Origin of the sequence: Microbacterium marinilacus, from assembly GCF_019753765.1 — a bacterium.
Classification (GTDB): Bacteria; Actinomycetota; Actinomycetes; order Actinomycetales; family Microbacteriaceae; genus Microbacterium; species Microbacterium marinilacus.
Genome location: NZ_JAIJZW010000004.1, coordinates 278,553 through 371,260, shown reverse-complemented (window position 1 = coordinate 371,260; position 92,708 = coordinate 278,553). Strand labels below are relative to the sequence as shown.

Sequence of the window (92,708 nt, the reverse complement as noted above, 5' to 3'; positions counted from 1 at the left end):
CTCCACGGCGAACTCGACATGCGCACCCCGATCGAGACCGAGACCGAGTACTACGCTGCCCTTGAATCAGCCAACCCGGCCACCGCCGGACAGACAACCGGATAGGAACGAAAACCAGGCCGATTCAGTCATCGTCCATCCACGAGATTGCATCGGACGCTATGGTCGTGCTTGGAGCCTTCAGCGCAGACGGGATTCATCACCAAGATTCGTCTGACCGAGTGACTTGGGGTGTGACGGATGCTTGATTTCATCGCGATCGACTTTGAGACTGCCAACTCCTACCGGGGCTCGCCATGCTCTGTTGGGCTGGTGCGTGTGCGCGATGGCCAGGTTGTTGACGAGCGTCATTGGTTGATCCGTCCTCCGATCGGTGCTGATTGGTTTGACGGGTGGAACACGTCGATCCACGGCATCACTGCGGACATGGTCGCTGATGCGCCTCGGTGGAGCGAGATTCTTCCGCACATTGTGAGCTTCATCGGCGACGATGTCGTGGTCGCGCACAACGCGGCCTTCGACACGGGCGTGATCCGGTATGCCTGCGCTGTCGACAACATCGAGTGGCCCGAACTGAAGTTCCTGTGCACGCTGGTTCTCGCTCGCCGCGCCCTCTCACTGCCAAGCTACCGCCTGCCGTTCGTGGCAGAGTCTCTCGGGTACGAGCTAGAAGCACACCACGATGCGTTGGCTGATGCTCGGGCGGTGGTTGAGATCGTACGAAGGCTCACTCAAACACAGCACACCGCCGACATCGGAGGTCTTGCTGAGTCGGTGGGCGTCGCGCTCGGCACCATGGGGCGCGGAATCTACAAGGGCAGCGTCGCAACCGGGGGTGGAAGTGGTCGCGCGTTCACTCCCATCGAGGTGAACTCGGACGCTGATCCTGAGGGGTACCTCTACGGTCGTGTTGTCGTCTTCACGGGCGCGTTGCTGTCGATGACACGCGACATGGCTCGACAAGAGTGCGCGAGGCTCGGGGCTACTCCCGAGGAGAACACGACGAAGCGAACCAACGTCCTCGTCGTCGGCGACATCAACCCTGCTGTCCTGCGGCCAGGGTCGAGCCTCACGGGCAAGGCGCGCCGAGCGTTCGAGTTGCAAGACAAAGGCCAAGAGATCGAGGTGATGACGGAAGACGACTTCCTCCGATGCCTTGACGGCAACACTCTGGATGGAGTTGAGGTTCTTCTCCGGACTGACCGCAGCGCGGTCGATGCGGCTGGCGCATCTGCCGCAGTGACCCGCGAAGACAGCACCGCAGCACGTTCCGAGGCGAAGCCTGTCAAGCCTCCTCGCCCGCTTCGACGCGAGCCCATCCCCACCGATCAGGTTTGCTCGGTGGAAGGGTGCGATGCTGTGGCGGCGTTCAAGACGCGCACGAAGCCCACGTGGTGCTCGGCGCACGTCGCGGAGATTCAGCTCACCGGGGGCCTGCGAGCGCTAGAGTCCTTCACCCATCCCGACGATTGGCAGCTGACTGAGTGCGTCGCTTGCGGTGTCGAGGCGCACTACCGCTTCGCCTACACGCTGGACAAGAACCAGTATTCAGAGCCCACGTGCCGAGCCTGTTACTGGCGCAACTGGGCTGCTGAGGGTCGCCGTTTGCAGGGGGAGTGGGCGTACCTCACGCCTGTCTCATTTGAGGAAGCACGAGCCCACGCGGAAGCCAACGGGTTCGACTATCTCGGGCCTCTGACCGCGCCCTCCTACGGCGGCGACCCCCATCTCACGCGGTGCCGGCGGTGCGGCAAGATTAGCGCCGACAGGCTGGGGGACATCGGGTTCGGTTGCACCTGTCAACCCCGCGGGTGAACCTGCGTGGACGGTCGCAATTGGTGGACCTGCGAGAGGAACCCGATCCAAGACACCCACTGGCGGCGACGGCTGCTTGCGAACCAGCGAGCAGGTTTATGAGCCTCTAACGCAGCACCTCGACCCACGGCTCCTGCGACTCGCTCCTGAGGGGTCACGGTGCTGCGTTAGCAGTAGTGCGCGATGCGTACTATTCAGCCTCTGACCTGCAGTTTCGGGCGGAGCCGGCATCCAGCGAAGCGATAGAGTGCTTAAACAACCGTTCAAGGCGGGACACGACAGTACGTGCTGCGCAGCCTCGTCTGACGCACCGATGTGAGAGCGCCCCATCCGGCTCCGGCCGGGCGGGGCGCTCTCACGTCCGTGGCCGGACCCCGCCGCAGCCATGACCCGCCCGGCCAGGCCGGCGTTCACGCCGATCCCAGGGCACCGGCGTAGGCTCTGTGCATGAGTCTTCTCGACGGCATCAGCGGTCCGCGCGACCTCGACGCCCTCACCCCAGAGCAGCTCGAGCAGCTGGCGACGGAGATACGCTCCTTCCTGGTGGAGAACGTCGCACGCACCGGTGGCCATCTCGGACCGAACCTCGGGGTCGTCGAGCTGACGATCGCCCTCCATCGCGTGTTCGACTCTCCGCGCGACCCGATCATCTTCGACACCGGGCACCAGTCGTACGTCCACAAGCTGCTCACCGGGCGGCAGGACTTCTCCGCGCTGCGGGCCCGGGGCGGTCTCGCGGGGTACCCGCAGCGCTCGGAGAGCGAGCACGACGTCGTGGAGTCGTCGCACGCCTCCAGCTCGCTGAGCTGGGCCGACGGCGTCTCCCGGGCCTTCGGCCGCACCGGGCGCGGAGACCGGCATGTGGTGGCGGTCGTCGGAGATGGCGCCCTCACGGGCGGCATGACATGGGAGGCGCTCAACAACATCACCGACGACAACGATCGCAACCTCGTCATCGTCGTCAACGACAACGGACGCTCCTACGCGCCGACGATCGGCGGAATGGCGCGTCACCTCAACCGGGTGCGCACCGCCGAGGCGTACCGAGACCTCTCCCAGCGGTCATCGCGGATGGCGGGACGCTTCGGGGCCGTCGGTCGGGCGCTGTATCGCGGTGTGCGCGGCGGCACGCACGGCTTCCTCTCGCGGCTCACGAACAACTCGTCGCTGTACTCGAACCTCGACATCAAGTACCTCGGGCCGATCGACGGGCACGACCTGTCCGCGCTGGTCGAGACCCTCGAGCTCGCGAAGTCCTACGGCGCTCCGGTGCTGGTCCACACCATCACGGAGAAGGGCCGCGGCTATCAGCCGGCGCTCGACGACGAGGCCGATCAGTTCCACGCCGTGGGCCGGATCGACCCGGCGACGGGCGGTGCGCTCGGCGCGTCTTCGCCAGGGTGGACCGACGTCTTCGCCGACGAGCTGGTGCGGATCGGCGAGCAGCAGCCGGACGTCATCGCGATGACGGCGGCGATGCTGCGCCCGACGGGGCTCGCGCCCTTCGCAGAGCGGTTCCCCGAGCGCGTGTACGACGTGGGGATCGCCGAGCAGCACGCCGTGGCGTCGGCGGCGGGCCTGGCCTATGGCGGCCTGCATCCCGTCGTGGCGCTCTACTCGACGTTCGTGAACCGCGCGTTCGATCAGGTGCTGATGGACGTCGCGCTGCACCGGGCGGGCGTGACGTTCGTCCTCGACCGCTCGGGCGTCACGGGCCCGGACGGACCGAGCCACCACGGCATGTGGGACCTGGCGCTGCTGCACATCGTGCCGCGCATCCGGCTGGCGGCGCCGCGCGACGAGGCGCGGCTGCGCGAAGAGCTGCGGGAGGCCGTGGCGGTGGACGACGCCCCGACCGTCGTGCGCTTCCCGAAGGGATCGGTCGCCGAGGACATCCCCGCGGTGGAGCGCCTGGAGGACGGCGTGGACGTGCTCGCGCGCGGCGACGTGGAGGACGTCCTGATCGTGGGCATCGGGCCCTTCGCGAGCCTCGCGCTCGAGGTGGCGGCGCGCCTGCGCGCACAGGGCATCGGCGCGACCGTGGTCGACCCGCGCTGGGTCGTGCCCGTTCCGGCGTCGATCGTCGAGCTGTCGGCCCGGCATCGTCTCGTGATCACCCTCGAAGACGGCATCCGCGTCGGGGGCATCGGAACGCGCGTGCGGCAGGTGCTGCGCGAGGCGGGCGTCGACACGGCGGTCGACGAGCTCGGCCTCCCCGACGAGTTCCTCGACCACGCGTCACGCGAGCAGATCCTGGAGGACGCCGGTCTCACACCCGCGAAGATCGCCCAGGACGTGGTCGCGCAGGTGCTGGGCACGCGCGTGCCGGTGGCACGCCCGGAGGACAGCCGCGGGCTGCCCGCCGTCACCGGCCCTGTCGGGCGACTGCACGCGCCAGGGCGCTGACGTACCCGCCCGAGCGGCATCCGAGGCGCCGACAGCGCCCCCACCGACGAGAAACCCCGAGCTCCGTGAGGAGGCTCGGGGTTCTCGTTCTGGGCGGCGACGCGCGCGTCGCCGGGGGTGCTCAGCGGTGGGCGACGCCCCGCAGCGGGGGAGTGTGGAACGTCGAGCCCGTCGCCCGCTCGGAGGCGCCGGAGCGGTCGAGGTAGGGCGACGCCCCGCCGTCGATGAACGGCCAACCCGCTCCGAGGATGAGCCCGAGATCGATGTCCTCGACCTCGGGCACGACGCCCTCGTCGAGCATCAGCCTGATCTCGCTCGCGAGACCGTCCTCCACCCGTCGCAGGATCTCGGCCTCGGATGCGGTCTTCTTGCCCGTCTCCAACGCCTTCTGCGCCTGCTTCGTCCAACCGGTCACCCGGCCGTTCTTATCCTTCTCTACGACCTCCGGCAGCTCCGCGAGGCGATGCAGGTTCTCCGACGCGAAGAAGCGCTCCGGGAAGTGGCGCACCATCGTGTCCTGCACATGCGCGGCGACCTTCCAGCCGACCAGGTCGATCAGCTGGAACGGCGTCATCGGCAGCCCGAGGGGTGCGAATGCGCTCTCGACCGTCAGCAGAGGGGTGCCCTCGTCGACGGCGCGAGCCGCCTCGCCCATGACCTTCGCGAGCAGACGGTTCACGACGAAGCCGGGGGCGTCGGCGGTGAGGATAGCGTTCTTGCGCAGGTTCTTCGCCACGACGAACGCCGTCGACAGCGCCTCGTCGCTCGAATGCGGCGTCTTCACGATCTCGATGAGCGGCATCACGGCGACCGGGTTGAAGAAGTGGAAGCCGACCAGCCGATCGGGGTGCTTCAGCACCGAGCCGATCTCCTCCACCGACAGCGAAGACGTGTTGGTGGCGAGCACGGCGTCCGGTGCGACGATGCCCTCGATCTCGGAGAACACCTGCTGCTTCACGCCGGTCTCCTCGAACACCGCCTCGATCACGAAGTCGCAGTCGGCATACTCGCTCTTGTCCACGGTGCCGCGCACGAGCGCCCGCAGCCGATTGGCGGTGTCGGGGTCGATGCGGCCCTTGTCCTGCAGCTTCGCGATCTCGTCGCGGATGTACGCGATCCCCTTGTCGACGCGCGCCTGGTCGATGTCGGTGATCAGGACCGGAACCTGGAGACGCCGGACGAACAGCAGCGCGAACTGACTGGCCATGAGCCCCGCGCCGATGACGCCGACCTTCGTGACCTTCTTCGCCAGCTCCTTGTCCGGCGCACCGACGGGGCGCTTGGCGCGCTTCTGGACCAGGTCGAACGCGTACATCGACGCGATGAACTGGTCGCCGGAGATGAGCTCGGCGAGCGCCTCGTCCTCCCGGGCGAACCCCTCCTCGGCCGATCCGCTCTTGGCCTTGTCGAGCAGCTCCAGTGCCAGGTAGGGCGACTTCGGGATCGTCCCGATACGGCTCTCCAGCATGTTGCGGGCGACCTTGATGGCGACCGGCCACTTGGTGAGCCGCTCGATCTTGCCGGGGACGTTCTTGCGGGAGACCTTGACGGTTCCCTCGAGGACGCCGTCCGCCCAGCGCAGCGAGTCCTCGAGGAAGCTGGTCGGGCTGAAGATCGCGTCGAAGATGCCGAGATCGAACGCCTGCTGCGGCTTCAGCGTCCTGTTCTGCTTCAGCGGGTTGGAGATGATGACCTCGAGCGCGTTCTCGATGCCGATGAGGTTCGGCAGCAGGGTCGCGCCGCCCCAGCCGGGGACGAGCCCGAGGAATACCTCGGGAAGCGCTATCGCCGCCGCAGACGAGTCGACGGTGCGGTAAGTCGAGTGCAGGGCGATCTCGACCGCGCCGCCGAGCGCGAGCCCGTTCACGAAGGAGAACGAGGGCACCCCGAGCGTGGACAGCTTGCCGAGCACGTGGTGCCCGAGCTGAGCGATGAGGCGCGCGACGTCGGTCGAGGGGAGCGCCCCGACGCCCGACAGATCGGCGCCCGCCGCGAAGATGTACTGCTTCCCGGTGATGGCGACGGCGTCGATCTCGCCCGCCGCGGCGCGGCGCTGGAGCCCGTCGAGCGTCTCACCGAGCTCGGTCAGCGTGGCCGGGCCGAGCGTGTTCGGACGGGTGTGGTCCTTGCCGTTGTGGAGGGTGACGAGCGCGAGCGTGCGGCCGCTGGCGAGCCGCACATCCGACACGAGCGAGTGCGTCACGATCTCGTCTGTCGACGAGGCGAGGAGCGGGGAGAAGTCGATGGTGGTGTAGTCGGTCACAGCCTGGCTCACTTCTTCTTCTTGCCGGTGTAGTGCGGGTTCTCCCAGATGACGCTGCCGCCCTGTCCGAGGCCGACGCACATCGCTGTCAGGCCGTAGCGCACCTCGGGGTGCTCGGCGAACTGCGCGGCGAGCTGGATCATGAGACGCACGCCGGACGCGGCGAGGGGGTGTCCGACCGCGATCGCGCCGCCCCACTTGTTCACCCGCGGGTCGTCGTCGGCGATGCCGAAGTGGTCGAGCAGCGAGAGGACCTGGATCGCGAACGCCTCGTTCAGCTCGAACAGGCCGATGTCGGAGATGTCGAGCCCGGCCTTGGCCAGCGCCTTCTCCGTGGCGGGGATCGGTCCGATGCCCATGATCTCGGGCTCGACGCCCGCGAAGGCGAAGGAGACGAGCTTCATCTTCGGCGTGAGGCCGAGCTCCTTCACGGCAGCGCCGCTCGCGAGCAGGCTCACGGTGGCGCCGTCGGTGAGCGGCGAGGACGTGCCCGCGGTCACCCGGCCGTGGGGTCGGAACGGGGTCTTGAGCGAGGCGAGGCCCTCCATCGTGGTCTCGGGCCGGCGGCCCTCGTCCTCGGTCGCGAGGCCCCACTGGCCGTCCGGGCCCGTCACGGCCACGGGGACCAGGTCGGGCTGGATCTTGCCGGCTTCGTAGGCGGCCTGCACCTTGTGCTGGCTGAGCATGCCGAAGCGGTCGGCGCGCTCCTTGGTCAGCTCAGGGAAGCGGTCGTGGATGCGCTCGGCGGTCACGCCCATGTTCAGCGCGCCCGGGTCGACGAGGCGCTCCGCGACGAAGCGCGGGTTGGGGTCGGCGTTCGCCCCGATGGGGTGGCGGCCCATGTGCTCGACGCCGCCCGCGATGGCGAGGTCGTACATGCCCACGCCGATGGACGCGGCCATGGTGGTCACGCTGGTCATCGCGCCGGCGCACATCCGCTCGATCGCGAGGCCCGGCACGGTCATCGGCAGGCCGGAGAGGATGGCAGCGGTGCGGCCGAGGGTCAGACCCTGATCGCCCGTCTGCGACGTCGCGGCGACCGCGACGTCGTCGATGCGATCCTTCGGGATCTCCTCGTTCCGTTCGAGCAGCCCCTTCATCGCCTTGACGATGAGGTCGTCCGCCCGCGTGTTCCAGTACATGCCCTTCTCACCGGCGCGCCCGAACGGCGTGCGCACTCCATCGATGAAATAGACATCAGCCAGCTCGGCCACTCTGCCTCCCGGGTTGGTCGGGCCGCCATCGCAGGCCGCCCCGTGTCGGTTGACCTTCAGCCTAGGTACGCGCCCCGTGCGCCTCGAACGGGTTGGCCGTAACCGCTAAGCCGACTCGGCGGCGTCATCGCCGGATTGAACGGCCCGCACAAACGCCTCGGCGATCAGCTCCGCCGTCTGCGAGATCTGCCACTCGCGCGCGCCCAGCCGCCGCAGCGCCTCGGCCACGGCTGGCGCGTCCGCTTCGGCCGGAGGCTCCCACGCCACGCGACGCAGCGTGTCGGGGGTGAGCAGGTTCTCGGTGGGCATCGCGAGATCGGCGGCGCGTTCCTCCACCGCCGGTCGCGCCTGCTTCAGCCGGGCGTCCGCCTCCGGATTGCGATCGGCCCAGGCGCGGGGAGGCGGCAGGGTGTCACCGGGCACCCGCTCGACGGGGAGCTCGGCGGACTCGCGGCCCGCGACGATGGCGTTCCACCACCGGTCGAGCTGCGTGCGGCTCGCCCGGCCGTTGAACGCCTTCAGCGCGGCCAGCTCGCTTTTGGATGCGGGCGCCGCGGCGACGGCCGCGACGAGCGCGCGATCCGGCACGAGTCGCCCGGGGGAGACGTCCTGCTGCTGCGCGTACTCCTCGCGGGCGAGCCACAGCTGGCGCGCCACAGCCAGGTTGCGGCGTCCGCGCACCGTGTGCAGCCCGCTGAGCCGACGCCACGGCTCGGCCCGCGGCGGCTTGGGCTCGCGCAGGCGCGTGGCCTCGAACTCCTGTGCGGCGAACTCCGTCTTGTCCGCCTCTCGCAACGCGACCTCGAGCGCATCCCTGACGTCCACCAGGTGCTCCACGTCGAGCGCGGCGTACTCGAGCCACGCCTGGGGCAGGGGACGCGTCGACCAGTCGGCCGCGGAGTGCTCCTTCTTCAGCGTGATGCCGAGGGTCGCCTCGACCACTGCGGCGAGCCCCACGCGCTCCCAGCCGAGCAGACGCGCGGCGAGCTCCGTGTCGAAGATGCGGGGCGGCAGCAGGTCGAGCTCGCGCAGCGACGGCAGGTCCTGGCTGGCGGCGTGCAGAATCCACTCCGCGTCGCCGATCGCCTCCCGGAGCGGGGAGAGGTCCTGCAGTGCCGGCGGGTCGAAGAGGAAGACTCCCGCGTCGCGGCGATACACCTGCACGAGGTACGCGCGCTGCGAGTAGCGGAAGCCGGAGGCCCGCTCCACGTCGACGGCGACGGGACCGGCGCCCTCCGCAAGGGCTGCGGAGGCCTCGGCCAGCTCCTCCGCGGTGTCGATCACGTCGTATCGGGCGGCCTCAGCCATTCGCGTTCCTCCGCTCTCCGAGGACCGCGATGCCCTCTGAACCCGGCGGCAGTCCCGCCAGCATGCACACGAGCTCTGCCCACGCACCCACGTGGGCCGAGAAGTCTCCGTCCGGCGTCCAGGACGCCCGCAGCTCGATCTGCGCTCCGTCGCCCTCGTCCGCCAGTGAGCCGAAGCCCTTGGAGAGGATCTTCGTGGCCGTGCCCGACGCGGAGTGGTACGGCGCCGAGCGCGACTCGAGGGCGTCGACGAGCCATGACCACGTGACGTCGGCGAGCAGCGGGTCGGTGCCGATCTCCGGCTCGAGCGGCGCCTGCGCGAACGCGACGATCCGCCACGCCCCGCCCCACGCGTCGGGTTCCGACGGGTCGTGGAGCAGGATGAACCGTCCGGTCCCGTACGGGGACTCGCCCTCGCTCGTCGGGCGGACATCGCCCGCCAGCGCGACGCTGTGCGGTGCGACGCCTTGCGGCGAGGGGATCTCGCGGACGACGAAGTCGCTGCGGAACGTCGCGGCACGCAGCTGCTCCTGCGCCGCGGCGAACGCGGCGGGAGCGCCTCCATCAGGTGTCACGCCGTCAGATTAGAGTGGAGGCGTCATGAAGCACCTCAGGCGCGCCGCTTCCCCCGTCGCCCCATCGGCACTCGTCTCGGTGCTCGGCGTCGGTGTCCTCTTCGCGAGCGTGGCGGCGGCGCTCGGCGTCCGCATCGCCGGTGTCGCGCGCCGCGTCGTCACCCCGGCGCCGAGGGTCGCGGACGTCGAGATCCTCGGCATCGACAGGGCCGCTCAGACGATCACCCTGTCCCGCACCCCCGATACGGAGCTCCCGGGACGCTACGGCGTGTTCACCAACGGCGCCGGCTATGTGAAGCTCGGCGCCGTCCTCGGCCAGGACGACCGCGGGGTGACACGCAAGCTGCTGAGCCACGTCGACGCCGGCACGCGCGTCGGGCCGCACGCCTCGTTCAGCGGCTGGTACTTCGACGAGCCTGAACAGCTCCATCTGCCGTTCAGCACCCACGCGATCGAGACCCCGGTCGGCCCGGCGCCTGCGTGGCTCTTCCCCGCCGGCACGGGCGACGTCTGGGCGGTCCTCGTGCACGGGCGGGGCACGACGCGCGCCGAGACCCTGCGCGCAGTGCCGGTGCTGCACGCCGCGGGCATCTCGTCGCTCGTCGTCTCCTATCGCAACGACGGAGAGGCGCCGCGCAGCCGCACGGGGCTGTACGGGCTCGGCGCCACCGAGTGGCGCGACGCCGACGACGCCATCGGCTGGGCGCTGGAGAACGGCGCTCGACGGATCGTGCTCATGGGCTGGTCGATGGGCGGCGCGGTCGTGCTGCAGGCCGCGGTGAACTCGGCCCATCGTGAGGCCATCGCGGGGATCGTGCTCGAGTCGCCGGTGGTCGACTGGCGCGTGGTGCTCGACTTCCACGCGCGAGAGCTCGGCGTGCCCGATATCGCCGCCCGGGCGGCGATGGGCACGCTGGGCACCCCCTGGACCGCACGCGCGGCGGGCGCCGGGCGGGGCATTCCATTCGACGAGCTGGACATGGTCGCCCGTGCCGACGAGCTGACTGCTCCCATCCTTCTGCTGCACAGCGACGACGACGGCTTCGTGCCGTCGAGCGCGTCCCGGGCCCTCGCCGACGCGCGACCCGACATCGTGACGCTCGAGGGCTTCACCGTCGCCAGGCACACGAAGCTGTGGAACTACGACGAGAGCCGCTGGACCGCCGCCATCCGCGGCTGGCTCGCGGCGAACGGCCTCGGCGCGAGCCGCTGACCCGCAGCCTCAGCGTGCGTCGAGCCTGGCCTGCACCTGTCGCTTCGCGCGCATGAGCATGCCCGTCATGCCCGCGATGCGCAGCGGCGAGACGGCTCGGGTCAGCCCGAGCGACTGTGGATAGTCCGACGGGATCGCCAGCACCTCGGCCGCGGTGAGCCCGGAGATGCCCTGGACGAGGATGCTGGCGAAGCCTCGAGTCGTCGGCGCCTCGGCCGGCGCCACAGCATGCATCGTCACGGTCTCGTCGTCCGTCACCTCGAGCACGATGAAGACGGGGGACTGGCACTCCGCGACCCGTTCGGTGAGCTCGGGATGATCCGCGTACGCGGCCGGGACATCCGGCAGCTCGCGCGAGAACTCGAGCAGCAGCTGAAGGCGCTCCGGCTCGTCGAGCTCGAGGAAGTCGGAGCGGATCTCCGCCAGCGCAGCGGGAAGGGCGTCGGACGTCATGCCCTCATCCTCCCACCGCCGAGCGGCGGAGGGACGTCAGCGCGCGGGCACCTCGCCGGGCTCGGCGCCGGCGACGATCGGCACGCGCACCGCGGATCCCCACTCTGTCCAGGACCCGTCGTAGTTGCGCACGTTCGGGTAGCCGAGCAGGTGCTTCAGCACGAACCAGGTGTGGCTCGACCGCTCGCCGATCCGGCAGTACGCGACGATCTCGTCGGCGTCGCCCAGCTCCGCCTGGTCGCGATAGATCGACTCCAGTTCGGCGCGGGGTCGGAAGCCGCCGTCCTCGCCGACGGCCTTCGCCCACGGCACGTTCTGCGCACTCGGGATGTGCCCGGCCCGCAGGGCGCCCTCCTCGGGGTAAGCGGGCGCGGAGGTCCGCTCGCCCGAGAACTCCTCGGGGGAGCGGACGTCGATCAGCGGCTTGCCGAGGTGGACGAGCACGTCCTCCTTGAAGGCGCGAAGCGTGGCGTCGTCGCGCTCGACCACCGGGTAGTCCGTGGCCGCGCGGCCGGCGGGCTCGGTGGAGAGGGGGCGTCCCTCGGCGATCCAGCGGTCGCGGCCGCCGTCGACCAGCCGCACGTCCTGGTGCCCGAACAGCGAGAACACCCAGAGGGCGTAGGCAGCCCACCAGTTGTTCTTGTCGCCGTAGATGACCACGGTGTCGTCACGGGCGATGCCCTTCTCGCTGAGCAGCCGCGCGAAGCCCTCTCCGTCGACGTAGTCCCTCACGACCGGGTCGTTCAGCTCGGTGTGCCAGTCGACCTTCACGGCGCCGGGGATGTGCCCGGTCTCATACAGCAGCACGTCCTCATCCGACTCGACGACGACGAGACCGGGCTGGCCCAGATGCTCCTCGACCCACGCGGTGGACACGAGGCGGCCGGGCTCGGCGTAGTCGGCGAAGGCGGGGGACGGGTCGAATTCCACGCTCACGGTGTGCTCCTGAGGGTCGTGTGCGGCCTCGCGGGGATACCGCGCGGCGGGACGGAACTAGGCTGTCCTGCGTCCCTGTGTCGAGCGTAGGCGCCGTGGCGCGCCCGCGCACCGGAGCGCCCGATCCGCCCGTAACGAACGGAAATCCGCCGCATGACCTCCACCTCGACCGGCATCGTGCACCTCACCGAGCGTCAGCCCCAGCTCAGCGGGGAGGAGATGCTGACGAGCCTCGTGCCGCCGCCGCAGTTCGACGACGCGACCTTCGAGTCGTATCGCGTCGACCCGGCGTACCCGTCTCAGCAGGAGACGAAGGAGCTGCTGACGACGTTCGCCGTCGGTGCGCCGCAGGCCAAGCGCGGCGGCCTATTCTCGCGGCGCCCCAAGACGCCCGAGACGAAGCCGGGCGTGTACCTCGACGGCGGGTTCGGCGTCGGCAAGACGCACCTGCTGGCCTCGATCTACCACGCGGTCCCCGCACGCAGGAAGTACTTCGGGTCGTTCATCGAGTACACGGCGCTCGTCGGCGCGCTCGGCTACAAGCAGACGGTGGAGCTGCTGCGCGGGTCCGCGCTGCTGTGCATCGACGAGTTCGAGCTCGACGACCCGGGCGACACGATGGTCATGACACGACTGCTGGGCGAGCTGGTGTCGAGCGGGACCCGCCTCGCGGCGACCAGCAACACGCCGCCGAACGCCCTGGGGGAGGGACGGTTCGCCGCCCAGGACTTCCTGCGGGAGATCCATGCGATGTCGGCGAGCTTCGAGACCATCCGTATCGACGGCGTCGACTTCCGGCAGCGCTCGCTCGACGCCGCGGCGCCGGTGCTGGACGAAGCCGAGTACGGCCGTCGCCTCGCCGCATACGGCACGGCCAGCGACGACGGGTTCGACGCGCTCGTCGCTCATCTCGCCCGGGTGCACCCCTCTCGCTACATCCGCCTGATCGACGGCGTCGAGGCCGTCGGGCTGCGGGACGTCCGGCAGCTGACCGACCAGTCGGAGGCGTTGCGCTTCGTGGCGTTCGTCGACCGGGTGTACGACGCGCAGCTGCCGATCCGCGCGACGGGCCTCTCGCTCGACCAGGTGTTCGGCGCCGACATGCTGGCCGGCGGCTACCGGAAGAAGTACCTCCGCGCCATCTCCCGGCTCGTCGCGTCCACGAACGCCTGAGCCGCCTCGCGCTGCCCTCTCTCCGCGCCGTCCGCCTCTCTCGGCGGCGAACGGGGAGCTTCCTGCAGGCGCCTCAAAGGTGCCACCGGCGGTCCTCGCACGCTTCGGTAACGCGATGTTTACGTGGGCGGGTGTCGCGTAACTGCGCCGAAACACGCCGAGCACCAGACGGGTAACGGGTCGCCACGAGACTTGGCGCACCCGAATGGCGGATCCGCATGCGGTCACACCGGACGGACCTGCAATCCAACACATGAGAGGTAGTGATGGAACTCACCCCGTCAAGCATCTGGATCGTGGCCAGCGCCGCGCTCGTGCTGTTCATGACCCCTGGCCTCGCGTTCTTCTACGGCGGACTCGTCAAGGCCAAGAGCGTCATCAGCATGATCATGATGAGCTTCGGATCGATCGCCCTCATCGGCGTGCTCTGGATCCTCTACGGCTACATGATCTACACCGGCGCCGGCGGCGACGGCGTGTACTTCGACGGCGCGGCCGTCCTCATCCCCGGCTTCGCCGGCAACCCCTTCGCCGGCTTCGGCCTGACGGCCGAGGGCATCGACCTGATCGACGTCGCGTTCGGCTCGACGTTCGCGATCATCACGGTGGCGCTGATCTCCGGCGCGATCGCCGACCGCGCCAAGTTCGGGTCGTGGCTGCTGTTCGCCGGCATCTGGGCGACGCTGTCGTACTTCCCCGTCGCCGGCTGGGTCTGGGGCGGCGGCTGGATCCAGTCGTGGACGATCGGCGACTACGCCGTGATCGACCTCGCCGGAGGCACGGCGGTCCACATCAACGCGGGAGCCGCGGCGCTCGCGCTCGCCCTCGTGCTCGGCAAGCGCATCGGCTTCCAGAAGGGCATCCACCAGCCCCACAACGTGCCGTTCGTCGTCCTCGGCGCCTCGATCCTGTGGTTCGGATGGTTCGGGTTCAACACGGGCCTGTCCGGCGACCAGGAGGGCCTCGGCCTCAGCTTCCTGAACACCATCGGCGCCCCCGCGGCGGCGGTGCTCGGATGGCTGATCGTCGAGAAGCTCAAGGACGGCAAGGCCACCTCCGTCGGTGCCGCCTCGGGCGCCGTGGCCGGCCTCGTCGCGATCACCCCGTCGGCCGGCAACCTGACCCCGGGCTGGGCGCTCATCCTCGGTCTCATCGCCGGTGCGGTCGCCGCCCTCGCGATCGAGCTCAAGTGGAAGCTCGGCTACGACGACTCGCTCGACGTGGTGGGCATCCACCTCGTCGCAGGCCTGATCGGCACGATCTTCCTCGGATTCGCCGCCACCGACGCCGGACTGTTCTACACCGGCGACCTGTCCCAGCTGGTCCTGCAGACCGTCAGCGCGCTCGCGGTCGCGGTGTACTCGTTCGTGATCGCGCTCGTCGTCGGCTTCGCGATCGAGAAGACGATCGGATTCCGCGTGAAGAACGAGGACGAGATCGCCGGCGTCGACACCGTCGTGCACGGCGAGAAGGGCTACGCACTGGCCGAGTGATCGGACGGTGCGGTCTCGCATCCCCACCCGAGACACCGAGGGGCGCTCCGGCTTCGGCCGGGGCGCCCCTCGGTCTGCGTGAGCGGGGCCGGTGCGTCCTCTGCGGCTAGGCTCGACGCATGGCGCGGCAGGGCATCGTGGGGACCTTCGTGAGGCTCGCCCTCGACGCGGTGTCGTCCGCCGTCGGGAGGCCTCGGCGGCTGGAGGCCGAGCCCCGCCGGCGGCGCGCAACGCTCCGTCGACGCGAGCCCGGGCCGGGGCGCCGCGACGTACCGGCAGCGGAGACCCGTGTGCTGCCCGGAGGCGTCGACACCGTCGAGGTGCGGCCGGACAGCGTGCCGGGACTGCGGGTCTCCTACGCGCCCGAGGGCGACGGTGCCCCGGACGCCGGCGAGGTCGTCTGGACCTGGGTGCCGTACGCGGAGAACGACGGACGCGGCAAGGACCGACCCGTGCTCGTGATCGCACGGCAGGGGACGGAGCGCGTCTACGCGGTGAAGCTGACCAGCAAGCCGAAGGACGGCGACCGCGAGTTCCTCTCGCTCGGCACCGGCGCGTGGGACTCCGCCGGACGCCCGTCCTGGGTCGACCTGGACCAGCTGTACAGCGTGCACGTCGACGGCATGCGACGCGAGGCCGCGGCCCTCGACCCCGCGCGCTTCGCTCGCGTCGCGGACGCGCTCCGTGCACGGTACGGATGGTCGTTCGAGCACTGACCACGCGGGCGCCACGCCCGCTGTGCCCGCCGGTTCGGCGCGTGGCCCGGGATCGGGTAGTATCGGTTCTCGGCTCGCAAGGCCGAGACAAGTGAACACCATGGGCGATTGGCGCAGTTGGTAGCGCGCTTCCTTCACACGGAAGAGGTCATCAGTTCGAGTCTGGTATCGCCCACAGACGAAGAAGGCCCCCGGAGATCTCCGGGGGCCTTTCTCGTCGAGTCGCGTCACTCGTCGTCCGGCTCCTTGGTGGGATCACCCGGACGGACGGGCGAGTCGTCCGCGATGTCGATGCGCTTCGCACCGTCGTGGTCGGAGACGACGATGCGCGGTCGCGCGTCGTCCTCCGTGGCGTCGGGGGCGGTGGTCAGCTGGTCGTGCCGCTTCTCTTCGGGAGTCATCTCGTCTTCGGTGCCCATGGCGCAGACCGTACGCGACGGCGCCGTCCGTCGCACCGGCTTGACAACGGGAAAGCCGCCCTTTCCATGCCCCGGTGGGGACACGCCCGGAGGCGGGTCGTGGTTTGGCTCCGGCGCCGACGTCGGCTAATGTGTAACAAGTGCCCGACGCGATCGGGTGCGATGCGGATGTAGCGCAGTTGGTAGCGCATCACCTTGCCAAGGTGAGGGTCGCGAGTTCGAGTCTCGTCATCCGCTCGAGTGCAGAGGTCCGTGAGGATCTCGGCATGCGGGTCTCATCCCCGTGGTGGCGTGGCCGAGTGGCTAGGCACCGGCCTGCAAAGCCGTTTACACGGGTTCGAATCCCGTCGCCACCTCGACATAACTGAACAGCTCTTGATGAGCGCGATTGGCGCAGCGGTAGCGCGCTTCCCTGACACGGAAGAGGTCACTGGTTCGATCCCAGTATCGCGCACGAGCCGGATCCGACGATCCGTCTCATGCGGATGTAGCGCAGTTGGTAGCGCATCACCTTGCCAAGGTGAGGGTCGCGAGTTCGAGTCTCGTCATCCGCTCCAGAAAACAGAACCCCCGGCCGAGGCCGGGGGTTTCGTCGTGCCGGGGCGGGCGCAGGTGGTTGACTGGAAGGCATGACGGACGACATCTCGGCCGACGCCATCGAGCTCGCGCACCGCCTGTTCGACTGGGCTCGCGAGGGGAGCACCGCGCTCCTTCTCGATCAGCTCGATGCGGGAGTGCCCGTGGAGCTCACCGACGCCCAGGGCAACACTCTGCTGATGCTCGCGGCGTACCACGGGCATGCGGACGCCGTCGCGGGACTGCTCCAGCGGGGCGCGGACGCTGATCGCATCAACGATCGGGGTCAGACGCCGCTCGCGGGCGCCGTCTTCAAGCAGCATGACGACGTCGTGAGGGTGCTGCTGGCGGCCGGCGCGGACCTGGACGCGGGCACGCCCTCCGCGCGAGCGACCGCCCAGATGTTCGGTCGACCGCTGCCCACGGAGTGACGGCCCGCGGCGCCTTCAGTCTGCCGCCGCGTGCGGGTCGGAGGCGTTGAGAATCTGCACGACCTCGTCGTACTCGCCGCGGACCTCGGCGAAGCGGAGGAACTTCACGCGCTCCACGAGCACCTCGTGCGCCTCGGGGTCGGCCTCGAGGATCGCCATGACCTCGTCGGCGAAGTCGTCGAGAGGCAGGGCGTTCGGCGCCTCCTCCTGCCCGGGCATGAGCGCCGTGCGCACCGCCGGCGGCACGAGCTCCGTGACGCGCACGCTCGTGCCGGCGAACTGCAGACGCAGCGACTCGCTGAGCATGTGGATGAAGGCCTTGCTGCCGTTGTAGGTCGGAGTGGGACGCAGCGGTACGGACGCGAGCCCGCTGGAGACGGTGACGATCGTCGCATCCGGCCGGCTCTGGAGATGCTCGACGAACGCGGCGATCAGCCGGATCGGGCCGAGGACGTTGGTCTCGACGATGCGCTCGGCGGTGGCGAGGAACTCGGGGGAGCGCCAGTCCTCGGTGACCATGATGCCCGCCATGAGGACGACGGCGTTCACCTCGGGCCAGCGGCGGATGACGTTGGCCGACGCCTCCCGGATGCTCTCCGGGTCCGCGGTGTCGATCCGCACCGCGCCGAAGCCGTGCTGTGCGGCCAGGGAGTCCAGCAGCTCCTGGCGTCGCCCGCCGATGACGACGGTGGCGCCTCGGGCCTGCAGGCGCAGGGCGAGGGCGAGCCCGATGCCGCTCGTGGCTCCTGGGATGAAGACGGTGTCGTGTGTGATGTCCATGGCCCCAGCCTCCGCCCGCCGTCCAAGGCGCGGAAGAGACCCGCGGATCGGGGGATCGGCGATCCCTGGCACGGCACGCGCCGCGCGCGCATGATGGAACCGTGGAGCGTTCCGAACTCGCAGACTTCCTGCGCCGGCGACGCGCCGAGCTGCAGCCGGGCGACGTCGGGCTGTCGGGCGGCGCCCGCCGCCGCGCGCCCGGTCTGCGCCGCGAGGAGGTCGCGCAGCTCACCGGCATGTCCGTCGACTACTACACGCGTCTCGAGCAGGCTCGCGGACCGCAGCCCAGCCCGCAGATGCTGCAGGCGCTGGCGCGCGCCCTGCGCCTCAGCGGCGATGAGCGGGACTACCTGTTCCGCGTGGCAGGGCACCCGGCGCCCGATCGGTTCGACGCCGGCACCCACGTGGCTCCGGCGCTGCTGAGGGTGCTCGACCGTCTCGACGACACCCCTGCGGTGATCCTGTCGAGCCTGGGGGAGACGCTCGTGTCCAACCGACTCGGGACGGCGCTGTTCGGCGATCACTCGGCGCGTACGGGCTGGGCACGCAGCGACGTGTACCGCTGGTTCGTCACGCCCGGCTCGCGGGAGGTCTACCCCGAGGCGGATCGACCGCGGCATGCCCGCGCCCTCGTGTCCAACCTCCGGGTCGCGTACGGCGCCATGGGGGAGCGCTCGCGCGCAGGCGAGCTGGTGCGACTGCTGCGTCAGCGGAGCGAGGAGTTCGCCACGATCTGGGACCGCCACGAGGTCGCCCGTCGGTACGAGGACCACAAGGTGCTGGTGCACCCCGAGCTGGGGGACGTCGAGGTCGACTGCCAGGTGCTCTTCACCGAGGATCAGTCGCAGGTGCTGCTCGTGCTGACCGCACCGCCCCGCAGCGAGGGGTGGGAGAAGCTGCGGCTTCTGTCGGTGCTCGGCGAGCAGCGTTTCTCGGCCACCGACCGCGCGACGCGCGTTCGCTAGCCCGGACGCCTCGCCGCCTCGCGCGCCGCCGTGCGAACGGTTCGCCCGGCCGGCGCGCAATAGGATGATCGGGTGACCACCGGATTCGATCTGCACCCCGAGAAGAACGTCGTCGCCATCCGCGTCGACGGTGAGCTGAAGGACCTCGCCACCGAGGTCACCCTCGCTTCTGATGGGACACCGTCGCAGACGGTCGAGCCGGTCACCGTCGACAGCCCCGAGGGCCTCGACATCCTGCGGCACTCGACGGCCCACGTGCTCGCGCAGGCCGTGCAGCGCCTCCGACCCGAGGCCCGTCTCGGCATCGGCCCCTTCATCACCGACGGCTTCTACTACGACTTCGGCGTCGACGAGCCCTTCACTCCGGACGACCTGAAATCGATCAAGAAGGAGATGCAGCGGATCGTCAAGGACGGGCAGCGCTTCCAGCGCCGCGTCGTCACCGATGACGAAGCACGCGCGGAGCTCTCCGACGAGCCCTTCAAGCTGGAGCTGATCGGCCTCAAGGGCGGCACGAAGGAGGCCGCCGAGGGCGCCGGCGTCGAGGTCGGCGCAGGCGAGCTGACGATCTACGACAACGTCGACGCACGCTCCGGCGAGACGATCTGGAAGGACCTCTGCCGCGGGCCGCACGTGCCGACGACGCGCTTCGTGGGCAACGGCTGGGACATCCTGCGCATCGCCGGTGCGTACTGGCGAGGCAGCGAGAAGAACCCGCAGCTGCAGCGCATCTACGGCACCGCCTGGGCGACGAAGGACGACCTCCGTGCGTACCAGGAGCGCCTGCAGGAGGCCGCGCGGCGCGATCACCGCAAGCTCGGCCGCGAGCTCGACCTGTTCTCGTTCCCCGACGAGATCGGCTCGGGCCTGTCGGTCTGGCACCCGAAGGGCGGACTCGTCCGCGGCGAGATGGAGCAGCACGCGCGACGCCGGCACATCGCCGAGGGGTACAGCTACGTCTACACGCCGCACATCACGAAGAAGGACCTCTTCGTGACCTCCAACCACCTCGTGACCTACGCCGACGGCATCTGGCCGCCGATCCGGATGGACGAGGAGCGGGACGAGGACGGCAACGTCACCAAGCAGGGCGTCGACTACTACCTGAAGCCGATGAACTGCCCCATGCACATCCTGATCTACAAGGAGCGCGGTCGCAGCTACCGCGACCTGCCCCTCCGGCTCGCGGAGAACGGCACGGTGTATCGCAACGAGCTGTCGGGCGCGCTGCACGGCCTGACGCGGGTGCGCGGGTTCACCCAGGACGACGCGCACCTGTTCGTGACCCCGGAGCAGCTCGAGACCGAGACCACCAAGGTGCTCGAGTTCGTGCTGTCGCTGCTCAAGGACTTCGGGCTGACCGACTTCCGGCTCGAGCTCTCGATGCGCGACGACGAGAAGGCCAAGTGGATCGGCGACGAAGAGGTGTGGGAGACCGCGACCGACGCCCTCCGACGCGTCGCGCTCGCGACCGGTCTCCAGCTGATCGAGGAGCCGGGCGAGGCGGCGTTCTACGGTCCGAAGATCGACCTCAAGGTGACCGACGCGATCGGGCGTTCCTGGCAGCTGTCGACCGTGCAGCTCGACTTCAACCTGCCCGAGCGGTTCGACCTGGAGTTCACGGACCGCGACGGCGAGAAGAAGCGCCCGATCATGATCCACCGAGCGCTGTTCGGATCGATCGAGCGGTTCTTCGCGATCCTCCTCGAGCACTATGCGGGCGACTTCCCGCTGTGGCTCGCGCCGGTGCAGGTCGTGGGGATCCCGGTGGCCGACGAGTTCGGCGACTATCTCGACGACGCGATCGGGCAGCTTCGCGCCGCGGGTGTGCGGGCGGAGGTCGACCACTCGGACGACCGGATGCAGAAGAAGATCCGCACGCACACCACCTCGAAGGTGCCGCTGCTGCTGATCGCCGGCGAGCAGGACCGCGCGGCGGGCACCGTCTCGTTCCGGTTCCGCGACGGCTCGCAGCGCAACGGGGTGCCTCTCGACGAGGCCGTCGCGCTCGTGAGCGGCGCCGTCGGATCGCATGCCCTGGTGCAGACGGCGGAGGACCTGGCGTGACGGACGGCCCTCGGCCCGACGAGACGGGGCTCGAGGACGCGGCGGACTTCGCCGCGGTGCCCGACGCGTTCCAGCGTCTGTGGACTCCGCACCGCATGGCGTACATCAACGCGGGCGCCGACGTGAACCGCGGGTCGGGCTGCCCGTTCTGCGCCGCGCCCGGCAAGGACGACGAGACCGGCCTCATCGTGCATCGGGGAGAGCACGCGTTCGTGCTGCTCAACCTGTTCCCGTACAACTCGGGCCATCTGCTGGTGTGCCCCTACCGGCACATCGGCCTGTACGACGAGGCGACCGACGCAGAGGCGGCGGAGATCGCGGCGCTCACCCAGACCGCGATGCGCGTGCTGCGCGAGACGTCGAGGTGCGACGGGTTCAACATCGGGATGAACCAGGGGCACGTGGCGGGAGCGGGCGTCGAGGAGCACCTGCACCAGCACGTCGTGCCGCGGTGGGCCAGCGACGCGAACTTCTTCCCGATCATCGCGCGGACCAAGGCGCTGCCGCAGCTGCTCGGCGACGTCCGGCGGGCGATCTCGGAGGCGTGGCCGGCCTGACCGGGCATGCGGCTTCCGCTCGCGCCGGGGGCTTCAGCTCCGATCGGTCAGCGGGTCGGTCCGCTCGACGCGGCGACGTCGGCCGCGAGCGCCTCGGCGTCGGCATCGGCGAGGTCGTGCACGGTGAGGCGGAGGTGCGCGCCCGGGGCCGACGACGCGCCGAGCACGAACTCGTCGCCGGTGCGGGCGAGCCAGCCACGGTCCTCGAGCCGCGCGGCCACCTCTCGGGCGGGGGCGGCCACGGGCACCCAGAGGCTCAGCCCGTCGCCCGGGACGGCGTCCACGCCGTGGACGGCGAGTCGGGCGGCGAAGGCCTCGTTGCGGGCGGCGTAGTGGAGCCCCGCCCGTGCGATGACCCCGCGGGTCTCGCGATCCGTGAGCAGGGCGTGCGTGAGCCGCTGCAGCAGGTGGCTCACCCACGTCGTGCCCGGGCTGAGGCGCATCGCCAGACGCTCGGCGGTCTGCGGATCCGAGGCGGTGAACGCCAGGCTCATGTCGGGCCCGAGGAACTTCGACACCGAGCGCACCAGCGCCCACCGGCGGTGGTGCGGGCCGACGATCGACAGGAAGGGCCGCTGCGACAGGAGGGAGTAGTGGTCGTCCTCGATGACGAGCACGTGGGGGTGGTCAGCGAGCACGGCGCGCAGGCTCGCGGCGCGACGCTCGGTCAGGCTCGCGCCCGTCGGGTTCTGGGCACGGGGCGTGCACACGATCGCCCGGACGCCCTGATCCAGCGCTGCGCGCAGCCCGTCCACCGTCATCCCCTCGTGGTCGACGGGCACGGGGACGGCGCGGTAGCCCGCCAGGCGCACCGTGTGGATGCTCGCCAGCCAGCAGGGGTCCTCCAGCGCCACGGCGTCGTCTCGCGTGAGCGCCTGCGCCAGAAGTCGCTCGACAGCGTCGACGGCCCCGCCCGTGAGGGTCAGGCTCAGCTCGTCGGGCGCGACGTCGCTCGCCATCCATGCACGTGCCCAGGCGTCGAGGTCGCTGTCGATCACGGGCTCGCCGTAGAGCGCGGGGCGACCGGCGATCGACGGCAGCAGGCGCGACGGGTCCGGGATGAGCGCCGGGTCGGGGTTGCCGGCGCCGACGTCGCGCAGGGCCGTGCCGGTGGCATATCCCTCGCTCGCGACGCGGGCAGGTGACGCGACCCTGGTGCCGGCGCGTCCGCCGGCGACCACGAGACCCGAGCGGCTGAGCAGGCCGTACGCAGCGACGGCCGTGTTGCGGTTCACGCCCAGGTGATCGGCGAGGGCGCGCACGGACGGGAGCGCGTCTCCAGGACGCAGCGCGCCCTCGTCCAGCAGTGCACGCACGCTGTCGGCGATGTCGGCGGCGGTGCGTCCCGCGATCCCGTTCGTCTCGTCTCGTCGCGTCGGCTCGGCCATCCCGAAGAGTGTATGCCGCGGGCGTGCTAGCTTTTGGCCTAGGCCGATGAACTGGCCTAGGCCAATCCTCGCGTCGCGAAGCGCGGAGGATGCGAGGAGAGGACGAGGGCGATGACCACCGCCATCAGTGATTCGACACGGACCGGCACCGGACGCGTGAAGCGGGGGCTCGCCGAGATGCTCAAGGGCGGCGTCATCATGGACGTCGTCACGCCCGAGCAGGCCCGCATCGCCGAGGACGCCGGCGCCGTCGCCGTGATGGCGCTCGAGCGGGTGCCCGCGGACATCCGGGCAGAGGGCGGCGTCTCCCGCATGAGCGACCCCGACATGATCGACGGCATCATCGCCGCGGTCTCCATCCCCGTCATGGCGAAGGCGCGCATCGGCCACTTCGTCGAGGCGCAGGTGCTGCAGGCGCTCGGCGTGGACTACATCGACGAGTCGGAGGTGCTCTCGCCGGCCGACTACGTCAACCACATCGACAAGCAGGCGTTCACGGTGCCGTTCGTGTGCGGCGCGACGAACCTCGGTGAGGCGCTGCGGCGCATCAACGAGGGCGCGGCGATGATCCGCTCGAAGGGAGAGGCCGGCACCGGAGACGTCTCGGAGGCCACGAAGCACATCCGCAGGATCACCGGCGAGATCAACGCCCTGCGATCGATGACCCGGGACGAGCTCTACGTGGCGGCGAAAGAGCTGCAGGCGCCGTACGAGCTGGTGGCGGAGGTCGCGGAGACGGGGACGCTGCCCGTCGTGCTGTTCACGGCCGGCGGCGTCGCGACCCCGGCGGACGCCGCGATGATGATGCAGCTCGGCGCGGACGGCGTCTTCGTGGGATCCGGCGTCTTCAAGTCGGGCGAGCCCGCCAAGCGGGCCGCGGCGATCGTGAAGGCGACGACCTTCCACGACGACCCTCAGGTGATCGCAGAGGTCTCGCGGGGACTGGGCGAGGCGATGGTCGGCATCAACGTCGCAGACCTGCCCGCGCCCCATCGCCTCGCCGAGCGGGGCTGGTGAGCGCGCGAGCCCGCATCGGCATTCTCGCGATGCAGGGCGACGTGCGGGAGCACGCGCGGGTGCTGGAGGAACTCGGCGCGGACGTCGTGCTCGTGCGTCGCGCCGTGGAGCTGGCCGCCGTCGACGGGCTCGTCCTGCCGGGTGGCGAGTCGACCGCGATCGACAGGCTCAGCCGTGCGTTCGGCATGCGCGAGCCGATCCGCGAGGCGATCGCCGGCGGACTCCCGGTCTACGGCACCTGCGCCGGACTGATCCTGCTCGCCGACCGGATGATCGACGGAGCCCCGGGGCAGCAGACCTTCGGCGGACTCGACGTGACCGTGCGGCGCAACGCCTTCGGCGGGCAGGCGGAGTCGTTCGAGACCGCGCTGGACGTTCCGGCTCTCGGCGCGCCCCCGGTGCATGCGGTCTTCATCCGAGCCCCCCTCGTCATCGAGGCCGGCATGGCGCGGCCGCTCGCGGCGCTTCCCGGCGGTGGCGTCGTCGCCGTCGAGCAGGGCGCGCTGCTCGGCACGGCGTTCCATCCGGAGGCCACGGGGGAGACCCGCTTCCACCGGCGATTCCTGGCGAAGGTGGCCTCGCGCCGAGCAGGCCGGCCGCGGAGGTATGGCTAGGCTGGGCCCGCACGGCCACGGCGGCCGACAGGGGAGGCGACGACGATGACCGATGGACAGGGGCAGGGCGGGACGCCCGCAGGCTGGTACGACGACGGCGCCGGTGGACTGCGCTGGTGGGACGGCTCTCAGTGGACGGAGCACCGCGCTCCGCGAGGCGACGACCCGCAGGCCGGAGTAGCCACGGCGACGCAGCCGGAGGGCGAGGACGCTGTCGCCGCCGCGGGAACGACGCCGCCCGCTGCGCGCCCGGCGTCGCGCAAGGGCCTCCTGATCGGGATCATCGCCGGCGCAGTCGTGCTGCTGGCGGGCCTGGTGATCCTCGGCATCTGGCTGGTCTCGCTCCTGGCGCAGCCGGAGGCGGCTCCGGCCCCCGCCCCCGCACCGACCACGAGCGAGTCCACGCCCGCCGCGGGGCCGACCACGCCGGCGCCCGAGGAGACCGAGGGCGGAGAGATCGGCGCGTCGTTCGAGGAGCGCGAGCAGTTCTTCGTGGACCAGCAGCAGCCGCTCGACGGATCGCTGCCGGTGGCCCGCACTCCGGAGCAGATCGCGTTCATCGACGAGCAGCAGGCGTGGGTCGAGTCGCAGGGCGGCACCTGGTCCGAGCAGGCGGAGGGGATCTCCCTCGCCCTCGCTCTCGACGCGTGCGAGACCTCGATCCTGAACGGTCACGAGGTCGACACGACCACGGTGCAGACGCACGTCGCCACGTCACCGCTGATCCAGGGCCAGGTGGACGCGGCGCCGGACCAGGCCGACCAGATCGAGGCGAGCATGCTCAGCATCGCCGTCTTCGGCACGTCGTTCATCTGCGAGGCGGATCACCCGCAGTGGCAGGCGGCCTACGACGAGCTGTATCCCGCCGGCTGAGACCGACTCAGCGGACCCGGCGCGTGGTGAACTCCATGCGCGGGTTCGCGTAGTGCTCTTGCGACTCGACCAGCTGCAGCTCGCGCTCCCCGGAGGCGAGGGTCTGCTCCAGCAGGCCGAAGACGCTGGAGGCCGTCCGCGCCAGGGCGTCGGCGGCGGACCCCGTCGAGCGGTAATGAGCAGTGAAGAGCGCGGCGGTGACGTCGCCCGATCCGTTCGCCTTGAACGGCAGCTGCGGCGTCGTCACGAGCCAGGCGCCGTGCTCGTCGGCGGCGAGCATCTCGATCGTCCCCTCCGGGCGGTCGGGGCGCTCGACGCTCGTGACCAGCACGGTGGCGGGCCCCATCGCGCGGGCGAGATCGATCGACGCCAGCGTCGAGTCGAGATCGAGCGGCGACGTTCCCGTGAGGTAGCCGAGCTCGAACTGGTTCGGAGTGATGACGTCGGCGACGGGGACGACCTTGTCGCGCAGCAGGTCGGGGATCGCGGGTGCCACGAAGCAACCCGACTTCGCGTTGCCCATGACCGGATCGCAGGCGTAGATCGCGCCCGGGTTCGCCTCCTTGACCCGCGCGACCGTGTCGACGATGACGTCCGCGATTCCCTCTCCGCCCTGGTAGCCGGACAGCACTGCGTCGATGCCGGGGAACGCGCCGCGCTCCTCGATGCCGGCGATGACCTCGCGGACGTCCTCGGGGGCGATCAGCGGCCCGCGCCAAGCGCCGTAGCCGGTGTGGTTCGAGAAGTTCACCGTGTATACCGGCAGGACCTCGACGCCGATGCGCTGCAGGGGGAACACCGCCGCGGAGTTGCCCACGTGCCCGTACGCCACCGCCGACTGGATCGAGAGGATCTTCATCCCTCGATCCTCCCACCTGCCGTGCGCTGCGGCGGTCGCTGTGGTGCACTGGGATCGTGAACGGCGGCACAGGTCTCTCGAGGCGGGCCCTGCCGCGCGTCGCACTCGTCGTCGGCGCGGCGGTGCTGGTGGCCGTCGCGGCCTGGGCGGCCGTCGCGCTGCTCGCGCCGCCGTCCGATGCGCAGGCCGGCCCCGCGCGCGCGGTGGGCGCGCAGACTCCGGCCGCTGCGCCCACGCCGACCCCGACACCGACGCCGACAGGCTTCCCCGAGAACACGCGCGCGTACGACCTGAGCGGCCTGCCGGCGGTGGACGTGTTCGCGGTCGTGCCCGAGCTGCCCGTCGACGACGAGCCGTTCGCCGCGCTCGAACCGCTGCTGGCGCAGCCGGCCGCCGCGGCCGCGCCCGTGTTCGCCGACCCCCGGGGCGAGCCGGTGGCGCAGCTGCCGCAGACGCAGACGTACGGCGGCACCGTGGTGCCGGTCGTCGAGCGTCAGGACCACTGGGTGCGGGTGCTCCTCGCCGGGCGGCAGGGACTGCCGGGAGACGGCGACCCCTCGCAGCTGTCGGGGTGGATCAGGGTGTCCGACGTGACGCTGAGCGCCGCCACGCAGCGCGTCGAGGTGGACATCTCGGACCGCACCGTGCGCATCGTGACGGAGGGCGGCGACGAGGAGCTGATCGCCGACGATCTCGCCTGGGGCACCGCCGAGACGCCCACGCCGCTCGGTCGCTCCTTCCTGATGTTCACCGACGTCGTGGAGGAGTTCGCGTACACGCGGGGCAACCCGCTCGTGTACCTCTCCGTGCAGTCGCCGACCCTCGCCGGCTTCGGCGGGCAGTCGGTGGCGGTCACCGCTTTCCACTACCACGATCAGCGCAGCGGGCCCATCTCGAACGGATGCCTCCGGGTGCCGGCCGAGGCCACCGCGCGGCTCGCCGACCTGCCCCCCGGCACCCCCGTCTACATCAGCGAGTGAGGCGGGCGGCCTCCGTCTCGTAGAATGTCCCGTGGCCCGGTGCGCGAGCGCCGAGCCGATGTCGGCAGAGCGGGAGAGTCATGTCAGGTCATTCCAAGTGGGCAACGACCAAGCACAAGAAGGCGGTCATCGACGCCAGGCGTGCCAAGTCGTGGGCCAAGCTGATCAAGAACATCGAGGTCGCGGCCAAGCTCGGCGGCGCCGACCAGGCCGGCAACCCCACGCTGTTCGACGCCGTGCTGAAGGCCAAGAAGACGTCGGTGCCGAAGGACAACATCGACCGCGCGATCAAGCGCGGTGCGGGCATCGGCGGCGAGTCGGTCGACTACACGACGATCATGTACGAGTGCTACGCGCCCGGTGGCGTCGCGATGCTCATCGAGTGTCTGACGGACAACAAGAACCGTGCGGCGGCGGAGGTGCGCACGGCCGTGACGCGCAACGGCGGCAACATGGCCGACCCGGGCAGCGTGTCCTTCAACTTCGAACGCAAGGGCGTCATCGTCGCCTCGGGCGAGGGCACCACCGAGGACGACGTCATGCTCGCCGCGCTCGAGGCGGGCGCTCTCGAGGTCGAGCCCCACCCCGCGGGCTTCGAGATCGTCACCGAGGCGAGCGACCTCGTGTCGGTCCGCACCGCGCTGCAGGACGCCGGGATCGAGTACGAGTCGGCGGACGCCGAGTTCGTCGCGAACGTCAAGGTGCCCGTCGACGCCGACGCCGCACGCAAGGTCTTCAAGCTGATCGACGCTCTCGAGGACAGCGACGACGTGCAGAACGTGTTCACGAACATCGATCTGACCCCGGAGGTGCAGGCCGAGCTCGAGGACGACGACGAGGACTGAGCCTTGCCCGACGGCGGCGCCCCACCCGGTCATCCGGATGGGGCGCCGCCGTCTTCGGGCGCCGTCGCTCGTCGGTCCGCCCCGCCGTCGCGGAGTCCTCGCGTGCGGCGTGCGACTAGCGTAGGACGATGCCGAGCGCCGACGAGGAGATGCTCAGCGGGGGCAATACCGCACCGGTCGTGCGCGTCGGCGACACCGTCCGACGTGCGACGGGTCGCTGGACTCCGGCTGTGCACAGGCTCCTCCGGCTGTGCGAGGACGCCGACGTCCCGGGTGTGCCGCGGGTGCGGGGCGTCGACGGCCGGCACAGGGAGATCCTGAGCTTCGTGCCGGGAGCGGTCCTGGCCGAGGCCGATCCGAACGTGCTCTGGTCGCGCGAAGTGCTGCGCGCGGCGGCCCGCCTGCTGCGCCGGATCCACGACGCGGCCACGCCGCTCGCCGCGGCAGGCCTCACGTGGCGCCTGCCTCCGCGGGAGCTCGCGGAGGTGGTGTGCCACAACGACTTCGCCCCCTACAACCTGCTCGTCCAGGACGGCGAGCTGAGCGGAGCGATCGACTTCGACTTCGCCGCGCCGGGACCGCGATTGTGGGATGTCTCGTACCTCGCGTACCGGATGGCGCCGTTCGCCGAGGACGCGCAAGGCTTCGACGCTGCACGGTTCGGCTCGGCGGACGAGCGGGCCGGGGAGCTGGTCGCCGCGTACGGCATGCGATGGTCGGCGGACGAGGTGCGCGCCATGGCAGCGGAACGTCTGCAGGAGCTCGCGTCCTACACCGAGGGCCGGGCTGCTGTGACCGGGCGCGAGGACTTCGTCGCCCACGCCGCGATGTATCGCCGCGACGCCGCCAGGCTGCGGGGCTGATCGCCGAGGTCGTGGGCCGACGGCGCTTCGTCGTCGCGATCGCGGCGGGTCCGCCTACGCTGAGCGGGTGAGCCCCTTGCGCGTCCTCGGCATCGATCCGGGACTGACCCGCTGCGGCGTCGGAGTCGTCGACGTCGCGCGGGATCGAACGGCCACACTCGTGCACGTGGGCGTCGTGCGGACCTCTCACGAGCTGCCGATCGCCGAGCGGCTCGCCGCCATCGCCGCAGGCATCCGCGAGGTGCTGGAGGCGCACGAGCCTCACGTCGTCGCGGTGGAGCGGGTGTTCGCACAGCACAACCTCCACTCCGTCACCGGAACGGCACAGGCGAGCGGCGTGGCGCTCATGCTGGCCGCTGAGCGGGGCATCCCCGCGGCGACGCACACACCCTCCGAGGTGAAGGCCGCGGTGACCGGCTACGGGGCGGCCGACAAGCGGCAGGTGCAGGCCATGGTCCAGCGCGTGCTCCGACTCGACACGCTGCCCCAGCCCGCCGACGCCGCCGACGCGCTCGCGCTCGCGCTCACCCATGCGTGGCGCGGCGGCGTCTCGGCACAGGCCCACGGGGCCGACACGGCGCTCACCCCGGCCCAGCGAGCGTGGGCCGAGGCTGAGAAGCGCTCCCGCCGGTCGCGTGTCGCTCGAACATAGGTGCGAACCGCCGCCCTAGGCTGGACGCATGATCTCCTCCCTGCGCGGCACGGTCCTGCACGCCGGCACCGACAGCGTGATCGTCGAGGTCGGGGGAGTCGGCTTCTCGGTCGCCGTCCCGCCGGACGTCGCGCGCACCGCGCACGTGGGCGAGACGCTGCTGCTGCACACCAGCCTGATCGTGCGTGAGGACGCCCTGTCGCTGTTCGGCTTCGCGGACCGCGCCGAGCTGGACGTGTTCGGAGCGATGCTCTCCGTCTCCGGAGTGGGCCCGAAGTCGGCGCTCGGCGTGCTCTCGGCCCTGACCGTCGACCAGATCGCGGCCGCCGTCGCCGAAGACGACGACAAGCCGTTCCGCAAGGTGTCCGGCATCGGCCCCAAGACGGCCAAGCTGATCGTCGTCCAGCTGCAGGGAAGGCTCGCGCCGCCGGCGGAGAACAGCGCCCCGGAGAAGGCGCCGACGGACGTCGTGGCGCGCGTCGTCCAGGCGGTGGCCGGGCTCGGCTGGCCCGAGCGGGTCGCGGGCGACGCGGTCGCGCAGGCGGCGGAAGCGGCATCCGATGCCGATCGCGCGTCGGTGCAGGCCCTCCTGCGGCTGACGCTCGCCCTCCTCGGCCCGGCGAAGCAGGGCGCGCCGCGTGGCTGACGACATGCCGGTGACGTCGGAGGACGCGCTCGACGAGGGCGAGCTGGCCGTGGAGGGAGCTCTGCGTCCCGCGACGCTCGCCGAGTTCGTCGGGCAGCACAAGGTGCGCGGGCAGCTGCAGCTGCTGCTGGACGCCGCGAGGATCCAGCAGCGTCCCGCCGATCACATCCTGCTGGCGGGCCCTCCCGGCCTCGGCAAGACCACTCTCGCGATGATCGTCGCCCAGGAGAGCGAGCGGCCGCTGCGGCTCTCCAGCGGCCCCGCCATCCAGCACGCAGGCGACCTCGCGGCGCTCCTGTCGAGCCTGACCCCCGGCGAGGTGCTCTTCATCGACGAGATCCACCGGATGGCGCGTTCGGCGGAGGAGATGCTGTACCTCGCCATGGAGGACTTCCGGATCGACATCATGGTCGGCAAGGGAGCGGGAGCCACCAGCATCCCGCTCGATCTCGCGCCGTTCACGCTCGTCGGCGCGACCACGCGATCGGGGCTGCTGCCCAACCCGCTCCGCGACCGCTTCGGGTTCACCGCTCACCTCGAGTACTACGAGAGCGGCGAGCTCGAGCGTGTGGTCGAGCGGTCCGCGGCCGTGCTCGGCGTCGCGCTCGGCGCCGAGCAGCGCGCAGAGATCGCGCGGCGTTCTCGGGGCACCCCGCGCATCGCGAACCGGCTGCTGCGGCGGGTACGCGACTACGCGCTCGTCCACGCGGGGGGCGCGGCCGCCGAGGTGCGCGAGGTGCGTGCCGCGCTCGAGCTGTACGACGTTGACGAGATCGGCCTCGACCGCCTCGACCGCGCGGTGCTCGAAGCGCTGGTGCGGCGATTCCGCGGCGGTCCGGTGGGGCTGTCGACTCTCGCGGTCGCCGTGGGCGAGGAACCGGACACCGTCGAGAGCGTCGTCGAGCCGTATCTCGTCCGCATCGGCTTCATGGGGCGTACGCCCCGAGGGCGCGTCGCGACGCCCGAGGCGTACGCCCATCTGGGAGTCGCCCACGCGGACGGGACGCTGAAAATCGATGACCTATAATCGCTGAAGGTCTGGGCGTCATCCGCCCGCTTCCCCGATTCGCGCCGACGCCGGCGCGTGCGCATACGCGAAAGGCACTCCCCGCCCCATGGATCCGAACATCCTCCTGCTTGTCGTCCTCGTCGCGCTGCTCGTCTGGATGTTCTTCAGCTCGCGCCGACGCCAGCAGAAGATGCGCGACGAGCAGGCGCTGAAGGCCGAGAAGCTGGTTCCGGGAGCGCGTGTCATGACCCGCTCCGGACTGTTCGGCACCCTCGTCGCCTACGACAAGGACGACCTGTCGCAGCCCGCCAAGGTCGAGATCGCCGACGGCGTCGTCGTCGAGCTGCACACGCAGGCCGTCGACCTCGCGCCGGAGGGGACCGCGCCGGTGGTCGACGAGACCGACGAGACCGAGGTCATCGAAGAGGATGTCCGCGCCGACGAGGCCGCCGACGCCGTGGCGGAGACCCCTGGCACCTACACGGTCAACGGCATCGAGACGGACGAGCTCCCCGGCGCCGGCAAGGGCGACGACAAGAAGGACTGAGCCTCGGCTCCGTCCCCTCCCGCTGCAGAAAGCTGACGTCCGTGGCGACATCCACTCCTGCGCGCCGTGCCTGGCGCGTTCTCACCGGTCTGCTGGTCATCACCGCCGTGCTCTTCGGCGCCAACGCCCTCGGCGTGCACGTCTTCAAGGGCGGCACCTGGGTGCCCGAGCTGGCGCTCGACCTGCAGGGCGGCACGCAGATCGTCCTCGAAGCGCAGACGGAGGGGGCGGACCCGTCCTCCGAGCAGCTGGCGCAGGCCGTCGCCATCATGCGTCAGCGCGTCGACGCGTCCGGCGTCGGCGAGTCGGAGATCTCCACCCAGGGATCGAAGAACATCGTCGTGCAGATCCCGGGCGTCGCCGACGAGCAGACGCGCGAGCGCATCCAGAACAGCGCGCAGCTCGAGCTGCGCGCCGTGATCTACGCGTCGGAGCCGACGAACACCTTCGTGGGTGACGACGGCGAGGAGACGCCGTATCCGACCGCCGATCCGTCGCTGAACGCCACTCCGTCGACAGAGCCGTCCAACGGCTCGGACCCGGCGTGGGTCAGCGACCTCCTGTGGGCCGAGTTCCTCGCGTACTCGTGCGCCGACGACAGCAACGACCCGACGTCCGCGCCGGCCGATCAGCCGCTCATCACCTGCGACACGTCGGGCACGGCGAAGTACATCCTCGGCCCGGTCGAGATGGACGGGTCGTCGATCGTCGACGCGACGAACGGCATGGACCCGCAGAACGGCCGCTGGAGCGTCAACCTCAGCTTCGACAGCGAGGGCACGGAGACCTTCGGCGAGATCAGCCAGCGGCTCTACGGCCAGCAGTCGCCGCTGAACCAGTTCGCGTTCGTGCTGGACGGATCGATCATCTCGGCGCCCTCGATGGACGCCGTCATCACCAACGGCAAGCCGAGCATCTCCGGCGGCGGCATCGACCAGGACACCTCGAAGACGCTCGCCGACCAGCTCAAGTTCGGTGCTCTGCCGCTGAGCTTCGAGGTGGTCAGCTCCGACACGATCTCCGCCACGCTCGGATCGCAGCAGCTGCAGAGCGGGCTCATCGCGGGGCTCATCGGCCTCGTCCTGGTCGGCCTGTTCGTGGTGCTGGTGAGCTATCGATCGCTCGGCTTCGTGATCATCGCCTCGCTCGGCGTCATGGCGGTGCTGACGTACATCCTGCTCTGCCTGCTGTCGTGGCGTCTCGGCTACCGCCTGTCGCTCGCGGGCGTCGCGGGCCTGATCGTGACGATCGGCTTCACGGCGGACTCGTTCATCGTGTACTTCGAACGCATCCGCGACGAGCTGCGTGACGGCAAGGGCGTGACCGTGGCCGTCGAGGACGGCTGGGCCCGCGCGAAGCGCACGATCTACATCTCGAAGTCGATCAACGTGCTGGCGGCCGTGGTGCTCTACATCCTGGCCGACGCCACCGTGAAGGGCTTCGCGTTCACGCTGGGGCTCACGACGGTGCTGGACGTGCTGATCTTCGTGATGTTCACCCACCCGGTCATGCAGCTTCTCGTCCGCACGCGCTTCTTCGGCGAGGGCCACCCGCTGTCCGGGCTCGACCCGGCGGCGCTCGGCGCCGTGTACCGCGGACGCGCCACGTTCCGGACGCCCGTCGCCGCGGCCGGACGGCAGAAGCGGTCGCGCGGCGAGGCGGAGCGGCGGCAGACCATCGCCGAGCGGAAGCAGGCCGAGCTCGCGGCATCGTCGGACAAGAGCGCCTCCGGCGCCGAGGAGGAGAACGCCTGATGCGCTCCATGACCGAGTTCGGCAACGACCTCTACACGGGCAAGACCTCCTTCCCGTTCATCGCCCGCCGGCGGGCGTGGTTCATCGTCGCGATCGTGCTGGTCGCGCTGTCGTCCATCGCCCCGTTCCTGCGCGGCGTCGAATTCTCCGTCGAGTTCACGGGCGGCTCGCAGTTCGTGGTGTCGGCGCCGGCGTCGACCGATCAGGACGTCGCGACCGACACCGTCGAGGAGAGCGTCCCCGGCACGACTACCAAGGTCACCACGATCGGGCAGCGCGACATCCGCGTCCAGACGTCACAGCTGACGACCGATGAGACGGAGCGCGTCAGCGCGGCGCTGGCGGAGGCCTACGAGGTCGACGGCAGCGAGGTGACCGCGTCCTTCATCGGACCGAGCTGGGGCGCGGACGTCACCCGCCAGTCCCTCTGGGGCCTCGCGATCTTCCTGGCGCTGACGTTCCTGATCCTCGCCATCTACTTCCGCACCTGGAAGATGTCGGCCGCCGCCATGGTCGGCGTCCTGGACGTTCTCATCGTGACGATCGGCATCTACGCCCTCTGCGGCTTCGAGATCTCGCCGGCGGCGGTGATCGGGTTCCTCACGATCCTCGCGTACTCGTTGTACGACACCACGGTGGTGTTCGACAAGATCAGAGAGAACACCGCGGAGGACGCCGAGGCGACCGGTCGCACGTTCGGCGAGTCGGTGAACCTCGCGGTGAACCAGACGCTGGTGCGCTCGATCAACACGTCGGTGGTCGCGGCCCTGCCCGTGGCGGCGATCCTGTTCATCGGCTCCCTCTGGCTGGGTGCCGAGACCCTGTCGGACATCTCGCTGTCGATCTTCGTCGGCATCCTCGTGGCGACCTACTCGACGCTGTTCGTCGCGGCTCCGCTGTACGCGCTCTTCCGGGAGCGCGAGCCCGCCATCCGGCAGGGCGACGAGAGGGTGCTCGCGGCCCGTGCCGGCGCCTGATGGTGCCGCGCCCGGGCGTAGGATGTTCGAATCCGCACGCGTATCCGGGGAGCGGGGGAGGAGGCGCGGCATGGCCGATCAGGTGACGTCCCAGACGCCGAGCCTTCGGCGCCTCGTGCCGAGGATCTTCTCCCGCGCCGCGAGGCACGTCGACCTCACGCGGCTCATCACGACCGTGCGCGCGAACCACCCGCGCGGCGACATGGCGGTGATCGAGCGGGCGTACGCGGTCGCCGACGAGAAGCACCGCGGGCAGAAGCGGCAGAGCGGCGAGCCTTACATCACCCACCCGCTCGCGGTCGCGCAGATCCTGGCCGAGCTGGGGCTCGGGCCCCGGGCGATCGCCGCTGCCCTGCTGCACGACACCGTCGAGGACACGGGCTACCCGCTCGACGAGCTGCGTGCCGAGTTCGGCGACGAGGTCGCCCTGCTGGTCGACGGCGTGACGAAGCTCGACAAGGTCAAGTACGGCGAGAGCGCCCAGGCCGAGACCGTCCGGAAGATGATCGTGGCGATGTCGAAGGACATCCGGGTGCTGGTCATCAAGCTGGCCGACCGTCTCCACAACGCGCGGACATGGGGCTTCGTGCCGCCCGAGAAGGCCAAGAAGAAGGCCACGGAGACGCTCGAGATCTACGCGCCGCTCGCGCATCGACTCGGCATCCAGGCGATCAAGTCGGAGCTCGAGGACCTCTCGTTCGCCGTGCTGCATCCGAAGATCTACAACGAGATCGACAGCCTCGTGAAGCAGCGCACGCCCCAGCGCGAGCAGTACGTGCAGAGCGTGATCGACGCCGTGTCCCGGGACCTGCACGAGCTGCGGATCCGGGGAACGGTCGTCGGCAGGCCCAAGCAGCTGTACTCGGTGTACCAGAAGATGGTCGTCCGAGGCCGCGAGTTCGACGACATCTACGACCTCATCGGCATCCGCGTGATCGTGGCCACCGTGCGCGACTGCTATGCCGTGCTCGGCTCGATCCACGCCCGCTGGCGCCCGCTGCCCGGGCGCTTCAAGGACTACATCGCCACCCCCAAGTTCAACCTCTACCGCTCGCTGCACACCACCGTGATCGGGCCGGGCGGGCGCACGGTGGAGATCCAGATCCGCACGCAGGAGATGCACCAGCAGGCGGAGTTCGGCGTCGCCGCGCACTGGAAGTACAAGGAGCGCATGGCGGGCGCCAAGCCCGACCAGAAGTCGGTGGACACCGACATGGCCTGGCTGGCGAGGATCTCCGACTGGGAGTCGGAGACCAAGGACCCGGGCGAGTTCCTGGACTCCCTGCGCTTCGAGATCGGCGCGAAGGACGTCTACGTGTTCACCCCGAAGGGCAAGGTCATCGGCCTGCCCGCCGGCGCCACGCCCGTCGACTTCGCGTACGCCGTGCACACCGAGATCGGGCACCGCACCATGGGCGCCAAGGTCAACGGCCGGCTGGTGCCGCTCGAGTCGACGCTGAGCTCTGGCGACGTGGTCGAGGTGTTCACGTCCAAGAACCCGGACGCGAGCCCCAGTCAGGACTGGCTGGCGTTCGTCAAGAGCACTCGCGCCCGCAACAAGATCCGCGGCTGGTTCACGAAGGAGCGGCGCGACGAGGCGATCGAGCAGGGGAAGGACGCGATCGCCCGGGCGATGCGCCGCCATCACCTTCCGCTGCAGCGTCTGAAGGAGTCGCTGCAGGACGTCGCAGACCTCATGCACTACGACGACGTCTCGGCGCTGTACGCCGCGGTGGGCGAGGGCCACGTCTCCACCCAGTCGGTGCTCGAGAAGGTCACCTCCCTCATCCAGACCGGCGAGGAGACCACCACCGAGCAGGTCGAGCTGCCGCCGACCGTCAGCCAGCGCCGTCCGCGAGGCGGCGACTCGGGCGTTCTGGTGAGAGGCGCCGACGACATCCTGGTGAAGCTCGCGAAGTGCTGCACTCCCGTCCCCGGTGACGAGATCGTCGGCTTCATCACGCGCGGGAGCGGCGTCTCGGTGCACCGAGCCGACTGCACCAACGTGAAGTCGCTGGAGTCCGACCCGGCTCGGATGATCGACGTGACCTGGGCGCCGACCACGAAGAGCGTGTTCCTGGTCCAGATCCAGGTCGAGGCGCTCGACAGGTCGGGACTGCTCTCGGACGTCACGCGGGTGCTCACCGAGCACCACGTGAACATCCTCTCGGCCACCGTCTCCACGACCAAGGAGCGCCTCGCCATCAGCCGCTTCGTGTTCGAGATGGGCGACGCCGTGCACCTCGATCGCGTGCTCAACGCGGTGCGCCGCATCGACGCCGTGTACGACGTCTACCGCGTCACGTCCTCGTAGGGCGCTCCGGCACGCTCAGCGGCGCCATCGCGCCTCCGTCGCCGCCGATGACGGCGTCGATGAAGCGCCGTGCCGGTCGACGACCGGGGAAGCGCAGGTGCGAGTCCAGCCAGGCGATCGCCTCCCGTGTCACCTCCGGGGTGGCGATCCGCCTCGCAGCCGCCGCGCCGGTCGGGTCGTCGTCTCCGATGCGCGCGAGCTCGACGAGCGTCCGCGCCCGGCTCGACACCCGTACCCCGCCGATGCGCACCACGTCCGCGTCGTCCAGCGCGGTGTCCCGGAACCGCACGCGATGGTCGATCGGACGCTTCGTCCGCGACCTGCCCCGCTGGACGTGATGCACGCGCGGGGGCAGCCCGAGTGCGCCGTGCACCCAGGCGGCGCTGTGCCCGATCGCGATCAGGTCGTCGCCGAGGACGGGGCGGAGCGTCGCCGCCCGCAGGAAGGGCGTCTCGAGCGCGTGCGCGGGAACGTGGGCGTCTCCGACGACCACGAGGTCGCCATCGAGGCGCGCCGCCGAGAGCTCAGCGGGTGAGAGCCCGCCGTGCCCGAATTCCATGAAGAGCATGCGAGCAGTCTGACGCGAGACGACGAGGGCGCGCGGCCCGGTGTGGATAACCGGGCCACGCGCCCTGCGAGCCGGGAAGAGGCTCGCGCGTCCTCTGTCCCTCGATCAGCCGCCGATGGCCTTGAGCCAGGCGCGCCGCGCCTCGAGCGCCTCCTTGGCGGAGGACTCGGCCTTCTTGTCGCCCTTCGCCTGGGCTGCTGCCAGCTCGCTCTCGAGCTTCTCGATAGCGTCCTCGAGCTGGCGGGTCGCGTCGTTCGCGCGTGCCTTGGTCTCGGGGTTGTTGCGCTTCCAGTCGACCTCTTCACGACCGCGCAGCTCCTGCTCGATCCGTCGAAGCTGGTCGTCGAGGCCGCGCTCGGTGTCGCGCGGGAAGATCCGCCCCACCTCGTCCCAGCGGCGCTGGATGCCGGTGAGCAGGCGCCGCGCCTCGGTGATGTCGGAGGTGTCGCCGACGACCTTCGCCTCCTCGAGCAGCGCCTTCCGCGCCTCGATGCGCGGCGCCGACTCGGCCTGCTCGGCCGCGTCGCGCTCGGCACGCGCGGAGTAGAGGGCGTCCCCCGCGGCCTTGAAGCGCGCCCAGAGGGCGTCGTCCACCTTGCGACCGGCCCGACCGGCGGACTTCCACTCGTCGAGCAGCGCGCGGTACGCCGGGATGCCGTCCTCGCCCTTGGGCGCGAGCGCCTCGGCCCGCTCGATGATGCGCGTCTTCTGGTCGCGCGCGCTCTTGTGCGTCTCGTCGAGCTCGGCGAAGAAGGCACGGCGATGGCGCTCGACCGTCGATCGCGCGTCCCGGAAGCGCTTCCAGAGCGCCTGTCCCGTCGCCTTCGGCAGGCGCGGGGCGTCCTTCTGGTGCTGCTGCCACTCCTCGAAGGCCGCGGTGAGCTCGGCCGTGGCCTGCTTCCACTGGATGCTGCGCGGCTCGCGCGCGGCGAGTGCCTCGACGCGCTCGACGATCGCGGTGCGCTGGGCCACGGCCTCGTCGACGGCGGCGCGGTGCGCCGCGGCCTCCTCTGCGCTGGCCTCGGCGAGCGACGCCGTGAGGGCGTCGAGCAGGTCGGTGAGGCCGGCGAGGTCGCCGACGACGGCCGCACCCACGACCTCCTCGCGGAGCTTCTTCGCCTGGCTGCGCAGATCGGAAGCCGAAGCCCCACCGCGAAGGCGCCGCTGCGCCAGCGTGCGCACGCGCAGCGCGAGATCGTCGAACTTCCGCTCGTAATAGGCGAGCGCCTCGTCCGGCGTGCCGTCCGGGTACTCGCCGACCACACGCCACTCGTCGCTCTCGCGCACCGACACCACGCCGGCCTCGTCCACCCGGCCCCAGGCGGCCTCCTTCGCCTCCTTGGGGGCGGCCGCCGGAGCGACGGGCTCGCCCTCGGACGCCGTGATCGACTCGATCACCTGCGCCGTCTCGGCGGCGGCGGCATCGCCCTCGGCAGCCGGCTCCGGCGCCTCGTCGGGGCTCGGCAGGGGATCGACCTGCTCGGCGGCCGGCTCTTCGGCCTCGGAAACCGGCTCTTCGGCCTCGGCAGCCGGCTCGGCGGCCTCGGAAACCGGCTCTTCGGCCACGGGCGCGTCGGTGACGGACTCGTCCACCGGTGCGCTCTCGGTGGAGCTCGTCTCCGAGCTGTCGTCGGCGGTGGATTCGACCGGACCCGCGGCGGCGGTGTCGGGGGCGGTTTCGTCAGTGGGGGTGTGATCGGAATTCGTCACGGGAGGCTCCTTGCGCGGTGACCGCGGGAGGGGACAGGACGCGCCCCAGCCTAGTACCCCGCCGACCGTCGGGCCGGGCGCTCAGTCGTCCGGCGTCACCGTCGGAGAGGGGGTGCTCGTCGGCTCCGGCGACACCGTCTCGCCGGGGGTCTCCGCCGGCGCCGGGCTCTCCGACGTCGCCGGCGTCTCCGCGGGGGCCGGAGCGTCGGACGCCGCACCGGGGCCGACGCCGTAGAACAGCGCCTGGGCGCCGATCGCGGCGGCCACCAGCGCGCCGGCGACACTCGTGGCGACGATGTTGTCGCGTCGCCGGCGCCGGGCCTGCGACTGGTGGTGCTGCACACGCGCCTCGTACAGGCGTGCGCGCTCGCGCACCTCGCGCGCGGCGCGCTCCTTCGCGGAGCCCCTGCCACCTGCGGCCATGACTGCGGTCCTCTCGACGTGGGTCGCCCGTTCGGGCGCGGCCACGAGCATACGGAGCCGCGGCGCTCACGTCGAAATCCGGCCTGGCGTGTCCGTGGGCCCGACTAGCCTGGACAGGTGATGTCGACGGGTGCGCTCTTCCAAGGGCAGACGCCGCTCGCGGTGCGGATGCGCCCCACCTCCCTCGATGAGGTCGCGGGCCAGGCGCACCTCCTGCGCGCGGGATCGCCGATCGTCGCGCTCGCGGACCCGGACGCCCAGGCGCCGGGTACGGTGTCGGTGATCCTCTGGGGTCCGCCGGGCACCGGGAAGACCACGCTCGCCCAGGCGATCGCCCGCTCGTCCGGACGCCGCTTCGTCGAGCTGTCGGCGATCACGGCCGGCGTCAAGGACGTGCGCGAGGTCATGCAGGAGGCGCTCGACCAGCGCGACCTGTACGGGCACTCCACCATCCTCTTCCTGGACGAGATCCACCGTTTCACGAAGGCGCAGCAGGACGCGCTGCTGCCCGGCGTCGAGAACGGATGGGTCATCCTCATCGCCGCGACCACCGAGAACCCCTCGTTCTCCGTGATCTCGCCGCTGCTCTCGCGCTCGCTGCTGCTCACGCTGCAGCCCCTCACCGACGACGATCTGGAGCGCCTCGTCGACCGTGCGGTGGAAGACCCCCGCGGGCTGGCCGGGACGGTGGAGCTCACACCGGAGGCGCGCGCCGCCCTCATCCGCCTGGCCTCGGGCGACGCCCGCCGAGCGCTCACGGCGCTGGAGGCGAGCGCGGGCGTCGCGGTCTCCGAGTCGGGCGAGGACGGCGGCGAGCGGCCGGCGGTGACCGACGAACACGTCGCCCAGGCTGTCGATCGGGCTCTGCTTCGCTACGACCGGCAGGGCGACGAGCATTACGACGTGATCAGCGCGTTCATCAAGTCGATCAGGGGGTCCGACGTCGACGCGTCGATGCACTATCTCGCCCGCATGATCGAAGCCGGCGAGGATCCTCGTTTCATCGCCCGTCGGCTCGTGATCTCGGCGTCGGAGGACATCGGTCTCGCCGACCCGCAGGCGCTGCAGATCGCCGTGGCCGCGGCCGACGCGGTCGCGTTCATCGGCATGCCCGAGGGGCGGATCCCGCTTGCCGAGGCGACCGCGTACCTGGCGACCGCCGCGAAGTCGAACGCCGCGTACAACGCGATCAACGCGGCGATCGCCGACGTCAAGGCGGGCCGGTTCGGGAGGGTCCCGCTCCACCTGCGCGACGCGCACTATGCCGGGGCGAAGCGCCTCGGTCATGGCAAGGGATACGTCTACCCCCACGACAGCGAGGTCGGCGTCGTGGCTCAGCAGTATCTGCCGGACGAGCTCCGCGGACGCCGCTACTACGACCCGAAGCCCCACGGCGCGGAGCGCGAGGTCGGGGCGCGGCTGGAGAAGCTGCGGCGGATCCTGGGGGAGTGAGGGCCGGCCCATGGGTGGTCGGGACGCCGTCTGGTAAGCTGGATCGGCTCGACATCCGGGCACATCCCCTTTCGCTGTATCCCTCAGGTGGGTAGACGTACGCCTGAATCGGATGGGAGGGGACTGTACGTCCGAGCGCCGCGACAGCCGCGGCCTCGTGAAAGGAAACCATGGTTACCAAGTCCCAGGACCGCCGTAAGGTCCGCCTGTCGCGCGCCCTCGGCGTCGCGCTGACCCCGAAGGCCGCGCGCTACCTCGAGAAGCGCCCCTACGGCCCCGGCCAGCACGGTCGCACGAAGCGCAAGCAGGACAGCGACTACGCCGTCCGTCTGCGCGAGAAGCAGCGTCTGCGCGAGCAGTACGGCATCCGCGAGAAGCAGCTGCGCATCGCGTTCAACGAGGCGCGCCGCACCGACGGCCTGACGGGTGAGAACCTCGTCGAGCTGCTCGAGATGCGCCTCGACGCGCTCGTGCTGCGTTCGGGCTTCGCCCGCACCACGGCGCAGGCCCGCCAGTTCGTCGTGCACCGCCACATCCTCGTCGACGGAAAGATCGTGGACCGCCCGTCGTTCCGCGTGAAGCCGGGCCAGACCATCGAGGTCAAGGCCAAGAGCGAGGCCATGGAGCCGTTCCAGGTGGCCGCCGCCGGTGGTCACGCCGAGGTTCTGCCGAACGTCCCGGCCTACCTCGAGGTCGAGCTCGACAAGCTCCAGGCGAAGCTCGTCGCCCGCCCGAAGCGCGCTCAGGTGCCCGTCACCTGCGACGTGCAGCTGGTCGTCGAGTACTACGCGGCGCGCTAAGCGGCGCTTAGTACTCAGGAGCGTAGTGCTCAGGAGCGTAGCGACCAGACAAGCACTGGTCTCGCGGGCTCGCGAGAGCGAGACCGCCTACGCTGCGCGCTAAGCGACGCGGAACGCTGGGAGGGCGTCGGGGCTTCGGCCTCGGCGCCCTCCGGCGTCTACGATGGGGAGAACGCCGCGACGCGCGGCGCCGGACCGGAGGATCGGTGAGATGAAGAACGTGCTGTGGTTCCTGCTCGGCCTCGTCGGCGGCTTCGTCGCCGCGCACTTCCTGAACAAGGACCCACGGGGCGCGGAGGTGCTCGCCGACATCGACGCGCGCATCGACGAGTTCGTCGACCGCATCGGCGAGGCGTACCGCGTCGAGGAGGCCCGCCGCTCGTCGACCGGCGACGCCCCCGCCGCCTGACCCCACTCGACCTTCAGCCGTCGCCCGAGACGGCGGCTCCCGCATGCACCGCGGCGTGTCCCGCAAGGGACCGCTCCGCCCCCACCAGTCAAGGACGAAGCACCCCACATGAAGACCGCGGATATCGCGCAGCGCTACCTCGACTACTTCGAGAAGAACGACCACCTCATCGTGCCCTCGGCCTCGCTGGTCAGCGACGACCCGTCGCTGCTGTTCACGGTCGCCGGAATGGTGCCGATGATCCCGTACCTGACGGGCGTCGTTCCTGCGCCGCACCCGCGCATCGCCGACCTGCAGAAGTGCATCCGCACCAACGACATCGAAGAGGTCGGTCGCACCGCCCGGCACGGGACCTTCTTCCAGATGCTGGGCAACTGGTCGTTCGGCGACTACTTCAAGGAGGGGGCCATCCGCTACGCCTGGGAGCTGCTGACCAGCTCCGAGGCCGACGGCGGACTCGGCTTCGACGAGCGGGACCTCTGGGTGACCGTCTACGAGACAGACGATGAGGCCGAGGCCATCTGGCGCGACGTCATCGGCCTCAAGCCCGAGCGCATCCAGCGGCTCGGCCGGGCGGACAACTACTGGAACACCGGGCAGCCGGGCCCCGGCGGCCCCGACTCCGAGATCTTCTTCGACCGCGGGCCGGCCTACGGCCAGGACGGCGGCCCGGCGGCCGACGACACCAGGTTCCTGGAGATCTGGAACCTGGTGTTCATGCAGGACTTCATCGAGAACATCCGCGGCAAGACCGAGTTCGACATCGTCGGCGAACTTCCGATGAAGAACATCGACACGGGCATGGGCCTCGAGCGCGTCGCCTTCCTGAAGCAGGGTGTCGAGAACATGTACGAGACCGACCAGGTCCGCCCGGTGCTCGACCGTGCCTCGGAGCTGACAGGCCGCCGCTACGGCGCGGACGCGGAGGACGACGTGCGCTTCCGCATCGTCGCCGACCACGTGCGGTCCTCGCTCATGCTGCTGTCCGACGGCGTCACGCCGTCGAACGAGGGGCGCGGCTACATCCTGCGCCGTCTGATGCGACGCAGCGTGCGTGCCATGCGTCTGCTCGGCGTCGAGGAGGCGACCTTCCCCGCGCTGTTCGAGGCGTCGCGCGACGCGATGAAGGAGGCCTACCCGGTCGTCGAGACGGACTGGCAGCGCCTGTCGTCGTACGCGTTCGCCGAGGAGGAGACGTTCCTGCGGACGCTGACCGCCGGCTCGACGATCCTCGACACCGCCGTGGCGAAGACCAAGGCGACCGGCAGCGAGACGCTCGCCGGCGACCAGGCATTCCTGTTGCACGACACGTACGGCTTCCCGATCGACCTCACGCTGGAGATCGCCGAGGAAGCGGGGATCGGCGTCGATCGCGCGGCGTTCGACACGCTCATGCAGGAGCAGCGTCAGCGGGCGAAGGCGGACGCCCGCTCGCGCAAGCGCGCGATCGCCGACGTCAGCGTCTATCGGGACTTCCGGGCGCTCGGCGAGACCGTCTTCACCGGCTACACGGATCTCGAGACCGAGTCCCGCGTGCTCGGGGTGCTGGTCGACGGCGTCGCCACGGGCCGCGCCTCGGCGGGTCAGATCGCGGAGGTGATCCTCGCCGAGACCGCGCTCTACGCGGAGTCGGGCGGCCAGGTCGCCGATCGCGGAACGATCGTCGGGCCGGGATACGAGCTCGAGGTGCTCGACGTGCAGCGGCCGGTGCCGGGACTGATCAGCCACACCGTGGAGGTGACGCGCGGCGAGGTCGGCGTGGATCAGCCGGCCACGACGATCGTCGATGCGGCGAACCGGCGCTCGGCCCAGCAGGCGCACTCGGCCACCCACCTCGTGCACGCGGCGCTGCGCGACACGCTCGGGCAGGGCGCGACCCAGGCTGGATCGTTGAACCGCGCGGGCTACCTCCGCTTCGACTTCACGTGGGGGCAGGCGCTGAGCGGCGCGACCCGCAGCGAGATCGAGGAGATCGCCAACAACGCCGTGCGCGACAACCTCGAGGTGACGACGCGCGTGATGTCGCTCGACGACGCCAAGGCCGCGGGCGCGATGGCGCTCTTCGGCGAGAAGTACGGCTCGACCGTTCGCATGGTCGACATCGGCGGCCCCTGGTCGCGCGAGCTCTGCGGCGGCACGCACGTGGGCGCCAGCGCCGAGATCGGCCTGATCAGCCTCGTCGGGGAGTCGTCGGTCGGCGCGTCCAACCGGCGCGTGGAGGCGCTGGTGGGTCTCGACGCCTTCCGGGAGCTCACCGCGGAGCGCGCGCTCGTGGCGGAGCTGTCGACGTCGCTCAAGGCGCCGAAGGACCAGCTGACCGCGCGCATCGCCGAGCTGACGGCCAGCCTCAAGGCCGCGGAGAAGAAGATCGCCGCCTTCGAGGCGCGCGCTCTCGCCGACCGAGTGCCCGCCATCGCCCAGACCGCTCAGCGCGCGGGGTCGGTGAACCTCGTCGCCGAGTCGGTCGGCGAGGTCGGCTCCGCGGACGACCTGCGCAGCCTGGCGACGTCCGTGCGCGAGCGGCTCGGCTCCGAGTCGGCCGTCGTGGTGCTCGTCGGCACGGCGGGCGAGCGGGTGCTCGCCATCGTCGCCACCAACGAGGCGGCCCGGGCCGCCGGTGCGAAGGCCGGCAACCTGGTGAAGGTCGTGCTCGAGCACGTCGGCGGACGCGGGGGCGGGCGCGACGACATGGCGCAGGGCGCGGGCACCGACAGCGCGGCGATCCCCGCCGCGTTCGACGGCGTCCGCCGGGCGCTCGCGGCCGCATGACCGGAACCGCCCGATGACAGGTTTCCGGCGCGGAGTGCGCCTCGGCGTCGACGTCGGCAAGGCGCGGATCGGAGTCGCACGCTGCGATCCGGACGGAATGCTGGCGGTTCCCGTGGAGACCGTCCCGCGCGATGACCGCTCGATCGCGCGGCTGGTCGAGCTCTCGACCGAGCACGAGCCGCTCGAGTTCGTGGTCGGCCTGCCCCTGAACATGCGCGGGGAGGACACGCCGTCGACGACGGACGCGCGCGAGTTCGCCGCGCGTCTCGCGGCGGCGCAGAGCGCCCCGGTGCGGCTGGTGGACGAGCGCCTCAGCACCGTCAGCGCTCACGGTGCGCTGCGGCAGTCCGGGAGATCCCAGAAGGCGTCTCGTAGCATTGTCGATCAGGTCGCCGCGGTGGTGCTGCTCCAGCACGCCATCGACAGCGAGAAGCGCACCGGGGCGGCCGCCGGTAGCCCCGCCGGCCTGCCCGAGGAGTAGACCCCGCTCATGACCGATCCGTCGTCCGACGAGACCGCCCCCCTGACGCGCCGCCAGGCCCGAGAGGCCGCGCACGCCACCGACCGGCCCACGCTGCCGGGGGAGGCGGTCCGCGGCGTGGTCGCGCGGGAAGGCGCCGACGCGCCGGCCCCGGCGACCCTGGCCGAGACCGCAGCGCGCACGACGCCGGCGACAGAGCCCGCGCAGGGCCAACCGACCGGCGCAGGGCTCGAGGACCTCTTCGTGCCGGAGAACGTGGTGGAGCCGAAGCCCCGCCGACGAGGCCGCGGGTGCCTGGTCGTGCTGGTGATCCTCCTCGCCATCGTCGGCGGCATCGCCATCGGTGGCGTGTGGGTGGCGAACACCTACGGCGATCGGATCTCTGCGTTCTTCGGCTGGGACGGCCCGAGCGACTACGAGGCCGGGGAGGCCACCGGCGAGGCCGTCATCACGATCGCCGAGGGCGACGGGGGAGAGGCGATCTCCCAGACGCTGTACGACGCGGGAGTGACGCTCAAGCCCGACTCGTTCTACGACCACCTGATCGACTCCGGCGCTGTCCCGACGTTCTACCCGGGCGTGTACCAGCTGCAGCAGAAGATGACGTCCGAGGCCGCTCTCGCGGCGCTGGAGGACCCGGAGAGCAAGCTCGAGAACACCGTGCTGATCACCGAGGGCAGCTTCGCCGAGGACGCGCTGGAGAACATCGCGTCTGTGACGGAGGTGCCGCTCGAGGATCTCCAGGCCGAGGCGGCCGACTACACGAAGTACGGCGTGCCCGCCGAGGCCCCCAGTATCGAGGGCTTCCTCTTCCCGGCGACGTACACGTTCCCGCCCGAGGCGACGGCAGAGGACGTCATCCGCACGCTGGTCGACGAGATGAACGAACGCCTGGACGCTCTCGGCGTCGCCGAGGCCGACCGCTTCGAGACGCTGACGATGGCGGCGCTCGTACAGCGCGAGTCCGGCGGCGACGACGACATGGCCAAGATCGCGCGGGTGTTCTACAACCGCATCGACCAGGGGATGCTGCTGCAGTCCGACGCCACCGTGGCTTACGGAGCCGGCAGCACGCACACGGTGTGGACCACGGACGAGCAGCGCGCCGACGCCTCGAACCCCTACAACACCTACGTCCACGAGGGGCTGCCTGCAGGACCGATCGGGTTGCCGGGCGAGTCGGCGATCCGGGCGGCCGCGGACCCGGCGGACGGCGACTGGCTCTACTTCGTGCCCGTGAACCTGGCGACCGGCGAGACGGTCTTCTCGAGCACGCTGGCCGAGCATGAGGCCGCGGTGGCGCGCCTGCAGGCCTGGTGTCAGGAGAGCGAAGAGAACGCCGCCTACTGTGAGTGAGGCCGCCCGGCTGGCGGTCTGGGGCGACCCGATCGCGCACAGCCGCTCGCCGCAGCTGCACTCCGCCGCCTACGCGACGCTCGGACTCGACTGGACGTTCGAGCGCGTCCGGGTTGCGGAGGACGCGTTCGACGGCGTGCTCGCCGGCCTGGACGGGTCGTGGCGCGGGCTCGCGGTCACCATGCCGCTGAAAGAGCGCGCCTGGCGGGCGAGCACGTGGCGGGATCGACGCGCCGAGCTCACGGGCGCCGTCAACACGCTCCTGCTGCCGCATCCGGACGTGCCCCGCCCGGAGGGCGCGCCCGCCGGGGGACCCGTCGGCTTCAACACGGACGTCGGCGGCATCGTCGCCGCGCTCGCGGACGAGGGCATCACCCGCGTGCAGCGGGTGCGGGTGATCGGCGCCGGGGCAACCTCGGCGTCCGCGGTCGTCGCGGCGGCCGAGCTGGGCGCACAAGAGGTCGGGATCGTCGCCCGCCGTCCCGAGCGCGCCGCACCGCTCGCGGAACTGGGAGCGCGGCTGGGGATGGACGTCGTCGTCGAGGGATTCGACGGCGCGCACACCGGCGTCGATCTGACGGTCTGCGCGCTGCCGGGCGGGACCTCGCTGCCGGAAGACCACGCGGACGCCCTCGCGGCGGCGGGCGGCGCGCTGTTCGACGTCGCCTACCACCCCTGGCCCTCTCATCTGGCCTCCCGCTGGCGAGACGCTCCCGCGATCCCCGGGCTCGGCATGCTGCTGCACCAGGCGGTGCTGCAGGTGCGCATCTTCACGACCGGGACGGCGGATGCGCCGCTCGCCGACGAGGACGCCGTGCGCGCATCGATGCGCTCGGCTCTCGTGGGAGACTAGGCGCATGCTCCGCGTGCTCACGGCCGGCGAATCGCACGGCCCCGAACTCATCGCCGTCATGGAGGGCCTCCCCGCCGGAGTCCCGCTGCTGCCCGCCGACATCCAGGCCGACCTGCAGCGTCGGAAGCTGGGCTATGGTCGCGGCTCCCGCATGAAGTTCGAGCAGGACGAGCTGTCGATCTCCGGCGGCGTCCGCCACGGCCTCACGCTCGGCAGTCCGATCGCGCTGCGAATCGGCAACACCGAGTGGCCCAAGTGGACCGAGGTGATGAGCCCCGAGCCCGTCGAGCTGACGGAGCGGTCCCGCGGACGCGGCGCGGCGCTGACGCGCCCCCGGCCCGGGCACGCCGACCTGGTGGGCATGCAGAAGTACGGCTTCGACGAGGCCCGACCGATCCTGGAGCGCGCGAGCGCGCGCGAGACGGCGGCACGCGTGGCGCTCGGCGCCGTGGCTCGGGCCTTCCTGGCCGAGCTGGGCATCCGGCTGGTCAGCCACACGCTCTCGATCGGCACCGTGCGGGTGCCCGACGACGCAGCGCTGCCGGCGCCCGACGACGTCGCGGCACTGGACGCGGATCCGCTACGGTGCTTCGACGCGGCCACCTCGGAGCGGATGGTCGCCGAGGTCGACGCGGCGAAGAAGGACGGCGACACCCTCGGTGGCATCGTCGAGGTGCTGGCCTACGGTCTGCCGCCCGGGCTCGGCTCCCACGTGCACTGGGACCGGCGCCTCGACGGCAAGCTGGCTCAGGCGCTGATGAGCATCCAGGCCATCAAGGGCGTCGAGGTCGGCGACGGCTTCGAGACCACGCGCCGTCGCGGCTCCGCCGCGCACGACGAGCTCTTCGTGACGGGCGACGGGATCGCCCGCGGCACCGACCGCGCGGGCGGCACGGAGGGCGGCATGTCCACCGGCACCGTGCTGCGCGTGCGCGCCGGGATGAAGCCGATCGCGACCGTGCCGCACGCGCTTCGCACGGTGGACGTCGCGACCGGGGACACCGCGGCCGCACACCACCAGCGCTCGGACGTCTGCGCGGTGCCGGCGGCCGGTGTGGTGGCCGAGGCGATGGCGGCGATCACGATCGCCGACGCCGTGATCGAGAAGTTCGGCGGCGACTCGGTCGCCGAGACCCGCCGCAACCTCGACGCGTACGTGGCATCGATCGCGGAGACCCTGCGGACCACGTCCGGCCTGCTCGACGCCGACGAGGCCGCGCTCGCCCATGACCTCGCCCGCTGAGGCCCGTACCCCCGCCGTCGTGCTCGTCGGGCCGATGGGCGCCGGGAAGTCGAGCATCGGCCGCCGGCTCGCGAAGGCCCTCGGCGTGCGCTTCGTCGACACCGATGCCCGCATCGTGCGTCGGCACGGCGCCATCGCCGACATCTTCGCGAACCACGGGGAAGCGCACTTCCGTGCGATCGAGCATGAGGCGGTCAGCGACGCGATCGCCGGCGGCGGCGTGGTCGCCCTCGGCGGCGGCGCCGTGCTCGACCCCCGCACGCGTCAGGCGCTGGCGGCGCACCGCGTGGTGCTGCTGACCGTGGACGAGCGCGTGGTCGCCGGGCGGATCCGCAGCCAGAAGCGCCCGCTGCTGAACACGGACGAGGATCCCGTCGCCGCCTGGGCGCGCATCCGCGACGAGCGAGAGCCCGTCTATCGCGCGGTGGCCGACGTCGTGTTCGACACGTCGCGAGGACCGCTGCAGGACGTGGTGACCGCCATCGCCGACTGGGCTCGCGCAGATCAGGCAGCGGGCACCGCCACGGCACACGAGGGGACAGGACGATGACCGAGACCGCAGAGCACACCGTGATCCGCGTGTCGGGGACGCCCGGATACGACATCACCGTCGGGCACGGCGTCGTCGCCCGGCTGAGCGACGCGCTCCCGCCCGCCGCCCGCAAGGTGCTCATCGTGCACCCCCCGACGTTGGCGGCGCAGGCGTACGAGCTCCGCGAGTCGCTGGTGGGCGAACGCGAGATCCTCCTCGCCGAGATCCCCGACGCCGAGCCGGGGAAGCGGATCGAGGTCGCCGCGTTCTGCTGGCAGATCATGGGCCAGGCCGACTTCACCCGCACGGACGTCGTCGTCGGCTTCGGCGGCGGCTCGGTGACCGACCTGGCGGGCTTCGTCGCCGCCAGCTGGCTCCGCGGCGTCGAGATCGTGCAGGTGCCCACCACGGTGCTGGGCATGGTCGACGCCGCCGTCGGCGGCAAGACCGGCGTCAACACGGCGGAGGGCAAGAACCTCGTGGGCGCCTTCTGGGCGCCCCGCGCGGTGCTGTGCGACCTCGACCTGCTGGGCACGCTGTCGGAGAACGAGGTGCTCGCCGGCTTCGCGGAGGTCGTCAAGGCCGGCTTCATCCGCCACCCGGAGATCCTCGACATCGTCGAGGCGGATCCTGCACGCGCCGTCGACGTCACGACCCCCGAGTTCCGGCGCTGCATCGAGCTGGCGATCCGCATGAAGGCCGACGTCGTCGGCGAGGACTTCCGCGAGGCGGGCCTGCGGGAGATCCTCAACTACGGCCACACCCTGGGCCATGCCATCGAGCATGCGGAGCGATACCGCTGGCGGCACGGCGCCGCCGTCTCGGTGGGGATGATGTACGCCGCCGAGCTGTCGCGGCTGGCCGGCCGTCTCTCCGATGCCGCCGTCGACCGCCACCGCCGCGTGCTCGAGCTGCTGGGGCTGCCCACCACGTACCGGGCCGGCGCCTGGCAGACGCTGCTGGCGACCATGCAGCGCGACAAGAAGTCGCGCGGCGGCATGCTGCGCTTCATCGTGCTCGACGACATCGCGAAGCCGACCGTCCTGCAGGCGCCGGACGAGTCGCTGCTGTTCGCCGCGTATCAGGAGGTCGGCGCCGAGGACCAGGGACGCATCATCAGCACCCGTCGTGGCTAGTCGCGGGCCCGTGCGCCGGGCCTTCGCCGCTCTCGACGTTAGAATCGAAGCTCGGCCCTGATTCGTTCGAGTCCGGAGGCCACCCATTTTCCGCGCCGAGGCGCGCTCAACCGAACGAACGGACCCCCATGGCATCCACCGCAGACATCAAGAACGGCGTCGTGCTGAGCATCGACGCACAGCTCTGGAGCGTCGTGGAGTTCCAGCACGTCAAGCCCGGCAAGGGCGGAGCCTTCGTGCGCACCAAGCTGAAGAACGTCGTGACCGGCAAGGTGGTCGACAGGACGTTCAACGCCGGCGCGAAGGTCGACATCCAGAACGTCGACCGCCGTGACTTCAGCTACCTGTACAACGACGGCGAGAGCTTCGTGTTCATGGACGCGAAGGACTACGACCAGATCAACGTCCCGGCCGCGACGGTCGGCGATGCGTCGAAGTTCCTGCTCGAGAACCAGGAGGTGACGATCGCTCTGCACGACGGAACCCCGCTGTACGTCGACCTCCCCGCCTCCGTGGTCCTCGAGATCACCTACACCGAGCCGGGCCTGCAGGGCGACCGCTCGTCGGCGGGCACGAAGGCGGCGACGCTCGAGACCGGCGCCGAGATCCAGGTGCCCCTGTTCCTCGAGACCGGCACGCGCGTCAAGGTCGACACCCGCACGGGCGACTATCTCGGTCGCGAGAAGTGAGCGCCAAGAGCGAGAAGCGATGAGCGCCCGCACCAAGGCGCGCAAGCGCGCCCTCGACATCCTGTTCTCGGCGGACGTGCGCGGCGACGAGATCGCCGTCGCCCTCGCCGCCGAGGCGAAGCGCGCCGCGTCGGAGCCGGCTCGTCAGGCGTCCTGGCTGTACGCGCGCGAGATCGTCGACGGGGTGATCGACCACGCCGACGAGATCGACGAGCAGATCGCGACGCACAGTCGCGACTGGAAGATCGAGCGGATGCCGGCCGTCGACCGCGCGCTGCTGCGCATCGGCGCCTGGGAGATCCTGTTCAACGACGACGTCCCGACCGCGGTCGCGATCGACGAGGCCGTCGAGCTCGCGAAGGAGTTCTCGACCGACGACTCCGGCGCGTTCGTGCACGGCGTGCTCGCCCGCGTCTCGCGTTCCAGCTGACCGCGGTCACGGAGAGATGGGGCCGGACCCTTCGGGGCCCGGCCCCATCCTGCGTTCTCGCGAGCGATCGATAGGGTGCTGAGCGTGCTGCCCGCCCCCAGGCGGGTGTGGCAGTGCGACCGCGCTTCGGGCGCGCTAGGTGGAGCTCCCCAGGAGTCGCGGACGAATGAGGTGCGATCTGGCCGCGTGCCATAGGACGGCGGATGGTCCGTGGCCAGACGAAACGCCCTCAGATCCAGTCGCAGGCCACGATGAAGTTCTCGGAGTCGACGATCGGGCCGAACTGGACGCTCCGGACCATCGGGTAGGCGATCATGTCATACCGACGCTGATTCGAATTCGCACACGTGTGAAACTGCGACACCGTCTTGACCATGTCGTAGGCGGAGCCCGGGGCCCGCGCCTCGCCCGTTTCCTCCTGGAAGCAGAACGGACCGGTGCACCCGTCGCGCAGCACGACACGAAGGTCATGCTGATAGACGTTGTTCGTGCCACTGCAGTAGTTCTGGCCGCCCCAGTACAGCTGACCGTTCAGCTTCGCGATCTGAGCGAAGTGTCCGGTGCAGTATGTTCCTGAAGACCAAGCTGCACTCACCATGTCCCCGTCTTCATTCGGCACTTCGTCCGGGAGGGTGAAGACATAGTCTCCGTCCTCGTAGAAGTAGAAGGTCGCGCCGTTGACGTCTCGCTCCACCGATACGACATCGCCCGTCACCCCTTGCTGGGCCAACTCGTCGGCATCGATCGGTGGCGCGCTTGCGTCGGGGCCTTCCTCGATCACGCTGCCACCGAGGACTCGCGGTTCTGACGACGAATGAACCGTAGGTTCCGGTTCCACGGGATCCTTCCCGTCGTCTGCGTTCGCAACAGCCGGACTTCCAATGAGGAGAACTGCGGCGAAGAGAACTGACGTCATTCTTCGAAGCTTGCGCACTGCGAGACCTGCCCTTCTCACTTTGTGAATCGCCTAACAGCGACACGAACAGCCATATCATCAAGGAGACCAATTCGGAGGTGCAAGTGAATTCTTCCCCCGGCAACCCGCTCGATCTGCTTCTTCGCGGGCGCAATCAAGCCATCGACGCGCTGGGCGCCGCCCTGACGGAAGCCAAGGAAGTAGACGAGCGCATCACTGATGCCTGCGCGCAGGGAGCGACCGCCGACGAACTAGCAGCAACTCTCGGAGTGACCGCATCAGTGGCGCGGGAACTTGCCGCCGGGACGACGACGTTCTCCAGCTTTCTCCTGAACAGCGCCATCGCCGACTCCCTGCCAGACCGGTCAGCCAGAGCGCGCCGTACGGCTGCTTTCCGGGCCGCCGATCGCTCGGATCCGACTCAGTAAGACGCGACCCCACGACCGACACCACGCGGCCGGTACCGCCCAGCCCAGCCTCCACCCCTCTGGGGGTGCTGTTCGTAGGCCGCGTTGCGGGTTGCGGAGGCACGGCTGTGCGGAGCTCCCGTAAGCGGGGGACCGCTAGGGTGCTGAGCGTGTTGCCAGACCCGACCGATCGTCTGCGTTTCCGAGCCATGCGGGCCTCGGACCTGGATGACGTCGCCGCACTGCTCGGCGACCCACGGGTGATGACGTACTACCCGGCGCCGAAGAACCGAGACGAGGCGGCGGCCTGGATCGACGCGAATCAGCGCCGCTACGCCGCTGACGGACACGGCCTGTGGATCATCGAGACCCACGACGGCGCGTTCGTCGGCGACTGCGGGCTGACGTGGCAACGGGTCGGCGGTGAACGCAAGCTCGAAGTCGGCTACCACGTGCGCGCCGACCTGCAGGGCCGTGGGTACGCCACGGAGGCTGCCGTCGCGTGCCGGGACCTCGCGGTCACGGCCACGGACGCCGTCGAGCTCGTCGCGATCGTCCACCCCGACAACGCCGCGTCGCGCCGTGTCGCGGAGCGAGTCGGTATGACGGACGTCGGCCTCGACCGCGACTCGGCGCCGTCGCGCCGGTTGCTCGGGATGTCCCTCGCCGCCCGGCGAACCCCGCAGGCCTTTCTCACGGAGTACGCGCGCCTCACGGACGCGCACGATCTCCGGCGGCTCGCGCCCCTGATCGCGGCGGACGCCACCTACTGGTTCACGGACGGATCCCACACCGGGCGAGACGAGATCCTCCGGGCGATCGCGTTGACCTTCGACACCATCCCCGACGAGGACTACGTCATCACGGACATCGAGTGGGTTGCCGCGAGTCTCGATCTCGCTGTTGCGCGATATCGCTTCAGTTGGCGCGGGACTGTGCACGGCGAGGCCGCAGAGGGAGCCCGCCGCGGCACCAACGTCATGATGCGTCGAGCAGGCAGCTGGGTCATGACCCACGAGCATCTGAGCACCTGACCTCCTCGAACGCGCGCGCATCCGAGGACGACACGTGGAAAGTCGCGGGGATGTGCCGGATCGAGGGGCGATACGCGAGTCGGATCCGCTGCCCGGCACATGTCCTCGATCAGCGGCGGGTGTTCCGCGACCGTGCGCGGAATGGGTGTGGCGCCCGGTATGCTCGAAGCACCTGCACCTTTAACACCGTCCCGTGAGGCGGAGAAGGGAGTGGCGGATGAGCACGCGTACCGGCCTGCTCCGCACCGTTCTGCACAGCGCCGACATCGACAGGGCCCTGACTCGGATCGCTCACGAGATCCTCGAGTCCAACAGAGGCCCGGACGACCTGGTCCTGCTGGGCATCCCCACCCGCGGCGTGCCCCTCGCGCACCGCCTCGCGAGCCTCATCGAGCGCTTCGGAGGAGCGGAGGTGCCGGTCGGTTCGCTGGACATCACGATGTACCGCGACGACCTGGCCCATCATCCGACACGCACGCCGCACCCCACCGAGATCCCCGCGACGGGCATCGACGGCAAGGTGGTCGTGCTGGTCGACGACGTGCTGTTCTCGGGACGCAGCATCCGTGCGGCCCTCGACGCGCTGCTGGACTCGGGGCGTCCCGCCGCGGTGCGGCTGGCGATCCTCGTCGACCGCGGACACCGCGAGCTGCCGATCCGCCCCGACTTCGTGGGCAAGAACCTGCCCTCGGCCCGCAGCGAGCACGTCAACGTCCGGCTCGCGGAGATCGACGGCGCCGACGAGGTCTCGATCGAGGGGAGCGGAGAGTGAGGCACCTGCTCGACACGCGGACACTCGCCCGCGACGAGGCGATCCGGATCCTCGACGTCGCGGAGGACATGGCGGACACGCAGTCCCGCGAGGTCAAGAAGCTGCCGACGCTGCGCGGCAAGACGGTGGTGAACCTCTTCTTCGAGGACTCCACGCGCACGCGGATCTCGTTCGAGGCCGCCGCCAAGCGCCTGTCGGCGGACGTGATCAACTTCGCGGCGAAGGGCTCGAGCGTCTCCAAGGGCGAGAGCCTCCAGGACACCTCGCAGACGCTGCAGGCGATGGGCGCCGACGCGGTCGTCATCCGCCACGGCGCCTCCGGGGCGCCGCGCACGCTCGCGACCAGCGGGTGGATCGACGCGGGCGTCGTCAACGCCGGCGACGGCACGCACGAGCACCCCACCCAGGCCCTGCTCGACGCCTTCACGATGCGCAAGCGCCGCTACGGCGCGGCCAGCCGGGGGCGGGACCTGAGCGGCTTCCGCGTCGCGATCGTGGGCGACGTGCTGCACTCGCGGGTGGCCCGCTCGAACGTGTGGCTGCTGCACGTCCTGGGCGCGGACGTCACTCTCGTCGCGCCGCCGACGCTCCTGCCGCAGGACGTGTCGGCGTGGCCCGTCACCGTCCGCTACGACCTCGACGACGCCATCGCCGACGGGCCCGACGCGCTGATGATGCTCCGGATCCAGCTCGAGCGCATGAACGCCGCGTATTTCCCCTCTGAGCGGGAGTATTCGCGGCGTTGGGGCCTCGACGCCCTGCGTCTGGCGGCGCTGCCGGCCGATAGCATTGTGATGCACCCCGGCCCGATGAACCGCGGGCTGGAGATCTCCGCGGAGGCCGCCGACTCGCCCCGCTCGACAGTGCTCGAGCAGGTCCGGGCGGGCGTGTCGGTCCGGATGGCCGTCCTGTACCTGCTGCTGGCGGGGGAGCGCACGGCAGGCGACCAGAGGAACGAGGAGGACCGGTGAGCGCGGTGACGCCCATCGGGCGCGGACGGAGCGATCGGCCGTCCTGCGTGGGCATGCCGGATGAGCACAGCGAGCGAGTCGAAATGAGAGCCAAGTGACCGAGTCGAAGTCGTTCCTCATCGTCGGCGCCTCGATCGAGGGCGGCGGGCGCGCCGACCTGCTCGTCGAGGACGGGCGGATCGTCGAGGTCGGCACCGGGTTGAGCCGCGCGGGCGCGACGCGCGTCGACGCCGACGGCCTGGTCGCCCTGCCCGGGCTGGTGGACCTGCACACCCATCTCCGCGAACCCGGCTACGAGGCGAGCGAGACGATCCTCACCGGCACCCGCGCCGCGGCGGCCGGAGGATTCACCGCCGTCTTCGCGATGCCGAACACCTCGCCGGTCGCGGACGTCGCCGGTGTGGTGGAGCAGGAGCTGGCGCTCGGAGAGGCCGCCGGCTACGCGACCGTGCAGCCCATCGGCGCCGTGACCGTGGGGCAGAAGGGCGAGCGACTCGCCGAGCTCGGCGCGATGGCCGACTCCCGTGCCCGCGTGCGGGTCTTCAGCGACGACGGCTTCTGCGTGTGGGATCCGCTCATCATGCGCCGCGCGCTGGAGTACGTGAAGGCCTTCGACGGCGTCGTCGCCCAGCACGCGCAGGATCCGCGCCTCACCGAGGGCGCGCAGATGAACGAGGGGATCGTCTCCGCGGAGCTCGGCCTGGCCGGGTGGCCCGCCGTGGCGGAGGAGTCGATCATCGCGCGGGACGTCCTCCTCGCCGAGCACGTCGGGTCCCGGCTGCACGTGTGCCACCTGTCGACAGCCGGGTCGGTCGACATCGTCCGCTGGGCGAAGAAGCGCGGCATCGACGTGACCGCCGAGGTGACCCCGCACCATCTGCTGCTCACCGACGAGCTCGTGCGCGACTACGACGCGCGTTACAAGGTCAACCCGCCGCTGCGCACCGCCGAGGACGTGCAGGCCGTCCGAGAAGGCCTGGCGGACGGCACGATCGACATCGTGGCGACCGATCACGCCCCGCACCCCGCCGAGGCGAAGGCCTGCGAGTGGGCGGCGGCGGCGAACGGGATGGTCGGGCTGGAGAGCGCCCTGCGCGTCGTCCACGAGGCGATGGTCGAGACCGGCCTGCTCGACTGGGCAGATGTGGCGCGCGTGATGTCGAAGACCCCGGCACGCATCGGCCGTCTCGAGGGCCACGGCACCGACCTCGTCGCCGGACTGCCCGCCGAGCTGACGCTGTACGATCCGACGCGGCGCGAGCCGGCTGCCGGCGGCGTCTTCGGCGCGTCCGACCTGCGAGGCCGCAGCGCGAACTCGCCCTATCTGGGCCGCGAGCTGCCCGGACGCGTGCAGTGGACGTTCCACCGTGGTCACGCCACCCTCGCCGACGGCGAGCTGGTCGACCCCCCGGCGGTGCACGCATGAGCCAGCAGCTGCCCGGCATCCTCCTCTTCGTCTCGCTCGCGATCGTCGCCCTCGCCCTGATGGTGTGGGGATGGCGGCGGCGCGCGCGTCGAGATGCCGGAATCGCGGCGCCGACCGGCCCGGCCCGGGGCACGCGGCGCGCCTCGTTCGGGGGGCTGTACGTCGCGACCACCCGCCACGACCAGCCGCTCGACCGGCTGAACGTCCGGCACCTCGCCTTCCGCTCTCGGGTCGCGATCGCCGTGACCGACGCGGGGGTCGCCCTCGACATGCCCGGCGAGCCGACGGTGTTCCTCGACGCAGGACGACTCGACGGCGCCGGCCGCGCGACCTGGACCATCGACCGCGTCGTCGAGGCCGACGGCCTCGTGCTCGTCGCCTGGACCGCGGACGACGGCACCGTCTGCGACACCTACATCCGCCTGCAGGACGGCGATCCCGATGCCCTCGTGGCAGAGATCGAACGCCTGCGCACCGACTTCGCCTCCGCTGCGATGGGAGCAGAACTGTGACATCCATTCTCGACCGCCCGTCCCTCCTCGACCGGGAGCCCGCCGTGCTCGTCCTGGAGGACGGCACGCGCTACCCCGGACACGCCTACGGCGCGCGAGGCACCACTCTCGGCGAGGTCGTCTTCACCACCGGCATGACCGGCTACCAGGAGACCCTCACCGACCCGTCCTACGCGGGCCAGATCGTGCTGCAGACCGCGCCGCACATCGGCAACACCGGCGTCAACACGCAGGACCCGGAGTCACGACGCGTCTGGGTGGCCGGCTACATCGTGAGGGACCCCTCCCGCGTGGTGTCGAGCTGGCGCGCGGAGGAGTCGCTCGACGACGCGCTCGAGCGCGACGGCATCGTGGGCATCAGCGGCATCGACACGAGGGCCATCACCCGCCACATCCGGTCCGCCGGCAGCATGCGCGGCGGCATCTTCTCGGGTGAGGCCGCAGGCGTCGACCCCGAGGAGCAGGTGCGCCTCGTGGCCGAGGCGCCGCAGATGACCGGCCAGAACCTGTCCGATCAGGTGTCGGTCGAGGTCGCCGAGGTGACCCCGGCGGAGGGCGCGCGCATCGGCAACCTCGCCGTGATCGACCTGGGCATCAAGCAGGCCACCGTGAACAACCTCGCCCGCCGTGGGTTCGAGGTGCACGTCCTGCCGCAGAGCGTGACGAAGGAGCAGCTGCTCGCGATCGACCCGGTCGCGGTGTTCTACTCCAACGGGCCGGGCGACCCCGCGGCGTCGGAGGACCACGTGCAGCTGCTGCGCGGCGTGCTCGACGAGGGGCTGCCGTTCTTCGGCATCTGCTTCGGCAACCAGCTGCTCGGACGCGCCCTCGGCCTCGGCACGTACAAGCTGCCCTTCGGACACCGCGGCATCAACCAGCCGGTGAAGGACAAGCTCACGGGGCGCGTGGAGATCACCGCCCACAACCACGGCTTCGCGGTCGACGCCCCGCTCGAGGGCGAGTTCGACAGCCCCGCCGGATACGGACGCATCGAGGTCAGCCACGTCGGGCTCAACGACGACGTCGTGGAGGGCCTGCGCGCGCTCGACATCCCGGCCTTCTCGGTGCAGTACCACCCGGAGGCCGCCGGCGGCCCCAACGACGCCAACTATCTCTTCGACCGTTTCGCCGACATGGTGCGCGAGCACCGCGGCACGGCGACCGGCAACGCCCAGGAGGACACCCACTGATGCCCAAGCGCGACGACATCCAGTCCGTCCTCGTGATCGGCTCCGGCCCGATCGTCATCGGCCAGGCCTGTGAGTTCGACTACTCCGGCACCCAGGCCTGTCGGGTGCTGCGCGAGGAGGGCGTGCGCGTCATCCTGGTCAACTCGAACCCGGCGACCATCATGACCGACCCCGACTTCGCCGACGCGACGTACATCGAGCCGATCACCCCCGAGGTGATCGAGACGATCATCGCGAAGGAGAAGCCCGACGCGATCCTGCCGACCCTCGGCGGCCAGACCGCGCTCAACGCGGCCATGGCGCTGCACGAGCGCGGGATCCTCGAGAAGTACGACGTGGAGCTGATCGGTGCGAAGCCCGACGCGATCCGCAAGGGCGAGGACCGGCAGGTCTTCAAGGAGCTCGTGATCGAGTCCGGCGCGGAGGTGGCGCGCAGCGTCATCGCGCACACGATGGACGAGGTCATCGCGGGGGCCGAGGAGCTCGGCTACCCGCTCGTGGTGCGCCCGTCCTTCACGATGGGCGGACTCGGCTCGGGCTTCGCGTTCGACGAGACCGACCTGCGGCGGATCGCGGGCGCCGGCCTGCGGGAGTCCACCACCACAGAGGTGCTGCTCGAGGAGTCGATCCTCGGATGGAAGGAGTACGAGCTCGAGCTGATGCGCGACACGGCCGACAACACGGTCGTCGTCTGCTCGATCGAGAACGTCGACCCGGTCGGGGTGCACACGGGCGACTCGATCACGGTGGCGCCCGCGCTGACGCTCACCGATCGCGAGTACCAGCGCCTTCGCGACATCGGCATCGACATCATCCGGGCGGTGGGCGTCGACACCGGCGGCTGCAACATCCAGTTCGCGGTGAACCCCGAGAACGGCCGGATCATCGTGATCGAGATGAACCCCCGCGTCTCCCGCTCGTCGGCGCTGGCGTCCAAGGCGACGGGCTTCCCGATCGCGAAGCTCGCGGCCAAGCTCGCCCTCGGCTACCGACTCGACGAGGTGCCGAACGACATCACGAAGGTGACGCCGGCGTCCTTCGAGCCCACGCTCGACTACGTCGTCGTCAAGGTCCCGCGCTTCGCGTTCGAGAAGTTCCCCGCCGCCGACCCCACCCTCACGACCACCATGAAGTCGGTGGGCGAGGCGATGGCGATCGGGCGCAACTACGCCACGGCCCTTCAGAAAGCGCTGCGCTCGGTGGAGAAGCGCGGATCGAGCTTCCACTGGGGCGACGAGACCCGCACGGTCGACGAGCTGCTGTACGAGGCCCGGACGCCGACCGACGGGCGCATCGTGCTCGTGCAGCAGGCGCTCCGCAAGGGCGCGACGATCGAGCAGGCGTTCGACGCGACCGCGATCGACCCCTGGTTCCTCGATCAGATCGTGCTGATCAACGAGGTCGCCGCGGCCGTGCACCATGCCGCGGAGCTCGACGAGCGTGTGCTGCGCCTGGCGAAGGAGCACGGCTTCTCGGACGCGCAGATCGCGCAGCTGCGCGGGATCGAGGAGGCGGAGGCCCGCGCCGTGCGGCACGGTCTCGGCCTGCGCCCGGTGTTCAAGACGGTGGACACCTGCGCGGGCGAGTTCCCGGCGCTGACGCCGTACCACTACTCGAGCTACGACTTCGAGACCGAGGTGACGCCCTCCGACCGCAAGAAGGTCGTCATCATCGGCTCGGGACCGAACCGCATCGGGCAGGGCGTCGAGTTCGACTACTCGTGCGTGCACGCGTCCTTCGCGCTGTCCGCGGCGGGCTTCGAGACCGTGATGGTCAACTGCAACCCCGAGACCGTCTCGACCGACTACGACACGTCGGACCGCCTGTACTTCGAGCCGCTCACGCTCGAGGACGTGCTCGAGGTGCTGCACGCCGAGTCGCTCTCGGGCGAGATCCACGGCGTGGTGTGCCAGCTGGGCGGCCAGACCCCTCTGGGCCTCGCCAAGGGCATCGAGGACGCCGGGTACACCATCCTCGGCACCAGCCCCGCGGCGATCGACCTCGCCGAGGACCGCAAGCTGTTCGGCGAGATCCTCGAGCGCGGCGGTCTCGTCGCGCCCCGCAACGGCACTGCCGTGAACGAGGCCGAGGCGGTCCGCATCGCCGAGGAGATCGGCTACCCGGTGCTCGTCCGGCCGAGCTTCGTCCTCGGCGGCCGCGGCATGGAGATCGTCTACGATCCGCCCAGCCTGCGCGACTACTTCGCCCGGATCGCCGAGCACGCGATCATCGGCGACGACGCGCCCCTGCTGGTCGACCGCTTCCTGGACGACGCCGTGGAGATCGACGTCGACGCGCTCTACGACGGGCACGAGCTCTACATCGGCGGCGTCATGGAGCACCTCGAGGAGGCCGGCATCCACTCAGGCGACTCGAGCTGCGCGCTGCCGCCCATGTCCCTCGGCCGCACCGAGATCGACCGCGTGCGCGAGGCGACCCTCGCGATCGCCCAGGGCGTCGGCGTCCGCGGCCTGCTGAACGTGCAGTTCGCCATCAGCGCCGGCGTGCTGTACGTCATCGAGGCCAACCCGCGGGCCAGCCGCACCGTGCCCTTCGTCTCGAAGGCGCTCGGGATCCCGCTGGCAAAGGGCGCCTCGCGCATCATGGCCGGCGACACCATCGACGCGCTGCGCGCCGAGGGCCTGCTGCCGGCCGTGGACGGCTCGCGGGTGCCGCTCGACTCGCCGGTCTCGGTCAAGGAGGCCGTGCTGCCGTTCAAGCGCTTCCGCACCCGCGAGGGCGACATCGTCGACTCGGTGCTGGGTCCGGAGATGCGCTCCACCGGTGAGGTCATGGGCATCGACCGCGACTTCCCGACCGCGTTCGCGAAGAGCCAGGCGGCGGCATACGGCGGGATCCCGCTCGGCGGCACCGTGTTCATCTCGGTCGCCGACGCCGACAAGCGCGACGTCCTGCTGCCGGCGCACCGCCTGCAGCAGCTGGGCTTCGAGATCCTCGCCACCGAGGGCACCGCGGAGATCCTGCTGCGCAACGGCATCCGCGCGGAGGTCGTCGGCAAGTTCAGCGACCCGCAGCGAGCAGCCGGATCCGAGGACGGGACCGAGGGCGCCCAGAACATCGTCGACCTCATCAACGCGGGCCGGGTGGACATGATCGTGAACACGCCGAGCGGGATGTCGGCGCGTGCCGACGGCTACGAGATCCGCGCGGCTGCGGTAGGCGGGGACAAGGCCCTGTTCACCACGATCGCGACGCTCGGCGCCGCGGTGAGCGCGATGGACACGATGCACGACGGGTTCGGCGTGAAGAGCCTGCAGGAGTACGCCGTCGAACGCGCGGAGCGCCTCGAGGCCGCCGCGGAGCCGGTGGGGGTCGCGTGACGTCGTTCGGAGAGCGCAGCCGGGCCGCGGTCGCGCGGCACGGCCGGCTCTGCGTGGGGATCGACCCGCATGAGCCGCTGCTGGCCGCCTGGGGCCTGACGGCGTCGGCGGCGGGCGTGCGCGACTTCGGTCTGCGGACGATCGAGGCGGCCGCGGGCCGGGCGGGCTTCGTGAAGCCGCAGGTGTCGTTCTTCGAGCGGTTCGGCGCCGCAGGGCTCGCGGCGCTCGAGGAGGTGCTCGCCGCGGGTCGCGCGGCCGGCCTGCTCGTGATCGCGGACGCCAAGCGGGGCGACATCGGCTCGACGATGGACGCCTACGCGGCCGCCTGGCTCACGCCCGGCGCCCCGTTCGAGGCGGACGCTCTGACCGTCAGCCCCTACCTCGGCGTCGGAGCGCTCTCGGGCGCCTTCGACCTCGCCCACGCGCACGACAAGGGCGTGTTCGTGCTCGCGGCCACGAGCAACCCGGAGGCCGCAGCGGTCCAGCGGGCGACGACCGCCGAGGGGCGCACGGTCTCCGGCGAGGTCGCCGCCGACATCGCGGCCAGGAACGCGCTCGTCACGGACGAGGGCTCCTGGGGGAGCATCGGCCTCGTGATAGGCGCCACCGTCGACTGGCGGGATGCGGGGCTCGCTCCGTTCTCGCCCCCGGCCCCGATCCTGGCGCCGGGCTTCGGGCACCAGGGCGCTCGTCCCGATCGGCTGACGGAGGTCTACGGCCGGATGTCCTCGACGGTGATCGCCAGCGAGAGCCGCAGCATCCTGTCGGCGGGCCCGGACGGCATCGCCGACGCCATCGCCGCGGCCGCCGCCGCCTACGCACACGCCGCTGAGGGGAGCCCCGATGTCTGACCCGGCTGCCGGCGCGCAGCGGCCACCCGAGGTCGATCGCGCCGCCGCCTCCCGCAAGGCGGTCGCCGCGCGGCGCGCTCGCGCGTCCCTCAAGCGCGACCTCGCCACCCGAGTGGTCACCCCGCAGGAGGTCCTGCGTCGCGCCGTCGCCGACCCCGCTTCCGCGGCCGGCACGCTGCGGGTGCCGGACTTCCTGACGTCTCTGCCCGCCATCGGCGAGGGCAAGCGCGACCGCGTCCTGACCGACCTGGGCATCTCGCCCGTGAAGCGGCTCGGCGGCCTCGGAACCCGCCAGCTGCGCGCGCTCGGCGATTGGCTCGACCAGCGCATGCCCGAGCCGCGCCCCCGACCGGGGCGCAGCCGCCTGCTGGTGCTCGCCGGTCCGACGGCGGTCGGCAAGGGCACCGTGTCCGCCCGCATCCGCGAGGACCACCCCGAGATCCTGGTGTCCGTCTCGGCGACGACGCGTCCGCCGCGTCCGGGCGAGCAGGACGGCGTGCACTACTACTTCGTCGACGACGACCAGTTCGATCGGATGCTCGCCGACGACGAGCTGCTCGAGCATGCCGTGGTCCACAACAAGCACCGCTACGGCACGCCGCGCGGCCCCATCGAGAAGGCCCTCGACGAGGGGCGCACGGTGCTGCTCGAGATCGACCTGCAGGGCGCGCGGCAGGTGCGCGCGGCCGAGCCCTCCGCATCGCTCGTGTTCCTGCTGCCGCCGAGCTGGGACGAGCTCGTCAACCGGCTCGTGGGGCGCGGAACCGAGGACGCGGAGGAGCGCAGCCGCCGCCTGCGCACGGCGCGGGTCGAGCTGGCCGCCCAGGGCGAGTTCGACTTCCACGTCGTGAACGAGGACGTCGCCGAGGCCGCCCGGCAGGTCGTAGACTTGGCAGATACTTCCGCGCAGGCCGACTGAGAACGTCGGTGGCCTCGGAGGCCACCGGAGAGCGCGCGACGACACAGGAGGATCCGAATGACGACGGACAACAAGGGCATCATCGACCCGCCCATCGACGAGCTGCTCGACAAGGTCGACTCGAAGTACCAGCTGGTCATCTACGGCGCGAAGCGCGCCCGTCAGATCAACGACTACTACACGGATCTCCACGAGGGGAACCTCTTCGACAACGTGGGTCCGCTGGTCGACTCGTCCGTCGAGGACAAGCCGCTGACGATCGCGCTGCACGAGATCCACCAGGACAAGCTGCGCCTGCGTCACGCGGAGTAATCCTCGGGTCAGCGGCCTTGTGCCCGCCGTCCCGACGGGATGAGGGTGGAGGTCCCGCGACCAGCGGACTCCCGCCTTCGCCCCCTGTCGGTGGTCGCCTCCAGAATGGATGGCGACCACCTTCGTCTGTGACCACCCATCCGTCCGGATCTCGCCGCACGATCCCGTCGTCAGGAGCCGCATGAGCCTTCGTCTTTTCACCTCGGAGTCCGTCACCGAGGGGCATCCCGACAAGATCTGCGACCAGATCTCGGACAGCATCCTCGACGCACTGCTGGCGAGCGACCCCGAGAGCCGGGTCGCCGTCGAGACGCTCGTGACGACCGGCCTGGTGCACGTCGCAGGAGAGATCCGCACCGACGGATACGTCGAGATCCCCGCGATCGTGCGCGGCGTCATCAACCGGATCGGGTACACGTCCAGCGACATGGGCTTCGACGGGGACTCCTGCGGCGTCAGCGTCTCGGTCGGCGAGCAGTCGGGCGACATCGCGGCCGGCGTCGACAAGGCGCTCGAGACCCGGGAGGGCTCGTCCGACGCCTACGACGAGCTCGGAGCGGGCGACCAGGGCATCATGTTCGGCTTCGCCGCGAGCGAGACGCCGCAGCTCATGCCGATGGCGGCGTGGACGGCGCACCGCCTCGCGGAGCGCCTCACGGAGGTGCGCCGCAACGGCGAGATGCCGTTCCTCCGCCCGGACGGCAAGACCCAGGTCACCCTGGGCTACGACGGCTTCTCGCCGAAGACCGTCGACGCCGTCGTCGTCTCGACGCAGCATCACCCGAAGCTGAGCCAGGAGGAGATCCGCGCCGAGATCGAGGCGCGCGTGGTCCGTCCGGTGCTCGAGCAGACGGGCCTCGACCACGGCGGCGTCAAGCTCTACATCAACCCCGCGGGTCCGTTCGTCACCGGCGGGCCGAAGGGCGACGCCGGCCTGACGGGTCGCAAGATCATCATCGACACGTACGGCGGCGCGGCGCGGCACGGCGGCGGCGCGTTCAGCGGAAAGGACCCGTCGAAGGTGGACCGCTCGGCGGCGTACGCGATGCGCTGGGTCGCCAAGAACGCGGTGGCGGCGGGCCTCGCGGAGCGCCTGGAGGTGCAGGTCGCGTACGCGATCGGCAAGGCGAACCCCGTGGGACTGTACGTCGAGTCGTTCGGCACGGGCGCGGTCTCGGATGACGACATCGCCGACGCGATCCGCTCGGTGTTCGACCTGCGCCCGGCCGCGATCATCGAGCAGCTCGACCTCAAGCGCCCGATCTATGCGCAGACCGCCGCATACGGGCACTTCGGCCGGGAGCTGCCCGACTTCACCTGGGAGCAGACCTCGCGCGTCGACGAGCTGCGTCGCGCGGCGGGGCTCTGACCGCCGCCGAGCCGGGGGAGGTCGGGATGTCTCGGCGCGTCGCACGCGTGCTGATCGACTCGCCGCTGCCGCAGCTCGACCGCCTGTTCGACTACGCGATCCCGGACGAGCTCAGCCCGGCCGTCGTGCCGGGGGTGCGGATCAAGGCGCCGCTGCGCACCGCGGGGCGGGTGGTCGACGGCTTCGTGGTGGAGGTCTCCGAGGAGTCCGACGGCGATCGTCCGCTGTCCGAGCTGGACGCGGTCGTGTCGTCGGCCGAGGTGCTGCCCGAGCGGCTGTACGGGCTGGCGCGCCGGGTGGCCGACCGTGCGGCCGGCTCTGCCATCGACATCCTGCGGCTCGCGATCCCGAAACGCCAGGTGCGCGTCGAGAAGCAGTGGCTCGCCGCTGAGCGGCGGGACGCCCCGGAGGTCGGCGCCGAGGCGGTCGATGCAGCGCGGGCCGTCCTCGCGGGCTTCCCCGGCCTCGCCGAGAAGCTGACCGAGGGCGCGCGCGTCGCGGTGGACGCGCCGCCCCGTCTCGAGGGTGGGCGACCCGCTTGGACCGCGCTGCTCGCCGCCGCCGCGGCGGTCGTGCTGTCCGCGGGGCGGTCCGTGGTGCTGGCCATGCCGGATCACCGCGACCTGGACCTGTTGCACGGAGCCCTGACCGACGCCGTGCCGAGCGACGCGATCGTGCGCCACGACGCCGCGCAGACGGGGCCGGAGCGCTACCGGGGGTTCCTCCGGACGCTTGATGACGCGCCGTGCGTGGTCATCGGCAACCGCTCGGCCGTGTACGCCCCCGTCTCCCGTCTCGGCCTGATCGGGATCTGGGACGACGGCGATCCGCTGCTGGACGAGCCGCTCGCGCCGTATGTCCACGCCCGCGACGCGGCGCTGGTGCGGCAGGAGGTCGCCGAACCCGCATCGGGGGAGCGGCCCGCGCTGCTGCTGGCCGGGCACACCCGCACGACGGACGTCGAGCGTCTCGTCGCCGTGGGCTGGGTCGAGGAGGTGCCCGCGGCCCGCCGATACACGCCGCGCGTGGTGCTCAGCGCCCTGAGCGACAGCGAGCGCCCCGGTGCCCGGATACCGTCGGCCGCGTTCCGCGCCGCCCGCGACGCGCTGGCGCACGGCCCGGTGCTCGTGCAGGTCGCGCGTCCGGGTTACGCCCCCACGCTCGTGTGCGCCGACTGCCGCGCGCCCGCTCGCTGCCGCCATTGCGGCGGGCCGCTGCACGCGCCGGGCCGCGGCGCCGTCCCGGTGTGCGGCTGGTGCGGCAGAGCCGCGCACGCGTGGACGTGCGCGGCCTGCTCATCCCCGAAGGTGCGCCTGGCGTCGTCAGGGAGCGAACGGACCGCGGACGAGCTCGGACGCGCCTTCCCCGGCGTGCGCGTGGTCGTCGCGGACGGCGCGCATCCGGTGCGGGAGGTGGACGACGCTCCCGCACTGGTCGTCGCGACACGCGGGGCCGAGCCGCTCGCGGAGGGCGGGTACCGTGCCGTGCTGCTGCTCGACGGCGAACGGATGCTCCAGGCGCCCGAGCTGCGCATCGGCGAGGCCTGCCTGCGGTGGTGGTCCAACGCGGCGGCCCTGGCCGCGCCGGACGCACAGGTGCACCTCGTCGGCGTCGAGGGCGCCGTGGCCCGGGCGCTGGCCACATGGACCCACGGGGCCTACGCGCGGGCGGAGCTGGGGGAGCGGGCGCCGCTGCGGATGCCACCGACCGCGCGGGTGGCCCGTCTCGAGGGGGACGTCGCCGCCGTGGACCGCGCGCTCGCCACGCTCCGAGAGGACATCCCCGACCTGCCGCCCGACGCGGTTCTCGGCCCCGTTCCGGTCGATCGGCAGGGATGGCCGGGTGCGCGCGCCCTGGTGCGCTTCGAGTACGGGCGGGGCGCGGCCGTCGCCGGCAGCCTGCGCGCATCGGTCGTCGCGGAGGCCGTGGGGGCACGCTCGTCCCGCCGGGGCCCGGCGAAGTCCCGGGCGCCCCGGAATATACTCCAGGCCAGGCTCGACATCGTCGAGCCGGAGCTGTGACGGGCGCCGCCGCGCCCCGGCCGATCGATCAGACATCCCGCGAGACGAGGAATCCCGATGACCGCTGACGGAGGACCCGTCCCGCTCCGGATCGCATTCGCCGGGACGCCGTCGGTGGCCGTCCCGACGCTGCGCGCTCTGCACGCGACCGGCCATGACGTCGTCGCGGTGGTGACCCGCCCCGACGCGCCGCTCGGGCGGAAGCGCGTCCTGACGCCGTCGCCCGTCGCCCTCGCCGCCGACGAGCTCGGCCTGCCGGTGATCAAGGCGGCGCGTCTGGACACCGAGGCGACCGAGCGGATCGCCGAGCTTCGACCCGACCTCGCCGCCGTCGTCGCGTACGGCGGCCTGGTGCGCGAGCCGCTGCTGTCCCTTCCGGCACACGGCTGGATCAATCTCCACTTCTCACTGCTGCCGCGATGGCGCGGCGCGGCGCCGGTGCAGCGGGCGCTGATGGCGGGCGATCGGACGACGGGGGCCTCCGTCTTCCAGCTCGTCCCCGAGCTCGACGCCGGCGACGTCTTCGCCGAGCTGCGCTACGACATCCCCGCCGACGCCACGGCGGGCGAGGTGCTGGACGCGTTGGCGGATGCCGGCGCCGGCCTTCTGACCGACGTCGTGGACGGCATCGCCGCGGGCACCGCGGTGGCGCGCCCACAGCACGGCGAGCCCTCGCACGCCGCAAAGCTGACGATCGACGACGGCCTGCTCGACTGGGAGCAGCCGGCCGACCGGCTCCTCGACCGCTACCGCGGCGTCACGCCGGAGCCGGGCGCGCACACCACGCTCGACGGCGCACGGTTCAAGGTGCTCCGCGCCCGGCCCGCGCCGGACGCCGCCTCCCTCGCGCCGGGCGCCGTGGCTCCCGCCCCGGGCGGCGTCCTCGTCGGGACGGCGACGGGGCCCGTGCTCGTCGAACGCGTCCAGCCCGCCGGGAAGCCCGCCATGGCGGCGTCCGACTGGGCACGCGGCGTGCGCGGCGACATCGTCCTCGGGGGCGACGCCTGATGGTCGATCATCGCGAGGGCGGCGGGCGGCGCGACGCCCGGAAGCGTGCGTCGGCGCCGGGCGGCCGCGACCGGCAGCCGCGCCGGACGACCGACCGGCCGTGGATCGTGCAGCCGGCGCGCCGCGTGGCCTACACCGTCCTGCGGGCGGTCCGCGAGGCCGACGCGTACGCGAACCTCCTCCTTCCCCGCGAGCTCGAGCGGGCCGGGCTGAGCGGCGGCGACGCGGCCCTCGCGACCGAGCTGACCTACGGCACACTCCGCCGCCTCGGCACCTACGACGCCGTGATCGAGGCTGCGGCGGACCGCTCCACGGAGACCATCGACGCGCCGGTCCTCGATGCGCTCAGACTGGGCGTCCACCAGCTGATGGGCACGCGGGTCGCCTCGCATGCGGCGGTGAACGAGTCCGTGAGCCTCGCCCGCGAGGCCGCCGGAGCCGGCGCAGCCGGATTCGCGAACGCGGTGCTGCGACGCATCGCCCGCGACAACCCCGGCGAGTGGCTCGAGCTGGTCGCCGGCGCGGCCCGCTCCGACGACGAGCGCATCGGTCTGGAGGCCTCGCACCCCGTGTGGATCGTGCGCGCGCTGCGACGCGCCCTGGCGGCCGAGGGCCGCGCCGACGAGCTCGACGATCTCCTCGACGCCGACAACGTGTCGCCGCGGGTGACGCTCGCCGCGCTGCCGGGCCTCGCCTCGCCCGAGGGCACCCGCACCTCCTACTCGCCCGTCGGCTTCCGTCTCGCGGGCGGCGATCCGGAGCCGGTGCTCCGCGCGTCCGGCGGCACCGTGCGTGTGCAGGACGAAGGCTCGCAGCTCGTCGCCCTCGCGCTCACCCGTCTGGCGCCCGTCCAGCCCGGGGAGCGATGGCTCGACCTCTGCGCCGGGCCCGGCGGCAAGACCGCGCTGCTCGCCGCGGAGGCCGTCGCGCACGGCGCCGTGCTGGAGGCGAACGAGGTCGTGCCCGCCCGGGCCGGTCTGGTGCGCCAGGCCCTCGAGGCGGTCCCGCTCGAGGTCGTGGTGCACGAGCGGGACGGACGCGAGCTCACGGCGGAGCACCCCGGCGAGTTCGACCGCATCCTCGTCGATGCGCCCTGCACCGGCCTTGGTGCGCTGCGGCGGCGCCCCGAGGCGCGCTGGCGCAAGCAGCCGTCCGACGTCGCGGAGCTGGCGGAGGTGCAGGGAGGGCTGCTGCGCGCGGCGATCGGCGCCCTCCGGCCCGGCGGCGTCGTCGCCTACGTCACGTGCTCGCCTCACCTGGCCGAGACCGCCGCCATCGTCGGGCAGGTGCGCGACGAGGTCGGCGACGCGGTGGAGGAGCTCGACGCGCGTGCCGTGCTGCGCCGCGTGTCGCGCGGTGCGATCGATCTGCCGGCCCCGGCATCGGACGGCGGACACGCCCAGCTGTGGCCGCACCGTCACGGCACCGACGCGATGTTTCTCGCCCTGCTGCGTCGCGTGCGCTGACAGCGGTGCGACGGCCGGGATAATCGAAGCCATGGACCTGCCCGGCGCCCCGCGCATCAACCCCAGCATCCTGTCGGCCGACTTCGCGAACATGCAGGCGGACCTCGCCCGCATCGCCTCGGCCGACTTCGTGCACGTCGACGTCATGGACAACCACTTCGTCCCGAACCTCACGTTCGGCCCGCAGATGGTCGAGCGCGTCCAGGCGACGAGCCCCGTGCCGCTCGACGTCCACCTGATGATCGACGACCCGGATCGCTGGGCGCCGGGGTACGCGGAGCTGGGCGCGGCCTCGGTGACGTTCCATCTGGAGGCGGCCGCCGAGCCGGTGGCGCTCGCCCGACGGCTGCGCGGCATCGGCGCCCGCGCGGGTGTCGCCGTCAAGCCCGCGACCGACGTCGATCGGCTGTTCGAGCATCTCCACGAGTTCGACCAGATCCTCGTCATGACCGTCGAGCCGGGCTTCGGCGGGCAGTCGTTCCGCGCCGACACCATGCCCAAGCTGCGCCGCCTCGCGGAGGAGACGCGCCGGCGCGGTGCGGATGTCTGGCTGCAGGTGGACGGGGGCATCTCCGCCGACACGATCGGCGAGGCCGCCGCCGCGGGGGCCGACACGTTCGTCGCCGGGTCGGCCGTCTACGGCGCCGCCGACGTCGACGCCGCGATCGCCGGGCTGCGCGCGGCGGCCGCCGCCCACGCCCACTGAGGTCGCGCGGCGCGCCTGGGCGAGCGGGGGAGTGCTCTCCGGACGGTAGCCTGGAGACGTGAAGACTTTCGACGAGCTGTTCGCCGAGCTGAGCGAGAAGGCCCAGACGCGACCCGAGGGATCGGGCACCGTCGCGCAGCTGGACGCCGGCGTGCATGCGATCGGCAAGAAGATCGTCGAGGAGGCCGCCGAGGTGTGGATGGCCGCCGAGTACCAGTCGGACGCCGAGGCGGCCGAGGAGATCTCGCAGCTGCTCTATCACCTGCAGGTGATGATGCTCGCGAAGGGCCTGACGCCCGCCGACGTCTACCGACATCTGTAGACGCGCGCCTCGACCCTCACTCCTCGTCCCCGAAAGCCCCCATGCTGCGCATCGCCGTCCCCAACAAGGGTTCCCTGTCCGAGACCGCCGCCGAGATGCTCGCGGAGGCCGGTTACGCCGGCCGCCGCGACTCGAAGCAGCTCCACCTGATCGACGCCGCCAACGACGTCGAGTTCTTCTTCCTGCGTCCGCGTGACATCGCCACGTACGTCGCCCTCGGCGCGCTCGACGTCGGCATCACCGGCCGCGACCTGCTTCTCGACGTGCGGATGCCCGCCCGCGAGATCGAGACGCTCGGTTTCGCCGACTCGACGTTCCGCTTCGCCGGCCCGCCCGGCCGCTTCCAGACGCTGGAGGACCTCGACGGCGTGCGCGTGGCCACGGCGTACCCCGGTCTCGTCGACGCGTTCCTCGACGAGCACGGCATCGCCGTGGACCTCGTGCCGCTCGACGGCGCCGTCGAGTCGGCCGTGCAGCTCGGTGTGGCCGACGCGGTCGCCGACGTCGTCTCGACGGGCACCACCCTGCGCCAGGCGGGGCTGGAGATCTTCGGGCCGGTGCTGCTCGAGTCGGAGGCGGTGCTGATCGCCGGGCCGAACGAGTCGGAGGGCACGGAGACGCTCCTTCGCCGCCTGCGCGGCGTCATGGTCGCGCGCCAGTACGTGATGGTCGACTACGACCTGCCGGCCGCGCTGGTCGACCGTGCGGTCGAGATCGCGTCCGGCATCGAGTCGCCGACGATCTCGCCGCTGCGCGACCCCGAGTGGGTGGCCGTGCGCGTCATGGTGCCCAGGAAGGGCGTCAACCGGGTGATGGACGACCTGTACGGGCTCGGCGCGCGCGCGATCCTCGTCACCGCGATCCACAACGCGAGGCTGTGATCGGCGTGTCCGTCGTGACCCGGATCATCCCGTGCCTCGACGTCGCCGCCGGTCGGGTGGTCAAGGGCGTGAACTTCGAGAACCTCCGCGAGATGGGCGACCCCGTCGAGCTGGCCCGCTCTTACTACGAGCAGGGGGCGGACGAGCTCACCTTCCTCGACGTGACCGCGACGGTGGACGAGCGGGCGACGATGTACGACGTCGTCAGGCGCACCGCGGAGGAGGTCTTCATCCCCCTGACCGTCGGGGGAGGCGTGCGCACCGCCGACGACGTCGCCCGGCTCCAGGGCGTCGGCGCCGACAAGGTGGGGGTCAACTCGGCGGCCATCGCCCGCCCCGACCTCCTCGGCGAGATCGCCGACCGGTTCGGCGCTCAGGCCCTCGTGCTCTCGCTCGACGTCAAGCGCTCGCCCCGCACGGACTCCGGCTTCGTCGTGACGACGCACGGAGGCCGCACCGAGACCGACCTCGACGCGCTCGCTTGGGCGCGCGAGGCGATCGAGCGCGGCGCCGGCGAGCTGCTGGTCAATTCGATCGACGCGGACGGCACGCGCCAGGGCTTCGACATCGAGCTGATCGAGCTGATGCGCGACGTCTCCGCCGTGCCCGTCATCGCCTCCGGCGGCGCGGGCGCTCCGCAGCACTTCGGGCCCGCCGTGCGCGCCGGCGCCGATGCCGTTCTGGCGGCCAGCGTGTTCCACTCCGGGCAGCTCACCATCGCGGATGTGAAGCGCGCGCTGCGCGCGGACGGGATCGAGGCACGATGAGCGATGAGTCGACGACACCGCGCCCGCAGGAGGACGTGGAGGCGCGCATCGCGCGCGTCGCGTTCAACGGCGACGGCCTCGTCCCCGCGATCGTGCAGCAGTGGGACACGCGCGAGGTGCTGATGATGGCGTGGCTCGACGCCGAGGCGCTCCGCCGCACTCTGACCACCGGCCGGGTCACGTACTGGTCGCGTTCCCGGCAGGAGTACTGGCGGAAGGGCGACACGTCCGGCAACGTCCAGCGCGTGGTCGGCGCACGCCTCGACTGCGACGGCGACGCGGTGCTGCTGCAGGTCGAGCAGACGGGCCCCGCGTGCCACACCGGCACGCGCACCTGTTTCGACGCCGACGACCTCCACGCGGTCGCCGCCGATCTCGGCGGCGACACGAAGGCAGCCGGATGACGCCGTCCGGGCAGAGTCGCGCCGCACGGATGCGCCCGCTGGCGGTCGTGACGATCCTCGCGGCGGGCGCCGTCGCGCTCATCGGCTCGACGCAGACCTGGGCCGTCGCTCGGCTCGCCGACGGAGACCTCGACGTGTCCGGGGCCACGGCCATCCCCGTTCTGCAGCCGCTGACGCTCACCGCGCTGGCGCTCGGCCTCGTCCTGACGCTCGTGGGCCGCGTGCTGCGCTACGTCCTGGGCGGGCTCGCGGTGGTGGTGGCGGCGGTGCTGGGCTGGCTCTCGGCGCCGATGGTCGTCGACCCCCCGGTGGCCTCCGTGGCTGCAGCGGTGGCGGAGCGCACCGGGCTCGCAGGCGTCGAGGCGGCCGAGGCGGTCGTGTCCGGCATCTCGCCGACGCCCTGGCCGCTCGTCACGCTCGCCGCGGCGGCGGTGCTCGCGGTCGCGGGACTCGTCGTGCTCGCCACGGCCCACACGTGGGCGCGGGGCGGACGGCGCTTCGCGACCGGCACGACCACCGCGGCGCAGGAGCAGGCGGGGCCCCTCGACGCTGTCGACTCGTGGGACGACCTCTCGCGCGGGGACGACCCCACGCGCTGACCCGACGCCGTCGCCGTGTCCCGCCGGCCGGTCGGCGCGCGGCAGAACGCCGAGCGCTCCCGATAGACTGGGCGGCGTCCCCCGCATCGAAGGAGAACACACGAGATGAGCAACCAGATCGACGAGCCCGGTCACGGACACTCGCCCGCTGCCTGGACGACGGTGATCATCATGCTGGTCGCGATCTCGGTCGGTACCGTCGCGCTGTTCGTCGACTCGTGGCCGGTGTTCTGGGTCGCCGTCGGCATCCTCGTGCTCGGACCCATCGTGGGCTGGGTCATGTCGAAGGCCGGCTACGGCGTGAACGGATCCAAGTACCTCACCAAGGCGCACTGATGCTGCTCGCCGACCTCACGGCGGGAGCGGTCGAGGACGCGGAGAGCCGCCGACGGAGCCGTCCCCTGGACGAGGTCGAGCGGATCGCGCTGGCTCAGCCGCCCGCGCGGGACGCGATCGCCGCCCTGGCGCCGACTGCGGGTGTGCGCATCATCGCCGAGGTGAAGCGCGCGAGCCCTTCGCGAGGCGACCTCGCGGCGATCCCCGACCCCGCTCTGCAGGCGCGCCTGTACGAGGAGGGTGGGGCGTCCGTCATCAGCGTGCTCACGGAGCAGCGCCGGTTCAAGGGCAGTCTCGACGACCTCGCCGCAGTGCGCTCCGCGGTCTCGCTGCCCGTGCTCCGCAAGGACTTCGTCGCGACGCCCTATCAGGTGCTCGAGGCGCGAGCTGCCGGGGCGGACCTCGTGCTCCTCATCGTCGCGGCGCTGGAGCAGCCGCTTCTCGCCGAGCTCTACGGGCTCGTGCGTCAGCTGGGGATGACCCCCCTCGTCGAGGCGCACTCGGCGGACGAGGTCGCTCGCGCAGCGAGCCTGGGCGCCGAGCTCATCGGCGTCAACGCCCGCGATCTGTCGACGTTCGAGCTCGACCGCGACCTGTTCGGACGGTTGGTCGACGACATCCCGTCCGGGGCGATCAAGGTCGCGGAGTCGGCCGTGCTCCGGCCGGCGGACGTCGCGCACTACCGCGCGGCCGGCGCAGACGCGGTGCTCATCGGCGAGGCTCTCGTGACCGGGGACCCCGTGGCCACGCTCGCCTCGTTCCTCGAGGCCGGCCAGGACGACGCTTCCCAGGAGGAGACATGACCGAGACCACGAGCCTGCGGGACCAGCAGGGTCCGTTCTTCGGCGACTTCGGCGGCCGGTTCATGCCGGAGTCGCTCGTCGCCGCGATCGACGAGCTCGCCCAGGCCCACTCCGACGCGATGGCCGACCCGGCCTTCCGCGACGAGCTGGCCGGACTGCTCGTCGACTACGCCGGTCGCGCGTCGGCCCTGACGGAGGTGCCCCGCTTCGCCGAGCACGCGGGCGGCGCCCGCATCTTCCTCAAGCGGGAGGACCTCAACCACACCGGGTCGCACAAGATCAACAACGTCCTCGGTCAGGCGCTGCTCACCCGTCGCCTCGGCAAGACCCGCGTCATCGCCGAGACCGGTGCCGGCCAGCACGGCGTCGCCACCGCGACGGCCGCCGCGCTGTTCGGCATGGAGTGCACGATCTACATGGGCGAGGTCGACACCGAGCGGCAGGCGTTGAACGTCGCCCGCATGCGCCTGCTCGGCGCGGAGGTGGTGCCGGTCACGACCGGGTCGCGCACCTTGAAGGACGCGATCAACGAGGCGTATCGGGACTGGGTCGCGAGCGTCGAGACCACCAACTACATCTTCGGCACGGCAGCGGGCCCGCACCCGTTCCCGGCCATGGTCCGCGACTTCCAGCGGATCATCGGCGAGGAGGCGCGGGCCCAGCTGCTCGAGCGCATCGGACGGCTTCCGGACGCCGTCTTCGCGTGCGTCGGCGGCGGGTCGAACGCGATCGGCATGTTCGACGCCTTCCTCGACGACGCGGCGGTGAAGCTGTACGGCGTGGAGGCCGCCGGCGACGGCGTCGACACGCCGCGCCATGCCGCCTCGATCGAGCGCGGCCGCCCGGGCGTGCTGCACGGCTCGCGCACCTACGTGCTGCAGGACGAGGACGGCCAGACGGTCGAGTCGCACTCGATCTCGGCGGGTCTGGACTACCCGGGCGTCGGTCCCGAGCACTCGTGGCTCGCCTCGATCGGCCGCGCGGAGTACATCCCCGCCACCGACGACGAGGCCATGCAGGCGCTGCGCCTGCTGAGCCGCACGGAGGGCATCATCCCCGCCATCGAGTCCGCCCACGCTCTGGCAGGCGCCCTGCGGGTCGGGCGCGAGCTCGGGCCCGACGCGGTGCTGGCCATCTGCCTCTCCGGCCGCGGAGACAAGGACATGGACACCGCCGCCCGGTACTTCGATCTCTACGACGACGAGGAGGACCGCGCATGACGGTCGAGCGGGCCATCGCCCGAGCCCACGCGGACGGCCGCGGCGCCTTCGTCGGCTACCTCCCGGTGGGCTACCCCGATCTGCAGACGAGCATCGACGCCGCCGTCACGCTCGCCGAGAACGGCGTGGACGTCATCGAGCTCGGCCCGCCCTACAGCGATCCGGTCATGGACGGCCCGATCATCCAGGAGGCGACGCAGGCGGCGCTGGCCGCCGGCTTCCGCACGAGCGATCTGTTCGCCGCGCTGCGGGAGATCACACGGCGCGTGGACGTGCCGGTGCTGGTGATGACCTACTGGAACCCCGTGGTGCAGTACGGCGTCGATCGTTATGCGGACGACCTGGTCGCCGCCGGGGGAGCCGGTCTCATCACGCCCGACATCACCCCGGACGCGGCTCCCGAGTGGATCGCGGCCAGCGAGCGGGCCGGCCTCGACCGCGTGTTCCTCGCGGCCCCGACGTCGAGCGACGAGCGGCTCGATCTCGTGATCCGCAACACGACCGGCTTCGTCTACACGGTCTCCACCATGGGCATCACGGGCGAGCGGGCGCAGCTCGACGCGGCGGCCCGCACCCTGGTCGAGCGCCTTCGTGCGCACGGCGCGGTCCGCTCGTGCGTCGGCATCGGCATCTCCACGGCCGAGCAGATCGCGAGCGTGCTGGAGTACGCGGACGGAGCGATCGTCGGCACCGCTCTCGTCCGAGCGCTCCGCGACGGCGGGCTCGAGCAGCTCGCCCGGACCACGCGTGAGCTCGCCGCCGGCACACGCCGCTGACGCCCGGCGGGATCCGGGTGAGACGATCCCACGGCCGCCGACACTCTTGGGCATGAGCCCCTCCCGCTGGATCGGCGGCGCCGCCGCACTCGTCCTGACCGCCTCGCTGGCCTCGTGCGCGACGCCGTCGCCCGACGACCACGTGATCCGTGCGGAGGGAGTCTCCGCGCGCGCCGTGTCGATCTCGGACGCCGTCGAGCTGCCGCAGGCCGTTGCCGCGGCGCGCGAGCTCGGCGCCAAGACCCTGGCGCTGGCCGATCCCGACGGCAACGTGGTGCTCTCGCCGGCCGGCCTCGCGACGGCCTTGTCGATGCTCGCCGACGGCGCACGGGGCGCGACGCTCGCCGAGCTCGAGTCGGTGCTGGGTGCGACGGGCGACGGGCGCCGCGATGCGTTCGCCGCCGTGCGCGGCGCGCTGTCGGCTCTCGACGGCGATCCGTCCGCCGTCGCAGCGGACGAGCTCCCGGAGCGCCCCCTCCTGCACCTCGCGAGCCAGGTGGTCGTGGACGAGGGCTTCGAGGTGCGCGACGACTTCCTCGCGGCGCTGGCCGACACGTTCGACGCGGGGTCGCAGCAGGTCGACCTCGGCGGCGAGGAGGGCAAGGCCGCGCTCGACGCATGGGTGCGCGAGCACACCGGCGGACTCATCGAGCAGTCGGCCATCGAGCCCGACCCCCAGCTCCGCATCGTGCTCCAGGACGCGGTGCTGCTCGCCGCCGCCTGGAAGGCGCCTTTCGACGAGGGTGCGACAGCGCCCCAGGGCTTCACGCTCGCCGACGGGACGAGGAGCGAGGTCGACACGATGAGCTCCTCCCAGGTATCGTTCGCCTCTGCCGAGCGCGATGGCTGGCGGGCCGTCCGGCTGCCCTACGACGAGGCGCTGCACGCCGACATCCTGCTGCCGCCGGAGGGCACGGACCCCGCGACCGCGACGGGCGAGCTCCTCGGAGAGCTCGCGACCGCCCTCGACGACGCGGCTCCGGAGCCGATCGCCCTCTCCCTGCCGGTTCTCGACATCGGCGACGCGAAGACCGACCTTCTCCCTCTGCTGCCCGAGCTCGGCCTCGGCAGCCTGCCGTGCACGTCGGGAAGCGCCGACCTGTCCGGCATCGCGCTCGCGCCGGGCGACCTCTGCGTGGACCAGGCGGTGCAGCAGGCGGTGCTGAGCGTCGACGAGGCCGGCACCGTCGCCGCGGCGGTCACGGAGCTCGGCATGACCGAGTCGTCGGCGCTCGTCGGGCAAGAGCTCGCCTTCGATCGGCCCTTCCTGTTCACCGTCTCGCACGACGAGACCGGCTGGCCGCTGTTCCTCGCCGCGGTCCGCGCACCCTGATGGCGACCCCTGCGACGACTCGAGTGAGCCGGTCGCCGCCCCAGCGCGGACTAGAATCGCGGTCGTGACTTCTCTGTCGATCCTGCTCGCGTCGATCCCGAGCCCGCCGGTCAGCTACTTCGACGTCGGCCCGCTGCGCATCCACATCTACGCGCTGTGCATCATCGCGGGCATCGTCGTCGCGACGATCCTGACGAATCGTCGCCTCACCCGGCGGGGTGCCGAGCCGTGGGTCGTGATCGACATCGCGCTGCTGGCAGTGCCGCTCGCGATCATCGGCGCGCGCATCTTCCACGTCCTCACCCACCCGGGCTTCTACTTCGGCGAGGGCAAGGACATCCTGGCCGTGTTCCGCATCTGGGAGGGCGGGATCGCCATCTTCGGCGCCCTCATCGGCGGCGCGATCGGCGCCTGGCTCGGCTGCCGCTGGACCGGCGTGCGGTTCTGGACGTTCGCCGATGCGCTCGCCCCCGGCCTCCTGCTGGCGCAGGCGATCGGCCGCTTCGGCAACTGGTTCAACCAGGAGCTGTACGGCTGGCCCACCGACCTGCCCTGGGGCCTCGAGATCGACGAGGACAACGCGGCGCGCCCGCTCGGCCTGCCGGAGGGCACCCTGTTCCACCCCACGTTCCTCTACGAGGTCATCTGGAACGTCCTCGGCGTGCTCGTCCTGCTCTGGCTCGGGCGACGCATCACGATGCAGTGGGGACGCCTCTTCGCCGTCTACCTCATCTGGTACAGCGCGGGCCGCGTGGTCTGGGAGACCATCCGCATCGACCCGAGCGAGATCTACCTCGGCCTGCGCACCAACGTCTGGGCGGCGCTGCTCGGCATCGCCGTCGCGATCGCGATCCTCGTGGTGCAGCGACGCCACACGGGCATCGAGCCCTCGCCCTACGTCCCCGGTCGTCTGCCGGCCGGCGCCGAGGCGCTACAATCGGAGGACCCCACCGACTTCGTCGACGTCAGCGACCCCGCTGCGTCGGACGTCGAGAAGACCGCGGCCGGCCCGGCCAAGGTCGAATAAGCACCGTCGCCACAAGCGCAACGATCACCTGTGATCGGTCGATCGCAGAACGCCCCTGCTGTCCTTTCGGAGAGGACACGAGGCGGATCGCGCCGTAGGTGACGGGCTCTCCTGGGTCGACGACGCCCCGATCTTCCTTCTGATCCATAGGACGGTAGTCATGTATTTCCAGCCTCCGTACGGCGCGTCCGGTGCGTATCCCCCGAAGCAGGGACTGTACAACCCGCGCTTCGAGAAGGACGCCTGCGGCCTCGCGATGGTCGCCACGCTGCGCGGCGAGGCCGGTCACGACATCGTCGACCTGGCCCTGACCGCCCTTCGCAATCTCGAGCACCGTGGTGCGATCGGCTCCGACGCCGGCACCGGTGACGGCGCGGGCATCCTGACCCAGATGCCGGACGCGTTCCTGCGCGCGGTCGTCGGCTTCGAGCTGCCGGCCGTGGGCGAGTACGCGGCCGGCATGATGTTCCTCCCGCGCGAGCCCGAGGCGCGTTCCGCCATGAAGGCGTCGATCGAGAGCGTCGCGGCGAGCGAGGGGCTGACGGTCCTCGGCTGGCGCGACGTCCCGACGGACGACGAGAACCTCGGCAAGCTCGCCTTCGAGGCCCGGCCCGCGTTCGAGCAGCTCTTCGTCTCCCGCCCCGCCCAGGGCGACGAGCCGGCCCTCTCCGGCATCGAACTGGACCGCAGGGTCTACCGTCTGCGCAAGCGGGCCCAGCACGAGCTGGACGCCTACTTCGTGTCGCTCTCGAGCCGGACGCTCGGCTACAAGGGCATGGTCACCACCCTGCAGCTCGAGCCGTTCTACCCCGACCTGCAGGACGAGCGCTTCGTCACCGAGCTCGCCGTCGTGCACAGCCGCTACTCGACGAACACCTTCCCGTCGTGGCCGCTCGCGCAGCCGCTGCGCATGCTCGCCCACAACGGCGAGATCAACACCGTCGGCGGCAACCGCAACTGGATGCGCGCCCGCCAGTCGCAGCTCGCGTCCGACCTGCTGGGCGACATCCGCCCGCTGCTGCCGATCACGACCGACGAGCAGAGCGACTCGGCGTCCTTCGACGAGGTGCTCGAGCTGCTGACGCTGACGGGGCGCAGCATGCCCCACGCCATGCTCATGATGGTGCCGGAGGCGTACGAGAAGCAGGCGGACATCGATCCCGACCTGCGCGCGTTCTACGAGTACCACTCGCTGCAGATGGAGCCCTGGGACGGCCCCGCGTCGCTGATCTTCACCGACGGCACGGTCGTCGGCGGCATGCTCGACCGCAACGGCCTGCGGCCCGGGCGATGGACCGTGACCAAGGACGGCCTCGTCGTGATCGGCAGCGAGACCGGCGTGCTCGACTTCGAGCCCGAGCGCATCGAGCGTCGCGGGCGTCTCCTGCCCGGCCGCATGTTCGTGGTCGACACCGCCGAGGGCCGGATCATCTCGGACGACGAGGTCAAGCGCGAGCTGGCGACCATGCACCCTTGGCAGGAGTGGCTCGACAAGGGCACCGTGCGACTGGCCGACCTGCCCGAGCGCGAGCACATCGTGCACCCCGTCGCGTCCATCAACCGGCGCCTGCGCACCTTCGGCTACACCGAGGAGGAGGTGCGCATCCTCCTGACCCCGATGGGTCGCACGGGCGCGGAGCCGCTCGGTGCGATGGGGTCCGACACGCCCATCGCGGTGTTGAGCGAGCGCCCGCGCCTGCTGTTCGACTACTTCACGCAGCAGTTCGCGCAGGTGACGAACCCGCCGCTCGACTCGATCCGCGAGGAGGTCGTGACGAGCCTCCGACTGGGGCTCGGCCCCGAGGCGAACCTGCTCGACTGGGGCGCCGCCCACGCGCGCACCGTCGGGCTGGACTTCCCGGTCATCGACAACGACGAGCTGGCGAAGATCCAGCACATCCACACGTCGCTGCCGGGGCGTTCGTCCGTCACGATCCGCGGGCTGTACCGCGTCGCCGCCGGCCGGAAGGGCCTCGAGAAGCGGCTCGCGCAGATGTGCCGCGAGGTCGACAACGCGATCGAGGACGGCGTCGAGTTCGTCGTGCTCAGCGATCGCGACTCCAACCAGGACCTCGCCCCGATCCCCTCGCTGCTGATGCTCTCGGCGATCCACCACCACCTGATCCGCAACGAGACCCGCATGAAGGTCGGTCTCGTCGTCGAGGCGGGGGACGTGCGCGAGGTCCATCACGTCGCGACGCTGATCGGCTACGGCGCCTCGGCGGTGAACCCGTACCTCGCGATGGAGACCGTCGAGAACCTCGTCCGCGCCGGCACCATCCAGGGCCTGACGCCGCAGAAGGCCGTGAAGAACCTGATCTACGCACTCGGCAAGGGCGTGCTCAAGATCATGTCCAAGATGGGCATCTCGACGGTGTCCTCGTACGCCGGTGCGCAGGTGTTCGAGGCGGTGGGCCTCGCCCAGGACCTCGTGGACGCGTACTTCACCGGCACGGAGACGAAGCTCGGCGGCATCGGCCTCGACGAGATCGCGACCGAGAACGCCGCCCGCCACGCCTTCGCCTATCCCGAGGACCGCGCCCCGCGCACGCACGAGCGACTCTGGACGGGAGGCGAGTACCAGTGGCGACGCGACGGCTCGCCCCACCTGTTCAACCCCGAGACCGTCTTCCGGCTGCAGCACTCCACCCGCACCCGTCGCTACGACATCTTCCGGGAGTACACGCGCCTGGTCGACGATCAGGCGGCCCAGCTCAAGACGCTGCGCGGCATGTTCCGCCTGCGCACCGACGTGCGCCAGCCCGTGCCCCTCGACGAGGTCGAGCCGATCTCGTCGATCGTCAAGCGCTTCTCCACAGGTGCGATGAGCTACGGCTCCATCTCGCGCGAGGCGCATGAGACGCTCGCCATCGCCATGAACCGGCTCGGCGCGAAGTCGAACACCGGCGAAGGCGGCGAGGACGTCGACCGGCTCCTCGACCCGGAGCGTCGCAGCGCGATCAAGCAGGTCGCCTCGGGCCGCTTCGGCGTCACGAGCCTCTACCTGACCCAGGCGGAGGACATCCAGATCAAGCTCGCGCAGGGCGCCAAGCCGGGCGAGGGCGGCCAGCTGCCTCCCGGCAAGGTGTACCCGTGGGTCGCGCGCACGCGTCACGCGACCGCCGGCGTCGGGCTGATCTCGCCGCCGCCCCACCACGACATCTACTCGATCGAGGACCTCAAGCAGCTGATCTTCGACCTGAAGCGGGCGAACCCGTCGGCGCGGATCCACACCAAGCTCGTGAGCCAGGCGGGCATCGGGGCCGTCGCCGCGGGAGTCGCGAAGGCGCTCAGCGACGTCATCCTCGTCTCGGGACATGACGGCGGAACGGGCGCGAGCCCGCTGAACTCGCTGAAGCACGCGGGCACGCCGTGGGAGCTCGGCCTCGCCGAGACCCAGCAGACGCTGATGTTGAACGGCATGCGCGACCGCGTGGTGGTCCAGGTCGACGGGCAGCTGAAGAGCGGACGCGACGTCCTGATCGGCGCGCTGCTGGGAGCCGAGGAGTTCGGCTTCGCCACGGCACCGCTCGTGGTGGAGGGCTGCATCATGATGCGCGTCTGCCACCTCGACACCTGCCCCGTCGGCGTGGCCACGCAGAACCCGCTGCTGCGCTCGCGCTTCACGGGCAAGGCCGACCACGTCGTGAACTTCATGGAGTTCATCGCCCAGGAGGTGCGCGAGTACCTCGCCGAGCTCGGCTTCCGCTCGCTGGACGAGGCCATCGGCCACGCCGAGCTGCTCGACGTCGACGACGCGATCACGCACTGGAAGGCCGAGGGCCTCGACCTGTCGCCGATCCTGGAGGGTCCGCGTTTCGCCGACGAGGAGCCGCGACGCCACGCCCGGGAGCAGGCGCACGAGCTCGAGGACCACTTCGACGTGCCGCTCATCGAGCAGGCGCGCGAGGTCATCGAGGTCGGCGGCACGCTGAAGGTCTCGATGCCGGTGCGCAACACCGCGCGCGCGGTCGGGACCATGCTGGGCCATCACGTCACCAAGGCGCGCGGCGAGCACGGCCTGCCCGCCGGGTCGATCGACATCACGCTCACCGGCTCGGCAGGCCAGTCGTTCGGAGCGTTCCTGCCCAACGGCATCACGCTGCGACTGGAGGGCGACTCGAACGACTACGTCGGCAAGGGCCTCTCGGGCGGCCAGATCGTGATCCGTCCGCCGCGGGGAGCGACGTTCGACGCGTCCGAGAACGTCATCGCCGGCAACGTCATCGGCTACGGGGCGACGCAGGGGACGATGTTCCTGCGCGGCGTCGTGGGGGAGCGCTTCTTCGTGCGCAACTCCGGCGCGACCGCCGTCGTCGAGGGGGTGGGCGACCACGCGCTCGAATACATGACCGGTGGCCTGGCCGTCATCCTCGGTCGCACCGGTCGCAACCTCGGCGCGGGCATGTCGGGCGGCACCGCCTATGTGCACCGCCTCAACACCGATCTGGTGAACCGCGAGTCGCTCGCCTCGGGAGAGCTCACGCTCACCGAGCTCGGGTCGGGCGACGCCGAGATCCTGCGTGACCTGCTCGAGCAGCACGTGGCGCAGACGGGGTCGGAGCTGGCCGCGCGCCTGCTCGACGACTTCGACGACGAGGTGGCGAACTTCGTGCGGGTGCTTCCGCGCGACTACGCCGCCGTGCTGCAGACCCGCCAGGAGGCGGTCGCGGAGGGGCTCGACCCCGACGGCGACGTCGTCTGGACCCGCATCCTGGAGGTGACCGGTGGCTGATCCCAAGGGCTTTCTGAAGGTGACGGAGCGGGAGCTTCCCGCCCGTCGTCCCGTGCCCGTGCGCATCATGGACTGGCGGGAGGTGTACGAGCCCGGAGACTCGGCCGTGCTCCGTCGCCAGGCGGGGCGCTGCATGGACTGCGGCGTGCCGTTCTGCCACCAGGGCTGCCCGCTGGGCAACCTGATCCCCGAGTGGAACGACCTCAACTGGCGGGGCGAGGGACGGGCGGCGATCGAGCGCCTCCACGCCACCAACAACTTCCCGGAGATCACGGGTCGGCTGTGCCCGGCGCCGTGCGAGAGCGCGTGTGTGCTGGGCATCAACCAGCCGCCGGTGACGATCAAGCAGATCGAGGTCTCGACGATCGACGAGGCGTTCGCGAACGGCTGGGTCGAGCCGAAGCCGCCGGCACGCCTGACCGGCAAGACGGTCGCCGTCGTGGGCTCGGGCCCCGCCGGCCTGGCCGCGGCGCAGCAGCTCACGCGCGCGGGCCACACGGTCGCCGTCTACGAGCGCGACGACCGCATCGGCGGCCTGCTGCGCTACGGCATCCCCGACTTCAAGATGGAGAAGCGCCACCTCGAGGGGCGTCTCCGCCAGATGCAGGACGAGGGCACCCGGTTCCGGGCGGGCGTCGCGATCGGCAAGGACATCGCGTGGAACGACCTGCGCGCGCGCTACGACGCCGTGGTGGTCGCCACGGGCGCGACCCTGCCGCGCGACCTGCCCATCCCGGGCCGCGACCTCGCCGGCGTCCACTTCGCGATGGAGTACCTCGTCGAGTCGAACAAGGCGACAGCCGGTGACCAGGTGCCGAACCAGATCAGCGCCGAAGGCAAGCACGTCGTCGTGATCGGTGGCGGCGACACCGGCGCCGACTGCATCGGCACCGCGCACCGTCAGGGCGCGCTCAGCGTCACGAACCTCGCGATCGGGAAGCGACCGGGGGAGGACCGCCCCGAGCACCAGCCCTGGCCGATGACGCCGACCGTGTTCGAGGTCTCGTCCGCTCACGAGGAGGGCGGCGAGCGGCAGTTCCTCGCCTCGACCGTCGAGTTCGTCGGCAACGGCGCGGGTGAGGTGCGCGCGCTGGTCGTGGCCGAGACCGAGTTCGTCGACGGCCGCCGCGTGCCGAAGGCCGGCACCGAGCGGGAGATCCCCGCCGACCTCGTGCTGATCGCGATGGGCTTCACCGGCCCGGAGCGCGAAGCGCTCGAGGCGCAGCTGCAGGCGGGCTTCACCCCGCGCGGCGCCATCGAGCGCGACGCCGCCTTCCAGTCGACGGCGCCCGGCGTCTTCGTCGCCGGCGACGCGGGTCGCGGTCAGTCGCTCATCGTGTGGGCGATCGCCGAGGGCCGTTCCGTGGCCGCGGAGGTCGACGCGTTCCTCATGGGTGACACGGCGCTCCCGGCGCCGGTGCGCCCGTCGGATGTCGCGATCGGCCTGCAGCCCGCGTAGTCTGGCATCGAACCCGGGGGCGCCGACGCATGGATCGGAAGTTCTGCGACAGTGCCCGTCAATCCTCGTCCTCAGTGGCCTGAAGCGAGCGACCCCGTCGCGAGCGGCACGTGCTGAGTGACTCTGTGCGGAAGGTATGCAGTTGAGACGTGCCAAGATCGTCGCCACCCTCGGGCCGGCGACATCGACACGCGAGAAGGTCCGTGAGCTGATCGAGGCCGGCGTCGACGTCGCCCGCCTGAACCTCAGCCACGGCGACTACTCCGTCCACGATGCGAACTACGAGAACGTGCGCGGGGCCGCGCAGGACGTCGGCAAGCCCGTCGCCGTCCTCGTCGACCTGCAGGGCCCCAAGATCCGCCTGGGCAAGTTCTCCGACGGGCCCCACTTCCTCGCCGAGGGAGACATCTTCCGCATCACGATCGAGGACATCGAGGGCACCAAGGACATCTGCGGCACCACCTACAAGGGGCTGCCGCAGGACGTCAAGCCCGGGGACTTCCTCCTGATCGACGACGGCAAGGTGCGCCTCCAGGTCGTCGAGGCGGACGACACGACCGTCACCACGAAGACGATCGTCGCGGGCAACGTCTCCAACAACAAGGGCATCAACATCCCGAGCGCGGCGGTGAACGTCCCCGCCCTGAGCGAGAAGGACGAGCAGGATCTGCGCTGGGCGCTGCGCAAGGGCGCGGACCTGATCGCCCTGTCGTTCGTGCGGAACGCAAAGGACGTCCAGCGCGCCCACGTGATCATGGCGGAGGAGGGGCGCCGCGTCCCGATCATCGCGAAGATCGAGAAGCCGCAGGCGGTGGAGGCGCTGGAGGACATCGTCGACGCCTTCGACGGCATCATGGTCGCCCGCGGCGACCTCGGCGTCGAGCTGCCCCTGGAGGCGGTCCCGATCGTGCAGAAGCGCGCGGTCGAGCTGGCCCGCCGCATGGCGAAACCCGTCATCGTCGCGACGCAGATGCTCGAGTCGATGATCTCGAACCCGGTTCCCACGCGCGCCGAGACGAGCGACGTGGCGAACGCGGTGCTCGACGGCGCCGACGCCGTGATGCTCTCGGGCGAGACCAGCGTCGGGGAGCACCCCGTCGTCACGGTCGCCACCATGGCCCGCATCGTCGAGTCGACCGAGGAGCACGGCCTCGAGCGGATCCCGCCGCTTCGGACGAAGCCCCGCACGCAGGGCGGCGCGATCACCCTCGCGGCGGTCGAGGTCGCCGACTTCGTGGAGGCGAAGTTCCTGTGCGTCTTCACCCAGTCGGGCGACTCGGCCCGCCGGATGTCGCGACTGCGCTCGCACCGTCCGATGATCGCGTTCACCCCGGACGCCGCGATCCAGAACCGCATGGCGCTCACCTGGGGCGTGCGGTCGACGCTCGTGGACATGGTCGAGCACACGGACGCGATGTTCCACCAGGTGGACGAGTATCTGCTCGAGAACGGCCTGGCGCAGATCGGCGACAAGGTCGTGGTGATCTCCGGTTCCCCTCCCGGGATCGTCGGCTCCACCAACGACCTGCGCGTGCACAAGGTCGGCGACGCCGTGCAGGGCGCCGCGCCCGTGTACCAGGAGAAGTAGGGCCTCTCACGTCGATACCGCCTCGCCGGGGCAGCCCGGGCGAGGCGGTATCGTCGTTCTCCGGGCCGGTGTGGCGGAATGGCAGACGCGGCGCACTCAAAATGCGCTGTCCGCAAGGGCGTGTGGGTTCGAGTCCCACCACCGGCACGACGTATCGAGGCGAGCGTGGCTCCGGGAACCCAGGGCCCTGACGAATTAGGATGTACAGGTGAGCGAAGAGCAGACCGGGCAGGCACCCGCGGCACCGCGCCGTGTTGTCGTGGCCGAGGACGAGTCCCTCATCCGCCTCGACATCGTCGAGATCCTCCGGGACAACGGATACGACGTGGTCGGCGAGGCGGGCGACGGCGAGACCGCCGTGCAGCTGGCGACCGAGCTGCGTCCGGATCTGGTGATCATGGACGTGAAGATGCCGCAGCTGGACGGCATCAGCGCGGCCGAGCGGCTGAACAAGAACCACATCGCGCCCGTCGTGCTGCTGACGGCGTTCAGCCAGAAGGAGCTCGTCGAGCGGGCCACCGAGGCCGGCGCGCTGGCGTACGTGGTCAAGCCGTTCACCCCGAACGACCTGCTGCCGGCGATCGAGATCGCCCTGGCCCGCTATGAGCAGATCATCACGCTCGAGGCCGAGGTGGCCGACATGGTCGAGCGGTTCGAGACGCGCAAGCTCGTCGACCGCGCCAAGGGGCTGCTGAACGAGAAGATGGGGCTGTCCGAGCCCGAGGCGTTCCGCTGGATCCAGAAGGCCTCGATGGACCGCCGTCTGACGATGCAGGACGTCGCCAAGGCGATCATCGAGCAGCTGTCGCCCAAGAAGGCGTGATCGAGCGCACGCTCCCCGAGGACATCCGGCTCCGTCCCCTCGCCGAGGGTGACGGAGCCGCTCTCGCTTCGGCGTACCGGCGGAACCGCGAGCACCTGGCGCCGTGGGAGCCGCTGCGCACCGAGGACTTCTACACGTCCGCGTCCCAGGATGCCCAGCTCAGGCTGGCGCTCGGCGAGCAGCGCCGCGGAGCGGCCTCGCGCTGGGTGCTCGAGGACGCCGACGCGCGCATCGTCGGGCGCCTGAACGTCACCGACATCGTGCGCGGGGCGGCGCAGAGCGCCAGCGTGGGCTACTGGACGGAGCGGGAGCTGGCCGGACGCGGCATCATGACCGCCGCCCTGCGGTCGGTCGCAGCGCATTGTCGCGACCAGCTCGGGCTGCACCGGCTGCAGGCGGGCACGCTCCTGCACAACGCCGCGTCTCAACGAGTGCTGGAGCGCTCCGGCTTCGAGCGGTTCGGACTGGCCGTCGCATATCTGCGCATCGCCGGCGAGTGGCAGGATCACCTGCTGTTCCAGCGGATCCTCGAAGACTGACCGCGCGACGGGACGGACGGCGGGCGCCGGCGATCAGGTCGCGGGGAGGTCCTTGATGAGATTGGTGATCCGCACCGTCGAGCACCGCCTGCCGGTCTCGTCGGCGACCACGATCTCATGCACCGTCGTGCTGCGGCCGAGGTGGATCGCCGTGCAGGTGGCGGTGACGACGCCGCTGCGGGCCGACCCGGTGTGGGTCGCGTTGATGTCGAGGCCGACCGCCAGGCGACCGGGGCCCGCGTGGTAGTTGGCGGCCATCGACCCCATCGTCTCGCCGAGGACCACGTACGCGCCTCCGTGCATCAGCCCGACCGGCTGCGTGTTCCCCTCGACCGGCATGGTCGCGACGGAGCGCTCGGTCGTGAACTCGGCGAAACGCACGCCCATGCGTTCGGCGAGCACGCCGATCCCGCGACGATGGAGCCACTCGAGGCCGGGGGAGAGGTCGGACATCTGACTCCTCGGTATGTCCCAGCCCCTCGTTAGGCTGGCATGGTGACGGACTCCGCAAAGCCTACCCTCCTGGTCGTCGACGGCCATTCGCTCGCGTACCGCGCCTTCTACGCGCTGCCGGTCGAGAACTTCACGACCAAGGACGGACAGCACACGAACGGCATCTACGGCTTCCTGTCGATGTTCGTCAATCTCCTCAAGGCCGAGAAGCCGACGCATCTGGCGGTTGCCTTCGACACGTCCCGCGAGTCGTTCCGCACCCGCGAGTACACCGAGTACAAGGCCAACAGGTCCGAGACGCCCGCCGAGTTCAAGGGCCAGATCCCGCTGCTGCAGGAGTGCCTCGAGGCCATGGGCGTGACGGTCCTGACGAAGCCCGACTTCGAGGCGGACGACATCCTCGCCACGCTCGCCGCGCGGGGGTCGGCGGACGGCTACAGGGTGCTCGTGTGCTCCGGAGACCGCGACACGATCCAGCTCGTGGACGACGACGTCACGCTGCTCTACCCGTCGGTGCAGGGCGTCTCGCAGCTCAAGCGGTACGACCCCGAGGCGGTCGTCGAGAAGTACGGGCTGGCGCCCGAGATGTACCCCGACATCGCCGCCCTGGTGGGGGAGACGAGCGACAACCTGCCCGGTGTGCCGAAGGTCGGCGAGAAGACCGCGGTGAAGTGGCTGACCCAGTTCGGGTCGCTGGACGCGCTGCTCGACGGCGCGGACACGATCAAGGGCGTCGTCGGCGGGAACCTCCGCGAGCACATCGAGGACGTCCGGCGCAATCGTCGGCTCAACCGCCTGCTGCGCGACGTCGAGCTGCCCGTCGGTCCCGACGACCTGGAGATGCGGTCCCTCGACGCACAGGCGGTACGCGACGTCTTCGCCCGCCTCGAGTTCCGCACCCTCCTGCCGCGCGTGTTCGAGGCGGTCGGGGCCGTCGACGACGAGCCTGCGGAGGCCGCCACGCCCGCGCCCTCGCCGCGGGAGCTCTCCGCCGACGAGCTGGCCGCCTGGGCCGCCGGCGCCGAGGGAGAGGTGGCGGTCACCGTCACCGTGCTGTCCGGGCTGCCCGACCGGGTCGGTCTCGCCACCCGCACGGAGGCGGTGGAGGCGAGCTGGTCCGACGAGCTGGCCGACGCGCTCGGGCCGTGGATCTCCTCCGATGCCCCCAAGGTCTTGGCGGATGCGAAGCCGCAGATCAAGGCTCTCGGACGTGCGGGACTCGCGGTGGGCGGCCTCGCCTTCGACGTCCTGCTCGCCGGCTGGCTGCAGCGCCCGAGCTTCCCCGACCGCACGCTCGGTCACCTCGTGGAGCGGTACCTCGGCGAGAAGCTGCCGGAGGCCGACCCGTCGCAGCTCGTCCCCGAGACCGAGGGTGCGACCCCCGCGCAGCTGTCCTGGTACACCCTGCGGGTCGCAGCGGGCTTGCGGGAGGAGCTGCCCGAGAGCGTGCTGACGGTGCTCACCGACATCGAGCTGCCCTCGGTGATCGCCCTCGCGGACATGGAGCTCGCGGGCGTCTCGGTGTCGCACGAGAAGCTGTCGGGCTTCTCCGGCGAGCTGGGCGGCCGCGCCGAGAAGCTCGCGCAGGACGCCTACGCGGCGATCGGGCGCGAGGTGAACCTCGGCTCGCCGAAGCAGCTGCAGGAGGTCCTGTTCGAGGAGCTGCAGCTCCCCAAGACCCGCAAGACCAAGACCGGGTACACGACCGACGCCGGTGCGCTCGCCGACCTGCAGGAGAAGGCGCCGCACCCGTTCGTCGACCTGCTCCTGCAGCACCGCGAGGCCACGAAGCTGAAGCAGATCATCGACGGCCTCGACGCCGCGATCGGCGCCGACGGACGTGTCCACACGACGTATGTGCAGACCGGCAGCCAGACCGGTCGCCTGTCCAGCACCGATCCGAACCTGCAGAACATCCCGGTGCGCACCGAGGAGTCGCGGCGCATCCGCGCTGCCTTCGAGGTCGGGCAGGGATACGACGCGCTGCTGACCGCCGACTACTCGCAGATCGAGATGCGCATCATGGCCCATCTCTCCGGCGATCCCGGGCTGATCGAGGCGTTCAACACGGGAGAGGACCTGCACCGCTTCGTCGGCGCGCGCGTCTTCGGGGTCTCTCCGGAGGACGTCACCCCCGCGATGCGCACCAAGGTGAAGGCGATGTCCTATGGCCTCGTCTACGGGCTCTCGGCGTTCGGGCTCTCCAAGCAGCTGCGCATCGAGCAGTCCGAGGCGAAGTCGCTGATGCTCGAGTACTTCGCGCGGTTCGGCGCCGTGCGCGACTACCTGCGTTCCGCGGTGGAGCAGGCGCGGGTCGACGGCTACACCGAGACGATCTTCGGCCGCCGTCGACCGTTCCCCGACCTGACGAGCCCGAACCGCGTGCTGCGCGAGAACGCGGAGCGCGCGGCGCTCAACGCCCCGATCCAGGGCAGCGCCGCCGACATCATGAAGATCGCCCTCTTCCGCATCCACGAGGATCTGCGGGGCATGGGCTCGCGCGTGCTGCTGCAGATCCACGATGAGCTCGTGATCGAGGTCGCCTCCGGCGAATGGGACGACGTCGAGCGCATCGTCCGCGAGCGCATGGGGGCCGCCGCCGAGCTGACCGTGCCGCTCGACGTGCAGGTCGGTCGAGGCGCCGACTGGAACGAGGCCGCGCACTGAGCGCGCGCAGCGGATGGACCGCTACGACGAGAGGAAGCCGCCGAGGATGACGCAGCAGCAGCGTGAGCAGACGGAGATCGACCGCATCGCGGAGCGGTGGGTCGACGAGGTGGTGGGCCTCTCGCCGATCGCGGCGACCTACATCGGGCGCAACGAGGCCAACGACCGCTACGACGACTTCAGCCCGAGCGGGAACGAGCGCGCGCGGGAGGTGCGGAGGCGCGTCCTCGCCGAGCTGGACGGCGCGACGCCCCAGGACGACGTCGACCGCGTGACACAGGCGGATCTCGGGGCCGAGCTGCGGCTCGACGACGAGCTTCACGAGGCGGGCTGGCACCTGCGCGACATCAACGTGATCGCCAGCGCCGCCCAGGACGTTCGCCAGGTGTACGACCTGATGCCGTCCGAGTCGACGGAGGACTGGGCGATGATCGCCCGTCGGATGGCAGCGGTGCCTGCAGCGCTCGAGGGCTATGCCGACACCCTGGCCGAAGGCGTCCGCCTCGGCGTCGTGCCGGCCGTGCGGCAGGTGCGCGAGGTGGCCGCGCAGATCCCGCGTTACACCGCCGATGACGGGTTCTTCGCGACGCTCGTCGCGGGAGCCGGCAGCGGCCCCGCCCCGCTGCCGGACTCGCTGCGCGCCGACCTGGAGCGTTCGGCGAGCGCCGCCCGCGACGCCTATGACCGGCTCGCGCGCTTCCTGTCCGAGACGCTCGCGCCCGCGGCGACCGAGACGGACGCGGTCGGGCGAGAGCTGTACGCGCTGCATTCTCGTCGCTTCCTCGGCGCCGTCGTCGACCTGGACGAGACGTACGAGTGGGGCATCGACGAGCTCGCGCGCATGACGTCCGAGCAGGAGGCGATCGCCGGCGAGATCCTGCCGGGTGCCAGCGTGGAGGAGGCCGTGGCCCACCTCGAGCGGGACCCCCAGCGCAAGCTGCGAGGCACCGAGGCGCTGCGCACGTGGATGCAGGCCACCAGCGACCGGGCCGTCGCCGAGCTGGGGCGCACACACTTCGACATCCCTGAGCCCGTTCTCCGTCTCGAGTGCATGATCGCCCCCACCCAGGAGGGCGGCATCTACTACACCGGCCCCACCGACGACTTCTCCCGCCCCGGCCGGATGTGGTGGTCCGTGCCCGAGGGCGTCACGGAGTTCGACACCTGGCGCGAGCTGACCACGGTGTACCACGAGGGCGTGCCGGGC

At 71.1% G+C, this 92,708-nt stretch carries 84 protein-coding genes and 6 tRNA genes (1 of these 90 only partly in view); 75 read left to right on the top strand and 15 right to left on the bottom strand.

What is annotated here, in order from left to right:
• Positions 1–240 precede the first annotated feature (240 nt).
• Both K5S26_RS09590 and dxs read left to right on the top strand, forming a co-directional pair.
• Positions 241–1,815: an exonuclease domain-containing protein gene (locus K5S26_RS09590; protein ID WP_221857738.1), complete on the top strand. Its 1,575-nt coding sequence runs from the start codon at positions 241–243 to the stop codon at positions 1,813–1,815.
• 447 nt (positions 1,816–2,262) lie between these two features.
• Complete coding sequence (dxs, locus tag K5S26_RS09585; protein ID WP_221857737.1) at positions 2,263–4,221, top strand: 1-deoxy-D-xylulose-5-phosphate synthase; 1,959 nt, start codon at positions 2,263–2,265, stop codon at positions 4,219–4,221.
• A gap of 121 nt (positions 4,222–4,342) precedes the next feature.
• Here dxs and K5S26_RS09580 read toward each other — a convergent pair whose 3' ends face one another.
• From K5S26_RS09580 to K5S26_RS09565, 4 genes are all read right to left on the bottom strand, one after another.
• Entirely contained in the window at positions 4,343–6,484 is a 2,142-nt protein-coding gene (locus K5S26_RS09580) for a 3-hydroxyacyl-CoA dehydrogenase NAD-binding domain-containing protein (protein WP_221857769.1), read from the bottom strand.
• An 8-nt stretch (positions 6,485–6,492) separates the two neighbouring features.
• Positions 6,493–7,698 (bottom strand): thiolase family protein, encoded by a 1,206-nt coding sequence (locus K5S26_RS09575; protein WP_221857736.1) that lies wholly within the window; start codon positions 7,696–7,698, stop codon positions 6,493–6,495.
• A gap of 105 nt (positions 7,699–7,803) precedes the next feature.
• Positions 7,804–9,006 carry an HRDC domain-containing protein gene (locus tag K5S26_RS09570; RefSeq protein WP_221857735.1) on the bottom strand — a complete coding sequence of 401 codons (1,203 nt, stop codon included), beginning with the start codon at positions 9,004–9,006 and terminating at the stop codon, positions 7,804–7,806.
• A complete protein-coding gene (locus tag K5S26_RS09565; protein ID WP_221857734.1) occupies positions 8,999–9,580 on the bottom strand; it encodes a DUF3000 domain-containing protein in 582 nt (193 codons plus the stop codon). Before K5S26_RS09565 ends, K5S26_RS09570 begins: the two co-directional genes overlap by 8 nt.
• Before the next feature lie 25 nt (positions 9,581–9,605).
• Here K5S26_RS09565 and K5S26_RS09560 point away from each other — a divergent pair, with 25 nt between their 5' ends.
• Entirely contained in the window at positions 9,606–10,793 is a 1,188-nt protein-coding gene (locus K5S26_RS09560) for an alpha/beta hydrolase family protein (RefSeq protein ID WP_221857733.1), read from the top strand.
• A 9-nt stretch (positions 10,794–10,802) separates the two neighbouring features.
• Here the strand turns inward: K5S26_RS09560 and K5S26_RS09555 are convergent, their stop codons facing one another.
• Positions 10,803–11,246 carry a SufE family protein gene (locus tag K5S26_RS09555; protein ID WP_221857732.1) on the bottom strand — a complete coding sequence of 148 codons (444 nt, stop codon included), beginning with the start codon at positions 11,244–11,246 and terminating at the stop codon, positions 10,803–10,805.
• A gap of 36 nt (positions 11,247–11,282) precedes the next feature.
• On the bottom strand, positions 11,283–12,182 hold the full coding sequence (locus K5S26_RS09550) for a sulfurtransferase (protein WP_221857731.1): 900 nt from the start codon (positions 12,180–12,182) through the stop codon (positions 11,283–11,285).
• Positions 12,183–12,335: 153 nt separating this feature from the next.
• Here K5S26_RS09550 and zapE point away from each other — a divergent pair, with 153 nt between their 5' ends.
• The 4 genes from zapE to K5S26_RS09530 all read left to right on the top strand — a co-directional run bounded on the left by zapE (position 12,336) and on the right by K5S26_RS09530 (position 15,739).
• Positions 12,336–13,355 carry a cell division protein ZapE gene (zapE, locus tag K5S26_RS09545; RefSeq protein ID WP_221857730.1) on the top strand — a complete coding sequence of 340 codons (1,020 nt, stop codon included), beginning with the start codon at positions 12,336–12,338 and terminating at the stop codon, positions 13,353–13,355.
• Positions 13,356–13,621: 266 nt separating this feature from the next.
• Positions 13,622–14,848 (top strand): ammonium transporter, encoded by a 1,227-nt coding sequence (locus tag K5S26_RS09540; protein ID WP_221857729.1) that lies wholly within the window; start codon positions 13,622–13,624, stop codon positions 14,846–14,848.
• Between the two features lie 119 nt (positions 14,849–14,967).
• A complete protein-coding gene (locus K5S26_RS09535) occupies positions 14,968–15,564 on the top strand; it encodes a type II toxin-antitoxin system PemK/MazF family toxin (RefSeq protein ID WP_221857728.1) in 597 nt (198 codons plus the stop codon).
• A 102-nt stretch (positions 15,565–15,666) separates the two neighbouring features.
• Positions 15,667–15,739, top strand: a tRNA-Val gene (locus K5S26_RS09530).
• A gap of 52 nt (positions 15,740–15,791) precedes the next feature.
• On the opposite strand, the gene K5S26_RS09525 is transcribed toward K5S26_RS09530, so the two are convergent.
• Complete coding sequence (locus K5S26_RS09525) at positions 15,792–15,983, bottom strand: multidrug transporter (RefSeq protein ID WP_221857727.1); 192 nt, start codon at positions 15,981–15,983, stop codon at positions 15,792–15,794.
• Positions 15,984–16,147: 164 nt separating this feature from the next.
• Between K5S26_RS09525 and K5S26_RS09520 the strand changes: the two genes are divergently transcribed.
• From K5S26_RS09520 to K5S26_RS09500, 5 genes are all read left to right on the top strand, one after another.
• Positions 16,148–16,220, top strand: a tRNA-Gly gene (locus K5S26_RS09520).
• 48 nt (positions 16,221–16,268) lie between these two features.
• Positions 16,269–16,339: transfer RNA gene (locus K5S26_RS09515), tRNA-Cys, on the top strand.
• 26 nt (positions 16,340–16,365) lie between these two features.
• Positions 16,366–16,437, top strand: a tRNA-Val gene (locus tag K5S26_RS09510).
• Between the two features lie 27 nt (positions 16,438–16,464).
• Positions 16,465–16,540: transfer RNA gene (locus K5S26_RS09505), tRNA-Gly, on the top strand.
• A 72-nt stretch (positions 16,541–16,612) separates the two neighbouring features.
• Positions 16,613–16,990 (top strand): ankyrin repeat domain-containing protein, encoded by a 378-nt coding sequence (locus K5S26_RS09500; protein ID WP_221857726.1) that lies wholly within the window; start codon positions 16,613–16,615, stop codon positions 16,988–16,990.
• Positions 16,991–17,005: 15 nt separating this feature from the next.
• Here K5S26_RS09500 and K5S26_RS09495 read toward each other — a convergent pair whose 3' ends face one another.
• The gene (locus K5S26_RS09495; RefSeq protein ID WP_221857725.1) at positions 17,006–17,770 is read right to left on the bottom strand and encodes an SDR family oxidoreductase; all 765 of its coding nucleotides are present in this window, start codon (positions 17,768–17,770) and stop codon (positions 17,006–17,008) included.
• 101 nt (positions 17,771–17,871) lie between these two features.
• Between K5S26_RS09495 and K5S26_RS09490 the strand changes: the two genes are divergently transcribed.
• From K5S26_RS09490 to K5S26_RS09480, 3 genes are all read left to right on the top strand, one after another.
• Positions 17,872–18,735: a helix-turn-helix transcriptional regulator gene (locus K5S26_RS09490; protein WP_221857724.1), complete on the top strand. Its 864-nt coding sequence runs from the start codon at positions 17,872–17,874 to the stop codon at positions 18,733–18,735.
• A gap of 72 nt (positions 18,736–18,807) precedes the next feature.
• Positions 18,808–20,802: a threonine--tRNA ligase gene (gene thrS / locus K5S26_RS09485; protein WP_221857723.1), complete on the top strand. Its 1,995-nt coding sequence runs from the start codon at positions 18,808–18,810 to the stop codon at positions 20,800–20,802.
• Positions 20,799–21,359, top strand: coding sequence for an HIT family protein (locus K5S26_RS09480; RefSeq protein ID WP_221857722.1), 561 nt, complete (start codon positions 20,799–20,801; stop codon positions 21,357–21,359). Before thrS ends, K5S26_RS09480 begins: the two co-directional genes overlap by 4 nt.
• A gap of 47 nt (positions 21,360–21,406) precedes the next feature.
• Here the strand turns inward: K5S26_RS09480 and K5S26_RS09475 are convergent, their stop codons facing one another.
• A complete protein-coding gene (locus tag K5S26_RS09475; protein ID WP_221857721.1) occupies positions 21,407–22,747 on the bottom strand; it encodes an aminotransferase class I/II-fold pyridoxal phosphate-dependent enzyme in 1,341 nt (446 codons plus the stop codon).
• 111 nt (positions 22,748–22,858) lie between these two features.
• Here K5S26_RS09475 and pdxS point away from each other — a divergent pair, with 111 nt between their 5' ends.
• Genes pdxS through K5S26_RS18725 form a run of 3 tightly spaced genes read left to right on the top strand, consistent with a single transcriptional unit; the run spans position 22,859 to position 25,251 of the window.
• The gene (pdxS, locus tag K5S26_RS09470; RefSeq protein WP_221857720.1) at positions 22,859–23,764 is read left to right on the top strand and encodes a pyridoxal 5'-phosphate synthase lyase subunit PdxS; all 906 of its coding nucleotides are present in this window, start codon (positions 22,859–22,861) and stop codon (positions 23,762–23,764) included.
• Complete coding sequence (gene pdxT, locus K5S26_RS09465) at positions 23,758–24,378, top strand: pyridoxal 5'-phosphate synthase glutaminase subunit PdxT (protein WP_221857768.1); 621 nt, start codon at positions 23,758–23,760, stop codon at positions 24,376–24,378. Before pdxS ends, pdxT begins: the two co-directional genes overlap by 7 nt.
• Before the next feature lie 45 nt (positions 24,379–24,423).
• On the top strand, positions 24,424–25,251 hold the full coding sequence (locus K5S26_RS18725; protein ID WP_246603789.1) for a DUF2510 domain-containing protein: 828 nt from the start codon (positions 24,424–24,426) through the stop codon (positions 25,249–25,251).
• A 7-nt stretch (positions 25,252–25,258) separates the two neighbouring features.
• Here K5S26_RS18725 and pdxY read toward each other — a convergent pair whose 3' ends face one another.
• Positions 25,259–26,110 carry a pyridoxal kinase PdxY gene (gene pdxY, locus K5S26_RS09455; protein ID WP_221857719.1) on the bottom strand — a complete coding sequence of 284 codons (852 nt, stop codon included), beginning with the start codon at positions 26,108–26,110 and terminating at the stop codon, positions 25,259–25,261.
• Positions 26,111–26,166: 56 nt separating this feature from the next.
• Here pdxY and K5S26_RS09450 point away from each other — a divergent pair, with 56 nt between their 5' ends.
• From K5S26_RS09450 to K5S26_RS09405, 10 genes are all read left to right on the top strand, one after another.
• Complete coding sequence (locus tag K5S26_RS09450) at positions 26,167–27,090, top strand: L,D-transpeptidase (protein ID WP_221857718.1); 924 nt, start codon at positions 26,167–26,169, stop codon at positions 27,088–27,090.
• 80 nt (positions 27,091–27,170) lie between these two features.
• Positions 27,171–27,935 (top strand): YebC/PmpR family DNA-binding transcriptional regulator, encoded by a 765-nt coding sequence (locus K5S26_RS09445; RefSeq protein WP_221857717.1) that lies wholly within the window; start codon positions 27,171–27,173, stop codon positions 27,933–27,935.
• 128 nt (positions 27,936–28,063) lie between these two features.
• A complete protein-coding gene (locus K5S26_RS09440) occupies positions 28,064–28,798 on the top strand; it encodes a phosphotransferase (RefSeq protein WP_221857716.1) in 735 nt (244 codons plus the stop codon).
• A gap of 67 nt (positions 28,799–28,865) precedes the next feature.
• Positions 28,866–29,450 (top strand): crossover junction endodeoxyribonuclease RuvC, encoded by a 585-nt coding sequence (gene ruvC, locus K5S26_RS09435; RefSeq protein WP_221857715.1) that lies wholly within the window; start codon positions 28,866–28,868, stop codon positions 29,448–29,450.
• Positions 29,451–29,478: 28 nt separating this feature from the next.
• Positions 29,479–30,096, top strand: a complete 618-nt coding sequence (ruvA, locus tag K5S26_RS09430) for a Holliday junction branch migration protein RuvA (RefSeq protein WP_221857714.1) — start codon at positions 29,479–29,481, stop codon at positions 30,094–30,096.
• Positions 30,097–30,100: 4 nt separating this feature from the next.
• Positions 30,101–31,123: a Holliday junction branch migration DNA helicase RuvB gene (gene ruvB, locus K5S26_RS09425; RefSeq protein ID WP_221857767.1), complete on the top strand. Its 1,023-nt coding sequence runs from the start codon at positions 30,101–30,103 to the stop codon at positions 31,121–31,123.
• A gap of 88 nt (positions 31,124–31,211) precedes the next feature.
• On the top strand, positions 31,212–31,652 hold the full coding sequence (locus K5S26_RS09420; protein ID WP_221857713.1) for a preprotein translocase subunit YajC: 441 nt from the start codon (positions 31,212–31,214) through the stop codon (positions 31,650–31,652).
• Positions 31,653–31,693: 41 nt separating this feature from the next.
• A complete protein-coding gene (secD, locus tag K5S26_RS09415; RefSeq protein ID WP_221857712.1) occupies positions 31,694–33,406 on the top strand; it encodes a protein translocase subunit SecD in 1,713 nt (570 codons plus the stop codon).
• Positions 33,406–34,383, top strand: coding sequence for a protein translocase subunit SecF (gene secF, locus K5S26_RS09410; protein WP_221857711.1), 978 nt, complete (start codon positions 33,406–33,408; stop codon positions 34,381–34,383). Before secD ends, secF begins: the two co-directional genes overlap by 1 nt.
• 70 nt (positions 34,384–34,453) lie before the next feature.
• On the top strand, positions 34,454–36,697 hold the full coding sequence (locus K5S26_RS09405) for a RelA/SpoT family protein (protein WP_221857710.1): 2,244 nt from the start codon (positions 34,454–34,456) through the stop codon (positions 36,695–36,697).
• Here the strand turns inward: K5S26_RS09405 and K5S26_RS09400 are convergent.
• The 3 genes from K5S26_RS09400 to K5S26_RS09390 form a co-directional block, all read right to left on the bottom strand.
• Entirely contained in the window at positions 36,684–37,265 is a 582-nt protein-coding gene (locus K5S26_RS09400) for a type IV toxin-antitoxin system AbiEi family antitoxin (protein WP_221857709.1), read from the bottom strand. The two genes, K5S26_RS09405 and K5S26_RS09400, sit on opposite strands and share 14 nt — an antisense overlap.
• A gap of 105 nt (positions 37,266–37,370) precedes the next feature.
• Positions 37,371–38,975: a DUF349 domain-containing protein gene (locus K5S26_RS09395; RefSeq protein ID WP_308122860.1), complete on the bottom strand. Its 1,605-nt coding sequence runs from the start codon at positions 38,973–38,975 to the stop codon at positions 37,371–37,373.
• 81 nt (positions 38,976–39,056) lie between these two features.
• Complete coding sequence (locus tag K5S26_RS09390; RefSeq protein WP_221857708.1) at positions 39,057–39,398, bottom strand: dioxygenase; 342 nt, start codon at positions 39,396–39,398, stop codon at positions 39,057–39,059.
• A 120-nt stretch (positions 39,399–39,518) separates the two neighbouring features.
• On the opposite strand from K5S26_RS09390, the gene K5S26_RS09385 reads away from it, so the two are divergent.
• The 12 genes from K5S26_RS09385 (at position 39,519) to nusB (ending at position 51,548) form a co-directional block, all read left to right on the top strand.
• Positions 39,519–40,850 (top strand): replication-associated recombination protein A, encoded by a 1,332-nt coding sequence (locus K5S26_RS09385; protein WP_221857765.1) that lies wholly within the window; start codon positions 39,519–39,521, stop codon positions 40,848–40,850.
• Between the two features lie 170 nt (positions 40,851–41,020).
• The gene (gene rpsD / locus K5S26_RS09380; RefSeq protein ID WP_221857707.1) at positions 41,021–41,650 is read left to right on the top strand and encodes a 30S ribosomal protein S4; all 630 of its coding nucleotides are present in this window, start codon (positions 41,021–41,023) and stop codon (positions 41,648–41,650) included.
• 211 nt (positions 41,651–41,861) lie between these two features.
• Positions 41,862–42,059: a hypothetical protein gene (locus K5S26_RS09375; protein WP_221857706.1), complete on the top strand. Its 198-nt coding sequence runs from the start codon at positions 41,862–41,864 to the stop codon at positions 42,057–42,059.
• Between the two features lie 108 nt (positions 42,060–42,167).
• Entirely contained in the window at positions 42,168–44,828 is a 2,661-nt protein-coding gene (alaS, locus tag K5S26_RS09370; protein ID WP_221857705.1) for an alanine--tRNA ligase, read from the top strand.
• 13 nt (positions 44,829–44,841) lie between these two features.
• Positions 44,842–45,309, top strand: coding sequence for a Holliday junction resolvase RuvX (gene ruvX / locus K5S26_RS09365; RefSeq protein ID WP_221857704.1), 468 nt, complete (start codon positions 44,842–44,844; stop codon positions 45,307–45,309).
• A gap of 9 nt (positions 45,310–45,318) precedes the next feature.
• Positions 45,319–46,665, top strand: coding sequence for an endolytic transglycosylase MltG (mltG, locus tag K5S26_RS09360; RefSeq protein WP_221857703.1), 1,347 nt, complete (start codon positions 45,319–45,321; stop codon positions 46,663–46,665).
• Entirely contained in the window at positions 46,658–47,518 is an 861-nt protein-coding gene (locus K5S26_RS09355; RefSeq protein WP_308122858.1) for a shikimate dehydrogenase, read from the top strand. The genes mltG and K5S26_RS09355 overlap by 8 nt, the downstream gene beginning before the upstream one ends.
• 4 nt (positions 47,519–47,522) lie before the next feature.
• On the top strand, positions 47,523–48,761 hold the full coding sequence (gene aroC, locus K5S26_RS09350) for a chorismate synthase (RefSeq protein WP_221857701.1): 1,239 nt from the start codon (positions 47,523–47,525) through the stop codon (positions 48,759–48,761).
• Complete coding sequence (locus K5S26_RS09345; RefSeq protein WP_221857700.1) at positions 48,745–49,311, top strand: shikimate kinase; 567 nt, start codon at positions 48,745–48,747, stop codon at positions 49,309–49,311. The genes aroC and K5S26_RS09345 overlap by 17 nt, the downstream gene beginning before the upstream one ends.
• Positions 49,308–50,429, top strand: a complete 1,122-nt coding sequence (gene aroB / locus K5S26_RS09340) for a 3-dehydroquinate synthase (RefSeq protein WP_221857699.1) — start codon at positions 49,308–49,310, stop codon at positions 50,427–50,429. The genes K5S26_RS09345 and aroB overlap by 4 nt, the downstream gene beginning before the upstream one ends.
• Positions 50,430–50,557: 128 nt before the next feature.
• A complete protein-coding gene (efp, locus tag K5S26_RS09335; RefSeq protein ID WP_221857698.1) occupies positions 50,558–51,118 on the top strand; it encodes an elongation factor P in 561 nt (186 codons plus the stop codon).
• A 19-nt stretch (positions 51,119–51,137) separates the two neighbouring features.
• A complete protein-coding gene (gene nusB, locus K5S26_RS09330) occupies positions 51,138–51,548 on the top strand; it encodes a transcription antitermination factor NusB (protein ID WP_221857697.1) in 411 nt (136 codons plus the stop codon).
• Between the two features lie 229 nt (positions 51,549–51,777).
• Here nusB and K5S26_RS09325 read toward each other — a convergent pair whose 3' ends face one another.
• Entirely contained in the window at positions 51,778–52,329 is a 552-nt protein-coding gene (locus K5S26_RS09325) for a hypothetical protein (RefSeq protein WP_221857696.1), read from the bottom strand.
• Positions 52,330–52,568: 239 nt separating this feature from the next.
• Between K5S26_RS09325 and K5S26_RS09320 the strand changes: the two genes are divergently transcribed.
• The 33 genes from K5S26_RS09320 to K5S26_RS09160 all read left to right on the top strand — a co-directional run bounded on the left by K5S26_RS09320 (position 52,569) and on the right by K5S26_RS09160 (position 88,381).
• On the top strand, positions 52,569–52,892 hold the full coding sequence (locus K5S26_RS09320; protein WP_221857695.1) for a hypothetical protein: 324 nt from the start codon (positions 52,569–52,571) through the stop codon (positions 52,890–52,892).
• 149 nt (positions 52,893–53,041) lie between these two features.
• On the top strand, positions 53,042–53,905 hold the full coding sequence (locus tag K5S26_RS09315; protein WP_221857694.1) for a GNAT family N-acetyltransferase: 864 nt from the start codon (positions 53,042–53,044) through the stop codon (positions 53,903–53,905).
• Positions 53,906–54,122: 217 nt separating this feature from the next.
• Positions 54,123–54,677, top strand: a complete 555-nt coding sequence (gene pyrR / locus K5S26_RS09310) for a bifunctional pyr operon transcriptional regulator/uracil phosphoribosyltransferase PyrR (protein ID WP_221857693.1) — start codon at positions 54,123–54,125, stop codon at positions 54,675–54,677.
• Positions 54,674–55,648, top strand: coding sequence for an aspartate carbamoyltransferase catalytic subunit (locus K5S26_RS09305; RefSeq protein ID WP_221857692.1), 975 nt, complete (start codon positions 54,674–54,676; stop codon positions 55,646–55,648). The genes pyrR and K5S26_RS09305 overlap by 4 nt, the downstream gene beginning before the upstream one ends.
• 94 nt (positions 55,649–55,742) lie before the next feature.
• Positions 55,743–57,074: a dihydroorotase gene (locus K5S26_RS09300; RefSeq protein WP_221857691.1), complete on the top strand. Its 1,332-nt coding sequence runs from the start codon at positions 55,743–55,745 to the stop codon at positions 57,072–57,074.
• Positions 57,071–57,586 (top strand): PH-like domain-containing protein, encoded by a 516-nt coding sequence (locus tag K5S26_RS09295; protein WP_221857690.1) that lies wholly within the window; start codon positions 57,071–57,073, stop codon positions 57,584–57,586. The genes K5S26_RS09300 and K5S26_RS09295 overlap by 4 nt, the downstream gene beginning before the upstream one ends.
• On the top strand, positions 57,583–58,776 hold the full coding sequence (gene carA / locus K5S26_RS09290; RefSeq protein ID WP_221857689.1) for a glutamine-hydrolyzing carbamoyl-phosphate synthase small subunit: 1,194 nt from the start codon (positions 57,583–57,585) through the stop codon (positions 58,774–58,776). Before K5S26_RS09295 ends, carA begins: the two co-directional genes overlap by 4 nt.
• Positions 58,776–62,117 (top strand): carbamoyl-phosphate synthase large subunit, encoded by a 3,342-nt coding sequence (gene carB / locus K5S26_RS09285; protein WP_221857688.1) that lies wholly within the window; start codon positions 58,776–58,778, stop codon positions 62,115–62,117. Before carA ends, carB begins: the two co-directional genes overlap by 1 nt.
• The gene (gene pyrF, locus K5S26_RS09280) at positions 62,114–62,968 is read left to right on the top strand and encodes an orotidine-5'-phosphate decarboxylase (RefSeq protein ID WP_221857687.1); all 855 of its coding nucleotides are present in this window, start codon (positions 62,114–62,116) and stop codon (positions 62,966–62,968) included. Before carB ends, pyrF begins: the two co-directional genes overlap by 4 nt.
• Complete coding sequence (gmk, locus tag K5S26_RS09275) at positions 62,961–63,887, top strand: guanylate kinase (RefSeq protein ID WP_221857686.1); 927 nt, start codon at positions 62,961–62,963, stop codon at positions 63,885–63,887. Before pyrF ends, gmk begins: the two co-directional genes overlap by 8 nt.
• Positions 63,888–63,944: 57 nt before the next feature.
• Positions 63,945–64,199: a DNA-directed RNA polymerase subunit omega gene (gene rpoZ, locus K5S26_RS09270; RefSeq protein ID WP_221857685.1), complete on the top strand. Its 255-nt coding sequence runs from the start codon at positions 63,945–63,947 to the stop codon at positions 64,197–64,199.
• A gap of 181 nt (positions 64,200–64,380) precedes the next feature.
• On the top strand, positions 64,381–65,568 hold the full coding sequence (metK, locus tag K5S26_RS09265; RefSeq protein ID WP_221857684.1) for a methionine adenosyltransferase: 1,188 nt from the start codon (positions 64,381–64,383) through the stop codon (positions 65,566–65,568).
• A gap of 26 nt (positions 65,569–65,594) precedes the next feature.
• Positions 65,595–67,589 (top strand): primosomal protein N' family DNA-binding protein, encoded by a 1,995-nt coding sequence (locus K5S26_RS09260; RefSeq protein ID WP_221857683.1) that lies wholly within the window; start codon positions 65,595–65,597, stop codon positions 67,587–67,589.
• Between the two features lie 57 nt (positions 67,590–67,646).
• On the top strand, positions 67,647–68,597 hold the full coding sequence (gene fmt, locus K5S26_RS09255) for a methionyl-tRNA formyltransferase (RefSeq protein WP_221857682.1): 951 nt from the start codon (positions 67,647–67,649) through the stop codon (positions 68,595–68,597).
• Entirely contained in the window at positions 68,597–70,063 is a 1,467-nt protein-coding gene (locus tag K5S26_RS09250) for an RsmB/NOP family class I SAM-dependent RNA methyltransferase (RefSeq protein WP_221857681.1), read from the top strand. The genes fmt and K5S26_RS09250 overlap by 1 nt, the downstream gene beginning before the upstream one ends.
• A gap of 31 nt (positions 70,064–70,094) precedes the next feature.
• Positions 70,095–70,769 (top strand): ribulose-phosphate 3-epimerase, encoded by a 675-nt coding sequence (rpe, locus tag K5S26_RS09245; protein ID WP_221857680.1) that lies wholly within the window; start codon positions 70,095–70,097, stop codon positions 70,767–70,769.
• A gap of 58 nt (positions 70,770–70,827) precedes the next feature.
• Positions 70,828–71,091: a phosphoribosyl-ATP diphosphatase gene (locus K5S26_RS09240; protein ID WP_221857679.1), complete on the top strand. Its 264-nt coding sequence runs from the start codon at positions 70,828–70,830 to the stop codon at positions 71,089–71,091.
• Between the two features lie 41 nt (positions 71,092–71,132).
• Positions 71,133–71,972 (top strand): ATP phosphoribosyltransferase, encoded by an 840-nt coding sequence (gene hisG, locus K5S26_RS09235; protein WP_221857678.1) that lies wholly within the window; start codon positions 71,133–71,135, stop codon positions 71,970–71,972.
• A gap of 5 nt (positions 71,973–71,977) precedes the next feature.
• The gene (gene hisF / locus K5S26_RS09230) at positions 71,978–72,739 is read left to right on the top strand and encodes an imidazole glycerol phosphate synthase subunit HisF (RefSeq protein WP_221857677.1); all 762 of its coding nucleotides are present in this window, start codon (positions 71,978–71,980) and stop codon (positions 72,737–72,739) included.
• On the top strand, positions 72,736–73,143 hold the full coding sequence (gene hisI, locus K5S26_RS09225) for a phosphoribosyl-AMP cyclohydrolase (RefSeq protein WP_221857676.1): 408 nt from the start codon (positions 72,736–72,738) through the stop codon (positions 73,141–73,143). Before hisF ends, hisI begins: the two co-directional genes overlap by 4 nt.
• Positions 73,140–73,742 (top strand): Trp biosynthesis-associated membrane protein, encoded by a 603-nt coding sequence (locus K5S26_RS09220; protein ID WP_221857675.1) that lies wholly within the window; start codon positions 73,140–73,142, stop codon positions 73,740–73,742. Before hisI ends, K5S26_RS09220 begins: the two co-directional genes overlap by 4 nt.
• Positions 73,743–73,847: 105 nt before the next feature.
• Complete coding sequence (locus tag K5S26_RS09215) at positions 73,848–74,078, top strand: HGxxPAAW family protein (protein WP_221857674.1); 231 nt, start codon at positions 73,848–73,850, stop codon at positions 74,076–74,078.
• A 2-nt stretch (positions 74,079–74,080) separates the two neighbouring features.
• Positions 74,081–74,881 carry an indole-3-glycerol phosphate synthase TrpC gene (gene trpC, locus K5S26_RS09210; RefSeq protein ID WP_221857764.1) on the top strand — a complete coding sequence of 267 codons (801 nt, stop codon included), beginning with the start codon at positions 74,081–74,083 and terminating at the stop codon, positions 74,879–74,881.
• Positions 74,878–76,101 carry a tryptophan synthase subunit beta gene (gene trpB / locus K5S26_RS09205; RefSeq protein WP_221857673.1) on the top strand — a complete coding sequence of 408 codons (1,224 nt, stop codon included), beginning with the start codon at positions 74,878–74,880 and terminating at the stop codon, positions 76,099–76,101. The genes trpC and trpB overlap by 4 nt, the downstream gene beginning before the upstream one ends.
• Entirely contained in the window at positions 76,098–76,877 is a 780-nt protein-coding gene (gene trpA / locus K5S26_RS09200) for a tryptophan synthase subunit alpha (protein WP_221857672.1), read from the top strand. The genes trpB and trpA overlap by 4 nt, the downstream gene beginning before the upstream one ends.
• Before the next feature lie 52 nt (positions 76,878–76,929).
• Positions 76,930–78,210, top strand: a complete 1,281-nt coding sequence (locus K5S26_RS09195; RefSeq protein WP_221857671.1) for a serpin family protein — start codon at positions 76,930–76,932, stop codon at positions 78,208–78,210.
• A 64-nt stretch (positions 78,211–78,274) separates the two neighbouring features.
• The gene (lgt, locus tag K5S26_RS09190; protein WP_221857670.1) at positions 78,275–79,237 is read left to right on the top strand and encodes a prolipoprotein diacylglyceryl transferase; all 963 of its coding nucleotides are present in this window, start codon (positions 78,275–78,277) and stop codon (positions 79,235–79,237) included.
• A gap of 160 nt (positions 79,238–79,397) precedes the next feature.
• Positions 79,398–83,972 carry a glutamate synthase large subunit gene (gltB, locus tag K5S26_RS09185; protein ID WP_221857669.1) on the top strand — a complete coding sequence of 1,525 codons (4,575 nt, stop codon included), beginning with the start codon at positions 79,398–79,400 and terminating at the stop codon, positions 83,970–83,972.
• Positions 83,965–85,431 carry a glutamate synthase subunit beta gene (locus K5S26_RS09180; RefSeq protein ID WP_221857668.1) on the top strand — a complete coding sequence of 489 codons (1,467 nt, stop codon included), beginning with the start codon at positions 83,965–83,967 and terminating at the stop codon, positions 85,429–85,431. Before gltB ends, K5S26_RS09180 begins: the two co-directional genes overlap by 8 nt.
• A gap of 142 nt (positions 85,432–85,573) precedes the next feature.
• Complete coding sequence (gene pyk / locus K5S26_RS09175) at positions 85,574–87,019, top strand: pyruvate kinase (protein WP_221857667.1); 1,446 nt, start codon at positions 85,574–85,576, stop codon at positions 87,017–87,019.
• A 64-nt stretch (positions 87,020–87,083) separates the two neighbouring features.
• A tRNA-Leu gene (locus K5S26_RS09170) sits at positions 87,084–87,166 on the top strand.
• Positions 87,167–87,227: 61 nt separating this feature from the next.
• Positions 87,228–87,842, top strand: coding sequence for an ANTAR domain-containing response regulator (locus K5S26_RS09165; protein WP_221857666.1), 615 nt, complete (start codon positions 87,228–87,230; stop codon positions 87,840–87,842).
• Positions 87,839–88,381, top strand: a complete 543-nt coding sequence (locus K5S26_RS09160; protein ID WP_221857665.1) for a GNAT family N-acetyltransferase — start codon at positions 87,839–87,841, stop codon at positions 88,379–88,381. Before K5S26_RS09165 ends, K5S26_RS09160 begins: the two co-directional genes overlap by 4 nt.
• Before the next feature lie 33 nt (positions 88,382–88,414).
• On the opposite strand, the gene K5S26_RS09155 is transcribed toward K5S26_RS09160, so the two are convergent.
• Positions 88,415–88,834, bottom strand: a complete 420-nt coding sequence (locus tag K5S26_RS09155) for a hotdog fold thioesterase (protein ID WP_221857664.1) — start codon at positions 88,832–88,834, stop codon at positions 88,415–88,417.
• A 42-nt stretch (positions 88,835–88,876) separates the two neighbouring features.
• On the opposite strand from K5S26_RS09155, the gene polA reads away from it, so the two are divergent.
• The gene (polA, locus tag K5S26_RS09150) at positions 88,877–91,501 is read left to right on the top strand and encodes a DNA polymerase I (protein WP_221857663.1); all 2,625 of its coding nucleotides are present in this window, start codon (positions 88,877–88,879) and stop codon (positions 91,499–91,501) included.
• 46 nt (positions 91,502–91,547) lie between these two features.
• Positions 91,548–92,708, top strand: the 5' portion of a protein-coding gene (locus K5S26_RS09145; protein ID WP_221857662.1) for a DUF885 domain-containing protein. The gene runs 513 nt beyond the window's last position; the window shows 1,161 of its 1,674 coding nt (coding positions 1–1,161); its start codon is at positions 91,548–91,550; its stop codon lies off the right edge, out of view.

Bases quoted from the DNA above. Each gene is read 5' to 3' on its own strand.
- K5S26_RS09525 (WP_221857727.1), bottom strand. From the start codon at position 15,983: ATGGGCACCGAAGACGAGATGACTCCCGAAGAGAAGCGGCACGACCAG.
- K5S26_RS18725 (WP_246603789.1), top strand. From the start codon at position 24,424: ATGACCGATGGACAGGGGCAGGGCGGGACGCCCGCAGGCTGGTACGAC.
- K5S26_RS09195 (WP_221857671.1), top strand. From the start codon at position 76,930: ATGAGCCCCTCCCGCTGGATCGGCGGCGCCGCCGCACTCGTCCTGACC.
- K5S26_RS09155 (WP_221857664.1), bottom strand. From the start codon at position 88,834: ATGTCCGACCTCTCCCCCGGCCTCGAGTGGCTCCATCGTCGCGGGATC.
- K5S26_RS09420 (WP_221857713.1), top strand. From the start codon at position 31,212: ATGGATCCGAACATCCTCCTGCTTGTCGTCCTCGTCGCGCTGCTCGTC.
- K5S26_RS09500 (WP_221857726.1), top strand. From the start codon at position 16,613: ATGACGGACGACATCTCGGCCGACGCCATCGAGCTCGCGCACCGCCTG.
- K5S26_RS09375 (WP_221857706.1), top strand. From the start codon at position 41,862: ATGAAGAACGTGCTGTGGTTCCTGCTCGGCCTCGTCGGCGGCTTCGTC.
- ruvX (WP_221857704.1), top strand. From the start codon at position 44,842: ATGACAGGTTTCCGGCGCGGAGTGCGCCTCGGCGTCGACGTCGGCAAG.
- K5S26_RS09400 (WP_221857709.1), bottom strand. From the start codon at position 37,265: ATGCTCTTCATGGAATTCGGGCACGGCGGGCTCTCACCCGCTGAGCTC.
- secF (WP_221857711.1), top strand. From the start codon at position 33,406: ATGCGCTCCATGACCGAGTTCGGCAACGACCTCTACACGGGCAAGACC.
- K5S26_RS09250 (WP_221857681.1), top strand. From the start codon at position 68,597: ATGGTCGATCATCGCGAGGGCGGCGGGCGGCGCGACGCCCGGAAGCGT.
- K5S26_RS09445 (WP_221857717.1), top strand. From the start codon at position 27,171: ATGTCAGGTCATTCCAAGTGGGCAACGACCAAGCACAAGAAGGCGGTC.
- metK (WP_221857684.1), top strand. From the start codon at position 64,381: ATGAGCCTTCGTCTTTTCACCTCGGAGTCCGTCACCGAGGGGCATCCC.
- hisG (WP_221857678.1), top strand. From the start codon at position 71,133: ATGCTGCGCATCGCCGTCCCCAACAAGGGTTCCCTGTCCGAGACCGCC.
- K5S26_RS09405 (WP_221857710.1), top strand. From the start codon at position 34,454: ATGGCCGATCAGGTGACGTCCCAGACGCCGAGCCTTCGGCGCCTCGTG.
- K5S26_RS09440 (WP_221857716.1), top strand. From the start codon at position 28,064: ATGCCGAGCGCCGACGAGGAGATGCTCAGCGGGGGCAATACCGCACCG.
- K5S26_RS09535 (WP_221857728.1), top strand. From the start codon at position 14,968: ATGGCGCGGCAGGGCATCGTGGGGACCTTCGTGAGGCTCGCCCTCGAC.
- pdxY (WP_221857719.1), bottom strand. From the start codon at position 26,110: ATGAAGATCCTCTCGATCCAGTCGGCGGTGGCGTACGGGCACGTGGGC.
- fmt (WP_221857682.1), top strand. From the start codon at position 67,647: ATGACCGCTGACGGAGGACCCGTCCCGCTCCGGATCGCATTCGCCGGG.
- ruvA (WP_221857714.1), top strand. From the start codon at position 29,479: ATGATCTCCTCCCTGCGCGGCACGGTCCTGCACGCCGGCACCGACAGC.
- mltG (WP_221857703.1), top strand. From the start codon at position 45,319: ATGACCGATCCGTCGTCCGACGAGACCGCCCCCCTGACGCGCCGCCAG.
- trpB (WP_221857673.1), top strand. From the start codon at position 74,878: ATGACCGAGACCACGAGCCTGCGGGACCAGCAGGGTCCGTTCTTCGGC.
- K5S26_RS09590 (WP_221857738.1), top strand. From the start codon at position 241: ATGCTTGATTTCATCGCGATCGACTTTGAGACTGCCAACTCCTACCGG.
- carB (WP_221857688.1), top strand. From the start codon at position 58,776: ATGCCCAAGCGCGACGACATCCAGTCCGTCCTCGTGATCGGCTCCGGC.
- K5S26_RS09555 (WP_221857732.1), bottom strand. From the start codon at position 11,246: ATGACGTCCGACGCCCTTCCCGCTGCGCTGGCGGAGATCCGCTCCGAC.
- aroB (WP_221857699.1), top strand. From the start codon at position 49,308: ATGACCGAGACCGCAGAGCACACCGTGATCCGCGTGTCGGGGACGCCC.
- alaS (WP_221857705.1), top strand. From the start codon at position 42,168: ATGAAGACCGCGGATATCGCGCAGCGCTACCTCGACTACTTCGAGAAG.
- aroC (WP_221857701.1), top strand. From the start codon at position 47,523: ATGCTCCGCGTGCTCACGGCCGGCGAATCGCACGGCCCCGAACTCATC.
- K5S26_RS09495 (WP_221857725.1), bottom strand. From the start codon at position 17,770: ATGGACATCACACACGACACCGTCTTCATCCCAGGAGCCACGAGCGGC.
- K5S26_RS09345 (WP_221857700.1), top strand. From the start codon at position 48,745: ATGACCTCGCCCGCTGAGGCCCGTACCCCCGCCGTCGTGCTCGTCGGG.
- K5S26_RS09215 (WP_221857674.1), top strand. From the start codon at position 73,848: ATGAGCAACCAGATCGACGAGCCCGGTCACGGACACTCGCCCGCTGCC.
- K5S26_RS09540 (WP_221857729.1), top strand. From the start codon at position 13,622: ATGGAACTCACCCCGTCAAGCATCTGGATCGTGGCCAGCGCCGCGCTC.
- hisI (WP_221857676.1), top strand. From the start codon at position 72,736: ATGAGCGATGAGTCGACGACACCGCGCCCGCAGGAGGACGTGGAGGCG.
- pyrR (WP_221857693.1), top strand. From the start codon at position 54,123: ATGAGCACGCGTACCGGCCTGCTCCGCACCGTTCTGCACAGCGCCGAC.
- ruvB (WP_221857767.1), top strand. From the start codon at position 30,101: ATGCCGGTGACGTCGGAGGACGCGCTCGACGAGGGCGAGCTGGCCGTG.
- rpsD (WP_221857707.1), top strand. From the start codon at position 41,021: ATGGTTACCAAGTCCCAGGACCGCCGTAAGGTCCGCCTGTCGCGCGCC.
- rpe (WP_221857680.1), top strand. From the start codon at position 70,095: ATGGACCTGCCCGGCGCCCCGCGCATCAACCCCAGCATCCTGTCGGCC.
- zapE (WP_221857730.1), top strand. From the start codon at position 12,336: ATGACCTCCACCTCGACCGGCATCGTGCACCTCACCGAGCGTCAGCCC.
- trpA (WP_221857672.1), top strand. From the start codon at position 76,098: ATGACGGTCGAGCGGGCCATCGCCCGAGCCCACGCGGACGGCCGCGGC.
- pdxS (WP_221857720.1), top strand. From the start codon at position 22,859: ATGACCACCGCCATCAGTGATTCGACACGGACCGGCACCGGACGCGTG.
- K5S26_RS09475 (WP_221857721.1), bottom strand. From the start codon at position 22,747: ATGGCCGAGCCGACGCGACGAGACGAGACGAACGGGATCGCGGGACGC.
- K5S26_RS09560 (WP_221857733.1), top strand. From the start codon at position 9,606: ATGAAGCACCTCAGGCGCGCCGCTTCCCCCGTCGCCCCATCGGCACTC.
- gltB (WP_221857669.1), top strand. From the start codon at position 79,398: ATGTATTTCCAGCCTCCGTACGGCGCGTCCGGTGCGTATCCCCCGAAG.
- efp (WP_221857698.1), top strand. From the start codon at position 50,558: ATGGCATCCACCGCAGACATCAAGAACGGCGTCGTGCTGAGCATCGAC.
- gmk (WP_221857686.1), top strand. From the start codon at position 62,961: ATGTCTGACCCGGCTGCCGGCGCGCAGCGGCCACCCGAGGTCGATCGC.
- K5S26_RS09295 (WP_221857690.1), top strand. From the start codon at position 57,071: ATGAGCCAGCAGCTGCCCGGCATCCTCCTCTTCGTCTCGCTCGCGATC.
- K5S26_RS09570 (WP_221857735.1), bottom strand. From the start codon at position 9,006: ATGGCTGAGGCCGCCCGATACGACGTGATCGACACCGCGGAGGAGCTG.
- rpoZ (WP_221857685.1), top strand. From the start codon at position 63,945: ATGACGACGGACAACAAGGGCATCATCGACCCGCCCATCGACGAGCTG.
- K5S26_RS09385 (WP_221857765.1), top strand. From the start codon at position 39,519: ATGTCGACGGGTGCGCTCTTCCAAGGGCAGACGCCGCTCGCGGTGCGG.
- K5S26_RS09260 (WP_221857683.1), top strand. From the start codon at position 65,595: ATGTCTCGGCGCGTCGCACGCGTGCTGATCGACTCGCCGCTGCCGCAG.
- K5S26_RS09390 (WP_221857708.1), bottom strand. From the start codon at position 39,398: ATGGCCGCAGGTGGCAGGGGCTCCGCGAAGGAGCGCGCCGCGCGCGAG.
- dxs (WP_221857737.1), top strand. From the start codon at position 2,263: ATGAGTCTTCTCGACGGCATCAGCGGTCCGCGCGACCTCGACGCCCTC.
- nusB (WP_221857697.1), top strand. From the start codon at position 51,138: ATGAGCGCCCGCACCAAGGCGCGCAAGCGCGCCCTCGACATCCTGTTC.
- K5S26_RS09220 (WP_221857675.1), top strand. From the start codon at position 73,140: ATGACGCCGTCCGGGCAGAGTCGCGCCGCACGGATGCGCCCGCTGGCG.